Genomic DNA, 115,343 nt, shown 5'->3' on the forward strand with positions numbered 1-115,343 from the left:
TGCCATGAAAAAGCTGCGTCAGAAAATGGGTGAAGAGATGGTCGCCTAAGACCAGACTGAACGCTCCATTTGTGGCTTTTCTGCATTAAAAAAACCGGCCCCTTTAAAAGAAAGGGAGCCGGTTTTTTTTGTGCAGCCAGCACGCGAGCCTAAGCTGGTTGTGCCGTGGCGCGCAGTAAGTGGGCCGACAGCAGCGACCACTGATCTTCCCAGTGTTCGGTGGGCAGGCGCTTAAAGTCGCTACGCACATACTGGGAAATGCGTCCCTCCGCCTGGGCCGCTAACAAATTGGCAGCGGCAGAGGCTGGAATCGTGGGGCGTAGACCTTCACGCAGTTCGGCTTCGCGCAGGATCTGTTTAAGCTGCATTTCCAGGCGTTCAAACAGCTGGTTGACCCGCTGGCGTAGCCGGGCGGTTTCGCCGGTGAGCACGTCGCCGCCCATCACCCGCGCCAGGCCAGGGTTTTTCTCAGCAAAGCCCAGCAGCAGCGCAAGTATGGTGCCGCAGCGGGAGGTAGCGTCGGGAACGTCTTCTAAAATACGCGTGATGCGGGCAAAAATGCTCTCTTCAATAAAGTCGATCAGCCCCTCAAACATTCGCGCTTTGCTGGGGAAGTGGCGGTAGAGCGCCGCTTCTGAAACGCCAACCTGGCGGGCGAGGGCGGCTGTGGTAATGCGCTTGCCGCTATCTTCCTCAAGCATCAGCGCCAGGGCTTGGAGAATCTGCTCGCGGCGGCGAGGTTTTTGATCTTCGCTCATAATGTGACCTCCGTCGCGGTTAGCTCGCGTCCTTGATTTGAGTGCCTACCCCAGCGTTGGTGAAAATTTCCAGTAACACCGCGTGGGGGACACGGCCATCAATAATGTGCGAGCTGTTCACGCCGCCCTTCACTGCATCCAGCGCGCAGCGGATTTTCGGCAGCATGCCGCCATAAATCGTGCCATCGGCGATCAGCTCATCCACCTGAGCGGTGCTTAAACCGGTGAGCACTTCACCTTCGGTGTTCATTAACCCGGCGACATTGGTGAGCAGCATCAGCTTTTCTGCATTGAGCGCTTCGGCAATCTTGCCCGCCACCAGGTCAGCGTTGATATTGTAGCTGTGGCCTGCGGCGTCGACGCCAATCGGTGCAATCACCGGAATAAAATCACGCGCTGCCAGCATCTCGATAAGCTCGGTTGAGATCGACTCCACTTCGCCCACATGGCCAATATCGATGATCTCGGGCGCCGTCATTTCGGGGCTTTGGTGCTCAACCTTGAGCTGGCGGGCACGAATTTGTGAGCCATCTTTACCGGTCAAACCAATCGCTTTACCGCCGCTTTGGTTGATCAGGTTGACGATGCTTTTGTTGACCAAGCCGCCCAGCACCATCTCGACCACGTCCATGGTTTGCGAGTCGGTGACGCGCATGCCGTTGACGAAGCGCGACTCAATGTTGAGCTTTTTGAGCAGGTCTCCGATCTGCGGCCCGCCGCCATGCACCACCACCGGGTTGATGCCGACTTCCTTCATTAACACGATATCGCGGGCAAAGGAGTCGATTAGAGTGCTTTCGGTCATGGCGTTACCGCCATATTTGACCACCACGGTTTTGCCGGAGAACTGCTGTATATACGGGAGGGCTTCGGAAAGCACCTCCACAACGACCTGGGGATCGCGACTGGCTGAACTCATGAGGTTGTCCCTTGCGAACGTTTATTATGTTGCTAACGTTTATGCTGATTAAGTGATGAGGGCCGCGCTTTCTAGGTGGTCGCGATCCCTCCAGCCCCGAGTTATTTGAAAAGCTATTTGAAGAGCTATCTGTCTACTGGGGGAGCTCAATGTCTGGCGCGACGCGCAGAAGCGCGTCATTAAAAATTGCTTTGATGCGTGCTAGCGCGGCCTCGTCTTTACCTTCAAAGCGCATGACCAGAGCAGGCGTGGTGTTCGAGGGGCGGCACAGCCCCCAGCCATCCTGGTAGTCCACGCGAATGCCGTCCAAAGTTGTTTTTATACCTTCGCCGAAGTCGCCCTCGCGAGCAAGCTTATCTACCAGAGAAAATTTGTTATCGTCGGTAACCGCTATATTAATTTCCGGTGTGGCAACATCTTGGGGGAAGTTGGCAAAAAAAGTATCAGCATCGTCGGCTTGATTGGCGAGAATCTCCACCAGCCGAGCGGCGGCATAGAGGCCATCGTCAAAGCCATACCAGCGCTCTTTGAAGAAAATGTGCCCGCTCATCTCTCCCCCAAGCTGAGCGCCGGTTTCCTGCATACGTGCCTTGATCATCGAGTGCCCGGTACGCCACATTTCCGGTTCGCCGCCGGCCTCGCTGATGACTTTGACCAAATTGCCGGTGCACTTAATATCGAAAATAACCTTGGCCCCAGGTTGGCGCGCGAGCATATCGGTGGCAAACACCATGAGCAGGTGGTCGGGATAAATCAGCTTGCCAGAGGGCGTAACCACGCCCAGACGGTCGCCATCTCCATCGAAGGCAAGACCGATATCGGCTCTGGTTTCGTGCACTTTGCGGATCAGATCCTGGACATTTTCCGGCTTGCCCGGATCAGGGTGGTGATTGGGAAAATTGCCGTCAATCTCCGCAAACAGCGGGATAGTCTCGATACCTAATCGTGCCAGCAGCTGTGGGCCGAGTTCCCCGGCAACGCCGTTGCCGCAGTCGACCACGGCCTTGATCGGCCGATTGATCTTAACGTCGCCTAAGATGCGCGCTAAGTAGTGTTCACGAACATCCTGCTGGGTGATGCTGCCTTGCCCGCTCTCCATATCGCCAGTTTGAATGCGCTCGAAAAGGGCGGTAATCGCATCGCCAGAGAGCGTCTCGCCGCTCAGCACAATTTTAAAGCCGTTATAGTCAGGCGGATTGTGGCTACCGGTGACCATTACGCCTGAGTGGGTGCCTTCCAGTATGTGAGTGGCAAAATAAAGTACCGGGGTGGGCACCATGCCAATATCGATCACGTCACGCCCTGCGGCGTTCAGGCCACGCATCAGCGCCGCTTGCAGCCGGGCACCTGAAAGGCGACCGTCGCGGGCAACGACCACGCTGGATTCGCCCCGCGCGGCGGCTTCAGAGCCGACAGCTCGCCCGATCATTTCGACTGTCTCTTCAGTGAGCGTGTCGTCAACGATACCGCGAATATCGTAGGCGCGAAAAATCGAAGCGGGTACAGACTGTGCGTTCATAGGGCTTCCCAGCTAAACAGACGTTTCCTTAAAAGGGTTCCTAAACAGGCGCGACCACTCGTTACTGACTGCCCGTACTGCCAAACCCGCCGCTGCCCCTTGAGGAGTCTTCAAACGCGTCCACCAAGGAGAGTTCGGCCTGTACCACAGGCACAAGCACGTACTGTGCCAGCCGATCGAAGGGGGTTAGCGTAAACGAGCTCTGACCACGGTTCCAGACCGAAATCATCAGTTCGCCTTGGTAATCAGAGTCGATTAAACCCACTAAATTGCCTAGCACGATGCCATGTTTATGCCCCAATCCGGAGCGCGGAAGGATCATGCCTGCCAAACCCGGATCTTCAATATAGATGGCAATGCCGGTGCGTACGAGCTGACAATCACCGGGGGCTAATATTAACGGCTCATCCAGTAGGGCGCGCAGATCCATTCCCGCCGAGCCAGATGTCGCGTAGGCAGGGAGGTAGTCGTGCAAACGCTCATCTAATACTTTGCACTGTAGGCGGGGGCGGGCACTCATGGGGATTCTCCAGATGTTTTCGTAGGGGCTGTTGTGGGTAGTAGGGCGAGCGCTTGACGGATGATGGTGGTGGCCAGCTGGGTCTTCGGCTGTGCAGCTTCTGAGCGGCTCTCGACGCCTTGTGGAGTGCGCCAGAGTAACCATGCGGCGTTCTGGTCGCTGCCAAAGCCCAGGCCAGCCTGGGAGACGTCGTTGGCGACGATCATATCCAGCCCTTTGCGCTGTAATTTATCCCGTGCGTAGCGCTCAACCTCCTGGGTTTCGGCGGCAAAACCGATCACCAGCGGGCGCTGTTTGGCGGGCAGTGCCGCCACGCCGGCGATAATGTCGGGATTTTTAACCAGGGTCAGGGTGAGTGTGTCGCTATCATCCTGCTTTTTAAGCTTATGCTCGGCAGGGGCTGCCGCGCGATAGTCGGCGACAGCTGCGCAGCCGATAAACAGCGCCGCTTGAGGCGCTAGCCGCTGAGCTTCAGCGTGCATCTGCTCGGCTGACTCAACGTCAATCCGCGTGACGCCCTGGGGGGTGGGTAGGTTAACCGGCCCGCTAATCAGCGTTACCTTGGCCCCTTCCTTCACTGCCGCTGCGGCCAGGGAAAACCCCATTTTCCCCGAGCTGTGATTGGAGATGTAGCGCACGGGATCCAGCGGCTCACGGGTAGGGCCAGCGGTAATCACAATATGGGGGGCATGTGAGTGAGGCGCTGTGGTGATAGGGGCTGCAAGCAGCGCCGTAACTGCGCTAAAAATCTCTTCAGGCTCGCTCATGCGCCCCGGCCCCACATCGCCACAGGCTTGGTCACCGGCGGCGGGGCCGATCAGTTGCCAGCCATCATGCTCAAGCTGCGCTACGTTGCGTTGGGTGGCGGGGTGGCGCCACATCGCCTGGTTCATCGCCGGGGCAATCAATTTGGGCGCTTCTGAGGCCAAGCAGAGTGTGGTGAGCAGGTCGTCTGCCATGCCGTGCACCAAACGAGCGATAAGGTCGGCAGTCGCCGGAGCGATCAGCACGACATCCGCCCAGCGGGCCAGCTCAATATGCCCCATCCCCGCCTCAGCTTCGGGGTCGAGTAAAGAGGTGCGCACGGGCTCACCGGAGAGCGCCTGCAGCGTGAGCGGGGTAATAAAGGCTTGAGCCCCGTCGGTCATCACCACGCGCACCTCGCAGCCCACCTGCTTGAGCAGACGCACAAGCAACGCGCTTTTGTAGGCAGCGATACCCGCACTGACGCCGAGCAGTACGCGTTTGCCGGCGAGCGTCGAAGCGCTTGTCGAGTTAACAGCAGAGGCCATGGTCAGTGATCCATATCCGCGTTCGTAAGGAGGCTTACCATACCATTGGCACCAACAATTTGGCATATTGAGCACAAACAAGGTTAAGCTAGGTTTAATGAGGCTTATGGCTGTAAAGCGATGCGTGTTGAGGCTGGCTTCGATGGACAAAGATGGGCAGCACGGGTGAGGTGCGATGGGAATCAATCACTGGCCGGAAGGTGAGCGGCCCCGGGAAAAGCTATTAAACAGTGGCGCCCAGGCGCTCTCAGATGCCGAGCTGCTGGCAATTTTTTTGCGCGTTGGCGTGCAAGGGAGTTCGGCGGTCGATTTAGCGCGGGATTTACTCAGCAGCTTCGGTGGCTTGCGCCAACTGCTAGAGGCCGATCAGGACAGCTTTTGTGCTGCCCGTGGCTTAGGTAGCGCCAAGTACGCTCAGCTCCAGGCGACGCTTGAGCTGTCGCGGCGCCATTTAGCCAGCCAGTTGGCGCGAGGCAATGCGCTGACATCACCTGCCTTGGTGCGCCACTACCTGAGTTCGCAGCTACGCCATTTAGGGCATGAGGAGTTTGCGGTACTTTTTTTGGATACTCAGCACCGAATTATTCGCTATGAATCGCTGTTTCGCGGTACCCTAGACAGCGCATCCGTTTACCCCCGCGAAGTTGCCAAGCGCGCGTTAGAACTTAGCGCTGGCGCTGTTATCCTGGCGCATAATCACCCTTCCGGTGTGGCGGAGCCAAGCGATGCTGATCGACGTATCACGGAACGGCTAAAAGACGCGTTGGCACTTTTTGACGTGCGCGTGTTGGATCATTTCGTGGTGGGGGATGGAGAAGTGATCTCTTTTGCCGAGCGCGGCTGGCTATAGGCAGCGTCAGTATGCAGTGCTCTATGCAATATTGGCTAAGTAAAATGAGCAAAAAAGTGCCTTTTCAGCCTTTTTTGTGGGTTTTGCTTGCTGTAAGTCGGGTGCTCTGGTATAAAGTGCCACCTTTAAACTTGGGTTGAATAACGGATTTGGATAAAGCTTGGCGGTTAACGGCGTCGACACCTTCCCTGCTCCGGTTTGCCCGACAGTTTTGAACACTCAGGTTATTATATCCTGGCCAAGCAGTTGGAGGCTCTAATGTCCAAAGTATGTCAGGTTACCGGCAAGCGTCCGGTAACTGGAAATAACGTTTCACACTCCCAGCGTAAGACACGTCGTCGTTTCTTGCCGAACCTGCACACCCATCGTTTTTGGGTTGAGTCTGAGAACCGCTTCGTCAAGCTGCGCGTTTCCACTAAAGGAATGCGCATCATCGACAAGAAAGGTATCGACACAGTTTTGGTTGCTATTCGTAAGCGTGGCGACGCTATCTAAGCCAGCTTTATTATACAAAGCCCTTTGGGCCAGGTATTTTGGGCCAAGCATTTTGGGAGAGTTAAACCATGCGCGATAAAATCAAGTTGGTGTCCAGTGCCGGTACAGGCCACTTCTACACCACTGATAAGAACAAGCGGAACACTCCGGATAAATTCGAGTTCAAGAAATTCGATCCGGTCATCCGTAAGCACGTGATCTACAAGGAAGCCAAGATCAAGTAATCGCTTTTGCGATGTTGATCAGCTTCCACTGCAGGCGAGCGCCTGTTCAAAAACCCGGCCTCAAGCCGGGTTTTTGCATGCATGTCTTTCGTGTATCGCATGCTTCGCTAAACCACCTTCATTAGGCTGTCACTACAGGCAGGTACGATATCTAAATATGCCCGAACTTCCTGAAGTTGAAACCACCCGGCGCGGGATTGCTCCCTATATTGAAGGTCAGGAAGTCACCGAAGTGCTGGTGCGTCAGCCGCGGCTGCGTGTGCCCGTGCCCGATGATCTGGCCGAGCGGCTGGTCGGTGCGCGCATTGGAGTGTTGATGCGGCGGGCAAAATACCTGCAGATTCCTATCCAGGTGGGTGGCGCGCTTGAAGGAGACGCTAGCGCGACGCTGCTATGGCATTTGGGGATGTCGGGCAGTCTGCGGATTGCCCGGGTGGGGGACTTGCCTAAAAAGCATGACCACGTGGACGTCGTGACTGCCAGCGGCTACGTGCTGCGCTATCATGATCCCCGTCGGTTTGGCTTTGTGGATTGGCAGGCCACAGACGCAGCGCAGGATAAGCGGCTTGCTCACTTGGGCCCGGAGCCCCTGTCTGATGCGTTTAACGGCAAATGGCTCTACACGCTTTCGCGTAACAAGCGCGTGGCGGTAAAGCCGTTTCTGATGGATAACCAAGTGGTGGTTGGTGCTGGCAATATCTATGCGGCTGAAGCGCTCTTTATGGCCGGTATTGATCCGCGCCGTGCGGCGGGAAGAGTTTCCCGTGCTCGCTATGACGCCTTGGCCCTGGCCGTGAAAGAAGTGCTGGCGGCGGCAATTACCCAGGGCGGCACCACGCTGCGGGATTTTGTCAGTGGCCAGGGTGAGCCCGGCTACTTTGCCCAGCGCCTTAATGTTTATGGTCGCCACGGTCAGCCTTGTTTGCGCTGTGGCGCTGAGCTTAGGCGCATTACGCTTGGCCAGCGTGCTAGTGTGTTCTGCCCCGGCTGTCAGCGCTAATGCCTACCTATCAGTGCTACTGTTTTATTGTAACTGTTCAGCTCATGCTGGCAGCCTAAAGGGTCGCGAGCTAAAGCTGCTTCCCACAACACCCTATAGCCAGCACTAAGCCAGAAGCTATTTGTGGGAGGGCGATTTATCGTTGGTTCGACACGTCGACGAAGGGTGCTGAAGGCACCCCTTGGTGTCTTCCGGCTGGAAGCTTGGAGGGTCGCGAGCTAAAGCTGCCTCCCGCGGGGGCAGCTATCTATGCCTGATGAAACAGCAGGTTGGCGAGTACAGCCTGAAACCTACTGAATAGTTACGTTTTATTTAAGTATTGCTTTGCTTACGTTTTTTGGAGATTGCTGTGACCCAACGCCTGCGACTGAATAAAAATGCCGACCGCCGCCTGAAAGCGGGCCATCTTTGGATCTACTCCAATGAGGTGGATATCAAAGAGACGCCGCTGAAAAACTTTGCGGCAGGCGAAACCGCACTGGTAGAAGCCTCCAATGGCAAAGTGATGGCCGTCGCTTATGTGAATCCCCATTCGTTAATTGCTGCCCGGATAATGTCTCGTGACCCCGAGATGCGCTTGGATCGTTCGCTGTTTGTACACCGCTTTAATCAAGCGTTGGCACTGCGTCAGCGCCTGTATGCGCAGCCGTTCTACCGCTTGATTCACGGCGAAGGTGACCTGCTGCCAGGCTTGGTGATCGATCGCTTTGGTGATGTCCTCGTCGTGCAGCTCAATACCGCGGGTATGCAGGCGCTGGCGGATGAGATTGTCGATGCGCTGGAAAAAGTCATCAAACCCGAGGTGATCGTCTTCCGTAACGATACAGGCGGCCGTCGTCAGGAAGGTCTTGAGGCCCATGTTGACGTCATCAAAGGCACGCTGCCTGACGAAGTGGTGCTCGAAGAGAACGGTGCCCGCTTTGTGGTGCCGGTGCTGAACGGTCAAAAGACCGGCTGGTTTTTTGATCACCGGGTTAATCGCGAATGGATCAATCGCAATGTGGAAGGTAAGCGCGTGCTGGACGTATTCAGCTACGTAGGTGGTTGGGGCGTGCAGGCGGCCGTTCATGGTGCGAAAAAGGTGATGTGCCTTGACTCTTCAGGCCCGGCGCTGGAGCAAGTCGCCCGCAACGCCGAGCTGAACGGCGTGCAGGAGAAGGTAGCGGTTAGTGAGGGAGATGCGTTTGAAGCGTTAGCGGCGTTGAAGGCAGAGGGCGAGGAGTTTGACGTGGTCATTCTTGACCCGCCGGCGTTTATCAAAAAGCGCAAGGACATTCCCAACGGTGAGCGCGCCTACGCCCGCTTGAACCGCGAGGCCATGCGCCTGCTGGGTCGCGATGGTCTGCTGTTGTCTGCGTCCTGCTCCATGCACCTGGCGCCCGAGCGTTTAATGGACGTCGTGCGTGGGGCGGTTCGCCATCAGGATCGTCACGGGCAGGTGATTTTCCAAGGTCACCAAGGGCCTGATCACCCGGTGCATCCGGCTATCCCTGAAACGTCTTACCTGAAGGCGCTGGGTGTGCGTGTGTTCCGCGACTAGTTCATGCGGCTAGGAGTCAGCGAAGCCCGAGTACAGGGGAGTCAAGGTACACAGGAGTTAGCCGATGGAGTGGGCGCTGCCCGATCCTTTTGTGATCGATATTCGCGTGGCCGATGAGGCAATCGATGCTTATCAGCACGTCAACAACAGTGAATACCTGCGCTGGGTTGAGCAGATTAGCTGGGCTCACTCGGTCGCGCTCGGCCTCTCTATCGAGCGTTACCGAGAGCTTGACCGGGCCATGGTGGTTCACCGCCACGAGCTGGATTACCTCGCGCCTGCCTTTGCAGGTGATGAGCTACAGCTGGCTACCTGGATTGTCGATTGTGACGAGCGCTTCAGTCTAACGCGCCGTTTTCAGCTGGTGCGTGTCAACGATGCGAAAACACTGCTATACGCCCGTACACGCTTTGCCTGCGTGGCGCTTTCAACGGGGCGGCCCAAACGGCTGCCTGAGGAGTATCGACGTATCTACGGCAACGCAGTTATTGTGGAGTGACTAAGAAAGAAGTGGATTTTTTCGTGTAGAACCGGCAATCGCTAGATTTTTCTCCTAAAAAACGCCTTAACCGGCGTTTTTTTTGTTTTGTGTTCCTGGGGTGGTGATCAACGTTAGCTGTGCTGTAATTTGCTTAACAACATGACTCACCTTTAAAAGCACAGGAAAAATCCAATGAAAATTGCCGTCCCCAAAGAGATCAAAAATCACGAGTATCGCGTGGCCTTAACCCCTACCGGCGCGCGGGAATTAGCCGGGCGCGGCCATCAGGTGAGCGTTCAGGCCGGTGCTGGAGAAGGTGCAGGCTTTAGCGATGCTGATTTTCAAGCCGCCGGCGCACAAATAGAAGCGGATGTGGAGACTTTGTGGCGCAACGCTGAGCTGATCCTCAAGGTGAAAGAGCCGCAGCCGGACGAAGTGGCGCGACTCACCCCACAGCATACGCTGTTCACCTATCTGCATCTGGCCGCTGAAGAGCCCCTTACCCGTGGACTGATGGAGAGCGGTGCCACCTGTATCGCCTATGAAACCATTACCGATACCCGCGGTGGTCTGCCGCTGCTGGCGCCAATGAGCACCGTAGCGGGTCGCATGGCAGTACAGGCGGGAGCCCATAGCCTGGAGAAGGCCCAAGGCGGTGCGGGCGTGCTGCTGCCCGGTGTGCCGGGTGTGGCGCCAGGTAAGGTAACCGTGATCGGGGGTGGCGTGGTAGGCGAAAACGCTGCGCGCATGGCGTTAGGGTTAGGCGCGGAGGTTACCATTCTGGATAAGTCGTTAGCGCGGCTTGAAGTACTCGATGATCGTTATCAGGGCCGCATCAAAACGGTTTACTCCACCGCAGACGCACTGGAAACGGCCACCCGTGAGTCTGACATGATCATTGGTGCGGTGCTGGTGCCCGGCGCCGCTGCACCAAAACTAATCACTCGCAGTATGCTGGCCGATATGAAGCCCGGCAGCGTGCTGGTCGATGTTGCGATCGATCAGGGTGGCTGTTTTGAAACCAGCAAGCCCACCACTCATGCCGAGCCGACCTATATCGTCGATGGGGTGGTGCACTACTGCGTGGCCAATATGCCCGGCGCGGTAGCACGTACCTCCACCCAGGGGCTGACCAACGCCACGCTGCCCTTTGTACTCGCCCTGGCAGATAAGGGCTGGCAGCAGGCGCTGCGTGACGACCCGCACTTCCTGCCGGGCCTTAACGTGCACGCGGGGCAAGTCACCTACCAGGCCGTAGCGGATGCCTTTGGGCTGGAAAGTATTGACCCTGCGAGCGTTGTTGGCCGCTAAGCTGTTGAGCGCTAGCTGCCGGCGGCTAATTAATTAGTCGCATCCGGGGCTGGCGTTAGCTCAGTAGTGGGGCGGAAGTTCATCCTCGGGGCGCTGGTCGCCCTGGGGTTCGCTTGCCTGGAGTGCCTGGTGCTGCTCACGCAGGCGTTCGCGCATTAGCCCGCTGAGCTGCTCCAGTTTCTCCAGACGGCGCTCCTGTTGTACCACCGCTTGATCCAGGGTATCCAGCCAGTGCTCTTGGTGGGCTATGCGACTCTCTAAAGATTCAAGACGTTGAGCCAGGTCAACAGGCGATAATTCGTGGGTCATGATAACATTGCAGCCTTATGTAGTAGTATGCCGGTGCTATTGGGAATGGGCCTGATAGTGCGGGTATTGTCCTTCGTCTGTTACCCATACAACAAGAGAGCTTTTTTTTTCTATGAACCCAAAAGTTGTGTTTCGCTGTTTCTTAATCAGTGTATTACTTGCCGCCCCCACGCCACTTTTGCTGGCGGGGATTGTTCATTTAACCGATAGTGCCCTCGCCGAGCTGTGGATGGCCGAGCTGGCAATCAGTGGAGTTAGCGGTGTCTATATTGCCGTTGCGATAGGTAGTTTTATTGTTCTGTGTATTGGCACATTAGCGTCTGCCGCTTTTGCGCCCTCAATCGTGGTGGCGTCCGATGCTGTGGTTCGTCCCAAGCCAGCACCGCGCCAACCCCAAGCGGCCGCCCCTATGGAGGATGATGAAGAGGAAGACATCATTGATCCTAACGATGGCCGCGAAGAGGGTGAAGTGAAGTGGTTCAATACCAACAAAGGCTACGGTTTTATTACCCGCGATAATGGCGAAGATGTGTTTGTACACTTCCGTGCCATTCGTGGTCGTGGCCCGCGTATGCTGGCAGAAGGCCAAATCGTGCGTTATCACGTGATTAAAAATGAGCGTGGTTTGCAGGCCGACGATGTCAGTATTATTGAGTGAGCCTTACGGCTGGCTAAATTGAAAGTTGGTTAGCAAACGACCCCGCCTTGGCGGGGTCGTTTACGTTTAAAGAGCTCGATTAACGCCCTGAGTCGGGCCACTCTATTGCCCCTTCTTTGCCACCGGGCAGCACTTGCCAGAAACGGTCAGGATCATCGCCGGGGTGCCAGCCGCCCAGTGAACAACGTATTTCGGTTTGCAGCGCTTCTGCGGCCTGCTGGGCACACTCCTGGTCGGTCATCCACGGCGTGTGGTTGCTATCAAACCATAGGCTGGCAAAGCCATCAGCGGCTTTGTCTACCAGCAATACCGGCACGCAGTCGCCCTGGTATTGGCCGCGGGTTTTCCATTGGCCTTTGCCTGCAGGACTCAGCGGTGGCGCTATTAGTGTGTTTTTCAACCACTCATTGAGTGCATCAAGCGACACGCTGGCCAGGTAAATCTCTATATCGGGGTAACGCTCCATCATAGGTTTACCTCGCCGGAGGAGAGCAGCGCTTGCAGCGTCGCTTCGTAAATCCGGCTTAAGTCGTCCAGATCGCTGGCGCGAACGCGCTCATTGACCTTGTGGATGGTGTCGTTGAGCGGGCCTAGCTCGACCACTTGAGCGCCAAGGGTGGCGATAAAGCGGCCATCCGAGGTGCCGCCGCTGGTAGAGAGCGCCGGGCGCTCGCCGGTCACCGCTTCAACGCCTTTAATGGCGGCGTCAACCAGCGCGCCTTCCGCGGTTAAAAACGGCTCGCCGTTGAGCGTCCAGTCTATCTGATATTCCAATCCATGCTGGTCGAGAATGGTTTCCGTGCGCGCTTTGAGCTCATCAGAGGTCACCTCGGTGGAGAAGCGAAAGTTAAACACCACTTCCACATCGCCAGGGATCACGTTGGTGGCCCCGGTGCCTGCGCGCAGATTGGAAATCTGAAAACTGGTGGCGGGGAAAAAGTCGTTGCCCGCGTCCCAATGTTCGTTGACTAGCGCATCCAGCGCTGGCATGGCCTGGTGAATGGGGTTGCGCGCTAAATGCGGATAGGCCACGTGACCCTGCACGCCTTTAATGTGCAGCGTGGCGCCCAGTGAGCCGCGGCGCCCGTTTTTTATCACATCGCCCAGTCGTGTGGTCGAGGATGGTTCGCCGACAATGCAGTAGTCGAGGCGTTCATTACGCTCGCGCAGGTGCTCGACCACCGCGCGAGTGCCGTCGACTGCCGGGCCCTCTTCATCGGAGGTGATCAGAAAAGCAATACGGCCATCGTGATCCGGGTGGTGGGTCACAAAGCGCTCAACGGCGGTCAGCATTGAGGCCAGGCTGCCTTTCATATCAGCCGCGCCGCGCCCGCACAGCATGCCCTCGTCATCAATGCAGGGCTCGAACGGTGGGTACTGCCAGTTGGTGTAGGGGCCGCTGGGCACCACGTCGGTATGGCCCGCGAAAGCCACCACCGGGCCGTGATGGCCGCGCACCGCCCAGAAATTCTTTACGTCGCCAAACGGTAACCGCTCAATATGAAAACCGAGCGCTGCTAAGCGCTCGATCATGAGTTCCTGGCAGCCCTCGTCATCCGGTGTTACCGAGGCTCGGCTGAGCAGCTCAAAGGCGAGCGTGAGCGTCGGCGACAGTCCTTCAGGCTTAGTTGTGGGCATGCAGTGCCTCGTTCAGGGCGATAGCACTTTTATTGGTCAAGCACTCAATGCGGCCATTCTGGGAGTTGCGGCGCCACAGCTGGTCGTCTTGTCCGGCCAGCTCGCGGGCGGCAACGGTGCTCACTTCCTGGCCCTGATCATCCAGTAAGGTCACTTTGGAACCAGCGGTGATGTACAGACCAGCTTCTACCGTGCAGCGGTCACCCAGCGGAATGCCAATGCCCGCATTAGCACCGATCAGGCAGCCTTCCCCGACCTTAATGACGATATTGCCACCACCTGAGAGAGTACCCATGGTGGAGCAGCCGCCGCCCAAGTCGGAGCCTTTGCCGACCATTACGCCGGCTGAGATGCGACCTTCGATCATGCCGGGGCCTTCGGCGCCTGCGTTGAAGTTGACGAAGCCTTCGTGCATGACAGTCGTGCCTTCGCCCAGATAAGCGCCGAGGCGTACGCGGGCGGTGTCTGCAATGCGGATGCCGGTAGGCACCACGTAGTCAGTCATTTTGGGGAATTTATCCACACAGTCGACAGACAGCGCGCGGCCCTCCATACGCGCCTTCAGGCGGCGTGTAGGCAGCTCTTCAATGTCGATGGCGCCTTCGTTGGTCCAGGCAATATTGCGCAGCAGGCCAAACATGCCGGTAAGATCGAGACCATGAGGTTTGACCAATCGGTGGGACAGCAGGTGGAGCTTTAAATACACCTCTGGCGCGGTTTGTGGCGCTTCGTCGCTCTCCAGGAACATCGCGACCAGCGGGCGCTGGCTGGCAGAGAGCGCTTCGGCAAGCTCTGCCTGGGCTGAGTGCCCCGCGGCTTCTAACGCTTTAGCCAAGCGTGTGCAGTCTTCGGGCAAAAAGCTGATGGCGGCGTTGCCTTGGGGGGCGTCCAGAGCCTGTTTAGCGGCTTCCACCAGGCTGGCTGGTGGGTTGAGCAGCGGCGCCGGATAGTAGATTTCCAGCCAGTCGCCCTGGGTGTTTTGAGTGCCGATTCCAAGCGCAAAGCTCAGCATAAGAAGTTGTCCTGTAGTGATAAGTAGTGAAGAGGAGTGGGTAAAGCCAAGGTACCTAGGTGCTAAAGTACTTAGTTGCTCATGTATCTAGCTGCTTAAGCGCTTGGCCACTTGAGTACTTAGCCGAGCTGGTCGTAATCGCCCTCGCTGTAGCCGACCAAGATAGTGGAGTCGTCTACTTCCAGCAGCGGCCGCTTCAGCAGCGTGGGGTATTTCATCATTAGTTGGCGAGCCGAGTTGGCGTCGTAATCTTTTTCCTCATCGGAAAGTTCGCGCCAGGTTTTGCTGCGTTTATTAATGACTTCCACAAGCGGTACACGATGTAAAATGTGTTCTAGTAGCGCCGCAGAGAGACCATCTTTGCGCAGATCGTGGGTTTTATACAGCAGCGCTTTTTCATCCAACGCTTTACGCGCTTTGCAGCAGGTATCGCAGTTATCGATGATATACAGCGTCAGCATACGACCTCCTGAGAATGTTGAACCAGAAAATGTTGTTAACCGCGCTCGACGAGATGGCGAATTCGTTGGGCGGCTTCAAGGGTGGGCGCTAATTCAGCCACCAGCGCTAGGCGCAAACGTCCTGCGCCGGGGTTAACGCCATTTTCACCCGTGCGTCCCATTAGGCTGCCGGGCAGTACGCTAACGTGCTGCTCGGCAAACAGCCTCTGAGTAAAGGCAATATCGTCACCACCGGGCACCGCAGGCCATAGGTAAAAGCTAGCTTGTGGCGCGGGAAAATCCATGATCGGGGCGAGCACCTCCGTGACCGCGCTAAATTTTTCGCGGTAGGCGTCGCGGTTGGCGCGCACGTGCTGCTCATCCTGCCATGCGGCGATGGAGGCGTGCTGAAGCGGTAGCGACATAGCACAGCCGTGGTAAGTGCGGTAACGCTTAAACGGGGTGAGCAGTGCCGCATCCCCCGCCACAAAGCCCGAGCGCAGGCCCGGCAGGTTGGAGCGCTTGGAGAGCGAGTGAAAGACCACGCAGCGCCGGTAATCATCACGACCCAGCTCGGCACAAGCTTGCAGCAGCCCAGGCGGTGGGGCTGTTTCGTCGAGGTAGAGCTCCGAGTAGCACTCGTCCGAGGCGATAATAAAGTCGTGTGCGTCGGCGAGGGCAATCAGCTGCTTAAATTCATCAAGGGGCGTGACCGCACCGGTGGGGTTGCCCGGCGAGCAGATAAAGACGATTTGCACATCGCGCCACGTAGCGGCAGGCACGGCGCTAACGTCGGGCCGAAAATTATTCTCAGCGGTACAGTCTAAATAGAGCGGCTCGCCGCCTGCCAGCAGCGTCGCACCTTCGTAGATTTGATAAAACGGATTGGGCACCGCGACTTTCGCCGGGCGGCTGCGATCCAGCGCCGCCTGTACAAAGGCAAAAATGGCTTCCCGAGTGCCGTTAACGGGCACCACGTGGCGTTCGCTGTCGAGTTCGCGCAGTTGAAAGCGTTGGCTTGCCCAGCTGGCGATGGTTTGTCGGAGCGCTGGCAGGCCATTGGTCGCAGGATAACGGGCCATTTCCAGTTGGTGCGCCACCAGCGCTTCAAGCGCCGCTGGGTAGGGCGCGTGCTGGGGTTCGCCAATGGTCAGCGGGATATGCGCCAGGTTGGCTGGAGGCGTTAGGTCGGCTTTCAGCGCAGCCAGCTTTTCAAACGGGTAGGGATGCAGGGCGTCGAGGTCGGCGTTCATGATGTGTCCGTTGATGGCTGGCGGCGTAAACCGTCGATTATAGGCAAGCCCAGGTGCAGGCTCAAACCTAACCGGGCGATCAGAGTTCTCGAGCAGGCTTGTCGGTGCCGAGGGCAGGTTTCCGCGAGGGCGCTGTGATCCCGTCCGTGGGCGCTACTTTCGACATCTGACCGCCATGGATGGCGGAAATGCCGGAATTGTCGGGAACAATTTCCGGCCATGTCGAAAGACCCTCGCTCCAACCTGCCCTTGGCACCTAGTTACCTGCACTCTTAAACGCAGTTGTTTCTTAAACCCCCAATACCTCAATCAGACGTTCGCGCAGCTGCTGCTGGCGCTCGGGGTCGGTCAGCGGTTCGCCTGCTTTGGTGGTGATGAAAAAGACGTCTTCTACCCGTTCACCGAGGGTGGCGATTTTTGCCGCGGACAGCGAGATGTCCTGCTCCATAAAGATACGTCCCACCCGGGCCAGCAGGCCGGGACGGTCGGGAGCCGTTAGCTCTAGCAGCGTGCGCTCATTGGCCGGATCCTGCTCAATTAGCACCTCCGTGGGCACCTTGAAGTGCTTGAGCTGGCGCGGCGTGTGGCGGGTGACGATGTCCGGATAGTCGTCCGGGTCATCAAGCTCTTCCACCAGGTGTTGGCGCATCTCTTCGATGTGGCTTGGGTCACGAATGGGCTGGCCATGGTTGTCGAGCACGATAAAGGTATTCAGCGTCCAATCGTTGTGGGAGGTCGCAATGCGCGCATCGTGAATCGAGAGCCCCAACTGCTCCATTGCAGCGGCGGTAGCCGCGAAAAGGTCATCCACCGAGCGGGTATGGATAAACACTTTGGTGCCACCTTCGGACATGTCCGCAGTCGGTGCGCTGATCAACACCAGCGGCAGCGGTGACTGGTTGTGATTGAGAATGCCCTGGGTCTGCCAAACGATTTCGCTGGGCGCGTACTGCAGGAAGTAGTCTTCCCCTAGCGATTCCCAAAGATGATCGATTTGCTCACGATTAACGCCGATGGTCTGCAGCAAAGAGCGTGCTTCGGTGCGCGTTTCCCGCACCCAGTCGTCGCGGTCGGGCGGATTGTTCAGGCCGCGGCGCAGGGCGCGCTTGGTTTCAGCGTGTAGTTGGCGCAGCAGCGATGCCCGCCAGCCGTTCCACAGCGTGGGGTTGGTGGCATTAATGTCGGCCACGGTGAGCACGTAAAGGTAGTCCAGCCGCGTTTCGTTACGCACGATCAGGGCAAAATCACGAATCACATCGGGGTCGCTGATGTCGCGCTTTTGCGCGGTCATCGACATCAATAGATGGTGCTCAACCAGCCAACTGACCAGATTAGTGTCGTGGGGCGAGACGTGGTGGCGCTGGCAAAAATGCTCAACGTCCCGGGCGCCGATTTCCGAGTGGTCGCCGCCGCGGCCCTTGCCAATGTCGTGAAACAGCCCAGCAATCCATAACAGGTCGAGTTTGGGCAACTGCTGCATCAAGGCCACTGCCACAGGAAAGTCACCTTTCGCTTCCGGTTTGCGGAAATTGTGCAGAAATTTGAGCAGCAGCAGGGTGTGAGCATCGACCGTGTAGATGTGAAACAGGTCGTGCTGCATCAGCCCTATGGCGCGGCCAAATTCAGGCAGGTATTTGCCCAGAATGCCGTAACGGTTCATGCGCCGCAGCTGGCGGGGCACGTTGCCGGGGGCGCGCATAATGGCCATAAATAGTCGCTGATGGCGCGGATCTTCCCGGTAGTGGTCGTCGATCTGGTGGCGATGATCGCGAATTAGCCGGATAGTGTCTGCCCGCACTCCTTCGATTTCGGGGTGCTTGGCCATCAACAGGAATAGCTCTAGCATCGCCGCAGGGCGCTCGCGGAAAAGCGTCCGCGAGCGCACCTGGATATAGCCGCCTTTGGTCTCAAAACGCTCGTTGAGTTTGACGGTTTCCAGCGCCTCTTTGCCGCGCAGGATGACCTCGTCAAAGTGCTGCAGCAGCATATCGTTAAGTCCTGCCAGCGCGGTGACGTGCCGGTAGTAGCGCTTCATAAACTGCTCAACCGCCAGGCGTTCCGGCGTATCGCGGAAACCAAACATTTCGGCGATGGTGCGCTGGTGGTCAAACAGCAGGCGGTCTTCGGCGCGGTCAGTAATCATATGCAGGGCATAGCGCACCTGCCACAAGAACGCCTGCCCCTGGCTTAAAATGCGCAGTTCGGCATCGTTCATAAAGCCGTTGGCGACGATGTCGGTGTACTGCTCGGTACCGAAGTGGCGCTTGGCCACCCAGCCGATCATCTGGATATCCCGTAGTCCGCCAGGGGAGCTTTTGAGGTTCGGTTCTAAGTGGTACTCGGAGTTGTTGTAGCGGTAGTGGCGCGAAATCTGCTCCTGCCACTTGGCTTCAAAAAAGCGATCCGCGGGCCAAATGTGCTCGGCGCTGAGGCGTTCGCGCATCGCTTCGCGCAGGCTTTCTGGCCCCGCAATCAGGCGAGATTCGAGCAGGTTGGTGATCACCGTGACATCCGCTTCGGCTTCCCGCTCACAGTCGCTAAGCGAGCGAACGCTATGACCAATTTCCAGGCCAATATCCCACAAGAAGGTGATAAAGGCGGTTAGCGGTTCGCGATAGGCGGTGTCGTCGTCCTGCTCCAGCAGTAGCAGCAGATCGATATCCGAATGGGGGTGTAGCTCACCACGGCCATAGCCGCCGACTGCCACCAGCGCAATGCCATCATCGGGCCACTCATGCTGCGCCCAGGCAATCGCCAGTAGCTGATCCAGGTACCAGGCGCGGCCGCGCACAAGGTCGCGGATGTCCGCACCGGCGCGGAACTGGTCGTCCAGGCGCGCCTGTAGCTCGCGCAGCGCGGCCTTGAAGGGCGCTACCGGCGAACGTGAGCCGGCAAGCTCGGTACGGAAAAGATCCAGGTCGAAAAGCGTGGTGTCCGGCTCAAACCGGTGGTGGTGTAATAGCATCAGTTGGTTAGAAAACTGAAGTCTTCATCGCCACGCGCGGTCAGTACTTCTACACCGCCCTCGGTCACTAGCAGCGTATGTTCCCACTGCGCTGAAAGGCTGCGATCTTTGGTGACGGCGGTCCAGCCATCGCGTAGCACCTTGGTTTTATACCCGCCAACGTTAATCATCGGCTCGATGGTAAAGCACATGCCTGCGGCGAGCTTAATGTCGGCATCCGGTGCGTAGCCGTCGTAGTGTAAAAACTGCGGCTCTTCGTGGAATTCGGCGCCGATGCCGTGGCCGCAGAAGTCCCGAACGACGGAGTAGCCGTTGCTTTCGGCATGTTTTTGAATCACGCGGGCAAGCTCTGAGAGGCGCACGCCAGGCTTCACCAGCTCGATACTTTTATACAGGCACTCCTGAGTAATGCGGCACAGCCTTTCGCCCTGGATGGTCTCACCCACAACGAACATTACGCTGGAGTCGCCGTGGTAGCCGTCGGTGGTCTTAACGGTGATATCCAGGTTCATGATGTCGCCATTTTTGAGCTTCTTGGCGTCGTCGGGGATGCCGTGGCACACCACATGGTTGATCGACGTGCAGGTCGCTTTGGGAAAACCATGGTAGTTCAGCGGTGCAGGGGTCGAGCCCAGCTCGTTAACAATATACTCATGACAGAGACGGTCAATTTCCCCCGTGCTAATGCCTGCCTGGATATGGGGGGTGATCATTTCAATCACGCTAGCCGCTTGGCGCCCGGCTTCGCGCATGTGTTCGATTTCAGAAGGCGTCTTGATAGGAACGTTCATGAATGCTCGATATGAATGCAGAATGGAAAATTGAATGGCGCAATTTAAGACCGTCAAACGGGGTGCGACTTCATCTTGGCAATGATCTATGGTATAAAGCCGCGCGCTTTCCTGCAATCGTGATTCCGAGCTTCTTGGCTGGGAAGGACGCAGTAGGGCAGGGCGATGAATCCGCAGCGTGCTCGACATTCGGGCGCGATGCTTACTATCAAGCCTTAAAAACACACATGCACCGGCACATGGTCCCGGGTGCCGCTGGCAGCGTCTAACGTGGTCAACGGTCGGATCCATGGGGTGCGTGGAGGCCTAACCCGAGTTTTAGGAGTTCTATCATGTCTCACGTTAATATGCGTGACCTGCTGAAAGCAGGCGCTCACTTCGGTCACCAGACCAAGTACTGGAACCCGAAGATGAGCAAATTTATCTTCGGCGCGCGCAACAAGATTCACATCATCAACCTTGAGCACACCCTTCCGGCGCTGAACGAAGCGATCGATGTGGTCGAGAAGATGGCGGCATCCAACAACAAAATTTTGTTTGTTGGCACCAAGCGCAGCGCTAGCAAGGTAATTAAAGAAGAAGCCAATCGTGCTGGCCAGCACTTCGTCAACCATCGCTGGTTGGGCGGCATGTTGACTAACTTCAAGACCATCCGTCAGTCCATTAAGCGTCTGCGTGATCTTGAAACCATGCGCGAAGACGGCACCTTTGAGAAGCTGACCAAGAAAGAAGTTTTGGTAGCAACTCGCGAGCAGGAAAAGCTTGAGCGCTCTATCGGCGGTATCAAGAACATGGGCGGCCTACCGGACGCACTGTTCGTGATCGACGTTGACCACGAGCGCATCGCGATCAACGAAGCCAACAAACTGGGCATCCCGGTTATCGGCGTGGTGGATACTAACTCCAACCCCGATGGCGTTGACTACGTAATCCCCGGCAACGATGACTCTATCCGCGCTATCCAGATCTACGTAAAAGCGATTGCGGATGCGTGTGGCCGTGCCAAAGAAGCCAACGCTGAAGAGTTCGTTGAAGTGACCGAAGAGGCCGCTGCAGCTGAAGACAACACTGCCGCCGAGTAATCGCAGCAGTGGATGCGGCGAGCAGGTATGCCGCATCAAGATAAAGGGGGCTTTGCCCCCTTTTTCCCGCTACAGATGAACTGTCTGGGCGGACGAATTTGCCGGCACTCAATACCGGCCTCGCAATACAGAGAGACATAGGGCAGCGTGATACATGATGGTCATTTATCATGCCTATACTCTGTGTTGCGTCTAACTCTCATAGAACCATTTCAGAGGTGAATTCTCATGGCAGCTATCAGCGCCTCTCAGGTCAAGGAACTTCGCGAACGTACCGGTCTCGGCATGATGGAGTGTAAAAAAGCACTCACCGAAACCGACGGTGATATCGAAGTTGCGATTGAAAACCTGCGCAAAAGCTCCGGCCTAAAAGCGGCGAAGAAAGCCGATCGTATCGCCGCAGAAGGTGTAGTGGTTACGCGTGTAGCGGAAGATGGCAGCTACGGCGTAATGGTTGAAATCAACTCCGAGACCGACTTTGTTGCTCGTGATGACAACTTCATCGCGTTTGCCGACAAAATCGCTGCGGCTTTCTTTACTGCCAAAAGTGAAGATGTCGCTGCCGTTATGGCTGGCGAGCTGGAAACTGCTCGCGAGCAACTAGTTCAGAAAATCGGCGAGAACATCGGTGTACGTCGTGCCATCGTTGTAAACGCTGCTGACGGTGGTTTAGTAGGTGAATACGTCCACGGTGGCCGTATTGGCGTTCTGACCGTGCTAACTGGCGGTACTTCGCAAGTCGCGAAAGACGTCGCGATGCACGTTGCGGCGATAAACCCTGCGGTTGCGCACCCTGCCGATATGCCCCAAGAGCAGCTGGATCAGGAAAAAGCGATTATTCTGGCCCAGCCGGATATGGCTGGTAAGCCGGAGCAGATCGCTGAGAAAATGGTTCAGGGCCGCTTGAAAAAGTACCTGGCAGAAAACAGCCTGACCGAGCAGCCGTTTGTAAAAGATCCCAACCAGACGGTTGCTGAGTTCGTCAAAGCTGCTGGCGGCGAAGTGGTTGGCTTTACGCGCTTTGAAGTTGGCGAAGGTATCGAGAAAGAAGAAGTCGACTTCGCTAAAGAAGTTATGGAACAGGCTGGCCGTCGCTAAGGTCAGAGGTTTCAGAAAAAAGATGGCGTGCGCGTGAGCGCACGCCTTCGCGTATCCGGCCCCTGTATAATTAATGCTAGTATAATCGGCCCTAAGATAGCTGGTTTTATACACTGGTTTTATACCAAGGGGCTGACCCGCCTGCCTGTTTACAGGTCTGCCTCAGGAGAGATGCCATGTCGCGTGATGTTCAAGAACCTACCCCCCATGTAGCACCCAGCAAGGCTGAGGGTTCGAAGTCAAAATACAAACGTATTTTGCTCAAGCTTTCTGGCGAAGCGCTGATGGGTGAGCACGATTTTGGTATTGACCCTAAGGTGCTCGACCGCATGGCGCTGGAAATTGGCCAGCTCGTCGGCATCGGGGTGCAGGTGGGCATCGTGATTGGCGGTGGTAACTTGTTCCGTGGCGCGGCGCTCAATGAAGCTGGCATGGATCGTGTCACCGGTGACCACATGGGCATGCTGGCGACCGTAATGAATGCGCTGGCGATGCGTGATGCGTTAGAGCGCTCCAATATCCGCTCGCGCGTGATGTCTGCCATCCCGATGAGCGGCGTAGTAGAGCACTATGACCGGCGTACCGCCATTCGCTACTTAACCTCAGGGGACGTAGTGCTGTTTTCTGCAGGCACAGGCAATCCCTTCTTCACCACCGACTCTGCTGCCTGTTTGCGCGGTATTGAGGTAGACGCTGACGTCGTGATCAAAGCGACCAAAGTCGATGGCGTCTACAATAAAGACCCGGTAAAACATCCGGATGCGGTGAAGTACGACCAGCTCTCTTACGACGACGCCCTGGATCAGAAATTGGGCGTTATGGATTTGACCGCTATCTGCCTGGTACGTGACCATAATATGCCGGTGCGGGTATTTGATATGAATAAGCCTGGTGCCCTACTGAATATGGTCGTAGGGGGCAAGGAAGGCACGCTGATATACAGAGGGTAATGACGTGATCAACGATATTAAGAAAGATGCCGATTCGCGCATGCAAAAAAGCGTTGAGGCGCTGCATAGCAACTTCAATAAAATTCGTACCGGTCGTGCTCACCCGAGCATTTTAGACGCTGTTACCGTGGACTATTACGGCAGCCAGGTACCGCTTAGCCAAGTGGCATCGGTCAACGTTGAGGACGCCCGCACGCTGACGATTGCGCCCTGGGAGCAGGGCATGGTGCAGAAGATCGAAAAGGCCATCATGACCTCTGATCTTGGTTTGAACCCGGCCAGTGCCGGCAACGTGATCCGTGTGCCGATGCCGATGCTCACCGAAGAGACCCGCAAAGGGTATATCAAGCAGGCGCGTAGCGAAGCTGAAAACGCCCGCGTTGCCGTACGCAACGTGCGCCGCGATGCTAACGGTGATTTCAAATCATTGTTAAAAGAAAAAGAGATCACCGAAGACGATCAGCGTGAAGGCGAAGATGCGATTCAAAAGCTGACCGATAAGTATATCGCTGAGATCGATAAAGCGCTGACTGCAAAAGAGCAGGATCTCATGCAGGTATAAATCTGTGCTTTATTCAGCCGCGGGCAGCTTTGGCTGCCCGTTTTGCCACACTCTGGCTGGTTTTTTTATGACTGACCTTTGGTGCGAGAATCCATGACGTCACCGCAGCTTCCTGAAAAACAGCCGGACGACGCCAGCGTGTCTTCTCTGGCAGGGGAGGCCCCGCCGTCTCACGTTGCCATCATTATGGACGGCAATAACCGCTGGGCGCGCGCGCGGGGGCTTTCGGGGGTGCGCGGGCACCGAGCCGGGGTGGAAACCGTCCGTGCGGTGATTCAGCGGGCCGCCGAGCGCGAGGTGCAAACCCTCAGCCTGTTTGCCTTCTCCAGTGAAAACTGGAAACGTCCGGCCGCAGAGGTCAACGCCTTGATGGAGCTGTTTTTGATGGCGCTTAAGCGTGAAGTCAAAAAGCTCAATGAGCGCAATGTGCGCCTCTCGATTATTGGTGAACAGCGGGGCTTTTCCCACGCCATCCAAAAGCATATTCAGCGTGCTGAAGCGTTAACCGCGGACAACACGGGTATGCATTTGGTGATTGCCGCCAACTATGGGGGGCAGTGGGATATCGCACGAGCGGCGCGCACTTTGGCCGAACAGGTGGCGGCAGGGGTGTTGTCACCTGCGGAAATCGATGAAGCGTGCTTCGACGCTGCAATGGGGGTTGATGATGTGCCGCCGGTAGATCTGTGCATACGTACCAGTGGTGAGCAGCGGCTATCCAACTTTATGCTCTGGCAGTTGGCCTATGCCGAGCTGCATTTTTCCCCGTTGCTATGGCCGGATTTCGGTGCGGATGCGTTTGATGCGGCATTAAACGACTTCTGTCAGCGCCGTCGTCGCTTTGGCATGACGGACGAACAAATAGAGGCGCAGGGTGCTTAAACAGCGGATTATTACCGCAGCCTGGCTAGCACCCCTGGTGCTGGTTGGCCTGTTTGGTTTAGACGGCGGCGCTTTCGCGCTATTTACGGCGCTGATGGTGCTGCTTGCTACCTGGGAGTGGTCCAATCTGGCGGGCGTTTCCGTTACGGCGCAGCGTGCCCAGCTAGTGGCCGTGATGGCGGCGCTGATGCTGATCATGTGGCTGACCGGGGCGGCCACATCGATATGGCCGCTGTGGCTCTCCGCCGTTGGCTGGCTGGTGAACCTCTATTGGGTAACCCGCTACCCTGCTGCAGGTGGCCAGTGGCAGGCCACGGGGCGGCGGTTGGCGATGGGCCTATGGGTGCTGTTGCCCTGCTGGGTGGGCTTTAACGTTCTGCGTGATGTTGGTATGGCTTGGCTTTTGTTTGTGCTGCTGTTGGTCTGGTGCGCGGATATCGGCGCCTACTTTGTGGGGCGTAATTGGGGTAAGCGTAAATTAGCTCCCCAGGTAAGTCCTGGCAAATCATGGGAGGGCGTGTTCGGTGGCTTAGCCGCGACCACTATCCTGGCCATGCTCTTTGCACTTTGGTTGCCGCTGGGTCTGGCTGGCGCTATTGCTCTGATACTCATCACCGCCGTCGTCACCTTGGCCTCTGTGCTAGGGGATCTTCTGGAAAGCATGCTCAAGCGCCATCGCAATATCAAAGATTCGAGCCAGTTGCTCCCGGGTCACGGCGGGGTGCTGGATCGCATTGATAGTCTTACTGCGGCGATTCCGCTGTTCGCGCTGTTCTATGTGGAAGTCCTGGTTGAGGTGTTTGCTCGGGTGCCGCCACTATGAGTCAGCTCGCTAATAAGCAACGCGTGACCGTGCTTGGGTCGACAGGCTCTGTGGGCACTAGCACGCTGGATGTGATTAGTCGCCACCCCGACCGCTATTGTGTCCATGCCCTGACCGCGCACACCTCAAAAGAGGCTCTGCTAGCGCAGTGCCTGGCGCACCGCCCCGCGGTCGCCGTATTGGATGATGAAGCCGATGCCGCCTGGCTGCGCCAAGCGCTTCAGCGGGCTGGGCAGTCAACTGAAGTGAACGCAGGTTCGCAGGCGCTGTGTGACGTTGCCCGGGACGCCAGCGTCGACTGCGTCATGGCGGCCATTGTAGGATCGGCAGGTTTGCTGCCGGCGCTAGCCGCCGCGGAGGCAGGCAAGCGTGTGCTACTGGCCAATAAAGAGGCGCTGGTGATGAGCGGCGCGTTGTTTATGGAAGCCGTTTCGCGCTCTGGCGCAACATTACTGCCGATTGATTCCGAACATAATGCCATTTACCAGTGTCTACCTGCGGAGCATCGTGGCGGGCTTGCCAAGCACGGCGTTCGTCAGCTGCTGCTAACCGCCTCGGGAGGGCCGTTTCGTACCTGGAGCCAGGCCGACATCAACAATGTCACCCCCGAACAGGCCTGCGCTCACCCGAACTGGTCGATGGGGCGTAAGATATCAGTGGATAGCGCCACGCTGATGAATAAAGGGTTAGAGCTTATTGAAGCCTGCTGGCTATTTGATGCCACGCCCGAACAAATCCAGGTGGTGGTGCACCCGCAAAGCGTGATTCACTCCATGGCGGCGTATCAAGATGGTTCGGTGATTGCACAGTTGGGTAATCCCGATATGCGCATCCCCATCGCCTACGGGCTAGCGTGGCCGGAGCGAATTGACGCCGGGGTCGAAACATTGGATCTTTTTCAGGTGGCGCGGCTTGATTTTGAAGCCCCCGATGAAACTCGCTTCCCCTGTTTAGGGCTTGCCCGTGAAGCGATGCGGCAAGGTGGCATGGCACCCGTTGTACTCAACGCTGCCAATGAAGTGGCGGTTGAGGCATTCCTCCAGCGTCGGATCGGCTTTACAGCCATTGGGCAACTGGTCGCCGACGTCTTGTCGCGTCCCTACCAAGGCCATGTTGATAGCCTTGATAGCGTATTAGCAACGGATCAATGGGCACGGCAGCAGGCGTTGGAACTGGTAACAAGGTGGTCCGCTTAAGCATTCGCTGGGCTGGTCGTTAGAGCGGGGCATTAAGGAGTTCACTGTGGGCCTGATACAGAATATTTTAGCGGTCATTGTGGTGCTGGGCCTGTTAGTGACCTTCCACGAGTTTGGTCACTTTTGGGTGGCGAGACGCTGTGGAGTCAAAGTGCTGCGTTTTTCGGTAGGCTTTGGTAAACCGCTATGGTCGCGGGTTGACCGCCACGGCACCGAGTTCGCAATAGCCGCCATCCCGCTGGGTGGCTATGTCAAAATGCTCGATGAACGTGAGGCACCGGTTCCGGAAGAGCAGCTTGACCAAGCATTTAACCGCAAGACCGTGTGGCAGCGCATTGCGATTGTGGCGGCAGGGCCTATCGCCAACTTCTTATTAGCGATCGTGGCTTACTGGGCTCTGTTCGTGGCGGGCACAACGGTGGTATCACCGATGGTCGGCAGCGTTGCGCCTGACTCGCCCGCCGCCGAAGCAGGGCTTGCCAATGGCGATGAGATTGTCGCTATCCAGGGCGACGAGATGCGCTCTTGGGAAGATGTTAACCTCAAGCTGGTGTCGATTATTGGCTTCAGCGGTGAGTTGGATATCGACGCCCGCCCTGAAGGCGCGAGTGATCCACAGCGCTTTGGGTTGTCGGTGGCTGATTATTTGGTTCGCCAAGATCCGCCACAGCCGTTGCAAACACTGGGCATTACCCCATGGCAACCGGAATTTCCGGCTGTTTTAGGCCAGGTCGTGAGCGGGGAGGCCGCCGAACAGGCAGGTCTAGAAGCTGGCGATAGGATGGTGGCGGTTAATGGTGAACCAGTAGATGATTGGATGCACTTCGTTAATATGGTGCGAGGTAGTCCAGGTGAAACGCTGCAGCTCACCTATGAACGTAATGGCGAGCAGTCGAGTGTTGATTTAACCCCCGGGCGTAACCGCTTGGACACTGGGGTTGAAATTGGTTATATCGGTGCAGGCGCCGAGCAGGTCGAGTGGCCAGCAGAGTTCCAGCGTGAAATCCGTTACGGCCCTATTGAAGCGGTAGGCCAGGCTGTTTCGCGCACTGGAGCGATGACGCTCTTAACCTTAGATGCCATACGCAAAATGTTTGTAGGGCTGATCTCGCCTTCCAATTTGTCCGGGCCAATCACCATTGCGCAGGTCTCAGGTGATTCAGCTCGTGCGGGGATGGAAGCGTTTATTGGCTTTCTAGCGTATCTTTCTATCAGCCTTGGGGTATTAAACTTACTACCTATCCCGGTGCTCGATGGTGGCCACTTGCTCTATTACTTTATGGAGGTCGTGCGTGGACGGCCAGTATCTGAAAAAACCCAAGCCGTAGGATTGCGCATAGGGCTTGCCATGGTCGGCACCCTGATGTTGATGGCCCTCTATTTTGATCTGATGCGCCTGTGGTAATGACGCGTGTAGCGCGCAGGATGCCTTGTCATCTGCCTGCACAAATGTATATGGTGCCTTTCTGGAATGATAGGCAGACCAACGCGAGCGAATTGACTGCATGAAAATCAAGACCCTTGGAATGGCGGCACTCTTGCTGGCAGGCGCCAGCGGCGCCCAAGCACAATCCTTTGATGTTTCAGACATTCGAGTGGAAGGACTGCAGCGGGTATCCGCCGCCTCGGTCTTCAATGCATTTCCGGTGAGCGCCAATGAGCGTGTCAGCGAGGCGCAGTTGGCCTCCGCGGCCCGTGAATTATTTGCCACAGGGCTCTTTGACGACGTCTCCCTGGCACGCGAAGGTGATGTACTGGTTATTCAGGTCGTCGAGCGCCCGACCATTGCGCGGCTACAGATCAGTGGCAACGATCAGATCTCCGAAGAAGATTTGCGCAATGGTTTGCGTGAATCAGGACTCTCGGAAGGCCAGGTACTGGAGCTTTCCACGCTGGAAGAGATTCAGCGTGAACTGGAAGGTGTTTACCAGTCACAGGGCCGCTACAGCGCCAGCATCGATACCGAAGTTGAAGAGGTGGATGAGGGGCGGGTACAGGTCAATATCAATATCAATGAAGGCGAAGTCGCTAAGATTCGTCAAATCAACATCGTTGGTAATGAAGCTTTTGATGACGAAACGCTGCGCGAGGTGTTTGAGCTCAATGATCGGCCAGGACGCCTTTTCGGCTGGTTCTCAAGCGACGAGTACTCCCGTGAAGCGCTTGCCGGTGATATTGAGCGGCTACGTTCGTTCTACCTCGATCGCGGCTACGTCAACTTCGATGTCACCTCGACCCAGGTGTCGATTGGCCCGGAAAAATCCGAAATCTTTATCACCCTCAACGTCGATGAAGGCGCCCAGTACCGGGTAGGTGATATTCGTTTCGCGGGTGACCTACAGATCAGCGAGAACGAAGCTCGCCAGCTGCTCACCGTTAAAGAGGGTGAGATTTTCTCCCGCGGCGATGTGAATGCCTCCACCGAAGCCTTGCGCCAGCGTTTGGGTGCCGAAGGCTTCGCATTTGCTGATATTCAAGGCGTGCCTGAAATGGCAGAGGACGGGGAAACGGTCGATCTGGTGATTGCCGTCAATCCCGGTGAACGTGCCTACGTTCGCCGTATCGAGTTCTACGGTAATACCACTACCCAGGATGAAGTGCTGCGACGTGAAATGATTCAGTTGGAGGGCGCACCCGCTTCCACCGACGCCATTACGCAATCGCGTCAGCGTCTTGAACGCCTGGGCTTCTTTAGCCAAGTAGAGGTGGATACTCAGCCTGTGCCCGGTGAGCCGGATTTGCTCGACGTTACTTATACTGTCGAAGAGCAGCCTTCAGGCTCGGTCTCGGCAAGCGTTGGTTTCTCCCAGAGTGCCGGGGTTATTTACGGGGTAGGGCTGTCGCAGAATAACTTCCTGGGTACGGGCAATCGCGTCAACGTAGGTGCTCAGCGCAGCGATACTTTCACCAGCGTTAACTTTGGCTTCACAGATCCTTACTGGACCTTGGATGGTATTTCCCGCGGCTATAACCTGTTCTACCGCGAAACCGACTATGCCGATTCGGATATTTCGACGTTCTCGACAGATGCCTACGGTGCAGGGATTAACTTTGGTTATCCCGTCAGTGAGCTGTCGCGGCTTAACTTTGGGGCCAGCGTTGAAGACCTAACGGTGAAAACCTACTTCGACACGGCCTCAGAAATTCGTCGCTACGTGGAAGATCAGGGCGAAGATGCGCAAAGCCTGAAGCTGACCGCCAGCTGGACACGCAATAATCTTAACCGCGGTATTATGCCTACCGATGGCAGCTATCAGCGCCTGTCGCTGGAAACCGGCGTGCCGGGCAGTGATTCGGAGTACTACAAGCTGCGCGCGCGAGCTCAACAGCTCTTCCCGATTAATGATGACGAGTCCTGGGCGTTCAAATTTACCGGCAACGTCGGCTATGCCGATACGCTGGGCGGCAACGATCCTTACCCCTTCTATGAAAACTTCTACGCCGGCGGTCTAGGCTCGGTACGTGGCTTCACCTCGAATACGCTTGGGCAGCGCACCACGCCAGCAACAGAAGGCGGCCGTGACCGAACCCTGGGCGGTAACGTTTCAGTAGAAGGTAGCGCCGAGATCATTTTCCCGCTGCCCTTTATTGAAGATCAGCGTGCGCTGCAAACATCGCTATTCCTGGATGGCGGTAATACTTTCCTGACCTCTTGCTACGATGTGCTTGCAGAAGACGCAGGTCGTCAGCAGTGCAACTCCGGCGTTGATCTAGGCGATTTGCGCTACAGTGCCGGTATCGGCCTTTCTTGGCTAACGCCGGTGGGGCCGCTGACCTTCAGCGTTGCCGAACCATTGAACGATGAGAGCGGTGACGATACCCAATTCTTCCAGTTCTCACTCGGCCAATCGTTCTAATTTTGCTAGACCGCGTGCCATGGCGGCGCGCGGCTGGCGTGACCTAAGGAGATAACATGATGCGTAGACTAACAGCGGTGGTATGCCTGTTGGGCGCGATGATTTTGCCCGCTCACGCGGCAGAAGTAGCGGTATTAGACTGGCGAGCAGCATTGATGAATACCCAGTCGGCACAGGCCTCAATGAGTACTCTGGAAGGGCAGATCGGCAATCAGCAGCGTGAAGCACAGAACCTGGGTAATGAGCTACAGCAATTACAGCAGCGTTTGCAGAACGAAGGCGAAACCATGGCTCAGTCTCAGCGTGAGTCGCTGATTAGCGAACTACAAGAGAAGGGCAGTCGTTTTGAGCAGCTTCGCCGGGAAGTCATGCAGGCCCAGCAGAGCTCTGAGCAGCAGTTTTTAGAAAGCGCTGAACCGAAGTTAGAGCAAGCCGTCGCTCAGGTACTGGAACGCCACGGTATTGATGTACTGGTTGAGCCCCAGGGCGTACTGCACTCAGGTGTGGATCTGCCCAATGTGACCGACGAAGTCACGCAGATTTTTGATACCCTGAACTAAATTTAAACGATGATTGGTGTGGCTTGACCACACCAAAGCTTCCCTGGGCTCCCATGACGCACGCTTCTCACCACCTAACCCTCGCAGACATTGCGCGCCAATTGGACATTGCCGTTAGCGGCAACGCCCAGCAGCCGATACGTGGCTTGGCGACGTTAAAAGAAGCGCAGCCGGATCAAGTCGCTTTTCTGGCCAATCGCGCCTACCTGAAAGATCTGGCGACGACCAAGGCGGCCGCTGTATTACTGCACCCTGAGCACGGTAAACACTGCCCGGTACCTCGCCTGGAAATCGATAACCCTTACCTGGGCTATGCCAAGCTATCGCAGCTGTTTGACCCGCTGCCTGCCCGCGACGTCGTCGGTATTCACCCCACGGCGGTAGTGGCGGAAGACGTTAAACTAGGCGCTGATGTCTGCATTCAAGCTCATGCAGTGATTGAGTCTGGCGTAGTGCTGGGCGACCGCGTAGCGATTGGAGCAGGGAGCGTGGTTGGGGCCGACAGCATTATCGGCGAAGCAACGCGGCTGCATGCCAATGTCACGGTGTGCCATGGTGTGGTGGTAGGTAAGCGAGTCATCCTGCAAAGTGGCTGTGTTATCGGCGGTGACGGATTTGGTTTCGCCCACGACGGTGCTGGCTGGCATAAAATTGCGCAGCTGGGAGGCGTTGTGCTGGGCGATGACGTTGAGGTGGGCAGTTGCTCCAGCATCGATCGGGGCGCACTGGGTGATACGGTGATTGGTGATGACGTCAAAATCGATAGTCAGGTACAAATTGCTCATAACGTCATCATTGGCGATCACAGCGCCTTAGCGGGCTGTGTGGGCATTGCCGGCTCTACCAAGGTCGGTAAACACTGCATGCTGGGTGGCGGCGTTGGTTTGTCCGGCCATCTAACGATTTGCGATGGCGTTCAGGTGACGGGAATGAGCTTGGTGACAAACTCAATCCATGAACCGGGGGTCTACTCCTCAGGTACCGGCGCTATGGCCAATACCCAGTGGCGTAAAAACGCGGTGCGTTTTAAACAGCTCGATGATATCGCTAAGCGCCTAGCAAGATTGGAAAAAAAACAGCGTGATTGATTTATGCTGAATGAAATTTACCTGCCACTGACTTGAGGCTGAATAGCAGCAGGTTATAATCCACTGCTTTTTGGCCAGCAGGGGTGCTGGTATTTGCCTGAGAGTCATTAGGCGTTTTGTTATTTTAGAGGTCGCTACGATGGTTATGGATATCAATGAAATTCGCGAGTACTTGCCCCACCGCTACCCTTTTTTGCTGGTGGATCGAGTAACGGAACTAGCCATCGGTGAATCCATCGTTGCGTACAAGAATGTCAGCATCAACGAGCCGTTTTTCAACGGCCATTTTCCACATCACCCGATTATGCCTGGTGTGCTGGTGATTGAAGCACTGGCCCAAGTTTGCGGTATTCTCGGCTTTAAAACGGTCAATAAACTGCCCGCCGATGGCTATGTATACTATCTGGTAGGCAGTGACAAGGTGCGCTTTAAGCGCCCGGTAATGCCGGGTGACAAGCTCACCTTAGAGGCCGACGTGATTAAAGGTAAACGCGGTATTTGGAAATTTGCATGCCGTGCCTCGGTTGACGGTGAGCTGGCCTGCGAAGCGGAAATTATTTGTGCCGAGAGGAAGGTGGCTTGATACATCCTACTGCACTGGTCGACCCGACGGCGCGCCTTGCCGACGACGTTGAGGTAGGCCCTTTTAGCATTATCGGCCCCGGCGTCACGATCGGCGCGGGCTCGGTAATTGGCCCCCATGTGGTGGTTAAAGGCCCCACCACGCTGGGTGAGCGCACGCGTATCTTTCAGTTCGCCTCGGTAGGCGAAGACTGTCAGGACAAAAAGTACGCAGGTGAGCCCACTCGGTTAGTGATGGGGGACGATAATGTGATTCGCGAAGGCGCCACGATTCACCGAGGCACCGTTCAGGATCGCAGCGAGACCACTGTTGGTTCGCGCAACCTGTTTATGGCCTATGTACATGTGGGCCATGACTGCGTAATTGGTAACGACTGCATTTTAGCCAATCAGGTTACCTTGGCAGGGCACGTCACCGTCGGTGATCATGCCATTCTGGGTGGTTTGGCCGCAGTGCACCAGTTCTGTCATTTTGGCGATCACGCCATGGCCGGTGGTGGCTCGATTATCACCAAGGACACGCCTGCCTATATCATGATTAACGGCAACCCTGCCGAAGCGCGTGGCCTCAACCTGGTGGGGTTAAAGCGACGAGGTTTTAGCCGCGAAGCGATTAATGCCTTAACCGCCGCCTATAAAATGGTCTATCGCCAAGGGCTGACCACTGAGCAAGCGCTTGCCGAAATGCGCAGCCGCTTTGAGCTACCCGAAGTCGAGCATTTTGCCGCCTCCATTGAGCGTTCTACCCGCGGAATCACCCGTTAACCCATGCTAATCATTTTATGAGCCTGCAACGTGTCTATCTCGTGGCTGGGGAGCTCTCCGGCGATATCCTCGGCGCTGGGCTGATGCGCGAACTTAAAGCACGCCACCCTGGCGTCGAGTTTCGTGGTATCGGCGGGCCACGGATGCAGGCGGAAGGCATGGAGAGCCGCTTCCCTTTAGAGACCCTCGCGGTAATGGGGCTGGTTGAGGTGCTTAAGCACCTCCCCGAGCTGATCCGTGTACGGCGCACCCTAAAAGCCGAAGCGCTGGCCTGGCAGCCGGATATTATGCTCGGCATCGATGCGCCTGACTTCAATTTAGGCCTGGAACGCCAGCTCCGTGAAGCGGGCATTACCACCGCCCACTACGTAAGCCCTTCCGTATGGGCGTGGCGCCAGGGGCGGGTAAAAGGCATCGCTAAATCGGTAGACGGCATGCTAACACTGCTCCCTTTTGAAGCCGCCTTCTATCGCGAACACCGTGTCCCCGTCGCCTTTGTGGGTCACCCCTTGGCTGACGAAATGCCGCTGGAAAATGACCGTGCTGCGACCCGCCAAGCGCTGGAGCTGGCGCCTGATAGCCAAGTGTTGGCGCTGTTGCCCGGTTCCCGGGCCAATGAAATTCGCTTTTTGGGTGATACTTTTCTCAACGCGGCCGAACAGCTCTGCCAGCGCCACCCCGCGCTGCAGGTGGTGATTCCGGCGGCCACTGCTGATCGCCGCCGTGAAATCAGCGCACTGCTGGCTAATTACCCGTTACTGGCTGAGCGAATTACGCTGCTGGATAGTCAGGCCCGTGAAGCCATGGTAGCGAGCGATGTGGTGCTGCTGGCCTCAGGCACCGCCGCGCTGGAAGCCATGCTGTGCCACCGCACCATGCTAGTGGCCTACAAAATGGCCCCAGCCACCCACTGGCTGGCTAAACGAATGGTGAAAACCCAGTGGGTATCGCTGCCCAATTTGATTGCCCAGGAAACGCTGGTGCCCGAACTCATTCAAGACGCTGCCTCGCCGGAGGCGATTGCCGACCAGCTCAGCGCCATGCTGGCGGACGAAGATAGCCGCCACGCCCTGGAAGCGCGCTTTGCCCAGATGCACGCCACCCTCCAGCGCAACGCCAGCCGTCGCGCCGCCGAGGCAGTAAGCCTGTTGGTCGCGGGGCAGCCGCTGGAGAGTGTTGATGGCCATTAAAGATAGGGTGACAACGCACTGGTTGATCGAGCACAAGGATTTTCCACTATTAGATATTTCTTACAGCGGCGAGCGGCTGGCGGGGGTCGATGAAGTAGGCCGAGGGCCACTGATCGGTAGCGTGGTGGCCGCGGCGGTTATTCTCGATCCCGCGCAGCCGATTGACGGTCTTACTGACTCTAAAAAGTTGACGGCGCGCAGGCGTGAAGCGCTTGATACACAAATTCGCGAGCGGGCGCTGGCCTTTGCTGTGGCAGAAGCCAGCGCAGCGGAAGTGGATGCGCTGAATATTTACCACGCCACCCACTTGGCCATGCGTCGCGCCATTGATGCGCTGGCACCGTCGGCGGAATATCTACTCGTGGATGGCAACAAATTACCTAGCCATCGGCTGCCCGGCCAGGCCGTGGTGAAGGGCGATTCACGCCACTGTGCCATTGCCGCGGCGTCGATTTTGGCCAAGGTCGCTCGTGACGCGCAGATGGTCGCCTTGGATGAGTGCTATCCTGAGTATGGTTTTGCGCGCCATAAAGGCTACCCGACAAAAGAGCACCTGACGGCGCTTGCAGCTCACGGGCCACTGGCCGAACATCGTCGTAGCTTCGCGCCTGTGCAGCGCCAGTTGGCGCTGCTTTAACTTTTATCTTCATCTAGCGTTTTGCTGAGAGTCCCATGACGGTTCCGTTCGTTCATTTACGTTTGCACAGTGAATACTCCCTGGTCGATGGCTTAGTGAAGCTAAAGTCGCTGGTCAGCACCACGGCTGAACGGGCGATGCCAGCGCTGGCCTTGACCGATGAAACCAACCTGTTCGGCCTGGTGAAGTTCTACAAAGCCGCCCAGGGGGCGGGGTTGAAGCCGATTATTGGCAGCGATTTATGGCTCCATAACCCCCACGACGAGTCCCACCCTTACCGGCTAACGCTGCTGGCGATGAACGATGTGGGCTATCGCAACCTGACCGAGTTGATCTCGAAAGGGTGGACGCATGGTCAACGTCAGGGGCGCGCCATTCTCGATAAACAGTGGGTGCTGGAACAGAGCGAAGGCTTGATTGCGCTCTCCGGCGCCCGGGAGGGTGAGATTGGCCGCCACCTGCTATCTGATCACGAACAGGATGCGCGGGTGCTGCTCGAAGAGTGGCAGGCGGCATTTCCCGAGCGCTTTTATCTAGAGTTGATTCGCACCGGGCGTCCGCTGGAAGAGGCCTGCGTTCACGCCAGCGTCAAGCTGGCCATTGAGACAGGCACGCCAGTGGTGGCGACCAATGACGTGCGCTTTCTTGAGCGCGAAGATTATTGGGCCCACGAGACCCGCGTCGCCATCGGTGAAGGTAAAGCGCTGGACGACCCGCGCCGGGAACGCCGCTACACCGAAGAGCAGTACTTAAAAAGCCCCGACGAGATGGCGGCGCTGTTTGCCGATATCCCCGAAGCGCTGGAAAACAGCGTGATGATCGCCGAGCGCTGCAGCGTGGATGTGCGCCTGGGCGAGATTTTCCTGCCCGAGTTCGGCATTCCCGAAGGGATGACCCAGGATGAATTCTTCCGCAAGGTCTCCCATGACGGTTTAACCGAGCGGTTGGATTTTCTATTTCCCGCTGAACGCTACCCCCGCGACAGCGAAGAGTACCAGGCGATCGACCAGCGCTACCGCGACCGGCTGGAGTTCGAGCTCAACGTTATTATCCAGATGGGGTTCCCCGGCTACTTCCTGATCGTGATGGACTTTATCCAGTGGGCCAAGGACAACCGCGTGCCGGTAGGCCCGGGGCGTGGTTCCGGTGCTGGTTCGCTGGTGGCCTACGCGCAAAAGATCACTGACTTAGACCCGATTGGCTACGACCTGCTGTTCGAGCGCTTTCTTAACCCTGAGCGTGTCTCCATGCCCGACTTTGACGTCGACTTCTGCATGGAAAAACGCGACAAGGTGATCGAGTACGTAGCCGAGCGCTACGGTCGCAATGCGGTATCCCAGATTGTCACCTTTGGCACCATGGCGGCGAAGGCCGTGGTGCGCGACGTCGCCCGTGCCCAAGGCCGTCCGTACTCGCTGGGGGACAAACTCTCCAAGCTGATTCCCTTTGAAGTAGGCATGACCCTGGCCAAGGCGATTGAGCAGGAACCCGCGCTCAAAGAGTTTATCGGCAACGATGAAGAGGCCGAAGAGATCTGGGAGATGGCGCTCAAGCTTGAGGGCACCACCCGGGGCACCGGTAAACACGCCGGTGGCGTGGTCATCGCCCCTACCAAGCTGACGGATTTCTCGCCGCTGCTCTGCGATGAAGATGGCTCAGGCTTGGTGGTTCAGTTCGATAAAAACGATATTGAAGAGGCCGGGCTGGTCAAGTTCGACTTTCTGGGCCTGCGGACGCTGACGATTATCGACTGGGCGCTGGAGATGGTCGATAAGGTGCGCAGCGTTAACGGCCAGGATCCGCTCAACATCGACAGCATCCCGCTGGATGATGCGCCCACCTTCGAGATGCTCAAGCGCGCCGAAACCACGGCGGTCTTCCAGCTTGAGTCCCGCGGCATGAAGGAACTGATCAAGCGCCTGCTGCCCGACTCCCTGGACGACATGATCGCCCTGGTGGCACTGTTCCGCCCCGGCCCACTGCAGTCGGGCATGGTCGACGACTTTATCAACCGTAAGCACGGCCGGGCTGAAGTCTCTTATCCACACCCGGATTACCAGCACGAGCTGTTGAAACCTGTCTTGGCGCCCACCTACGGCATCATTCTCTACCAAGAGCAGGTCATGCAGATCGCGCAGGTCATGGCAGGCTACAGCCTCGGCCAGGCCGATATGCTGCGCCGTGCCATGGGTAAGAAAAAGCCCGAAGAGATGGCCAAGCAGCGCGATGGCTTTATGGAGGGCTGTGCCGCCAACGGTATCGATAAAGACCTGGCCGGTAATATCTTTGACCTGGTAGAGAAATTCGCCGGTTACGGCTTTAACAAGTCGCACTCGGCTGCCTACGCGCTGGTCTCTTACCAAACCGCGTGGCTGAAAGCCCACTATCCGGGGCCCTTTATGGCCGCGGTGATGTCCACGGAAATGGACAACCTGGATAAAGTGGTACCGCTGATCGAGGAGTGTCGCAACCTCCGGCTCACCGTTACCCCCCCGAACGTCAACGTCGGTGGCTACAAGTTCACCGTCGATACCGATGCACGTGTGGTCTACGGGCTAGGCGCCATTCGCGGCGTCGGCGAAGGTCCCATTGGCGCCATTGTAGAAGCCCGCGAGGCAGATGGCCCTTTCAAAGATATCTTTGATTTCTGCCGCCGCATTGATCCCAAACGGATGAATAAACGCACCCTGGAGGCGCTGATTCGCTCCGGTGCGCTGGATACTTTAGGCCCCAATCGTGCGGTACTGTTCGCAGCGATGGAGGACGCACTAAAAGCCGCTGCCCAAAACCACGCCAATCAGAATCTGGGCATGCAGGATATGTTTGGTGATGCGTTCGCCGCGGCCGATGAAAGTGACGGTGACAGCAACGTTTACGCCGAATACATCAACGCCCGTGAGTGGACTGATCGTGAGCGGCTCTCAGGGGAGAAAGATACCCTGGGGCTTTACCTGACGGGGCACCCCATCGATGAGTACGAACGGGAGTTAAAGCGCTTTGTCTCCACGCGGATCAGCGATTTAAAGCCTTCTCGCGACCCCCAGCGCGTTGCTGGGTTAGTGGTCGGCGTGCGCACCATGAAGTCCAAACGTGGTGATACCATGGCGTTTATCACCCTGGATGACCGCACCGGGCGTATTGAAGCTTCACTGTTTGGGGAGCTATTCGAGCAGTTGCGCGGTCAGATTGAGGCTGATCAGGTACTCATCGTTGAGGGCGAGGTCTCCAGCGACGAATACTCTGGTGGCCTGCGCCTACGCGGTAAAGATGTTACACCGATGGTGACGGCGCGCATTCGCTACGGCCAAGCCGTGGAACTGGCACTGGACGCGGGTCAGATCAATGGCCGCTTAATTGAAACCCTGCGCGACAGCCTGACGCCATATCGCGATCAAGAGGGTTTGCCGGTGCGCCTGCAGTACCGTCACCCAGCGGCAGTGGCTTGGCTGGAACTCGCCGATGAGTGGAAAGTCGCACCGAGCGACGACTTACTGCTGGCGCTGCAGGATGTTCAGGGCCAGACAGGCGTACAGCTACGCTATCGATAGCTGACAATGCGCCACTAAACTCTCGGGAGAGGGCAGGTTGAAGCGAGGGTCTTTCGGCCATGGCCGGAAAATGTTCCTGACAATTCCGGCATTTCCGCCATCCATGGCGGTCAGATGGCGAAAGTAGCGCCCTCGGATGGGTTCACAGCGCCCTCGCGGAGACCTGCTCTCGTAAGATTGCACTCAGTGCATAAGTGAGCCCACCTTGCGTGGCAGGGTCAGGGTGCGATAATACTTATTTTGATCAGGCTTGTTTTTGACAGGCAGCTTACAGGCAGAGCCGATGAATCCTAATTATCTCGATTTTGAACAGCCGATTGCCGAACTTCAGGCAAAAATTGAGGAGCTGCGGTTAGTCAGCTCCGATAGCCAAGTCAACCTTTCCGACGAGATTGCTCGGCTGGAAGAGAAGAGCCGCAAGCTGACGGAATCGATCTTCAAGGATTTGACTCCCTGGCAGGTTTCTCAGCTATCACGGCACCCTCAGCGTCCCTACACGTTGGACTACCTCGAGCACATCTTCACCGACTTTGACGAGCTGCACGGTGATCGTAACTTCGCTGATGATGCTGCGCTGGTAGGTGGCATTGCGCGATTAAACGATGCGCCGGTGATGGTGATTGGCCATCAAAAAGGCCGCGATGTAAAAGAGAAAGTACGCCGCAACTTCGGTATGCCGCGCCCAGAAGGCTACCGCAAAGCGTGCCGCCTGATGGAAATGGCTGAGCGCTTTAAAATGCCCATTGTGACGTTTATCGACACGCCGGGCGCTTACCCCGGTATCGACGCGGAAGAGCGCGGTCAGTCAGAGGCCATCGCCTATAACCTCGCCGTCATGTCGCGGCTGAAAACGCCGATTATTTCCACCGTGGTGGGCGAAGGTGGCTCCGGCGGCGCGTTGGCGATTGGGGTATGCGACGAGCTGCAAATGCTGCAGTACTCCACCTACTCGGTTATTTCACCGGAAGGCTGCGCATCGATTTTATGGAAAAGCGCTGAAAAAGCCTCCGATGCCGCTCAGGCCATGGGCATTACCGCCGAGCGACTGAAAGAGCTGGGCTTTGTCGATTCGCTGATCAAAGAGCCGCTTGGTGGTTCCCACCGCCACCCGCTAACCACCGCTGAGCGGGTCAAAGAGGCGCTGACCGCCAGCTTGGAGCGTCTGCAGGCGATGGACACCGACGCACTGCTGGAGCGTCGCTATAAGCGTTTAATGAGCTATGGCGCCCCAGCCGCTTAAAACGCTGCCAAGCTTACTCAACGACGCCCTGGCGGAAACCCCGCCGGGGCGCTCTATTTGGGTGGCACTCTCGGGTGGTTTGGACTCCTGTCTGCTGCTCGCGTTAGCCGCACAGGTCTGTGAACAAGCAGGCAGCTCTTTGCGGGCCATCCATATCAACCACGGCTTGCAGGCAGCAGCGCAGACATTTGAAGCGCACTGCCGAGATATGTGTGTGCGTTTGAACGTGCCGCTATCCGTGGTCAATGTGGCGGTAGATGCACAAGGCGAAGGCATCGAAGGTGCCGCTCGCAATGCCCGCTATGAGGCTTTTTTTGCCACCATTCCCACGGGGGATACGCTCTGGCTGGCCCAGCACCAGGACGATCAGGCGGAAACCTTCCTGCTTGCCGCCCTGCGCGGCAGCGGGTTGCGTGGGCTAGCGAGCATGCCCTATCGACGCGACGCTCAGGGTATTACCCTGGTGCGCCCCTGGCTAACGGTGCGCCGGGCAGCGTTAGAGGAAACCGCGCATTCACTCGCCGTGACCTGGTGTGAAGATCCAACCAATAGCGATATAAGCCTTGACCGCAATCGCCTGCGTCACCGGGTGCTGCCTGCGATGCGCGAGCGCTGGCCTGAGGCAGAACATGCGCTAGCGAACAGCGCTGCCCATGCTGGCGAAGCAGATGCGTTGCTGTGCGAATACGCTCAACAAGAGCTGCAACGTTTACTGGTCGATAGTCATTACATCGATGCTGCCGCGCTAGGCGAGTGTTCCCTCCCCCGTCAGCGGCTGCTGGTGCGCACGTTTTGCCAACAGCTAGGCCTGCCAACACCGCCCCAGAAGCGTTTAGAGAGCCTGCTGAATCAATTGAATGCCAAGGCGGATGCCGAGGTATGCGTTGAGTGGCCGGGCGCCCAGGCGCGCCTATGGCGTCAGCGGCTCTATTTGATGGTGCCGTATGAGCCCCTACCGGCTTGGGAGGTTAGCTGGGATGGTCAAACGCTACTGGAAACGCCTATCGGGCCGCTAGGGTGGCAGGTGGCCTCATTAAAAGAGCCGTCTCAACCGCTGAGAGCGACCTGGCGACAAGGTGGGGAGGTTATTCAACTGCCTAAACGAGGGCGGCGCGATCTCAAGCGGTTGTTACAAGAGGCGGATATGCCGCCCTGGGAGCGAGAGCGGCTGGTGGTTATCATGCAGGGTGAGGCGTGTATCGGGGTGATTTGTCCCCCTGCTCAGCTGCTATGGCGGGCAGAGGGCGTTCGCTTTACCCGTCTGACTTCACCTGCTTAACGATCAGCTTAAAACCGGCGGCTTCCATAAACGCCTGCTCCTGCTCCAGGTCGGTACTCAGCAGGGTGGGTTCATCGCTGGCAGGTAGCGTGATCGTCAAGCTATCGCTGTCAGCGCTTATTTCCGGTAGCGAGGGCGCGCTTTCCGGGCGGGAATGGTTGAGCAAAACGGCTAACCGCAGCAGCCGGGCGAGCTTCTGGGTAGTCTCCTGTTGCGCTTCCGGCAGGGCCTGCCACTCCTTGAGCGGAAATTTACGCCGGTGTGCGCGCACTAAAAACGCCAGCTGGCGCTGTTCAGGGCGTGAAAAACCCGCTAGATCCGAGTGCTCCAGTAGGTAGGCGCCGTGGCGGTGGAACTGGCTGTGGGAGATCGCCAAACCGATTTCGTGCACGTGGCTGGCCCACTGTAAATAGCGGCCTTGATCAAGGTTTAGGGACCAGGCATGGCGTACCTGATTAAACAAACGCTCGGCGGTGTCGGCGACGTTAAGTCCTTGGCGGGTATCAACATCGTAAGTGCGCTTTAGCGACTCCAGGCTCTTCGAGCGCGAGTCTTCTGCGGTATTGCGCCCGGCCATGTCGTAGAGTACGCCTTCGCGCAGCGCGCCATCGGCAAAGCGCATCTGGGTTAAATCAAAGGCTTCAAAAATCGCCCCAAGAATGGCAATACCCGCCGGGAAGACTCTGGCACGGTCAGCTTTGAGGCCATCGAGCACGACTTTATCCAGCTGCTTGCACTTTAGCAGCCGTTCGCGCAGCTTCTTCAAACCGCCACGCGTGATAACGCCCTCGTGGGGCGTATCGCCGTAGGCATGCAACACGCTGGCGGCGGCCTTGATCGTGCCGCTTGAACCGACCGGGTCGTCCCAGCCCAGGCGCTGGTAAGGACGTTGAATATTGGCAAGCTCCGAAAGGGCGGCTAGCTCGGCGCGGCGCATGCGCTTTTCGTTTAATTCACCGTCGGGGAAGAAGCGTCGAGAGAATGTCACGCAGCCCATGCGCAGGCTTTCCAGTGCTTTGGGCTCAAAGGCTTCGCCAATGATAAATTCGGTTGAACCGCCGCCAATATCGATGATTAATCGGCGGCCATTTTCGGCCAGCGCGTGGGCGGCACCTAAATAAATCAGCCGGGCTTCTTCGCGGCCGGCAATAATTTCGATGGCATGACCTAACTGTGCCTCGGCGCGCTCGATAAACGCTTGGCTATTATCGGCATCGCGTAGCGCGTTAGTGCCGACAATGCGCAAATTGGCATCGGTAATGTCGTTTAAAAACGGCGCGAAGCGGCCCAAACAGTCCAACGCGCGCTGCATCGCCTCTTCGCTGAGCAGGCCGTCATCGTCTAAACCCGCGGCGAGCTGCACTTTTTCACCCAAGCGAGCGACCACCTGTAGGCGTTCGTGTTGGTAGTTGGCCACCAGTAGGTGAAAGCTGTTGGAGCCCAGGTCTATAGCGGCGAAGCGCTGCGGTGCACCGCTGTCTGCCTCAGTGGCAGAGGTGGCAATGGGTAGCGAAATATCCGTGGACATGAGCATTCCTTCGTGTTGGCTGTGCCAAGGTTGCGGTGACCTTTATCTATTGTCAATTGCCAAAGGCTTGCGTTTATCGCGGCGCTTGACTAACATCGAGCTACTGGCCTGATCTGACCTGGTTAGTTAGTGTGTCCATAAGTGCGTCGCTGTAGAGATGGAGAGTTAAGACAGAGCAATGGTGTAGATAAATTGCTTAGGTAATAAATTGCTTAGCTAAATAGTCTTGCATGCGTCGTTCAAGTACGGCATCTTGGTCGCCCCAGACGTTATTCACTGTTTATCCCGTTAGCGTCAGCCAGAATTCCAAGTCGTCAGATAGCCCACTGGTTCAACCACTCTCCTGTGGGAACCAGATTAAACAAGTGTTAGCACCCTCGAGTTGAGTCTTAATAACAACAAGCAGCAGCGTTGTTAGTGAGGGTCAACGCCGTTCCTTTCATCTTCGAGCGCGTGCCTTTACCGGGATCTGAACGCATCACACGGCGTCACTTTCACGCCTCCTGTCTTACTCCCGGCGCCTGGCGCCCAGCTTCCATGAGCAACTTTCTAACACACCGATGAATCTCACTGAACTCAAGCAAAAAACCGTTCCCGAGCTCCTCGATATCGCCCGTGAAATGGGTATTGATAACTTGGCCCGTTCGCGCAAGCAGGACATCATTTTCGCCATCCTCAAGAAACACGCCAAAAGTGGCGAGGATATCTATGGCGACGGTGTGCTGGAAATTCTTCAGGATGGCTTCGGCTTCCTGCGTAGCGCAGACAGCTCCTATCTCGCCGGTCCCGACGATATTTACATATCGCCTTCACAGATCCGCCGTTTCAATCTGCGTAAGGGTGACTCCATTTCCGGCAAAATCCGTCCGCCGAAGGAGGGTGAGCGCTATTTCGCCCTGCTGAAGGTCAGTCAAATCAACTTTGACCGTCCGGAAAATGCCAAGCACAAGATCCTGTTTGAGAACTTAACGCCGCTGTTCCCAGACGATCGTATGCGTATGGAGATCGGTAACGGCTCCACGGAAGACCTTACCGCTCGGATCATTGATCTAACCGCGCCAATCGGTAAAGGCCAACGTGGTTTGCTGGTATCGCCGCCTAAAGCGGGTAAAACGCTGATGTTGCAGAACATCGCGACCTCCATCACGCGCAACAACCCAGAGTGCCATCTGATCGTACTGCTGATCGATGAGCGCCCTGAGGAAGTGACCGAAATGTCGCGCACGGTGCGTGGCGAAGTGGTGGCGTCGACCTTCGATGAGCCGCCGGCGCGCCACGTGCAAGTGGCTGAAATGGTTATCGAGAAAGCCAAGCGTTTGGTTGAGCACAAGAAAGATGTGGTCATTCTGCTCGACTCGATTACTCGCTTAGCGCGTGCTTACAACACCGTGGTGCCGAGCTCTGGTAAAGTGCTCACCGGTGGTGTAGATGCTCACGCCCTTGAGAAGCCGAAACGCTTCTTCGGTGCGGCGCGTAACATCGAAGAGGGCGGCAGCCTGACGATTATCGCCACGGCGCTGGTCGACACTGGCTCCAAGATGGACGAAGTCATCTTCGAAGAGTTCAAGGGTACCGGTAACATGGAAGCCCATCTGGATCGCAAGCTGGCTGAGCGTCGCGTATTCCCGGCGATCAATATCCGCCGCAGTGGCACCCGTCGTGAAGACCTGCTGGCCTCTGAAGATGAAATGCAGCGCATGTGGATTCTGCGTAAGCTGCTCAACCCGATGGAAGACACCGCTGCCACTGAATTCCTGATTGACCGTCTGAAAGATACCAAGACCAATCTTGAGTTCTTTGAAGCGATGAAGCGCCGCTAGCTTGTAGTCAAAAAGAGCGCCGCTAACGCGGCGTATTCGCCAGCCAGGGAGCGTGCCTTGAAGTACAAAGACTTGCGTGAGTTCATCGCGGCGCTTGAAGCCCAGGGTGAACTCAAACGTATCCACATCGAAGTCGACCCTTACCTGGAAATCACCGAAATTTGCGACCGCACGCTGCGTGCCGGTGGCCCGGCGTTGCTGTTTGAAAACGTCAAAGGCCACGACATGCCGCTGCTCGGTAACCTGTTTGGCACCCCCAAACGGGTTGCGCTAGGCATGGGCCAGGACTCGGTAGAAGCGCTCAGAGAAGTAGGCAAGCTGTTGGCGTTTCTCAAAGAGCCTGACCCGCCCAAAGGCTTGAAAGACGCCTGGGACAAGCTGCCGATCTTCAAGCAAGTGCTCAGCATGGGGCCAAAAAACGTCAAGCATGCACCGGTGCAAGAGGTGGTGTATGAAGATGACGAGGTCGATCTTGGCCTGCTGCCGATTCAGCACTGCTGGCCCGGAGATGCAGCACCGCTGGTCACCTGGCCACTGGTGATCACCAAGGGGCCGCTCAAGAAGCGCCAGAACCTAGGTATTTACCGTCAGCAGAAGATTGGTAAGAACCGCCTGATCATGCGTTGGCTCTCCCACCGCGGCGGCGCGCTGGATTTTCTGGAGTTTCAAAAGGCCCATCCTGGCGAGCCCTTTCCAGTCGCAGTGGCGCTTGGCGCCGACCCAGCGACGATTTTGGGCGCCGTGACCCCGGTGCCAGATTCCCTCTCAGAATATGCCTTTGCAGGCCTGCTGCGCGGTTCGCGTACCGAGCTGGTGAAGTGCGGACACGCCGACCTTGATGTACCCGCGTCCAGCGAGATTATCCTCGAAGGCTTTATCTATCCGGATGACATGGCGGCGGAAGGCCCCTTTGGTGACCACACCGGTTACTACAATGAGGTCGACCACTTCCCGGTGTTTACCATCACGCGGATGACCATGCGCCGTGATGCGATCTATCACTCGACCTATACGGGACGTCCACCGGATGAGCCGGCGATTCTCGGCGTGGCGCTCAACGAAGTCTTCGTGCCCATCCTGTGTAAGCAGTTTCCCGAAATTGTCGACTTCTACCTACCTCCGGAAGGCTGTTCTTACCGCATGGCGGTGGTCACCATGAAAAAGCAGTACCCCGGCCACGCCAAGCGCGTAATGATGGGGGTATGGAGCTTTCTGCGTCAGTTTATGTACACCAAGTTTGTGATTGTGCTGGATGACGACGTGGACGCACGCAATTGGGAAGATGTTATCTGGGCGATCACCACCCGGATGGATCCCGCACGCGACACCGTGATGGTCGAGAATACGCCGATCGATTACCTCGATTTCGCCTCACCGGTCTCAGGCCTTGGCTCGAAAATGGGACTCGATGCCACCAATAAGTGGCCGGGAGAAACTGACCGCGAATGGGGCACCCCGATTGTGATGGACGATGCCGTTAAAGCGCGCGTGGATGAACGCTGGGAAGCGCTGGGGATTGGCCTTGAATTACCGCCCTCCCGCCGCTGAATGCGATGTATCGCTGACCAAATTTGTATAAAGAGGCTTTCATGAGTGCAAGGACGTTGACTTGCCAAGTCACCGAGGTTGAGAACTTAAGCCCCGATGTGTTTGGTGTGACGCTAGCCGGACGCGCCGAAGCCATGCAGCATGCGCCGGGGCAATATTTAGAGCTTAAGCTGGACGACACCACCTGGGTGCCGTTTTCGATCGCCAGTGCCGATCGCAGCGATGGTGTTATCGAGCTGCATATTCAGCACTGGCCGGAGCGGGATAACTCAGCACGGCTGCGTGAACTGCTGCAGGTAGCCAACCAGCTCACGCTGCGTTTGCCCGGCGGTGAGTGCGTGCTTGACCGCGAGAGCGAAAGGCCGCTGCTGTTGATAGCGGCAGGCACCGGTTTTTCCCAGATGAAAGCCATTGTCGAAGCGGCACTGCATGAACAGCCCGAACGAGAAATTTCGCTGTGGTGGGCCGCCCGGGAACACCGCGACCTCTATTTGGAGCAGTTGGCCAGCCAGTGGGCGCAAACCCACGCCAATGTCTGCTTTCATGCGGTAACCGAATCGCCCTTGGAAGAGCCGTTAGCAGCGGGCGAGCGGATTGCCCATCACCTGGGGCGTATTGATCAGGTGTTGAAAACCGCAGATATCACGCCAGACACCCACGATGTTTATATCTCGGGTTCGCCCAACATGGTCTACGCCTGCCTGGATGTGCTCGACACGAAAGGCATGAAGCTTGAGCGGGTGTTTTCGGATGTGTTTGCCTATGCACCCCGTTCTACTTAATATGACCGCAGCGTTGTAACGCTCACCCTGATATAGCGTTGTCAAAAAAGGAGGCTAACATGGCCCATCACGACGAAAACTTTAAAGACGATTCTGGTTTCCTGTCCATCTTTCTAGGCTTGGTGGTGCTGGTAAGTATGAGCGCTCTGCCCGCGACGATTGGCGTGATTCAAGCTTTTGGCGGTTGAGTATTGCCATTTGCAGCGCTTGCAGGCAGGATTAAACCTCTACGCCATGGCGGCAGCCCTATCATACGATTTACTGGGGCTAGTGATTGCCAGCGAAACTAACAGATTCTAACGGAATATGGGCATGCAGCGACTAACCAACCCTCATACAGTGAACCCGCAGCCAGAATTGGCTGGCGGCTTTGCGTTTTATGGGTATTGGTTTAGCCACGGTGTGCCCCTGGCCGACGCCTAACGTCGCGCCACCAGGCACACCACTCGGTTGCCTGCCGCAAGCACAGAAGCCCCGGTCGGTAACCCCGCCGGGGCTTTTGGCGTTTTGGGCCTTGTATTGTGAAACATGGCTATTGTTGGGTTTAGTGAGTTTTCATTATTATTTCATCAAGGAGCAGCATCATGATCTATCGCGCACTGACTAACGCTTTCGCTACCTATTTTGTTGTTTATGGCTATAGCTGGCGATTTAGCGACGCGCGGTCGGTGCTAGCTGCCACCTCCGACCGTGTTCACTTGGGTGGTCACACAGCCATACGATGTCACACGATCGCGGAGAGTTAATCATGAATGCGCCTGTCAGCCCTGTTATTAATAAAACCGTTGTAAACACTGCCCACGCTACTGCTCGACTAACGCCTTCAGCGCCTGAGCCCACTGCCAAGCGGCTGCCTACTCCCGCCGAACTCAGGCAACGCATCTCGTTAAGCGACCCGCTAACGGAACAAATTGCCCGTCAGCGCCACGCCGTACAGCAAATTTTGAGTGGTCACGATGACCGCCTGCTGGTTGTCGTTGGCCCTTGCTCCGTTCACGACCCAGATGCAGCGCTGGAGTACGCCGACCGCCTGGCTGCGCTAAGCGAAGAGATCAGCGAACGTATTTTACCGGTAATGCGCGTCTACGTTGAAAAACCGCGTACTACCGTGGGCTGGAAAGGGCTGGCCTACGACCCTGGCTTGGATGGCAGCGGTGATATGCCCCGTGGGTTGGCGCTATCTCGTGAACTGATGCATGCCGTCGCTGCTCGCGGTCTGCCGGTGGCTACCGAGCTTTTACAACCGATGCTGGCGCCCTACGTAGACGACTTACTAAGCTGGGTGGCGATTGGCGCACGCACCACCGAATCTCAGCTGCACCGTGAGCTGGCCAGTGATTTGTCAGCGGCGGTGGGGTTCAAAAATGCCACCAGTGGCGATGTACAAGTGGCTATCGATGCCATGAGTGCGGCGGCCCACCCGCACCAGCGTTTCGCGGTAGACCCGCAAGGTTACCCAATCGTCCAGCAAACTGCAGGCAACCCGCACACCCACGTGGTGCTGCGTGGCGGGCACGGCGAGCCGAACTATCAGGCACAACACGTACGTGCTGCAACCACTGCGCTGCGTAATGCCGGGCAAAACCCACGGCTCATGGTTGATTGCAGCCATGCCAATGCGCGTAAAGACCATCGTCGCCAGAGTGAAGTGATGCTGGATGTATTGGCGCAGCGTCAGGCAGGCGAGGCCAACCTGGTCGCGCTGATGCTGGAAAGCCACCTGTTCGAAGGCAAGCAGCCACTTAAGCCTGGCGCCATGCGCTACGGCGTATCGGTCACCGACGCCTGCGTGGGCTGGGAAACGACCGAACACTTACTCAAAACGGCTGCAGAGCGTTTGGCGTAATTGCATTTGTAAACGCTATTACTTGTTTGCCCTGGCCAGCCCCGTATCATAGGGCGTTTGCAGCGATAATGAGGCTGGCCATGGTATTTACCCTAGAACATCACGACCCCGAGACCTACCGCCGCAAAGCCCGCATGATCAGCTTTGCCATGGCGGGGCAACTGATTATTTTCGGCCTCCTGTTCTCAATGCTCCTTACCTCCACCTTTGGCAGCAGCCTATGGCTCAATGCCCTGGGCGTGCTACTGGGGCTATTGGCTACCAGCGCGCTGTTTGCCGTGCTGCGTGAGCGCCCCTGGATGACGGAGGTGCGCTACGTCTGGCAGCTCAAACATCATTTGTCGCAAGTCAGTGGCTATCTTTCGCAACTGCGTAAAGCGGTGGAAGAGAACAATCGCACGGCGCTGGATCTTCTCACTTTCTATCACCAGGGCATGGCGCAGTTGGCAGAGCTTAACGGGCGCACCACCGACGACGACGCAGAACGGCTAGCGGAAAAAATGCAGGTTAAAATCAAACGCGAAGAGCTAGGGTTGCCCCCGCAGGTGCGAAGTATCGATACGCACGATCTGCAGGCGTTCAAACGCGGGTAAGAAGTTCAGCAAGCAATAGAGTTAGTTATACAGGGAGCATGACGTATGAATACGTTAAAAGCATGGGGTGGGGCCATCGCCGCTGCCGGTTTAATAGTGGTGCTTGGGGGGTGTGCAGCGACGCCCTCCACAGAAACGAACGCCGCTAACCAAGCAACGTTGGATAACCGGGCGCCCTTTCTGCCTTCGGCGCTTTTTCCTGGCTCTGCCCAGCGTTTTGATGCGTGGCACTGCGAGCCCGCTCAGCAGCACTTAGTGACTGCCACCAATGCCAACGATTTGCGCCTATGGTCGCTGCATGGCGCATGGCGGCTGCCCCAAGCCGTCGTAGCCAGCGGCGCCCGCTACCAAGATGGTGAGATCAGTTTCTGGAACCGGGGCGACAAGGCGTTAGTGGAAACGTCAAGAGGGCAGCTGCAGTGCTCGCTGGCCGAGCAGCGTGACGCCTTAACCCGAGCTGCGAAGCCCGGCGTGATGTTCTTTGGCCAGGGTAACGAACCGGGCTGGACGGTGGCGTTAGCGAATGACACGCCAACGTTGACGATGGAGACGAACTATGGGGAAGAGCGCCTTCAACTACCTTATATGGTTAGTGTGATGGACAATGAAGCGGGTCGGGTCGTGATTGAAAACGCTGACGTGGAGCCCTTTTTCCGCGTGCGTATCGACGCTGGAGCCTGTTTCGATAACATGAGCGGCAAACCTTTCCCCGCTCGCGTTACGCTGACCTATGGTGGGGAGCAATATAGCGGCTGTGGCCAAGGTATTGCACCCTAATAAAGCGCTAGCTCAGCAGCGATAAACCACACGCTCGGCTCGCCATTCTTGCGCCTCGAAATCGCTGGCGCACAGGGCCGAGGTGTTGCCTGCGGCACGAGCGGCGAGACGCGATAGCGTTTCTATCTGAATGTCACGGGTACTTTCCAACTGTTCGCTTACCGCAAGCGGTACCCAAAGCTCGCCCTCTAACGTGGCCAGGGTAAAACTAAACGGATGAAAGCCCGGGAAGCCGAGTCGAATATCGGTGGCGACCAGCGTCTCTTTTCCATCCAGTAGCCGCGTTTCATAGCGTAAAAAAGAACCCGCAAACCACGTTAAACGCTCTCCATGTTGGCTGGCCAGGGCGAACTCCTCTAGTTCAGTATTACGAACCAGCGGCTCAAGACGCGGCTGACGGTCGCCGTCAAACACACTGATCAGGCTTTCATAATAGCGGTCACCATCAATCACCGTGGCGCGCCATAGCACAATGTTGAACGGCGTTGGCTGTAACAGCAGCGGAGCTTCTTCCAGCCCCTGCTCCGCCAGGGCTGGGGCAAGACGTTGTTCTACCAGCAATTTCGCACCCGCTGCCATCATTAGGTAAACACTCGTGATGGTCAGCCCCCAGGTACAGGCTTTACGTACCCGTTTAGAGAAGAGGGCGATTCCCAGAGTGAGTAACAACGGCAGCGTATAAAGGGGATCGATAATAAAAATAATTGGCCACGCGGCGGGAACGAGGTCAAGTGGCCAAAGTAACTGGGTGCCGTAAGTGGTCAGCGCATCAAGTAGCGGATGGGTAATCAGAATAAGCGCAAAAAAGCACCACCAGTGGGGCAGGCTAATACCTTTTGCAGGAGCAAATCGCGCGCTCAGCAGCGCCAACAGGGTGGCTAACCCGGTGAGTACAAAAAGCGAATGACTAAAACCGCGATGCTCGGTGACATTGGCGACGGCGTCGCCATAATCCAACGCTACATCAAGATCGGGCAGGGTGCCGAGTACGGCGCCGATGAGGATGGCCTTACGGCCTAAGCGTCGGCCCAGTACGGCACCGCCAATGGTTGCGCCAAGCGCGGCTTGAGTGACTGAATCCACAGGTTTCTCCGACGGGTAAAGCCAGCTAAGATAAACGTTATGATTTAATTATACAGCGTTGTAGTGATTTATTTCCGCTGTCAAGTTTTTGTAAAGTATGGCCAAGGCCATTTTTATCAGGAGTCGATATGCAATATCTACATACCATGGTGCGTGTTAGTGACCTAGACGCTTCGCTGCGTTTTTACTGCGATCTGCTGGGTCTTAAAGAAGTTCGCCGAAAAGAGAATGAGAAAGGGCGCTTCACGCTGGTGTTTCTGGCTGCACCCGAAGATGAGTCACGCTCAGAGCGTTTGACGGCTCCGGAGCTTGAGCTGACGTATAACTGGGATCCCGAAGAGTACACCGGCGGGCGTAATTTTGGCCACCTAGCTTACCGGGTGGATGATATCTATGCGCTCTGCCAACATCTTCAGGACAATGGCGTGACGATTAACCGCCCGCCCCGTGATGGCCATATGGCGTTTGTTAAATCACCGGACGGAATCTCTGTGGAGTTGCTGCAGAAGGGCGATGCCCTGGCGCCACAAGAGCCTTGGGCCTCCATGGAAAACACCGGCAGCTGGTAGCTATTACACAAATAGCTATTCCACAAAGACTATTCCACAAAGGCTATGACACAAGGAAAGTTCACCATGACCATCAAAGGTTGGCGTTTACTGCCATTGCTCGCTTCCGTTGCGCTACTGCTAAGTGCGTGTAGCAGTTCGCCAGGGCCAAGCACTGCGCCGCAATCAGGGACGAGTGACTCATCGCTTTCGGGCGCCATTGTTGAACAGCGTTGGAACCTACTGTTGGTGGGCACCGATGAGCGGCTCTCCATGCCGGAAACGCCTTTTTTCCAGATTTCAAACGAGGGCAAAGTTAGCGGCCACGACGGCTGTAACCGCTTTACTGGTGAAGTAACACTCGGTGAAAACCAGCGCATTGAGTTTAGCCAACTGGCCACCACCCGTATGGCGTGCCCGCAAATGGGCGATGCCAAGCGGGTCACGGATATGCTGGAGACCGCCTATCGGTATTTGATTGACCATGACCGGCTGGTCTTCTTTGGCCCGGATAGTCGGGTGCTAGGCGGCTGGCGCGAAGGCAACTAATATAGTCAGTTAGTTCTCAAAAGGCGGATTGAAGCGAGCGATAAAGCGCGCATCAATCCGCTTTTTCCATTGCCATACCCACTTTCCGGATACCCCAAAGCCACCGCGGCTGGCAATCGCGCGGCCGTCGCCAGTGCCAATGAGTGACAACACCCGTTTGGGCGGCTGCCAGGGGCGTAACGGTTCGCCATGGCAGGCGTGGCGGAGATTGTCCGCTAAGTGTGGCCCCATGCGCACTGCGTATACACCCGCGTTGGGCAGTGCTGGGGTAAACGCTGCGCAGTCGCCAGCGGCAAATATATTCGGCTGGCCGGTGACCTCCAGCGTGTTGTCTACGCGGATAAAACCGTGTTGATCCAACGGCAGCTCAGTGCTCACCAGCCATGGGTGGCCGACAGCTCCCGTTGCCCAGAGCACGATGTCTGCATCGATGCGTTTACCGTCCTGGGTGGTTACCCCGCCTTCAACCAGCGTTTCGCCGCGTTGCTGACTGTGAACGGTAATGCCTGCCTGTGACAGCGCACGCCGAGTTAGCCAGCGTGGCAAGCGACCGGCATCGGGCAAAAGTGCGTTAGAGGCGCTGAGCAAATGTCCCTGCCAGTCAATATCGGGCCGCTGTTTGCGCAGTTGGGCCAGCACGCTCATCAGTGTCTCGCAGCCAGCCGCGCCCCCGCCAACGCCCACCACCCGTTGGGCGCCACCGCTGGGTAAGTGGCGAATGTCATTTTGTAGCGCCTGCCAGCGCTGGTGCAGACTACCCAGTGGACGCATGGCCAGCAGCATGGGGAGGTTCTCCCCATGCTGCTGGGGAGATGCCAGAGTCGAACCGATGTTGACGGAAGCCACGTCAAAATTAACGCGCTCGCCATTCGCCAGCGCTACGTTACGTTCCCGGGTGTTGACCGTGTTCGCAGGGGAAAGAATTAGCCGGGCGTTGGCCCTTTGGCACAATGCCGCTATGTCGATCTGGGTCTCGCGCAGCGTACACTCTCCCGCTAGCCATGCGGGTACGCTGCCGGAGTAAGCTGCTAAAGGACTATCGCTCACCACGGTAATGGCGATGCCTGGTTCAGGCTGTTTGGCAAAGGCTTCGAGTACAAAGGCGTGGGCGTGGCCCGCACCCATGAGTAATAATTGCTGCATGGACATCGCCTATAGAAGAAGCAAGGTGCTGTTGGGGATTAACAGACAAAGACTTGGTTTTTACCCGCCATTTTAGCCAGATACATGCCTTGATCCGCCCGCTCAAATAGCTGGCGGGGCCGGTCGCCCGGTTGGAAAAGGGTCAGGCCGATACTAACTGTTAATGGGCCCGCGATGTTGAAGGTGTATTGCTCCACGTTACGGCAGAGCCGGTTAGCCAGCTTTAGACTGGCGTCTTGGTCAAGCCCCTTGGATATGATGACGAACTCTTCGCCTCCCCAACGCCCAAGGTGGTCATCATCTCTCAGCGTTTCCTGAACTAACTTCGCTATATCACGCAAGATATCATCGCCGGTTGCGTGCCCATAGGTATCGTTAATATTTTTAAAATCATCGATATCAAACATCAACATGGCAAAACTGACTGACGAATGGATCAAATCTTCAATCACCAGCTCTGTGTAGTAGCGGTTCCAGCATTTTGTTAAGGGGTCGGTATGGGCCAGTCCCTCGAGGCGTTGATTGGTCTTGGTTAGCTGGCGGTTGAGGTGAACGACCTCCTGGGCAGTTATGGCCACGGCTAAATCGTCGGCCAGCTCAATCATCATGGAGGCTTCCTGCGGCAGCCAATAACTCAAGACGTCTTGAAGCGTCGTATCAGCCACCAGAGCGGGGAGGAGTGGCTGTTGGCGAAACAGCACTAACCAGCCTAACGAGGCATTCGCGACGCTGAGCCGGGCCGCCAAACCGCTTTGGCAACTGCCGTTCAGCTCGGCAATCTCATCCTGAGCGTTGTACTGGTTCAACTGCTGTAACTGATGAAATAGCTGGTGCCTGGAGGGGCATTCGCCAAAGCAGTGAAGGTCGCCCTGATAAGCCAGCGCAATGCCTTCGGCCTGAAAAATATCGCACCAGCTAGCGCCATGATGCTGCAAAATATCATCAATGGAAGCCAGTCGTTTAATATCTCTGGATAGCAATCTGCGACGCGACTTTAAACCTAGCTGGCGAGTGGCCATACGCTCCGCTTTTAACAAGCGTAAGCGTTGGGAAGCAATATCGATGAGTAGTTGGATCCACTTGCCAGGCCCTGCGTAGGCGGCAGGTGGATGCCCAATATACCCCCACACTTCATGTTCGCCCTTTAGCTCATACAGTTGCAGCTCTGAGGCGGCTAGGTCGTCGTAACAATGAATAGCGAGCAGCGCGTGATGAGAGGCGAGTGTGCTTTCCAGCGGGTAGCAGTAGGCCAAACGAAGGTTGCCTGTGCTCAAGCGGCGATAAAGTACCACTGGTTGACCCTGTGTAAGCGCATGCAGCGTTTTAGCCAGCAGTTCAAAAAGCTCAAGAGGGGTTTTCGAGCCGCATAGCAAGGCCAGCTTATGACACAGATTGTCGAGATTTTGCACCGATGGAGATAGTGTGCCACTCATCCTGAATGACTCCTCAAGCGCCGCTTCTCAGCGCTTAGCATAGCAACTCGCCTAAGCGAAAACTCGAAATTGAATTAATGATTCAATCAAAAGGTGAACCGTTATTCAACTGTTATTGAACAATCGCTTCACATTGGCGGCATGAATGAAAAAATCATGTTCGCCGAGCGTCTGAAAGCGGCATTAGAAGCAGCCGGTTACGAAGCGCGACCGTCAGTGCTTGAGCGGGAATTTAACCTGCGTTACTGGGGAAAGCCGATCACTTTTCAGGCTGTTCGGCGTTGGCTGCGCGGTGATTCGATCCCCAGCCAGGATAAGCTCCAGGTTTTGGCGCGCTGGTTGTTAGTCGATCCACACCACTTGCGCTACGGCGCTAGCACCGCTTATACGGTCAGCGAACCTTCCCCAAGTTGGGATGTTTCATCCACCAATGAAGAGCGCCAATTGCTGTCACTCTACCGGGAGCTTCCCGCTGCCCAGCGTAAAGTGGTGCGCGAAATTATTGAAACATTCGCTAAAGTGCACCCGCCTGGCAACGGGCGAAACGATTAGATCCACTCATTTTTTCTAATTATCTTTCAATTCGATGTGCTAGGTGTCAATTTTCTTAGCTGAACTATCACCGCGTCGCCAATTGAAGTAGTGCTTCAATAAAGCCAGCACTCGTTCGGGTTTGTGGGCGTTTTTCCACACCCCCGCAGTGGCCTTGGCCGCTTCGCCTAACGTGGGGTAGGGGTGGATGGTGCCCAGTAGTTTGTTGAGGCCCAGGCCGTGCTTCATGGCGAGGGTAAATTCACCCAGCCATTCACCGGCGTTTTCTGCGACGATGGTCGCACCTAGAATCTTGTCTCTGCCGGGCACAGTGAGCACTTTGATAAATCCCTGGGTCGCGCCTTCGGCAATGGCACGGTCGCTTTCGCCCATGGCGTAGCGAGTAACCTCAAAGGCAATGCCCTGTGCGTTAGCCTCTTTTTCGTTTAAACCCACCCGCGCTACTTCCGGCTGCAGATAGGTGACCGCAGGCATATAGCGGTAATCCACCGTAAAGCTTTTCAGCTCGCCGAACAGTGCATTGACGGCCGCGTGCCACGCCTGGTGGGCGGCGGCATGGGTGAGTTGGTAAGGCCCGGCTAAATCACCGCAGGCCCAGATATTGGGTAGGTGGGTTTGCAGGCGTTCGCTAATTTCAAGGGTGCCCGCTTTTGTGGTCGTGATTCCCAGCGCTTCTAACCCTAAGCCCTCCACGTTGGCTTGGCGACCGGCACTCACCAGCAGGTAGTCAAACGCTAGCAGCTTGCGATCGCCGTCATGCTCCACCACTAGCTGATAGCCTGTCTCTCCGTTGAGAACTTCCAACGCCCTGGCATCGGTCATCACCGACACGCCTTCGCCCGCCAGGGTGCTTTCGACTAGCTCACCGACCTCTGGATCTTCACGGCCCAGCAGTTGGGAAACGCCTTCTACCAGGGTGACCTGGCTACCCAGGCGGGCAAAACTCTGGCTCAGCTCGCAGCCAATGGCGCCGCCGCCCAATACCACTAAGCGTTTGGGCAACTCAGTGAGCGACCAGAGGTTCTCGGACGTTAAAACGGGGGCGCTCTCAATACCCGGTAGCGACGGCACCCGGGGGCGTGCGCCGGTGGCCAGCACGATATGCCGTGCGGTGAGGATTTTATCGCCGACCTGTATTTCCCAGGGCGAGATCAGCTTGGCGTGCTCCTGGTACACCTCGACGCCGAGGCCGTTATAGCGCTCCACGCTGTCGTGGGGCTCGATATCGCTAATCGCCTGATGCACATGGCCCATTACTTTGGCAAAGTCGACCTGCGGCTCGCTGGCAGTCACTCCGAACCGGTGGGCGGTGCGAATCTCGTGGGCGGCGCGGGCGGCACGAATTAACGCTTTAGACGGTACACAGCCGGTATTCAGGCAGTCGCCGCCCATCTTGTGTTTTTCCACCAGTGCCACCTTAGCCTTCACTGCGCTGGCGATATAGCTGGTGACCAACCCGGCGGAGCCGCCGCCGATCACCACAATGTCGTAATCAAATCGCGCTGGCCGGGTAAAACCTTTATAGGCGTTACGTTTCTGTACTAATAGCACGATGCGCCGGGCGATCCAGGGGAAGATGGCCAGCAGTAAAAACGAGGCGATAAGCGTGGGGGAAAGGATACCCCCCATACTTTCCAAATCACCCAGTTGCCCGCCCGCATTCACATAAATAGCGGTGCCGGGGAGCATCGCGATCTGGCTTACCCAGTAAAACGTGACGGTTTTAATGCGCGTTAGGCCCATGACCAGGTTGATCATAAAAAACGGGAATACCGGCACTAAACGCAGGGTAAATAGATAAAGAGCGCCATCCCGCTCTACGCCGCGATTGACCGAGGAAAACTGGCGCGGAAAGCGTTTTTCGATAGGGCCACGGAAAAGAAATCGTGAAAGTAGAAAGGCCAGCGTAGCTCCCATGGTGCTGGCGAAGGAGATAATCAGCAGACCCCAACCTAAACCAAATAGCGTACCGCCAAGTAGGGTCATCAGCGTGGCGCCTGGCAGTGAGAGCGCAGTGATCACCACATAAACGGCAAAAAAGATCCCCGCTACCTGCCAAGGGTTTTGATTAAACGCCGCTTGGAAGTCGCTTTGATAAGCCTTGAGGGTCTCTAGCGTGAACCACTGGTGGGCGCCGCTCAGAAAAAACACCCCAATGGCAAGAATCAGTAACGCTGCAATAATCAAACGTTGTCGGGTCACAATAAACGCTCCAGCGCTATTAAGATAAGTATCAGTGTTTGCTGTGTGAAGGGAGTGCCCACTTCCTTACATTGATGCAGGCAATCCTTTCCAGCGCTGCCAGTCTTCGGGGCGATCCACGTCCCAAATAGTCGCGGGGTAGGCGGCGCGCAGGCCTAACGCCTCAATGCGCTGCTGAGTGGTCGCTAGCACGCGTTGGGTGCCCCAGGGGATCCCTTCAAACAGTGCGGGGTAGTCCTGCTGGGTGCCCACAAAACCGTAGCCGCCATCTTCGGCGGGTAACATCACCACCTCAAAGCTGGCCAGCTGCTGCGCACAGGTGGCAATCAGCGCGCTGGTGATGCTCGGGCAGTCGCTGCCCATTAGCATGGCAGGCCCTGGGGTGCTGTTCAGGGCGTGGCGAACCCTTGCGCCTAAGTCACCTTCTGGCTGGGCGCTTAGCGTCACACCAAACGCCTCGCGAAGTTCGATAAACAGCGGGTGCGCGTGATCAAGCGCTGTCCATAGTGTGACATTTGCGGCAGGCAGCGCTTTGCAGGCATTAGCGACGCAGTGGCGTACCAGCTCCGCGTGGGCGTTGGCAGCACCTTCCAAACCGAGTAGGGGCGACAGGCGCGTTTTAGCTTGCCCCGCCAGCGGTGCTTTGGCTAGCAGGTGCAGGTGGGGCGTTTCAGCGGGCATCGCGATACTCCTTGGCGAGTTGGGTTGCGCTAAAGCCGCGCCAGTAGCGGTAGCGCAGCCGCCACATGAGGCGGATGGTTTTCCACGCGCCAAACTCATCCCAGCGTCTGCCCGAGCTTACCACTTTCGCCTTCAAACAGGCGGGCCGAGACAACCGCTTGAGCCGTTTAGACAGCTCAATATCTTCCATCAGTGGCTGTTCGGGAAAGCCACCGACTGCCTTGAAGGTGCTTGCGCGCATAAACATGCCCTGATCGCCGGTGACGATGCCGGTAAGCCGGGAGCGCTGATTCATCATCCAGCTCACCATGGGTAGCCAGCCGCTGCGCCCTGAAAGCTCAATATCAAAACGCCCCCAGGCGTGGCCGTTAAGCGCTTGGGTTATCTGTTCAATGGCGCCATCGGGCAGAATGGTATCGGCATGCAAAAATAACAGCGCAGGTGCCTTGCCATGCTGTGCGCCCAGGTTCATTTGCAGTGCCCGACCGGCTGGGCTGCTGAGCACTCGATCCGCCAGCGGTGCAGCAATGCAAGCGCTGTCATCATCACTCCCGCCATCCACCACAATGACTTCGATGGGCATGGAAATGCGCAGCGGTTGCAGCGGCGTCAGGGCCGCCTCAATTCCCGCGGCCTCGTTGAGCACCGGGATCACAATGCTCAGCCGAGGTGGTTGTTCAGCCGAGTTCAATAACCGGCCCTCCTGCTGCATTGGCGTCCTCGTGGTCGTGGGTGACCAGTAGCGCAGGCAGGCCAGCCTCGCGCAGCTGGCTAAACACCAGCATGCGCATCTCCTGGCGAAGCGCCGTATCCAGTTTGGAAAACGGCTCATCCAGCAGAACGGCTCGGGGCTTGGAAAGCAATAGTCGCATCAACGCCACGCGTGATTGCTGGCCGCCGGAAAGGGTGGCGGGGTCGCGGGACTCAAAGCCTGCTAGCCCAACCTGTTCAAGTGCCTGAGTAACTTGCTGGCGCTTGTCATTTAGATAGCGAGGCAGTCCGAAGCGCAAGTTGCCGCCCACGCTTAAGTGCGGAAATAGCAGCGGATCCTGAAACAAAAGCCCGATGTTGCGCTGCTCGGCGGGAAGGTTGAGCAAACTGCGCTCGCCCAGCCATACGCCGCCGCTGGCGGTGAATTCGCGATCAAGGAAGCCTGCAATATACGCCAATAAAGTGGATTTTCCCGACCCCGAAGGCCCCATTACCGTGAGTACCTCCCCGGGGCTAATAGTGGCATCCACTGCCAGTAACTCACGGCCGGCCAGGGCGATGCTAATTTGCTCAAGGCGTAGTGTTTGCTCAAGGCTGAGCGGCGCGCAAAAAGAAGCTGTCACATTGTCCCTCTTAGGTAGCTAAATCACGGCGGTGGGTACCCAATAAGCGGGGCAGTCCTAGCGCGAGTATAAAGCCAATCAAAGGCAGGCCCGCCTGCACTAATGCCCAGACGCCGATTAAACGTCGATTACTGCCAGAGGCAAGCGCTACTGCTTCGGTCGTCACGGTGGTCACGCGGCCCGCACCGAGTAACTGGGTGGGTAAGTATTGGCCAATACTCACTGCCAAGCCTACGGCAAACGCCGTTAACAGCGGCGCGAGCAAAAGCGGCAGGCGAACCCGCCAAAAAGCGGCACTTCGTGACACCCCCAGTGAACGCGCTACCTTTAGCCAACGCGGATCCAGGCGGCGATAGGTTTCGGCCAAGGAGAGGTATACATAAGGCAGTACAAACAGCAGGTGACCCGCGATAACCAAACCAAGCTGAGGGCGAATGCCCAGGCTTTCCACCGCCACGATTAGCCCAAATAGAAACGCAATTTGTGGCACTAGCAGGGGCAAATAGAGTAACCATAACGCGCGCTTGGGTTGAATGTGCTGGCGGTGTTCATTTTCCAGCGTTGCCAGCACGAGCGCCGTAGCCAGGGCGGTAGAAACAAGTCCAATCAATGCCGTATTAATGAGCGGTGTAGCCAGCATAGGGCCGCTGCGCTGCCAGTGATCCAGCGTTAGCATCTGTGGTAACACTTCTGGAAAGCGCCAGAAACCAGCCAGTGAAAATAGCCCCAGCCCAACCAAGGCCGCCAGCGCTGTGATACTCGAAAACAGTAATGCCGAGCGGCCAACGAGGCGCAGAATGATTTCGCCGCGTTGGCGGCTGCCATTGATCAGCCAGTACCGCGTCAGGCTGCGGATCAGCTGTTCTAATAGCCACCAGCAAAGCAGCGCAGCGACAGTGACGCCGAGTTGCAGTACCGCCGCCGCCGAGGCCATAAAACGCTGGCTGATATCCGGGTCGTTGAACCAACTCAAGATAGACACGCTCAGCGTAGGGGGCAGATTCGGGCCAAGAATCAGCGCCATATCGACGACCGAAGTGGCATAGGCGATCACTGCATAAACCGGCAGGCGAATCAGTGGGTAGAGCGAGGGGCACACCGTTTTTAACCAGCCAATGGTGGGGGAGTAGCCTAGCGACCTCGCCAGCATCAAGCGCCTCTCCGGCGCTAACTGCGGCAGTGCCGCCAAGCTCATCAGCAGCAAAAACGGTACTTCTTTTAGTACCAACCCCGCCATTAGGGAGAATCCCCAGGGATCGTTGATAATCAGCGTGTCCAGAGGGCGCTCCCAGCCCGTCAGCGACGGCGATATCAGCCGCGCCACCAAACCCGAAGGGGCAATCAAAAAGGCAAACCCAAAGGCGATAGCGGCGTGAGGGATAGCGAGCAACGGTGATACCAACCGTCGTATGCCGCGATCTAACCAAGTGCCTCGACTGGCGGCCAAAAACAGCACCACAATCACCAGCGCTACGGCTGTGCTGACTAACCCGCTGGCAAAGCTAACCATCACTGAACGTCCTAGCCCCGGCTGGTCGAACAGCATTTGCCAGGGGGCTAAACTAGCGCCATGGCCGCCTAGCGTTGGTAAGTAGCCAAACGCAGGCAGCAGCACCATCATCAGACCCGCCCCAACGGGGAGTACTAGCAGGGCAATGATGAGTGCTGGCGCCAGTCGCAGCATTTTTAGTTAACGCCGTAACGCTCAAGCCAGGCGTTTTGCAGGGCGGTCATCCAACTGGGGTGGGGCTCGGGCAGCGTGTTGGACAGCGCGTCCGCCGGTAGCTCGGAAGGATGGCGATCACCCTGTTCGAACAGCGTTTGGGTCTCAGCGTCTAGCTGCTCGATATCCAGTACGCTGCGGTCTCCCCACATCGCCAGCGACTGCTTTTGCGCCTGAGCTTCCGGTGAAAGCAGGAAATTGGCGAGCACCATGGCGCCTGCTTTATGTGGCGAGTTATAGGGAATCGCCACAAAGTGAACGTTACCCAAAGTGCCGCCTTCCAGCACGTAGCTGCGCACGCTTTCGGGCAGCTCATACTCCATGACCGCCACGGCGGCATCGGTGGGGTAAAACGAAAACGCCAAACTTATCTCGCCGTCGCTCATCAACGTACGCAGGTTGGGGCCAGAGTCGGGAAAGGCACGACCACTGCGCCACAGGTGCGGGTGCAACGCATCTAAATAGGCCCATAGAGGTTCTGTGACAGCCTCAAAATCGCTTTCTGAAACCGGCTGGTAAAGTGCCTTCTCCTGATCGGTGAGCTCGATCAGCGCCTGCTTTAAAAAGGTGCTGCCGGTGAAATCGGGGATACGCGGATAGCTGAACTGACCGGGATTATCTTTGGTCCAGGCGAGTAGTGCCTGCATATCCTGGGGTGGTGTCTCGGTTTGAGCGCTGTCGTAATAAAAGGTGATTTGCGCCTTACCCCAGGGCGATTCATAGCCTTCTGTAGGCAGCGTGAAGTCGGTCACCACCTCAGGGTTATCGGTGGCATTGGTGAGCGCAAAATGGGGCAGCGATTCAGCGAATGGGCCAAACAGCAGGTCGCTTTCGCGCATCGCAGCGAAGTTCTCGCCGTTGATCCAAATGAGATCGATGCTGCCATCGTCGTTATTGCCCGCCTGTTTTTCCGCCAGTACCCGCGCTACTGCACTCCCCGTATCGTCCAGTTTTACATGCTCAACCTCAACGTCGTACTGTGCCTGCATCTGCTTCGCCACCCAGTCGATGTAGCGATTGGTGCGCGTATCACCGCCCCAGGCATTCCAGTAAACGGTTTGGTCTTCGGCCTGTGCCACGACGCTTTGCCAATCACTAGGGTCGGGGTTGGCTGATGCCGGAACCGTGAAAGCAAGCATCGTGGTGACAATAGCGAGGCGAAGAGGGTGGCGAGTAGGCATCGAATATCCCTTTTGTTAGAAGCGTAAGCAAAGCTAAGCAAGATTAGATGTTATAGGGAAACCTGCAAACACTGTAGCTCGCTGTGCACGTGATCAATAATGTTCAACGATAAGTAGTGCTCAACGCGGTCGCGCACGTGGTCGATCACGGCGGGGTCAGTGAGCTCCGCGGACCAGTCTTCCCCGCGCTGCTGGGCATCTACGGCGTTTAAGTGCTGGGCGCGCCACTTGGCACACCAGGTTAACGACCAGAGCCAGGTAGCGCGGCGACAGGCAATGAGGGTGTCGATATCTGGCGTTTCACCCATGGTGGTTTGCCAGCGGCGATAAAAGCTAATCACGTCACTTAGCGATAGCACCGCCTGACTGCTGACGTCCCAGGTAGTTGAGGTGTAGAGACTGGTGTGGGCGAGATCGATACCCGGTAGGCCGTAACGGCATTTCTCTAAATCCACCAACACCGCGCGGCCATCGTCACGGATTAAAAAGTTGCCAGGGTGGGTATCAAAGCTAATTAGTCTCGGCGTGGCCTCGCTTAAGCGAGGCGGAAGCAAATCCAGCTCCTGCTTAATGCGCTGGGTGACTTTGCTCGAAAGTTGCGCATCGCCCAACCAGTTAGCCTGCTGGCGCACTTCATCTTTCATCGCTTGCCACGGGTCTTCAGGGGCAAGCAGCGGCGCCCTCAGTGCTTCGCTGGGCAGCGGTTGGCTGTGTAGGCTCGCCAGGGCATCGGCAATGGCGTGCAGATCTTCCGGGAGTTTAGCCAAGCGGCCCCGGATAGCTTCAACCAGTAGCCCGCCCCGGGGCAGTGCCTCGCTCGGCGCCAAGGTGTCGTAAAGTGTTGGCGTGTGTCCGCCTTGGCTTGCGCGCTGGTAGCAGGCGGTCTGATAGGCAAGGTTCTCTTCAGGCGGCAGGTTCATCTGGCTTTGTTTAGGCAGCCGCGCCACCCAGTCATCGCCCTCGCCGCGATGAATCCACACATGATCATGGGCCAGCCCGGTATCCGCCATCGGCGTAAGCTCACGGTAGGTAATTCCGGCCCGCTTTAATTCGGTTGCCAGCGCCTGTAAACGCGCTTCGGTTGGTGTCGGCATAGAGCAGTCCGTGTCGTTGCTGAATCAGCGATGCCACTTAGTGGCGACTCTTGTACCAACCTTACACGTTTTATAAGAAAAAGTGATTTTATAAACTGAAGGCTAGCCTAAAAGTTGCTTACTCAGCATGCCAATGATAAAGCCAAGTACAGCACCCAGTGAGGGTGTCCAATGGCGCCGCATTCGCGCTTGCGGCGCAATATCCTGAAATACCAGATACAGAATACCGCCTGCTGCGAAGCTCATGATCATAGCCGTAATTTGTGGCGCCTCACTTAGCCACCAATACCCCATTATTGCAGATAGCGGGCCGAAAAATGACACGCCCAAGAGTCCCCATAATGCTGTTTTAGTCGTTAATTTCGCGGCTCTTAATTCACGATAGGCGTTAAATCCTTCGGGGAAATTTTGCGCAGCGATAAAAAGAGCCAGTAAGACACCCATTTGCGGGTTAGCAGCAAACACTGCGCCAAGTGAAACCGCTTCCGGCACAAAGTCTAATAACATCGCCATAAACTGTGCGACATTGCCTTCATTGTTTTGTAACCAGGCATCCAAAACACAAAACGTAACGCCACCTGCGGCAAACAATCCCGTCAATTGCCAAGTGTTTAACTCATGCATGCCTTCTGGCACCAGCGCAAAGGCCACTGCAGCCACTAAAATGCCGCCACCAAACGCTGTGATTCCATGCACAAGCTCTTGCTTGGCAATCGTATTTGCGGTTCCCTCAACGTGTGCTAGAAAACCGCCGAAAAGTGCCATAAGACCGGCGCCCCAGGCGATGAAAAGCATTCCATAAACGCTCATTTATCCACCGTTTCTCCCCTCTGATACGAATCAGGTTCGCACTTTGTTGAATCTTGAGCCAGGGCCTTGTCAGGCTGATGAGGTGTAAACCTTAACGCCAGAGTAAGCTCACGTGCCGGTTGCCGAAAACAAAAACGACACCAAATGGGTGTCGTTTCGTTTGAGCTATTGCTTACTAACCAGTCTTACAAGGCTTCAATCTTCGCCTTTTGCTCTTCCAGTAACTGCTTGGTGGCTTGGAATTCAGCCAGCTTGCCGCGCTCTTTATCCACCACGGCGACCGGGGCTTTGGCGATAAAGCCGTCGTTGCCGAGTTTTTTCTCGATGCCGCCGATGAGTTTGTCCTGCTTCTCGATCTCTTTGCTGAGGCGGGCGATTTCGGCGTCTTTATCGATCAGATCCGCCATGGGCACCAGCACTTCCATATCACCCACCAACTGCGTGGCTGAGAGCGGGGCGTCGTCTGGATTTTCAAGCCAGGTAACGCTTTCCAGCTTGGCGAGTTTGGAAAGGAAGCGACGGTTGCTCTCCAGGCGCTCGGCGTCTTCGGGCTTGCCTTTGGTGAGCAGCACGTCAAGCGGCTTGCCGGGGGCGATGTTCATCTCGGCGCGGATGTTACGCACGGCGATGATGACGCCTTTCAGCCACTCGATATCCAGGCTGGCCTGGTCGTCGATTTTGCTCTCGTCGGCTTCTGGCCACGCCTGCAGCATGATCGACGCATTTTCACCCATATATACGCCCGCCAGCGGCGAGACGCGCTGCCAGATCTCTTCGGTGATATAGGGCATCATTGGGTGGGCAAGGCGCAGAATGGCTTCGAGTACGCGTACCAGCGTGCGGCGCGTTCCTCTTTTTGCTTCTGCCGTGGCGTTTTCGTCCCACAGTACCGGCTTGGAAAGCTCCAGGTACCAGTCGCAGTACTCGTTCCAGACGAATTCATACAGCGCCTGAGAGGCGTGGTCAAAGCGGTACTCGTCCATCGCCTTGGTGACCTGGGCTTCGGTTTTCTGTAGCTGCGAGATAATCCAACGGTCGGCCAATGAAAGCTCAACTTCTTCACCGCGGGTGCCGCAATCTTCGCCTTCGGCGTTCATGAGCACGTAGCGCGAAGCGTTCCACAGCTTGTTGCAGAAGTTGCGGTAGCCATCCAGGCGGCTCATATCAAACTTGATATCACGACCGGTGGTGGCTTGGGAGAGGAACGTAAAGCGCAGCGCATCGGTGCCGTGGGCTTCAATGCCGTCTTTAAACTCGTCCTTGGTTGCTTTGGCAATCGCCTTGGCCTGTTTCGGCTGCATCATATTGCCGGTGCGCTTTTCGAGCAGCTCATCCAGCGTAATGCCGTCGATCAGGTCGATGGGGTCGAGTACGTTGCCTTTGGACTTGGACATCTTCTGCCCTTGCCCATCGCGCACCAAGCCGTGCACGTAAACCGTCTTGAACGGCACTTGCTTGGTGAACTTCAGCGTCATCATGATCATCCGGGCAACCCAGAAGAAGATGATATCAAAACCGGTCACCAGAACGCTGGATGGGTGGAAGGTCGCAAGCTCTGGCGTCTCTTCCGGCCAGCCGAGGGTGCCGAACGTCCACAGGCCCGAGCTGAACCAGGTATCGAGTACGTCTTCATCTTGTGTCAAGGTTACGTCGGGGCCGAGCTCATGCTTCTCGCGAGCTTCAATCTCCGTACGGGCAACGTAGACATTGCCTTCCTCGTCGTACCAGGCCGGGATGCGGTGGCCCCACCACAGTTGCCGGGAGATACACCAATCCTGCAGGTCGCGCATCCAGGCGAAGTACATGTTCTCGTAGTTCTTGGGCACGAACTGGATATCACCATTTTCCACCGCTTCGATAGCGGGCTTGGCGAGGGACTCCACGGCCACAAACCACTGGTCGGTGAGCAGCGGTTCAATGACATCACCGGAACGGTCACCGTAGGGCAGGGTGTTGTTAACGGCTTCGACCTGCTCCAGCAGGCCCAGGGCATCCATATCGGCAACGATCTGCTTGCGCGCTTCAAAGCGATCAAGCCCCGCGTACTTGGCGGGCAGGCTGGCATCTTCGTCCGGCTGGGGCTGGCCTTTAAGATCGAAGATCTCGGCTTGCTCAAGAATCGTCGCGTTTTTGGAGAAAACGTTGATCAGCAGGTGGTTCTGGCGCTTGCCGACCTCGTAGTCGTTAAAGTCATGGGCGGGGGTGATCTTGACGCAGCCCGAGCCTTTCTCCATATCGGCGTGCTCGTCAGCAACTACCGGAATACGGCGGCCTACCAACGGCAGTTCGATAAATTTGCCAACCAATGAGGCGTAGCGCTCATCTTCCGGGTTAACTGCCACTCCGGTATCGCCCAGCAGGGTCTCTGGGCGGGTGGTGGCAACCACCAAATAATCCTTGCCGTCATCGGTTTTAACGCCGTCCGCTAACGGGTAGCGGAAGTGCCAGAAGCTGCCTTGCTGCTCTTTGTTTTCCACTTCCAGATCGGAAATGGCGGTGTGCAGCGTGGGATCCCAGTTGACCAAACGCTTGCCACGATAAATCAGCTTCTCTTCGTGCAGGCGAACAAACACTTCTTGCACTGCTTTGTAGAAGCCGTCGTCCATGGTGAAGCGTTCGCGAGACCAGTCGACGCTGGCGCCCATGCGGCGCAGCTGACGGGTAATATGGCCGCCGGATTCGTGTTTCCACTCCCACACCTTGTCGATAAACGCATCGCGGCCCAGGTCGTGGCGGGTCTTGCCCTCTTCAGCCGCAATCTTGCGCTCCACCAGCATCTGCGTGGCGATACCGGCGTGGTCGGTGCCTACCTGCCACAGGGTGTTATTGCCCTGCATCCGTTTCCAGCGCGTCAGGGTATCCATAATGGTGTCCTGGAACGCGTGGCCCATGTGCAGGCTGCCGGTCACATTGGGCGGTGGAATCATGATCGAAAAAGGCGTGCCCTGGCCGGAGGGGGCAAAACGGTTGTCAGCTTCCCAGCGCTCGTACCAGCGGGTTTCGATCTGTTCAGGTTGGTAGGTCTTTTCCATGGAGAGTTGGCTCACGGCTGGCGAGAAATGTGCAAAGTTTGAAAATATATAGTGCAAGAGTATACCGCGATAGCGCCTTGATCGTCAGGGGCTACTCATGCTCGATTATCGACACTGACCGTATGGGCAGAAAACCCGCGCATGGCGATTAGCCCGAGGATGGGGCCCGGCAATAGCCACCAGATCACTGCCAGCGACTGGCTCGACCACAGCGCGGTGACCAGCGCGATGGAAGGAATGGTCAGCCCAAAGCCAATAGCGTTCATCATCGCTAGCGCCGCTCCTAGCCGCTCGGGTGGCGCCGTGGCGCTGGCCAGTGCAGAGAACTGCGCGGAGTCGGCAATCACGCTAACGCCCCATAAGCCGAGAAGCGCTAACAGCAGCCAGGGCGAGGTGCTGCCGAGTAGCGGATAAATCAAGCACAGCGCACCAGAGGTTGTCAGTGCCACGCAGGCCACTCGGGCACTGCCGATGTGACGGCTCCATTTCCCTGCAAGCACGCAGCCCGGTAGGCCCAACGCAATCACCGCAAAGCTTAGCCACGGCTGGGCGCTGTTTGAAGCGCCCAAGCGCTCCAGTTCCCGGGCGACCAGAAACGGCACCAGCGCCCACAGCGCATACAGTTCCCAGCAGTGGCCGAAATAACCCAGCGCAGCGGCACGAAAGCGGGGCTGCCTGAACGCTGCTAACCCCGCCCAAGGCCGTCCGCTTTTGGCGGTGGCAGGCAAGTGCGGCCCAACGCCCAAACGAAAAATCATTAGCGCGGCGACCAATGCCAGCAGTGAAGCCAGCAGCAGCGGCCACTGCCAGGGTAAATGCAGCGTTAAGCCGCGCAGCAGATGCGGGGAGGCAATGCCCAGGGTGAGCATGCCCACCAGCCAACCCAGCGCGGCGCCGGCGTGGCTGGGTGTCCAACTCACTACCAGTTTCATACCCAGTGGGTAGATACCCGCCAGGCAGAGCCCGGTTGCAAAGCGTGCAACAGCGGCGAGCGACACGCTCTCAGCGACGCCGATAAAGGCGGCGTTGATCAGTGCGCCGAGAACGGCAGAAATCGCAAACAGGTGGCTGGCGCGAATGCGGTCAGCCAGGCCGGTGGTGGCGATCATCAGCGTGCCGCTAATAAACCCAGCCTGAACGGCGATGGTGAGCAGGCCCAAATCGCTTTCGCTGAGGCCGACGGCCTCCTGAAGCGCCAAGCCAACGCCATTAACGCTAAACCACAGCGAGGTGCCGAACAGCTGGGCGATGACAATCGTAACAAGCGGGTAGCGCGTGAACACGTTTACGTCTCCATGAGGGCAAAGGGCGCGGCCAGAGCCCGCTAATGGTAATCAACAATTTACCGTTACGACGAATTTTTTAAAAACAGCAGTGTCGGATCACAATACCCGTCAGGATTCGTCGGGCAGGAAGTACAAATTTGTTCGCAATTGGAGTTTTTATGCACGTAGCCAAGCTTTTCCTTCCAGCCGTTGCAGCACTGGCATTCAGTGTTCCCGCCATGGCCCAGCAAATGGGTGGCGGCACCCCCAGCGTCGATGACCAAGTTAATCAACTCGACGAAATGGTGGATCTGAATGATGGGCAGAAGGAAGAACTCAGCAACCTTTTGACCCAGATGCAAGACGACGTTGGTGACAATGAGCAGGAAGCCCAGCAGTTGCAACAGCAGCTCAGCGAGCACGTTCAGCCTGATTACGACGAAGCCGCCATTCGGGCGGATGCAGAGCGTCTTGGTGACCTAACGGCCGAGATGACCGCGGATAGCATTATCATACAGTCTCAGATCGAAGGCGTTTTCACTCAGGAGCAGCGCGATCAACTGGATGAGGCCGTGGCTCAACAGCAGCAGCAAATGCAACAACAGATGCAGGAGCAGATGCAGCAACAGGGTGGCTAAGGCGAAGACGCCTTGGTCGTACTGACAACGATTGTCTAACTCTGTTGAAGGCCCCGCCAAGTGCGGGGTCGCGTGTTTAGGGTGTAGGGTCTCCCCGGCCGTTTACCCCAATTTATGCGGCACGACCTCATGGCCCATCCCTCCCATTTGGTTTTCATAAGCTTGAGGTAGTAACGGTTGATTGTGACTTCCAACTTCGATTCCCATTGCTGGATCAGTGGCGGCACAGCCTTGTGGAGCAGTCGTTTGTGCCACTCATGTATGACTTGAACGCTTTTGTCGGGGCTGCTATTGGGCAAATAGGTACATATTGGCCAGGTTGCATTTCGACCAGCCTCGCCCACAGGTCAGCGAAAGTTCTTTGGCCAACCGGGTCATGGCTTGTTCACCGTCGTTGGCACGCTGTTCTTAGAGGATTTCTGCATGGCTACGTTTGCCGATTTGCCAATACATCAAGGCCAGCTCTGAATTAACCGCGGCCATCGCCCTTTGCCTTGCCGAATCGATTAGTTGGCGAAGCTGAGACAGAAGTGTCGGATTGGAGGCAGCTGGCTTGTTCATCTCAAGTCTGCTTTCCTTGATTTTCTACCCACTGCTTACCGACAACCGTTAAGCGGTATTTCTGCAAGCGGCTATTGGGCTTATCCGGAATCGTCTGCTCAATCAAGCCTGCGTTCAGGGCCGGTCGCAAGTACGCGTTTCGGAAGTGAGGCAGATGTTTGAGACCCAAAATATCCTGTAGCTCTGCCCTTGTCATTTCGCCCTCCAAGGATTCAAGCAGGCGAGCTACTTCCGGGCTGACTTGGTCGGTGACTTGGTCGGTGACTTGGTCGGTGACTGGTGGGGCAGCGCCCAGCCATTCTGCCTCCGGCCTCCAGACGATGACGCTGAATTGATTGCCCGAAGGATCATCCACCAGGTCGATTCGGGGCCATGCCTCAAGCGCTCGTGGAATACCACTGCCCATGCCGCGATAAGGTAAAATATGGGAAGCATGTTCAGTGAGTGTGGGGTTGCGGCGGATGGTCTTTCCCCGGCTAATATCCTCAGGGCTCAGGCTGTCCGGTAGGTGCCCAGGACTGACGATCTCCACGCGGTCGGCAAAAACCATCAAGCGGACGGAGGCGCTGGTGAAATAGTCCCGGTGGATCAGGGCACTGACCAGCAACTCTTCCAGCGCTGTTTCGGGAATTTCCAGCTCGCCCAGGGTGTTGAAGCTCCGACCATGCTGTACATGGTGCAGGTTGCGTTTGATAAACGCGAAAGCGCCCCGAAACTGCTCCAGTAGTGAGCCCTTGATGTCCTCGCTGTCCAGGTAGCGGGTATCGTGCAATACGGTGCCGGGGAAGGCCACCGCCTTCACCTCAAAGGCGGGGCGCCAGCGCTGGGGATTACGGCCAAACAGCACCAGCCCCGCCAGGTTCAGCTCCTGTCCATCGCCCAAGCCCAGGTTCTGCAGCAACTGCTCCCGTGTTAGACCTGAGAACTCGCTGCTCTCGCCATAGCGACGATTGAAGTAGGTAGTAAACGCCTTGTCATCAACATTTTCTAACGAAGTGCCTGCCACCGGCACCACATCGGCGTAGACCAGCCCGGAGCGCTGGAACATGCGCTGCAGTTCTTCGCGGGAGGTCACATGCCGCTTGTCCGATCCCTGCTTGACCCAGATGCGACCTTGATTATCGAGATACGGTTTGGCCAACCCATCGGGCACTTCTATCACGACCACAATGCCCTGATCTGTCGGCACATTCTCGGTCAGCGGATGCACAGGTGGGCGCACATGCTGGGAAGCGGCGTTGCCAAGCAACTGGTTTAATCGCTGAACCGCCGCGCCATCCAGCCCCGCAATCGAGCTGTCATCATTAACGCCCAGAAACAGCCAGCCACCGCCACTGTTGGCAAAGGCGGCCAGTTCAGCGGCAAGGCCATCCGCGTTGGTGGCATCGCGCTTGAACTGATGGCGGCTGTCTTCGCCGCGGGCGACCGTCTCAAGAAGTTCAGTCACAGTCATGGCTTATTTCGCTTCAGCTCGCGAGGAAGGCGTACCTTTAAAGCGTCCGCCCAAGCCTCTTTGCATTGGATGCATTGCACCTACCCCAACTTATGCGGCACAACCTCGTGGCCCATTTCTTTATAGCGCTGCCAGCAGGCGCGTTTGGCGATCAGGACTTGCTGGTGCTGATTGATGATCTCGGCAATTCGCGCGTAGCGCTCTACGCCTTCGGGTATTTCGGGGTGTAAATTAAGCAGTGCGGCCTCTTCCGTGGGCACCGGTAACTGCTGCCAGCCTAGCGTGATGGGGACGCTGGCGGCCATCTCGCTATCTTCCAGGGCATGGGGTAAATAGGCGTCCGGGCGGAAATTCCATAGCGCGTTATCGGCCTGCTCGGCGAGGGCTTTGTCTTCACAGTGGAGATGCAGGCGGTAGCCTTTGCGCCAGATGGTCTCGGCCAGTTTGCAAGCGAACTGCAAGCGCGCCTCCAGGGTGGTATCGGGCAGAATGTAGAAATCAATGCGCGCCATAGCGGTTCCAGGTAAAACGATTGCAGATACGTCGATTGCAAACAGCACCGCCGCAAGAGTGCGGCGGTGCTGAAAGGAGAAGCGCTGGTTTTAAAACCGCTTAAACCAACTGAGTTAGCCAGCCGTACTTATCCTCGCTGCGACCGTACTGCAGGTCGAGCAGCTTGGTACGGATGCGCATGGCGATCTCATTATTACCCTCGGATTGCAGGCGAATGCGCTCGTTTTCGGAAACCAGTTCACCCACCGGGGTAATCACGGCGGCGGTGCCGCAGGCAAATACTTCGGTGATCTCGCCGGACGCCGCGCCTTCGCGCCATTCATCAATGCTAATCGGGCGCTCTTCCGGCGTTAGGCCTTCATCTTTGGCCAGGGTCAGTACTGAGTTGCGGGTCACGCCTTCCAAAATGGTGTCGGTCAGGCGCGGGGTCACCAAGCGGCCGTCTTTGAAGACGAAGAACAGGTTCATACCGCCCAGCTCTTCCACCCATTTGTTTTCAGCAGCATCGAGGAACGCGACCTGACCACACTGGTGGGCTTCGGCTTCTTTCTGCGCAGCCAAAGAAGCGGCGTAGTTGCCGCCACACTTGGCAAAGCCGGTGCCGCCGGGGGCAGCGCGCTTGTAGTTAGACGAGAGCCAGATCGATACCGGGGCAATGCCGCCTTTAAAGTACGCCGCCGCGGGGGAGGCGATTACGTAGTAGTCGACCTCATGGGCGGGGCGAACGCCTAAGAAGGCTTCTGAAGCGATCATGAATGGTCGCAGATAGAGGCTGCACTCATCAGAAGCGCTGGCAGGCGTGGGCACCCAGGCTTGGTCTTGGGCCAGCAGCGCTTTCAGCGAACCAATAAAGTCTTCATCGGAAAGTTCCGGCAGCGCTAATCGGCGAGCACTGCGGCGGAAGCGCTCGGCATTTTTCTCGGGGCGGAATGTCCAGATAGAGCCGTCGGCATGGCGATAGGCTTTAATGCCTTCAAAAATCTCCTGGCCGTAATGCAGCACAGAGGCGGCGGGATCAAGCGTTAGCGGGCCGTAAGGGCGCACTTGGTGGCCGTGCCAGTCTGCGTCAACAGTCCAGCGCACATGGGCCATGTGATCGGTAAAGTGTTTGCCAAAGCCGGGGTTTTTGAGAATGTTGTCACGGATCTCATCGGCTATCGGCTGGTTGGATGGCAAAATCTCAAAGTTAGTGGGCACGGCATGTTCTCTCTACTTGATCCAAGCCCTGAAGGGCAAATATAGGCGTCATAATGGGTGTAGCGTGTGCCTTGAGATAAGGCACACGCTAATGGGTTTAGGTGTAACGGTTGCGTCAAATAAAGGCAACCGTTGATTGCCTGATTGTGGTCTTAGACGTCGCTATTTTCTACTTGGGCGTCTGCTTCACGGTCAAGCAGGTACTGGGTTAACAGCCCAACGGGGCGACCGGTGGCGCCTTTTTGCTTGCCGGAGTGCCAGGCAGTACCGGCGATATCCAGGTGCGCCCAGGGGAAGTGGTCGGCAAAGCGTGACAAGAAGCACGCAGCGGTAATCGTGCCAGCGGGGCGGCCACCAATATTGGCTAGGTCGGCAAAGTTGGACTCAAGCTGCTCTTGATACTCATCCCACAGCGGCAGGTGCCAGGCGCGATCCCAGGCGGCTTCGCCCGCATCGAGCAGATCCAGCGCCAAGTCATCGTCGTTGGAGAGCAGGCCGGTGGCGTGATGGCCCAGGCCTATAATCACCGCGCCGGTGAGGGTGGCGATATCTACGACGCTGGCCGGGGTAAAGCGCTCGGCGTAGGTGAGTGCATCGCACAGCACCAGGCGGCCTTCCGCGTCGGTGTTAAGTACTTCAACGGTGAGGCCTTTCAGCGTTTTAATAATATCGCCGGGCTTGGTGGCGTGGCCGTCGGGCATGTTTTCCGCCGCGGCGACGATAAACACCAGGTTGAGTTTGGGCTTGATCTCCAGCACGGCTTTGACGGTGCCAAACACGCTGGCGGCGCCGCACATGTCGAACTTCATTTCATCCATGCCTTCGCCCGGCTTGAGCGAAATACCGCCGGTATCAAAGGTAATGCCTTTGCCGATCAGCACGTGGGGCGCTTCTTCACTCTCTTCGGCGCCTTGGTACTTCATCACGATCAGGCGTGTGGGTTCTTTGCTGCCGCGGCCTACGGATAGCAGCGAGCCTGCACCCAGGGCTTCCAGCGCTTCTTCATCGAGAATATCGACCTCGAGCGCGCCTTGTGAGTCGCGCCCCAGCTGTTCTGCCTGCTCGGCTAAATAGCTGGGCGTGCACACGTTGCCGGGCAGGTTACCCAGGGTGCGGGTATAGTTGATGCCTCGACCAATAGCGTTGCCCACTAACGCACCCTGCTTAACCTGCGGAACCGCGTCGGCATCGCTGATAATTAACGTTAGCTTGGCAAGGCTGGGAGCTGGCGCAGGGGAAGATTTGAACTGGTCAAAGCGATAAATCGCCCGTTCAGCGGCTTCCATTACTTTGCGCGCTTTCCAGGCCGGGTCGCGGTCAGCCAACGGAACATCGCCAAATACCACGCTGGCTTCGTCGATCGGCAGTTTCACTAGCGCCGTCATGGCTGCATCCAGCGCCTTGATAAAAGCCGCTTCCTGGCATTTTTCACGCTCTCCCAAGCCCACCAGCAAGATGCGTTCGGCGCCCAGGCCCGGCGCAAAGGGTACCATTTGCACGTTACCCAGCGCGGCATCAAAATCACCTCGCTCCAGCAATTGACCGATTAGGCGCTCGCTGGCGTCGTCCAGTTTGGCGACGGTGGGCAGGAGGTCGCCCCCTTTAAAAACCGGCACCAAGAGGCAGGGTGTTTCAGCTTTGGCTGGGTTCGCGGTCTGAACGGAAAATTCCATGACGTCTCCAACAAGACAAGCATCGAGGGATTCGGGATAATGCCCCGTTGCTTTTGATTTTGAAAAGGGACTGTAAATAGTTTGATTAGTGTACCCAAGCCATACGCTTATTGCATGGCATCCTGCACGACTAGCCGGAGAGCGCGTTGATTTTATTTCGATATCTAACTCGCGAAGTGTTACTCACCATGTCGGCGGTCGCTGGCATTCTGCTGCTGGTGATCATGGGCAGCCGCTTTATCCGCTATTTTTCGGACGCGGCAGAGGGCGATATTCCCGTCACCATGCTCGGCAGTCTGATGATGTTTCACCTGCCTGGCTTTATGGAACTCATTCTACCGCTGTCTTTTTTTCTAGGCATTCTGCTCGCCTATGGGCAGCTCTATATGAACAGCGAAATCACCGTTATGGTTGCCTGCGGGATGAGTCCCACGCGGCTGTTGAAAGTGACCCTACTGCCCGCCAGTGTCGTTGCGGTACTAGTGGGCATCTGTAGCCTTTGGCTGACGCCTTTTGGGGCGCTGCAAACCGAGACCGCACTGGAAGAGCAGCGTAGTCGCCTGGATGTTTCCGTATTAGCCCCAGGGCGCTTCCAAGAGTTCGGCGGTGGCCGTACCGCCTATATCGGTAGCTTCTCTAGCGACGGCACAGAAATGCAGGATGTGCTGGTGCACGAGCAGAACCAGCCGGGTGATGAAGGTACCCACGACTACGTTACCCGGGCGGCATCGGGCTACCAGGAAACCCGCCTCGAAACGGGTAGCCGTTTTCTGGTGTTGGATGACGGTGAGCGCTATGGGGTGACGCCGGGCGATAAGAGTGCTGAGCGGCTAACGTTTGAGCGCTATACGTTGCGACTGGGGTTGAATCGCGATCGGCAGGAGCTGGATTCATTGGAATACGCCACCACGCCTGCGCTGTGGAATAATCCAAGCCCCCGTGCCCAAGCACAGTGGCAGTGGCGGGCAGGACTCCCGCTTATGGTGTTTGTGCTGGCCTTGATGGCGCAGCCGCTTTCCCGGGTTAATCCCCGCCAGGGGCGCTTTGGTAAACTGCTGCCCGCGGTATTTTTATACGTCGCCTATCTCAGTCTGCTGCTCGCGGTTGTCGATGCGATTGGCAGTGGCACTTGGCCCACCACGCTGGGTGTGTGGCCCGTACATGGGCTGTTTTTAGGCCTGGGTCTATTATTGCTATGGCGCTCGCAACGCAAGGGGATGCGCTAATGCTGCTTGATCGTCTCGATCGTTATATTGCCCGCAACGTGCTGGCGGCCATTGTTGTCGTTCAGTTCGTGCTGCTGGGGTTGGATATTACCATCGCCTATATCGATGATTTAGGCGATGTGCAGGCGGGCTATACCGCCTTCGATGCACTGCTTTACTTGCTAATGCGCACGCCTTGGCGATTCTATCAATACGCCCCTGTGGCGGTATTGATTGGCGCTCTGATTGGTTTAGGCAGCATGGCCTCCAGCAATGAGCTCACCGTTATGCGCGCCGCTGGGCGTTCCCTGGCGCGCATTGTATGGGGGGTGATGAAGCCAGTGCTGGTGGTGGTCGTTGTAGTGCTGTTAGTCGCCGAGTATGTCAGCCCGCGCACCGAGCAGTATGCCGAGGCGTGGCGGCTGGAAAAACTCCAGGGGGAAGGCGCCATGCTGACCAGTCGCAGCGGCTGGCAGATCGAGGGCGACAGCGTCTACCGTTTTGGGGCGATTCGTGCCGATGATGTAGTGCTCGATTTAACCCGCTATCGCTTTGATGACCGTCAGCTAGTCGAAGCCACTTACGCTCAGCGCGCACGCTGGGAAGACGATGCCTGGCGTTTGGAAAACGTCGCTACCACGCGCATTTTCGCCGACCATACCGAGTCTGACCAGACGGCAAGCATGGGTTGGGACACCTCTTTCACCCCCACCCAGCTAGAGAGGCTGCTGCGCGATATTGAGAGTCAGGCGCCCAGCGAGCTTTGGGCCTATGCCCAGTTCCTTGAAGAGCAGAACCTACAGAATGATCAGGCGTTGCTGTATTTTTGGCAGAAGATGCTGATGCCGCTCACCATGGGCTCGCTGGTGCTGATTGCCGCCTCCTTTGTATTTGGCCCGCTGCGCACCGTGGCTGCTGGCACACGGGTGTTTTACGGCGTTATCACCGGGCTGAGCTTTAAGTACGTTCAGGATCTATTGGCGCCCGCCTCGACGATATTTGGCTTTTCACCCGTCTGGGCCGTACTGGTGCCGACTCTGGCCTGCGCCGGGGTCGGGATCTACTTTCTACGTCGCAATGGTTAATACCGCCATGGTTAGCCAGCTCTGCCTCTTATCGCCCAGAAACAGCCAGAAACCACGAGAGAACTATGCAAACACGACGCTTTACCCAGTTGGACAGCGTATGGCCCGCCGGCCTTGGCCGACGACTGGGTGCCATGCTGTATGACGGCTTTTTGGTCACCGCGATTTGGATTGCGGTGACCGTCGTGCATATGCTGTTTTTCCGCTATGTGCTTGGTCAACAGCCCGAAGAGATTGGCACGACGGCCAGCGATGTTTTGAGTTTGCAGCTCTTGCTGGTGTTTTTTGTCACGCTGTTTTTTGTTTTCTCCTGGTCGCGCGGGGGGATGACCTTGGGGATGCAGGCGTGGCGTTTACGGGTGCAAACGGTAGACGGGTATTCACTGAGCTTGAAGCAGTGCCTTATCCGCTGCGCGGTGGCGTGGCTCTCGCTACTGGCATTTGGTTTGGGCTACTTATGGGTGCTGTTTGATCAACAGCGACGTAGCTGGCCGGATATTGCTTCCAACACGCAAACGGTGGTTTTGCCGAAAAAATAATTTCAGCTGGCATGGGGTAAAAAGTGCTTTTACGCCAGTACGTTATTTTGCTGCTCTTGCTTATTAAGACGAATGGATAGCAAAAAGCAGTCATTTCTACTTGATAAGATGTATGCGAATCATTTACATTCATCTCATGACTTTTATGAGGTGTCGCCATGTACGTTTGCGTGTGCAAGGGAGTAACCGATCATCAGATTCGCCAGCACGTTAGCGACGGAGCGCGCAGTTGGCGAGAAGTACGCGAGGCAACCGGCTGCGCAACGCAGTGCGGTAAGTGCGCGTGCTTCGCTAAATCAATTACCCGCGATGCCGTTCAGGAAGCACGCCAAGAAGCCGATATGGGGCTTGCCTACGCCGTGTGACGCGAATCACTATTGTTAGGGTTATCTTTAGCAAATATATGATTTGCTTGAACTTTTAAACACCTTATCTATACTCTCAGGAAAGCTGGGAGTATAGCTATGCACGTCTATACTTCTCTCCAAACGTAACTGCTTGATCGTATTGTCTAAACTAGATTAAACATCAGCATTACAGTAGAAAAGGTGACGTTATGAAAGGTGATACGAAAGTTATTGAGCATCTCAATAAGGCGCTCGGCAACGAACTCGTTGCGATCAATCAGTACTTTTTGCACGCCAAGATGTACAAAGACTGGGGCCTAAAAGCACTCGCCAAGTGGGAATATGATGAGTCCATCGAAGAGATGCAGCACGCTGACAAGATCATCGAGCGCATTCTATTCCTGGAAGGCATTCCCAACCTGCAAGACCTGGGCAAGCTGCATATCGGTGAAAACGTCAAAGAGATGCTCGAAAGCGATCTAAAAATCGAGCACGATGGCCGCAACGACTACATTGAAGCGATCACCTATTGCGAGAGCGTTAAAGATTACGTGACTCGCGATATGCTGCGTGACCTGCTTGCTGATGAAGAAGACCATATCGACCACATCGAAACGGAACTTGGTTTGATCGACAAGGTGGGTATCCAGAATTATATGCAGCGTCAAATGCAGATGGCAGGCGACGAGTAAAACGCTATCGCGCGTATGTATAGAAACAAGCTAGCAACCAAAACTAGCTAAAAGCAGCCAGTCAGGGCTAACTGACTGGCTGCTTTCGTTCTAAAGTCTCCTTTAACCTATCGATTTTCCCGCTTCCCTTTTCCCCTATATTTTCCTTCACTACTTATCCATCTAACATTTTCGCGGCAACCCGCGTTTAGCGCTGAGGTGTGCCGATAGCCAGCGGTGCTAACTTAGCCAGTGAGTGTCATAAGCCTGACATCGTCATGGTGTTGGATAGTTAATCGGACAAAGCAAGTTTCATAACCTAATCAGTCAGTCGTTTCTGAAGCTTAAGCAAGGGATTAACTCAATCATGATACTCAAACGCAGACCAATACTGTTGGCGCTGGCTGCTATGCTGGTCGCCACGCAAGCGGCAGGTGCGGCAGATAAATATTTCAACCGCATCGCCAGCTTCGCGGTTCCCGATAATATGGCCGAGGGCGAAGATCGTACACGCGAGACCGCGCCTGAAATCATTGCTGCCTCCGGTGATGGCATGACGTTGGTGTATACCGATAGCCCGCTGGGCGTGATCGGGCGCATCGATATCAGCGACCCGGCTCATCCGCAACCGCTGGGTAATATCGTTATGGACGGCGAGCCTACGGCCGTATCGGTGCTCGGCAATATTGCCTATGTCGGAGTGAATACATCGGCTTCCTACAGCGAACCTTCCGGTGAGTTGCGCACGGTCGATTTAACCAGTGGCGAGATACTCTCCTCCTGCCCGCTGAACGGGCAGCCCGATAGTGTGGCTTCCGCTGTGGCACCCGATGGGCGCTTTGTCGCTGTCGCCATTGAGAACGAACGCGACGAAGAGGCCGGCGATGGACGTGTACCGCAGATGCCCGGCGGTTCCGTGGCACTGGTGAGGATCAATGCAGAAGGGCTGATTAACTGCGACAGCCTGCTCTACGCCGACGTAACCGGGCTCGCCGAGATCGCCCCCGAGGATCCCGAGCCGGAGTTTGTCGATATCAACACCCTGGGTGAGACCGTCGTCACCGTCCAGGAGAACAACCACCTTGTGGTGCTCGACTACGCAGGAAAGGTGGTGGCGGATTTCAGTGCCGGGACTGTTGACCTGGACGGCATTGACGCCAGCGATGACGGTGCGCTGATTTTCGACGAGCAGCAAGCCGAGCGCCTGCGTGAGCCGGACGCTTTGCAGTGGATCGACGACGACCACTTCGCTATTGCCAACGAAGGCGATATGGATGGCGGCGCGCGCGGCTGGACAATCTTCAACAAGCGCGGCGAGGTGGTATACGAGTCAGGTACTTCATTCGAGCGCGCGGTGATTGAAGCGGGTCACTACCCCGATAAGCGTTCGGATGCCAAAGGCAGCGAGCCGGAGGGGATGGAGTTTGCGGTGTTCGAAGATACGCCCTATGTCTTCCTGCTTTCCGAGCGCGGCTCGCTCGTGGGCGTTTATGACGTTAGCAACCTGGCCGAACCGCAGCTCACCCAGCTACTGCCCTCGGGCCTGTCTCCCGAAGGCGCCGTGGCGATTCCCAGCCGTGGCCTGTTAGCCACCGCCAATGAAGGGGATCTGGGCGAAGACGGCGGCCCCCGCGCCCATGTCATGATTTATCAATATCAGGATGCGCCAGCGGTCTATCCCACCCTGACCTCGGCGGGCGCCGATGAACTGATAGGCTGGGGCGCACTTTCCGGTTTGGTCGCCGCTGACGACGTACTTTATGCGGTCAACGACAGCTTCTACAGCGCCCAGCCGCGCATCTTTACCATCGACCCCTCAGCCTCCCCGGCGCGGATTACGGCAGCGCTGGACGTGACCCGCAACGGTGAGCCTGCGCTAGGGCTGGATATGGAAGGCATTACCACCGATGGTGAAGGTGGCTTCTGGGTCGCTTCCGAAGGTAACGACAAAGGCCTTGCCAACACCCTTTATCATGTGGGTTCCGACGGCGAGATTATCCAAGGAATTGAACTGCCCGAGGTGCTCGCTCAACAGGCATTGAAGTGGGGATTAGAAGGCGTTACGCGGATTGATAATCAGCTCTGGCTGGCGGTGCAGCGCCCGTGGAAGGATGACCCCGAAGGCATGGTCAAGCTACTGCGTTTTGATATCGACAGTGGCGAGTGGGGCGCTGTTCATTACCCGCTGGATAACGTGGAACAGGGTTGGATTGGCCTCTCCGAAATCACCGCCCATGGCGATTGGCTGTATCTGATCGAGCGCGACAACCAAATCGGCGCCGAGGCGAAGGTCAAGCAAGTGACCCGCATTGCACTGGATGGCTTGGAACCCGCCCCGCTGGGCGGTGAGCTGCCGGTGGTTGAGAAACAGCTAGTACGCGACCTGATTCCCGACCTAGCCAGCTACAACGGCTTTGTGGTGGACAAGATTGAGGGAATGGCGATTAACGATACTGGCAACGCCTGGCTGGTCAGCGACAACGACGGTGTGGACGATAGCTCCGGCGAGACCTACTTCTGGACAATACCGCTAGAGTAGTTCCTGCCAGTATTCGTCTATACCGCAGTAGTATGGAAGCGATAAACATAAGGAGTAGGGGAGAAGAGATAGGATAAAAGAGATAGGAGAAAAAGCGAGGGCACGCATCAAACAAGGTTATGTGGATGATGTGTGCCCTTTTTTTGTGGCGTGGCTCTTGTGTGGAGAGTGCCTTGTGAAGAGCGTTCTGTGAAAAGAGTGTGGCGGTAACGTTCTGGAGCCGCCTAACTATTTAGCTGAAATCGCCTCACCGTTATCCACAGACTGGCTCAGTACCGGCTCATCAACGGCAAAAGTTGCCCGGCTTAGGCGACGGACACGCTTCATAAACAGCGCAATGCAAAGAAGCGTACCTAGTGCGGCCACCACATAGCTTAGCTGCAGCGGTAGACCAAAACCGATCGGCGCGTAGGCTAAGTAGGTAAACGTGGCCATGGTCATAAAGGTGGCGGGGATCGAGGTAATCCAGTGAGGCTTACGTGACAGCACCAGGTACATGGTGCCTACCCACAGGGCGATCACAGCGGTGGTTTGGTTGGCCCAGGAGAAGTAGCGCCACAGCAGTGTGAAGTCCATGTGCGTTAACGCGTAAGACACCACAAATAGCGGTAGAGCGACCATGACGCGCTTCATAATCGGTTTTTGATCGATCTTGATGTAGTCGGCGATGATCATCCGCGCGCTGCGGAAAGCGGTATCGCCCGAGGTGATCGGCAGCACAATAACGCCGAGTACCGCCAGGGTGCCGCCTATAGCGCCGAGCATGGTGGTAGAAACTTCGCTTACCACCGCGGCAGGGCCACCGGCCGCCAGCACATCGGAAAGCGACTGGTCGCCATAAAACAGGCTCATGGCAGCGGCTGCCCAGATCATCGCGATAATGCCTTCGGTGATCATCATGCCGTAGAAGATTTTGCGACCATTGGTTTCGTTTTGGGTGGTGCGCGAAATAATCGGCGTTTGGGTAGCATGAAAACCGGAAAGCGCGCCGCAGGAGATGGTTAAAAACAGCAGCGGGAAAATCGGTGCGGCGTCAGGGTGCATGTTCTGGAACGAAAGCTCGGGAATCGGAGCGCCAGTAACGATTAAGCCGATACCGATACCCGCTGCGCTGAACAGTAGCAGGGCACCAAAGTAAGGGTAGATGCGACCGATGACTTTATCGATCGGCAGCAGGGTGGCAATCAAATAATAAATAAAGATAGCGACGATGATCAGCGTTAACGACAGCGAGGTCATATTGGCCAGCAGCGCCGCGGGCGAGGTGACGAATACCGTACCGACTAAAAGCAGTAGCAGAATCGCGAAGCCATTGACCACATGCTTCATCGCTTTACCCAGGAACTTGCCGGCCAGTTGCGGCAAGTGAGCGCCGTGGTTACGGATCGAGATCATGCCGGTCAGGTAATCGTGAACAGCACCGGCAAAGATACAGCCAATTACAATCCACACAAATGCCACCGGTCCATACAGCGCGCCGAGAATCGGGCCAAAAATAGGGCCGACACCGGCAATGTTTAATAACTGAATAAGCGAATTGCGCGTAGTGTTCATCGGCACATAGTCGATGTTGTCGCGCATGCTGAAAGCAGGCGTCTGACGCTTGCGGTCAGTGACAAACACACGCTCAACGAATTTCCCATAGGTAAAGTAGCCCGCTATCAGCAGCAGGATCGATACGATAAAGGTGATCATCTAAGGTACCTAGAGCAGTGAGGGGGGATGGGCGAGCATGCTGGAGAGCATACAAGCAGGCACTTCTTTAGCAGGGCTGAATGTACAGATAACCACTATAAAATCACAGTTAGACTTTAGTGGGCCGTAAGCAAAAAAAAATGGACAGCCGCGTGGCTGCCCATTTTGACGATTAACAACAACGGTAAAGCTTAAGACTCAACGACGCCGCAGGCCATCCGGGTGCCGCCGCCGCCCAAGTGGGGTTCATCTTTGTAGGTGTCGCCACCTTCATGAATCATGATACTGCGACCCGGCATATCTTCCATGCTTAGGCGAGGGGCTAGAACTGGCAGGTTAGCTTCGCCCTCTTCATTAACGGTTAGCACCGGCAGGTCGCCTAAATGACCTTCTCCATAGGGGCCTTGGTGCGTGCCGGTTTCTTCGGGGTCATAGTGACCACCTGCGGACAGTGCAGCGGTCATTTCGCCTTCATCATTCTCGGCAGGGTCACAGCTGGCGTTCTGGTGGACGTGAAAACCGTAAACACCGGGCTCAAGATCTGTTAGCGAGGGTGTCAACAGTAAGCCGTGATCCGTATGCTCAAGGGATACGGTACCGATTGACTCTTCATTACCCTCGGTGCTGACTTTATGCATCTCGACATCAAGCGTTTCATTGGCTTGTGCCGCTGAGGTAACGAGCAGCAGCGAGGCAGCCATAGCGGTAAGTGAATAGCGGGCAGTTGTATAACGCATATTGATCTCTCCTTCCTAATCCATGGAAACGCGTATGTAGCGTTGCTTATTTAAGGTAGCTGTCGAGCTGCTACTTTGCCACCCAGCTAGTGATAGGCAGCCGCGATGTAGTGTCAAAGCATCCTTTTAAATTCAATCTTTTAAACCCAGTCTTTTAAGCCCAGTCTTTTAAACTTAGTAAAGTAGCAGTGAGCGCTTGAGTGCGAGGTAGTTTTGGGCAGCTGCCGATCACACACCTTTGCCATAACGTTGAGGGAGCCATGATCCGCGCATGCACGCGTCATTTGGCCCACTCCATCTGATCAATGCGGTAGCTGCGCTCTAGCGGATCCATGCTAAAGCCCACCACTTCATTGCTGACGACGGCGGTCTGCGGGTACCACGCCACCGGGATAAGTGGCATTTCTTGATGTAAACGCTCGGCTATCAGTGAAGCCAAATTGTTGAGTTCCTGCTCATCAGTAGATTGACGCAATGTATCTAGCCATTCGGCAACCTCGTCATCACGCCAATTCATGGTGCCCCAGGCCCCGCCCATCTCCTCGGGCTTACCACCAATATCATCGAGAAGAGAGACAAGGGGGTTGGGCACCAAGCCGTAATTACGCCCAATTAACCCCACCTCTAAACTGCCATCATGGTGGCCTGAAGGGATCGCGCTGGCATTGCTTACGACAACTTCAAGATCAACCCCCAGCCTTTGCCACTGGCGCTGAAGGGCGGTCGCCACCAGCGGCAGCTCGGGCCGATCAGCTAAGGTGCGCAGGGTCAGTTTAAACGGCTGACCGTCGCGCGTAAGAAAGCCATCCTCTCCTATCTGCCAACCTAGTTCGAGCAGTAGCGCTCGCGCCTTTTCAATATTCTGGGCACTGGAAGGGGCAACGCCTATATGCCAGATACCCAGGCTCTCAGGGAATAGTTCTGCCGCCGCTGCCTCTGGCATACGCAGCAATTCGCTGGCAATGTCTGCCCGGTCAATAGCCAAGCTAAGAGCTTGGCGGGCGCGTTTATCCTCAAGAAACGGGTGGCCAGCATTGAGTTTGAGCAAAATGGTGCGCGGCAGCGGCTCACTGAGTATGGAAAGGTTGGCGTTGCGGCTTAGGCGTGCCTGGCTGGCGAGGTCAAGAGTGAAAACGATATCCGCATCGCCGCTTTCCGCCATTAGGGCTCGAGTTTCACCGCGGCTCACCGCTAAATAGCTAGCCGCTTTAATGGAGGGGGCGTCACCCCAATAATCGTCGAAGCGAGTCACGGTCATAAACTGGGGCAGACTAATTTCGTCAACCTGATAGGGCCCGCTGCCGATCACCTGGGTAACGTCTCCATTCTTGGCAAATGATGCCTCGGCAAGAATCAGCGTTGAAGAGTGTGCCAGCAGTGCTGGAAGGGGAGCAAAAGCGCTCTCCAACTCAATCACGACACTATTTCCATCGGCTTCCAGGTGGGTGATGGGGGCTGTATTCAGCATGCCGGGTTTGGCCATGGAAGCCTCTAAACTGTTGATGACCGCCTCCACAGTGACCTCTGTGCCGTTATGAAAGAGGGTGTTCTCGCGGAGGGTAAAACGCCAGTTAAGACCATCAGCAGAAACCTCCCAACTGATCGCCAGCCCCGGCGCCAATTGCCCCTGGTTGTCGGTGTCCACGAGCGTTTCGGCTACCCGCATGCGGCTGAACACATACCCAGATACTGCCGGATCCATCTTTTCGATGCCCCAGGGAGCCACAATATCCAGGCTGCGTTCCGATGCCCAGGTATTCAAAGACGTTAGGATGGCGAGACACGCAGCATAAAAGCGTTTCATCAGAGACTCCTTATTAACTATTGACGTTATCTCATCACATCTCGTTGGTTGATGAGAAACATTACCGTATAAGGCGGATGACATCGCACTGCTTAGCCGCGACAATGGCGCCTTGTTGCCATTCGTTGTTAAAGCAGTCGTTAAAAACAGCTTTTAAGACAGATTGTAAGATAGCTCTAGTCACTGTGTTATCGGGGAGTCATATGACGCCACTCAACATCCTCTATCAGGATGAGTATCTCGTTGCGGTGCATAAGCCGTCAGGGCTTCTGGTGCATCGCTCGGCGTTGGCGCGTGGTGAAACCGAATTTCTGCTTCAGCGCTTACGCGACCAGCTTGGCAAACGGGTATACCCAGTTCATCGGCTGGATCGACCTACTTCTGGAGTGATCGTTTTTGCGCTCTCTTCAACGGTTGCCGGATTGCTCAGCGAAGCGTTTAGCGAGCGTCAGGTAGAGAAGCGCTACCTGGCGGTGGTGCGCGGTAAAGCGCCGGAGAGTGAACGCTTGGATTACCCGCTACGGGAAGAGGACGGTACGCGACCCAAGGCCGAAATGCCCGCCATGCCTGCAATGACCGATATTCGCCGCCTGGATAGCGTTGAGCTGCCGGTTCAAGTTGATCGCTACCAAGTCGCTCGCTACTCACTGGTGGAGGCACGGCCGCTGACCGGGCGCCGCCATCAGATTCGTCGCCACCTTTCCCGGCGTGGTTATCCAATTATTGGCGATGCCAAGCATGGTAAAAGTGTCCACAACCGCTTTTTTGCCGAGCAGCTGGGCGCACCACGCTTACTGCTCGCGGCGACCTACTTGGCCTTTGATCATCCGTTGTTAGACAAGCGTGTACAATTGAGCTGCGCTCTGGATGACACCATGATAGCGCTCTTTAATCATTTTGGCTGGGCAGGGCACTTGCCGCTGGATAGCTTACGCACGCCGCCACATGCCACACCTTCCGCCCTTCAAGCGCTATGAGTGAGTCTGCGATGTCCTCAGCTATCCCAACAGCCAGCCCAGCCGCCTCTGCTGATTCAGCCTCGGGGGATTATGATTTTCGCTTTGGTGGGATTCGTCGCCTCTACGGTCAGCGTGCTGCGAAGGCGTTTCGTCATGCCCACGTGGTGGTGGTCGGTGTCGGAGGGGTGGGAAGCTGGACAGTAGAAGCACTAGCACGCTCGGGCATTGGCAAACTGACGTTGATCGATCTGGACGACGTCTGTGTGTCTAACGTCAATCGCCAGCTCCACGCGCTGGATGGCACCATTGGTCAGCCTAAGGTTAATGTGCTGGCCGACCGCTGCCGTTTGATTGCCCCGGAAATCGAGATTATGGCGGACACTGCCTTCGTGACACCCACCAACCTGGCTGAGCGGATTCCCGATGACGCCGATCACGTGGTGGATGCCATCGACAGCGTGATTGCTAAGGCCGCGCTGATCGCCTGGTGCAAGCGACGCAAAATTCCCATCACGGTGACCGGTGCGGCCGGTGGGCAAACCGATCCCACGCGTATTCAAGTCGCGGATCTCACCCGTACCGAGCACGACCCGCTGCTCTCCAAAGTGCGCTCGCGGCTGCGTCGGGATTACGGCTTCTCCCGCAATCCCAAACGGCGCTTCTCAGTGGAGTGCGTCTACTCCGACGAGCAGTTGATCTATCCCGGCGCCGACGGTGAAGTCTGCCTGCAAAAGCCCGGCAGCGGTGACGCCACGCGCTTGGATTGCGCTTCAGGCTTCGGGGCTGCCACTTTCCTGACTGGCACCTTTGGCTTTGTCGCCGCTTCAAAGGTGCTCGAGCGACTCGCCAAAAAAGCCAACCAGCCAGCCGCCACAAACGCACCTCAAGAGGAGAGCCAATGACCGCCCCCGTTCCCGGTATTTACCGCCACTACAAAGGCAGCCTCTACGAGGTGCTTGGCACCGCCCAACACAGCGAAAGTGAAGAGCTGCTGGTGGTTTATCGCGCTCTCTACGGTGAGTACGGCCTCTGGGTGCGCCCGCTCGACATGTTCGTTGAGACGGTCACTAAAGAGGGGCTCACTCAGCCGCGCTTTGCGTTGGAGAAGGCATTTTAAACTGAGTTTCGTTAACACGGAGAGCCTATGTCCCCCACATCACCCCAGCAAACGCTGAAAGACGTATTTGGTTTTGACGACTTTCGCGGCGGCCAGCAGGCGGTGGTGTCAAGGGTGTTGGATGGCCACTCCACGGCGGCGATTTTCGCCACCGGTGCGGGAAAGTCGCTTTGTTACCAGCTCCCGGCGCTGCATCTGCCACATCTAACCCTGGTGGTGTCGCCGCTGCTGGCGCTGATGCAGGATCAGCTCTCTTTTCTAACCCGCCATGGTGTTGCCGCTGCCAGCATTGATTCCACTCAAGACCGCGAAACGACGCGCGATGTCATGGATCGCGCCAAAAGCGGTGAGCTGAAAATCCTGATGATCTCGGTGGAGCGGCTTAAGAACGAGCGCTTTCGCCACTTTCTGCGCCAAGTGAAGATCTCGCTGCTGGTGGTCGATGAAGCCCACTGTCTTTCCGAGTGGGGGCATAACTTTCGCCCTGATTATTTGAAGCTGCCGGATTACCAGCGCGATTTTGCCATTCCCCAGGTGCTGCTGCTTACCGCCACTGCGACACCCACGGTGATTGCCGATATGAGCGAGAAGTTTGCTATCGCGCCAGAGAACGTCATCACCACCGGCTTTTACCGCCCCAATCTCGAACTGCTGGTGGCACCCGCTATGGAGGATCGTCAGCAGCAGTTGATTGAGTGGCTAAAACCGCAGATGCAGCCGGGCAGCGAAGCGCCGACGATTATATACGTCACCCTGCAACAAACCGCCGAGCGAGTTGCTAAAGCGCTGGCGGCCCAGGGGATAGCTGCCCAGGCCTACCACGCGGGGTTGGATTCAATCCGACGGGATGAGATTCAGCGCCAGTTTATGGGCGGTGAGTCTCACTGCATCGTGGCCACTATTGCCTTTGGCATGGGCATCGATAAGGGCGATATTCGTAACGTGGTGCACTTTGACCTGCCCAAATCCATTGAGAACTACAGTCAGGAAATTGGCCGGGCAGGGCGCGACGGCCAGCCTTCCACCTGTCTAACCATGGCCGGGCGGGATGGCCTGCGGGTGCTGGAAAACTTCGTTTATGGCGACACCCCCGAGTACGCGGGCATCCACCGCCTGTTGGAAGAGATCGCTGCGGCGGGCCAAGCGCGGGATCGCCAGTGGGAGGTGCTGCTCAATACGCTTTCCCGGGATACCAATATCCGCCCGCTGCCGCTGAAAACACTGCTGGTGCGGCTGGAAATGCACGGTATTATTGCCCCGCGCTTCGCATTTCTAGCCGAGTACCGGCTGCGCTACCATCTTGAGCCAGACCAATTAGTTAGCCGCTTTGAAGGCGAGCGGGCGGCCTTTTTGCGGCTTTTAGTCGATAATATTCCTATTGCACGCACCTGGGGCACGGTGGATTTTGACCGTTTACATCAGGCGGGGCAGGTGCAGCAGATCGACGCCTCCCGCGCTCGCGTCATTACCGCCCTTGAGTACTTTCAAGATAAGGGCTGGCTGACCCTGGAAGGCAAGCGAATGACCGATGTCTACGAGATCTGTCAGCCGAAGTTTTCCATAGAGATGCTGGCGAACCAGCTGTATGAAGACTGCCTCAATCGCGAACGTATCGAAATTGAGCGGCTGCAGGCCATGCTGGCGCTGTTTGAGTCGGAGAGCTGTCTGACACGACGGCTGGCCGTGCATTTTGGTGATAGCACTTTTGATGCGCTACCTGATAGTGAACAGGGGCGATGCGGACACTGCTCGGTTTGTTATGGTCGCCCCGTGCGGCTGCCTGATGCGCCGCCTCAGCCCGCATTAAGCGATTCGGACTTTCAGCGTTACGCCACGCCGCTAATTGAGCGACACACCGAACAGTTCGGCCAGCCGCCCAATGCCCAGCGGCTGGCGCACTTTCTGTGTGGCTTGACCATGCCGGTGTTTACCCCGCTCAAAGCTCGCAGCCTGAACGGCTTCGCGATCTTTGAACAGCGTGCCTACCGGGAAGTGCGCGCGTGGGCAGAAGCGATGCTGGGTCAATAAATAAAGGTCGATTAAAGCCCGAACGGTAACCCCAGCCAGTACCAAATAAAGAATAGGCTGCTCCAGCCTGCCAACACGGCAAGGGAGTACGGCATGGCGATGGTAAGCATATGGCCAAGGGTAAATGACTTGTTATAAAGGTGAATGACCGCGAGCACTAACGGTAGATACGGGTTGATGGGTGAAATTACGTTCGTCGATGAATCGGCTATCCGGTAAGCCGCTTGGATGGCTTCTGGCTCAAGGCCCAACAGCATCAGCATGGGTAGAAAAATCGGCGCCATCAGCGCCCACTGCGCTGAGCCGCTGTAAAGAAATAGGTTCACGACGGCGGCCAGTAGAATAAAGCACACTAAAGCCAGCGCCGTAGGCATATTGATTTGCAGCAGTAGGTCAGCGCCATTCACTGCGCTGACAATCGCCAAGTTTGACCAGTTAAAGATGGCAATAAACTGCGCCACCATAAAGACGATAACAATAAACCCACACATATCGCGCATCGCTTCTTCCATTAAGCGTGGAACATCGCTGGATTGTTTGATCCTACCAACGGAAACGCCATACACAATGCCGCACAGGCTAAAAAACAGCACGATGATGGGCACCAAACCACTCATAAAAGGCGAAGGTAACAGACCCCCTTCAGCGCTGCGTAGCCCGGAACCCGCTGGCAAGATCAGCAGTAGGATGGCCGCGATATAGGCCAGTGCCGCTATGCCGGTGTAGCGCAGCGCACGCCGTTCCGTGTCGGTTAACTGTACGCCGTGGCTTTTGTCTTCATCATCACTCTGATCCTGAAAACGCGCCAGCATGGGCTCGACATACTTGTCGTTCATGACGGTGATAATCAGGGTAATTAACGGCACTGAGGCACACATAAAGAACCAGTTGGCCACCACGCTGACTTCGTGGCCAGGGCGAACGCTCTGAACGACTTCCGTCGAGATACCGGATAGCAGAAGATCGGTGCCTGCAATAAAGAAATTGGCGCTAAAACCGGCAAAAACGGCGATAAAGGCCACCATAATGCCGGCAATCGGGTTTCGGCCAACGGTTTTAAACATGATGGCGGCCAAAGGGGGAATCAGGAAAACTGCCGCATCAGAAACCAGGTTGCCGATGATCGAGGTAATGACCACCGCCGGGGTAATAAAGCGCGGCGCCACATTACTCAACATGCGTCGGATGGTGGCATCGGCGAGGCCGGTTTTCTGAATCAGCCCCAGCGCTAATACCATCACCAGTACCAGCCCTAGCGGGCGGAAACTGGTGAAGTTAGTGACTGCCCCGGTCACCATAAATCTTAGCCCATCCCAGCTAAGCAGCGAACGAACCTGAACGAGCTCGTCGGTGGCAGGGTGGCGCACAGGCTCGACCCACACGCTCATCAATGTCGACAGACCTAGTGTGACGACAAAAAGTATAAAAAACATAATAAAAGGGTGGGGCAGTGCATCGGCGATTCGCGCAATCCGATGCATTAATCCGGTGTTGCCACCGGACGTTGAGAGTTTGTTCGCTTCCATGTTGTTCTCCGCTTTATATCTGGAAGTGCTGTTTCTTGAAGTATGCTTTCTTGAACTGCGCTTTCTTGAAATACTTAGTGAGAGGGGAGTTCACGCTTTATTAGCTGAACAAAATAAGAAGCGCCCACCGGGATAATGTTGTCGTTAAAGTCATAGCTGGGGTTATGAACACTCACGCCACCGGTTTCGCCTTCAACACCATTACCCAGAAACACATAGCAACCCGGAACGGCCTGCAGCATGAAGGAGAAGTCTTCGCTACCAGAAATCGGTAAGCAGTCAGGGTTGACCTTTGCATCGCCGACGACTGCGCGGGCAACATCAGTGGCGAGTTGGGTGGCTTGCGGGTCGTTGACCGTGGCCGGGTAGCTACCGGGGTGAATGGTGAGCGTTGCGGTGGCGTCGTAGGCTTGCGCAGTACTGGCAACCAGTTGTTCCAGTCGTTGAATTGCACGCTCCCGTACTGCGTCGTTAAAAGAGCGAATGCAGCCCCGCATGGTGGCGGTATCGGGAATGACGTTGAAGGTGCCCGAGCCGGCATGCAGATCGGTAAAGGACAGCACGGCGGAATCGAGCGGTGCCGTATTGCGGCTAACGATAGATTGCGCGCCGCTGATAATCGAGCTCACGATCAGCATGGGGTCAACGGCATGCTGCGGCATTGCCGCATGGCCTCCTTTACCGTGAACGTCAATGGTGAAGCGGTCTGAACTGGCTAGCAGGGGGCCTTCGCGAAGGAAGAATTCCCCTTGAGGAATGCCTGGCATATTGTGGATGCCGTAAACGCGGTCACAGGGGAAGCGTTCAAACAAACCATCATCGATCATCGCCTTAGCGCCGGCTAAGCCCTCTTCAGCGGGCTGAAAAATAAAGTGGACGGTGCCGGCAAAGTCGCGATGTTTGGCCAGATACCATGCGGCGGCTAGCAGCATGGTGGTGTGACCGTCGTGGCCGCAGCCGTGCATTTTGCCTTGGTTAAGAGACGCATGAGCGAACTGATTGTTTTCCGTCATGGCGAGGGCATCCATATCGGCGCGCAGCCCGATGGTACGAGCGGCGGGCGTTTTGCCGCGCAGTACGCCGACGACCCCGGTTTTAGCGATGCCGGTATGAACCTCGTCAAACCCCCACTCTGTGAGCTTATCCGCTACTAACTTGGCGGTACGCTGCTCTTCAAAGCCCAGTTCCGGGTGCTGGTGAATATCCTGTCGCCAAGCAGTGAACTGTGCGTTATTGCCCGCAATTTCATCGATCATAGATAGCCCTTTAGATTGAAGCGGCAGTATTTAAGCTATAGCTAAATATTATGCTTGGAGTGTTGGGAAGAATTCTCCTAGCTATCTTTCACTGTATACTGGCTTTTTTAGTCAGATATATTGATTTTTGCTTATCGAAGGATGACCAAATGTTATGGCTTATAGGGGATTTACCGACAGCCAGATAGAAGCCTTCATGTGGATTATGAAAACCAGCAGTGCTACGGAAGCCGCCAGTAAGATGCTGATTTCACAACCAGCGATTAGCCGTTTGATAAAACAGCTGGAGGCGAGGCTCGGGTTTGATCTGTTCGAACGTCACAATAATCGGCTGTTGCCGACCCGGCGCGGCACGCTGTTTTATGACGAGGTGGAGAGGGTTTATATTGGCTTACAGCATTTGCGTCAGTTTGCCGAACGACTAAAAGAGAGAGCGGCAGGCCAATTGAGAGTGGTCAGCATGCCGTCTTTTGCCATGAGCCTGGTGCCAGATGCCGCTACGCTGCTTGCGGAGCAGTTTCCCGACCTTGAGATTAGTCTCTACTCCTACCGATCCAGCCAGATAGTAGAAGAAATGGCGGCCCAACGCTTCGATTTTGCCATTACCGCCGATCCCAAACTCGATCCGCGTTATCGGAGTTTTCAGTACTCTCTGCCCGGCATGTGCCTTATTCCGCCAGGACATCCGCTGGCAGCTAAAGCACTTATCGACATTGAGGATTTCGCCAATGAAACATTAATTTGTGGAGAGCCCAATGAGCAAAGCCGTAACCGGATCACACAAAGCCTGACGAGACATGCCGTTTCGCCCAAAAAAATATGGACAGTCTCGCTGGGGGAAATGGCGATTCGACTAGTGGCGAACGGTGCCGGGCTTGCGGTGTTAAACGCCGTATCGGCCTGTGATGCAAAGCGGGGGGGCGTGGTGGTTCGCCCGCTCGCATTTGATATTCGTTATGACTTTCAAATTATTTTGCCGCTGGAAAAAGATCTTGAACCCGCCATTAACAACATCAATGCTGAGCTGATCGCGTTAGTCGAGCAAAAAATATTCGAAAGCCTCAAAATAGTTGGCTAGCAACTGACCTTTACCCAGCTCGAGACGCGCCTGCCAGACAGACATGGCGCCCCCGGGGGGCGCCCTGTGTACCCTAGTGGTGTAGTGGCTCAAGGGAGTGCCGCTGAGCTTAACTTTAAGTGCAACAACTCCGCAGCACTTTTGCCCGCCACTGCACCTAGCACCACAGCGCTCAGCAGGCCATTGCCAGAAAGATAGCCGCTATCGTTGGAGCCTGAAACACCGCGGGCGGCACCGCCTGCGGCAAACAGGTTAGGCAGCGCCTGCCCCTGAGTATTGAGTACCCGCGCGGCGCTATTAACCTCTAAACCGCCCTGGGTATGAAACAGCGCGCCGGTGACACGAATGGCGTAGTAGGGTGGTTTGAGTAGATTAGCGGGGTCAAAACGTCGACCAAAGGTATCTACCGTTTGCTGTTTGGCATGCTGCTGCATCTCCGCAAAGGTGGCCTGCAGCGCTGTTGGCGGCAGGTTCAAACCAGCGGCCATCTCTTCAAGGCTGGCAAAGCTGCGCACCGCGCCGCTCTCCTGGGCATTACGGTAATCCTCAAAGGTCTGGGCGGATTCATGAAGGCGGGCGTCATAAAGGTTCCAGGCGACCTGCTCAGGCTGGGCAAGCACTTTGGCCGCCTGTTCGGAGTAGCCGCCGTGCTCGTTGGAGAAGCGCTCGCCGTTTAGATTGACCTGAATGCCGCCCTGCATCATCAGTGCCCAGCTAATCAGAATCTGGTGAGGTGTCGCCAGCGACCCGTGGCCCTGGCAGGCGCCCAGATCTTTGGTGCTAGCGCCCATGGCCTGCCCCCACAGCAGCGCATCGCCCTGGTTGCCTTCATGGCCATAGTAGAGCGCGTGTTTGAGCGTGGGTAGATAGCGATCAACCAGCTCAGCGTTACCGCCATAGCCGTTGCAGGCCAGAATCAGCGCGTCACAGCCAATGCTTTCGCGGCTGCCGTTCGGGCGCTCAAGGGTTATACCCCGCACTCGCTGAGTATCATCAACGTGTAAATCCACTACTCGCGCATGGGTTAATATATCAACCCCTGCGGCTTCGGCAGCGTTGAGCAGCGCGCCCATCAGCTCTTCACCGGTGCGCCGTGGCGTGGCATGCATGCGCAGGTGGCAGTGGCCGGGGTAGAGAAAGCCTTCCACTAACTCAAAGGGGACGCCGTGCTGATCGGCTAGCCACTCAATGGTGAGGCCGGACTGGCTGGCAAGTAACTCGACAATCGCCGGATCTGCCTCATAGCCGTTTTTCTTTTGAATATCTTCCGCCATGGCCTCGGCAGAGTCAGTGACGCCCAGCTCATGTTGAAAGCGTGTATTAGCGGCGGGAATAAAGCCCGACGACATCGCCGTGCTGCCACGGGGCAGGGCGTCGCGCTCTAAAACAGCAAGCTCAACGCCCGCTTCCTGGGCGGCTAACGCCGCTACCAGGCCGCAGGCCCCTGCGCCGATAATCAGCAGCGGAAGGTGGGCATCAAAGCCGTCGTGTGTGTAGGGAAGTATCGCCATTACGCCTGCTCCGCAGCATGGTGGAAAGCATCCAAAATCTCACCCGCCGGGGCCTGCCACACTTCCGGATGTCCGTTGATATGGGCCAGCACTTCTTCTAAGCAGGCAATGCGATGGGGCTGGCCCACCAGCCAAGGGTGGAGGTTTAAGGCGAATAAACGACCGCCCTGCTCGCGAGACTCTTCCAACAGAAAATCGAAAGCGTCTTTCACCTGGGTCACCCAGGAATCTTCCGAGTGCAGGTTCTGGCTCATCACAAACTGGTCTTCGATCTCAGTGGCCAGCGGCATCATGGTCAAACTGCCTGTCTTGGTTTCACAAGAGTAAGGCATATCGTCGTTCACCCAGTCGGCGCAGTATTCAATGCCGTTGTCTGCCAGCAGGTCAGGGGTGTTGAAGCTTTGGTGCTTGGCGGGGCTGAGCCAGCCACGTATGGGTTGGCCGGTGACGCGGCGCAGAGTGTCCACAGAGCGTTTGACCAGTTCGGCCTCCTCTTCAATGGGCTGGCCGCCGTAGTGCAGGTGATCCATGTTCCAGCCGTGGGCGATAAATTCACCGCCGTGTTCTTTCAAGCGCTGCACCAGATAGGGCGTCTGCTCCGCCAACTGCGCGTTGATGGCAAAAGTGGGGGTGATGTTGTTCGCCGCCAGTGCTTTGAGTACCCGATAGATGCCAACCCGGTTACCGTAATCCCGCAGCGAGAAATGGCGTAGATCGGGGTAGGGCATGGTCATGCCGTTAGGTACTTTAAATGGCTTGCCGCGCTGGTTTAGCGGGTAGAACTGCAGCGAAATATTGACCCACACCGCCAGGGTTTTGCCTTCGGGCCAGGTGACCGGCGCGCGTTCGCTCAGCATCGACCATGCATAGCGCTTATGGTCGTAGCCGTGGCGGCGGTAAGGGTAGTCGAGATAGTCGTCGTTAAGCGCCATAGCGTTACCCCTGTTTGCCTGCAGTGGTGGCTTGGGCCGCCATACTGTCGAGGGCGGCATCGTAATAGTTGGCCAAGTAGTAATCAGCAATCTCGCGCCCGGTGGCGACCCATACATCCGGGTGGCCGGTGATGTACTCCAGCGCCTCTTCAAATGCCTTGATACGGTGCGGGCAGCTCACCTGATAGTTGTGGGTGGGAATGCACATCACCGTGCCAGACTCCGCGCCCTCGGCATATAGGCGGTCAAAGTGGCGCTTGAGCATGGTGGCGTATTGGCGTGGCTCTACTTTGTTCACCGCGTAGACGATGGTGTCGTTCATCTCCAGCGAGTAGGGCATGGAGATAAATCGCTTACCGGAGCGAACGCTGATCGGCGTCGGCTGGTCATCGTGGAATAGGTCGCAGGTATACAGCCCGCCTTTCTCGCCGAATAGCTCTTCGCCCACTTCGGCAAATAGATCCAGGGTGCGCTCAGAGTGGGAAAGCGCAGGGGCCAGGTAACCCGCACAGGCCTGGTCGGTATGGCGGTGAATGGTTTCCATGCTGTCGCGGATCATCGCCCGCTCCTGGGCTTCGCTCAGGCCGTAGGTGTAGCGTGTGTTGTAGATGCCGTGGCTAAAGAACTCCCAGTCACGCTCGCGGCACATCTGGATAATCTCAGGGTGGTGCTCGCACAGCGCCACCGACAGTGACACCGAGCCGCGAATGCCGTATTTATCCAGCAGGGACATCTGGCGCTGGTGGCCAACCCGGTTACCGTAGTCTCGAATGCTGTAGCCGGGTACCGAAGGGTGCGGATGCGGCCAAGGGTTACGTTGCGGGTTCAGCGGTGGGTCGAGTTCGTAATACTCGATATTGGGGGCTACCCAGAAGGCCACCTTAGCGCCTCCTGGCCACTCGATTTTAGGGCGTTGGTCGTAGGCCCAGTAGTCGTAAACGCCTAGTGACTCTTTCATAACCGGCTCCTTTGAAACTTGGTAGGCCTTAGGCGTTGCCACTCAGCCATTCGAGTACATTGGCAACCGGCAAAACGTCGGCATACTTGAGATGCAGGTCGGTCAGGTTGGCGTAGTGGTAGCTTTCGTGTTTATCCGCGACGCACTCGATGGGCACGATGGTGCGGTAGCCCCGGGAAAGGCTCTCCACGGCGGTGGCGCGAATGCAGCCAGAGGTAGAGCCGCCGGTAATAATGACCGTATCGACCTGATGCCATACCAGCAGTGACTGCAGCGGCGTTTCAAAAAATGCCGAGGGCATGCGCTTGGTGTAGATCACGTCGCGGCTGCGGTCGATCTCGCAGCGCTCGTCGAACTCGGCCCGCTCAGAGCCATACTTAATGTTTTGCAGCGAATCAGGCGTATCGGTACGCGTACCCCAAACACCTGCGTCTTCGGCGGAGTCTAGAAAAGCGACGTGAGTCCAGACCACCGGCCAACCTTTCTCCCGAAAACCGCGTGCCAGCTGGTTGGTGTACTCCAACTGCTTGGGGTCGGTTTCGTAGGCGGTTTTGAAGAGATCGGTGCGGGTGTAGGCCTTTTGCGGATCGACGTTAACCAGCACCGCTTTGTTGCCAAAACCAAACGGCACCCGCTGAGGGTTAGCCATGACATCGTTAAAAATCTCTTTCGCCGTTTTGTCAGTGGTCTGCATCGTCGTCTCCTGAATAGTTATTTATTCGCACTTATAAATAATGGGCATGGTTTGGTGAGCGAGGGCTAGCGATTGTCGTACTGCTCGCCAAGCTCCAGCATCGCCTGGGTGCCTAAATAGTCGTTAAGCTGTTTGAAATCGAGCATCTGGTCGCGGAAGGCGTCGGTAGTGCCGTCCCGTTTTAGCGTGGCAAAGAAACGGCTGGCCATATGGGTAATCGCCCGCACCAGTGCGCCGGGAAAAATCACCAGCGAGAAGCCTAACTCTTCCAGGGCCTGGGCGTTCTGAAGCGGTGTGTCGCCGCCTTCGACCATATTGGCCATGATCGGCACCTTGCCTTTGAACTGGGTCATGATCTTGCGGATGTCTTCGTCACTACGGATACCTTCGATAAACAGCATATCCACGCCAGCTTCATAATAGGCTTGGGCGCGCTCAATGGCGCTGTCGGTGCCTTCCACGCCCAGCGCATCGGTGCGGCCAATAATAAGCGTGCTGTCATTTTCTCGGGCGTCCAGTGCGGCGTGCAATTTACCGACCATTTCGCTTTTGGAGACCAGGGTTTTGCCGCGCAGGTGGCCGCAGCGCTTGGGGTAAGTTTGGTCTTCAAGCTGAATAGCGTTGGCGCCAGCGCGCTCCAGCAGGCGCACGCTGCGCATCACGTTCATGGCGTTGCCAAAGCCGGTATCGCAATCCACGACCACGGATAAGTTGGTGCGCTCACGAATATGCGACATGGCAGTGCAAATTTCGGTAATGCTAAGCAGGCCAATATCCGGCCGCCCCAATTGGGTATAGGCCAGGCTGGCGCCGGAAAGGTAGACCGTATCGAAGCCCGCTTGCTCGGCAAGGGACGCGCCAAGGGCGTCAAACACGCCAGGGGCGACCACAATGGAGCTGTCTTGCAACTGCTGTTTAAGTTGGGCGGGCTGGCCTGTAGCGTGCTGTTGGCGTGTCATAGCTATCTCGTCATTGTAAGGTAAGCGAAAAGTAGGGTAGGCGTTAGCTGCTTGTTCTCGCGGCTAGCGCCAAGTCATTCCAAACGTCCTGGCGGGTAATCAAGCCATCGGTTAATTCAAAGCGGTCGATAAAGCGCACGCCGGTGGATGTGCTCCCATCCAGCCACTCCACTGCCAGCTCGCCATGGCAGACCACCACGCTGTGGGTAGTGGAAGTGCCTTGTTTTGGATGACTGCAGAGATCGACGGCGTAAAAGGTTTTGCTCACCCGGCGGTAGCGGGTTTTGGCCCACTCAACGACTTCGCTTAATCGCTGCATAGGTGCAGCGCCAGGGAACTGCATCACCACGTTAACCGCCAGGTTGCGCTCTGCGCAGGCCAGGTCGCGGGCCTCCATGGCGCTTAGAAAAGCGCGCACCTGCTTTACACTGCGGCTGTCTGGGTCAGTCATCTCTGCGTTAGGCATTTCGACTCTCTTGCAACTAGCTGCTCACGTGAGGCCACATCGTTAGCGATACGAAACAGCGCTGGTTCTGTGATAATGGCTTTCAAGCAGCAGTAATTGTGTTATTGATTAGCTGTCGATATGTATTATATGTAATACATTTTTATGTCTATTATTATCCCTACGTCAAGCCCGACATAAATTTTTTGAACAACATCCTGAGGAGAGGCGTGGATGAGTGAGGCACAATCCTCTGCGGTGGGCGGCACCAAATCCCACCGTATTTACCTGTTACTGAAAGATGCAATCTTGAGCGGGCGGCTGCCTGCGGGCAGTAAATTGCCCGGCGAAAATAAACTGGCGGAGCAGCATGGGGTGTCGCGAGTCACCGTTCGGCGTGCCATGGAAGCGCTGCAAGCGACGGGCATGGTAGCGCGTAAAGCTGGCGTGGGTACGGTGGTGCTGGAGCAGCCGTTGGATGCCACGGTGATGACCGCCAGCGTCTCAAACCTCATGCCCAATATGGTCAAGATGAGCCAAGCCTCCCAGGTGCGGCTGCTGGAGTTTGCCTATGTGCTGCCACCGGAAATGATTCGCGAGCGGTTAGGCATGGGGCCGAGTGGGAAGGTGCAGCGCTCGGTGCGGGTGCGTATGGTCGACGACAAGCCGTTTTCCCATTTGGTAACCCATGTGCCTGAATCGATTGCCCTGCACTACAACGAGATGGATTTAGCCAATACACCGCTATTTGTGCTGCTGGAGCGCAGCGGCGTGAAAGTTGATCACGCCTCCCAATCGATTTCCGCCACTCTGGCCAGCCACGAAGTGGCGGAAGCGCTGGATGTGGCCGTGGGTTCCCCGCTGATTTCACTGACCCGCGTGGTGTTTGATGAGCAGGGTCGAGGTGTCGAACATTTGGATGCGCTCTACCGTCCTGACCGCTATCGTTTCCAGATTGATCTAGAGCGAAACGGCGATGATGACTCCCGCTACTGGGAGCCGAAGGTAGGCGGAATGCCTGCCGGGGGGAAGGCTGAGTAGGGTCATTGGGGTGTTTTTTAATGTATTAAATTTAATACAGATTTAAAATTACAAAAAATACATTTGACCTGTGTTGTGAAATTGCGCTAGTTGTATTGGGTGAGAACGATAAGTCTAACGAAGGCCGAGGCAACGAGCGACGACCATGAGTACCCCAACAACGCTGTTTGACAAAGTTTGGCGCGCCCACGAGGTTCACCGTAGTGAAAGCGGTCAGAGCCTGCTGTGGATTGACCGCCACTTTGTCCATGAAGGCTCCTTCCACGCGTTCAATAAGCTGGCTGAACGCCAGTTGCCCGTTGCCCGGCCCGATTTAACCTTCGGTATTGCTGACCACTACGTACCAACGCTGACCCGCGACCTGGCAGGTGTTGCCGATCCCAAAGTGCGCTCAATGATCGAGCAGCTCTCCCGCAATACCCAGCAGCATGGGGTGGCGCTGTTTGGTCTTGATGACCCCCGCCAGGGTATTGTGCATGTGCTGGGGCCCGAACAGGGACTCACTCAGCCCGGCATGGTGATGGTCTGCGGCGATAGCCACACCGCCACCCACGGCGCCTTTGGCAGCATTGCCTTTGGCATTGGTGCCTCGGAAGTGGCCCATGTGCTGGCTACGCAAACCCTGTGGCAGAGCAAGCCCAAGGTGATGCGGATTACGGTGGAAGGCCAATTGGCCGAGGGCATCACCGCCAAGGATATTGCGCTGACCTGGATTGCGCGCCTGGGCGCCGACGGTGCTCGCGGCTATGCCATTGAGTACGCTGGCGAGGCGATCCGCTCGCTCTCCATGGAAGCGCGGCTTACGCTGTGTAATCTCTCCATTGAGGGCGGCGGTCGCTGCGGCATGATTGCCCCAGACCAAACCACCTTCGACTATCTGCGTGACTGTCCCTGGATTCCGCAAGGGGAAGCTTTCAAACAAGCCTGCGCCTACTGGGCCACGCTCTACAGCGACCCAGGCGCCCGTTTTGATCTTGAAGTGACGCTGCCTGCGGACGAAATCGCTCCCACGGTGACCTGGGGCGTCTCGCCCGAAGAGGCGCTGCCGATTGACCGCGCTGTGCCCGACCCAGAGCAACTGAGCGATCCCGCGAAAGCGCGCCAGGCTCGGGAGAGCTTGGCCTATATGGGCTTAACGGCGGGCCAAAAGCTCACCGATATCAACATTGATCGGGTCTTTATCGGCTCTTGTACCAACGCGCGTATTGAAGATTTACGCGCCGCTGCCGCCGTGCTGGTTGGGCAAAAAAGTCGTGTGCCCGGCATGGTCTCGCCCGGCTCAACGCTGGTAAAAACCCAGGCCGAAGCTGAAGGATTAGACCGTATCTTTATCGATGCAGGGCTTGAGTGGCGACACTCCGGCTGCTCCATGTGTGTAGGTATGAACGGTGATTTAGTGGCCAGCGGCGAGCGCTGCGCTTCGACCACCAACCGCAACTTCAAGGGCCGCCAAGGGCCGGGCGCACGCACTCACCTGATGTCACCCGCTATGGTAGCCGCCGCGGCGGTGAGTGGGCGGCTAACCGATGTGCGTACGTTAACAGCGGGCGTTGATTCATCCGTTCAGGCTTCAGGAGCTCGCTAATGCAACCTATTACCGTACTAGACACCCTTGGCGTTGCCCTTGCCGCGGCTAACGTGGATACCGATCAGTTGATTCCCGCGCGCTTTATGAAAGAGCCGCGCAGCGTCGGCTACGGTCAGTTTTTACTTTATGACGTTCGCCACGACGAGCAGGGCACACCGGACGCCGAATTTATTCTTCATCGCCCTAATGCTGCCGACGCTGAAGTGATGGTCAGTCGCCGCAACTTTGGCGCGGGGTCATCGCGGGAAGCTGCAGTCTATGCACTGGTCGATTACGGCTTTCGCTGCGTGGTGGCGCCAAGCTTTGGCGATATTTTTGCGTCTAACGCCGTCAATAACGGCTTATTGCCCGCAGTGGTGGAAGAGGATGACGCCGAGCGTTTGCTAGCAGCCCTTGGTGATACACCGGCGGCCATTTACGTTGATTTGGAGAAGCAATTAATTCGTGTCGCTGAAGTAGAGGTCAGTTTTTCAATTAGCACCGTTTGGCGCACCAAGCTGCTGAACGGTTGGGATGATATTGATATGACCCGCCAGCACGCCAACACCATTACCGATTTCGCAGCGAACTACGCCCGGCAGTTCCCTTGGGCAGCGCCCAGGCTTCCTGAGCCCGAGATTATTAGTAAAGGGTAATGCCAAGGCTAAAACAATATTTCCAAACATTCTCATTATAACAATGTGCACGCTTGCATCAGATGTTTTAAGAAGGGTTCACAAAAAATATCAACACAACAACCGCTATAAAAAACCACCTTGTGCAGGAGACTAACTCATGAAAAAAGTAACCCTTACCCTGGGCATGCTAACAGCCCTGGCGTCCACTCAGACCCTAGCATTGGATCAAATTAACGCGGTGCATGCGTTTCCTCCCTCGCTGATCTATACCCAGAGCTTTTTAGAGTTCGTCGATAAGGTTAACGAGCGCGGTGAAGGTGTGGTGCAAATTAACGTGCGCGGCGGCCCTGAAGTGATTGGTCTTTCCGAGCAGCCCGACGCAGTGCGCAACGGCGTGGTGGATATGGCCTACACCGCCGCGAGCTTCTACGCAGGTACCGTGCCAGAGCGCGATGCCATGGTGGCTTCTAACACCAACGCTATTTTCGCCCGTGAAAATGGCGGCATCGATCTGCTGAATGAAATTCATCAGGAGAAGATGGGCACTTACTACCTGGGCTGGTTCGACAGCGGGGTCAGCTACAACTTCTACACCATTGATGAGCCCACTATTGATGACGAAGGTAATCTAAACGTTTCGGGCCTACGTCTACGCAGTAACCCGGTGTATGACGCCTTCTTCCAGGACTACCTGGGCGCGCAGCCAATCAGCCTGCCGACCACCGATGTTTACGCGGCCCTGGAGCGAGGCGTAGTGAACGCGACCGGCTGGACTCAAATTGGCCTGAAAGACCTCAATTGGGATCGTTTCCTTAACTACCGGGTTGACCCTGCCTTCTTCTCTACCGATATGGGGGTGATCGTTAACCTGGATAAGTGGAACCAGCTCAGCGAAGAGTCGCAGCAAATTCTTCAGGAAGTCGCCATTGAGCATGAGCGCGACAGCGCCGAACAACTGGCTGAATTAGCCAAAGAGCAGCAAGCCGAGCTTGAGGCTGATGGCATGCAGGTCATTACCCTGGAAGGCGAAGCAGCACAGCGCTTCTCAGACGCTGCCCGGGATGCCACCTGGGAGCGTATGCGCGGCCAGATGGAGCGCCACCCCATGGGGCTTGAGCATTACGATACGCTGATCGAAAAATTCAACGATCTATAGAAACGTAGGGGCGCCGAGCGATCGAGCGCCCTATTTGTGTGGCTTATTTTCTAGGGTTTTTTATGCGCTACGCACAACGCGGCTATCTGCTGCTGCTTAACGGCATGGCACTGCTGGCCGCCATCATGCTGGTCTGGTTGATGGTGGCCGTGGTGCTTTCGGTGGTGATTCGTAACTTAGGGCTTCAGCCTTCTGCGTGGTTTTTCCTCTCCACTGAATACGCCATGTTCTACCTCACTCTGCTCGGAGCTCCCTGGCTGGTGCGCCAAAAAGGGCATGTGCATATCGAGCTGCTGACCTCGGTGTTGCCACCAGCAGCGCTGAATATCCTCAGCCGTGGGGTGTCGCTGCTCTGTGTCGTGGTGTGCGGCGTGCTGGCGTGGAAGGGGCTTGATCTGGTGCTGCTCAATATCGAGCGCACTGACTATGACGTGCGGGCTTTCTTTGTGCCGAAATGGATACTAACCATCGTCTTCCCCATCAGTTTTTCCCTGATGGCGATCGAATTTGGCCGCTTTGTGGTGGGCCATGAAATTCTTCACAGCGGCGAAGCGGGGATTAAAGAATAATGGAATGGTACTTTGCGCTCGCTTTCCTACTCTCGCTGATTCTCCTGTTCATGGCCATTGGCACCCCCATTGCTTTGGCGTTTTTGGCCGCCAACGTGATTGGCGCCTGGCACTTTATGGGTGGCCAAACCGGCATCTTACAGATGCTCAACAACGGTTTCGGCGCACTCTCCAGCTTTAACTTGGTGCCCATTCCGCTGTTCTTGTTGATGGGCGAACTGTTTTTTCGCACCGGGCTGGGCATGAAAATGTTCAACGCTGTGGATCAGCTAATGGGCAAGGTGCCAGGGCGTTTATCTTACGTCACAGTGGTGGGGGGTACGGCGTTCTCAACTCTGAGTGGCTCCTCCATGGGATCTACGGCATTAATGGGTTCGCTATTGGTGCCGGAAATGGAGCGGCGGGGCTATAAAAAGAAAATGGCGATTGGCCCGATTCTGGGCACTGGGGGCCTGGCAATTATTATTCCGCCCTCCGCGCTGGCAGTGCTGTTAGCAACCTTAGCGAAAGTGGATATTGGCGCACTGCTTATCGCTGGTATTCTGCCGGGGCTAACGCTGGCGGGGTTCTATATCGCGACCATCTTTATTCAGACTAAGCTGGATCCTTTGGCCGCCCCGAATTATGAGCTTGAGCCGGTGCCGCTGAGCGCGAAGCTCAAACTGATCGTGACCGATATTCTACCCATGCTCAGCGTGATGGTGATTATCGTCACGCTGATGCTGATTGGGTTTGCCACGCCCTCAGAAGCCGCAGCCTTTGGTGCGCTAGGCGTGATTATTCTGGCGTTTATTTTCCGCTGCATGACCTGGGAGGCGTTTAAGCTTTCGGTCACCGGGGCACTTAAAGTCACGCTGATGGCCTACCTGATCGTGTTTGGCTCGGCTACCTTCAGTCAGCTGCTCGGCTTCTCTGGCGCTTCGGGTGGCTTGATCGGCTGGGCGACCAGTTTTGATCTGTCGCCGATTCTTATGCTCCTGGCAATGTTCGCGGTGCTACTGGTGCTGGGAACCTTTATGGAGCAGATCTCTATCATGATGCTAACCGTGCCGATCTTTTTCCCACTCGCCCAGGCGCTGGGGTTTGATCTAGTGTGGTTCGGGATCGTTGTTTTGCTAGCGCTTGAAATCAGTTTCTCAACGCCACCATTAGGGCTGCTGCTTTTTGTGATGAAAGGTGTCGCGCCTGCGGGTACTACCATGAGTGAAATTTACTCGGCGGCGATTCCCTACATCCTCTGTTCGATGCTGCTGGTCGCGGTGCTGATCGTGTTTCCGGGCCTCGCTACTTGGTTGCCCAGTATGCTGCAATAGAGCTTTTAGCAAGAAAAAATGCAGGCAATAAAAAAGGGAGAGGCTGCGGCCTCTCTCTTTGCATTTAAGCGTTATTAGCTCTTACTTATTCCCAGGACGGGAATGGATCAGGCAGTTTCTTCCACGCGGTCATGCCTTCCAGTAGTTCCGCTTCGCTTAGCAGGCAGCCATCCAGCGCTTCACGCATTTTAGCTTGATCCAGGTTCTGACCGATAAACACCAGTTCCTGGCGCATATCCCCGAACGGCTCCTGCCACTTCTCCATAATAAACTGGCGCGTTTCAGGATCCGTCGGCCAGCGTTCTTCGGGAATCGCCTTCCAGAATACCCCGGCTGGGCCGTGGTGGGCGATGCCGCCTGCCTGGCTCCACTGACCAGCGGCCTGGGGGCGAGTGGCGAGCCAGAAAAAGCCTTTCGAGCGCAACAGGCCCTTACCAAACCACTCCTGGTTCAGCAGATCGTGGAATTTCTGCGGATGGAATGGGCGACGGGCATGATAAGCAAAGCTGCCAATCCCGTACTCTTCGGTTTCTGGTACATGTTCGCCGCGCATCTCTTTTAGCCAGCCCGGTGCCAACTGGGCACGCTCGAAATTGAACTTGCCGGTATCCAGTACTTTATCGAGCGGCACGCCGCCTTGAGTGATTGGTACCAGCTCCGCGTCGGGGTTCAGCGAATGCAGGATAGCCTTCAGCGCTGCTAACTCATTCTCACTGATCAGGTCAGTCTTGCTGATCAACAGCACGTCGCAAAACTCGATTTGATCGACCAGCAGGTCGGCGACATTGCGCTCGTCGTCTTCGCCTAAGCTTTCGCCCGCTTCGGCTAGGCTTTGCGCTTCGCGGTACTGTTCAAGAAAGTTGGCGCCATCCACTACGGTCACTAGCGTATCCAGCCGGGCGACGTGGGAGAGACTCTGGCCGCTTTCATCTTCAAAGGTGAAGGTTTCAGCCACGGGCAGCGGCTCGGAAATCCCGGTGGATTCAATGACCAGGTAATCGAACTTGCCCTCTCGAGCCAACTGGCTGACTTCCACTAGCAAGTCTTCGCGCAGGGTGCAGCAGATGCAGCCATTGCTCATCTCTACCAAGCGCTCTTCAGAGCGGTTCAGAGCAACATCGCCATCCAGCGTCGACTCACCAGGGCCACCCCGCACCAGTGCACCGTCGATATTCACCTCGCTCATATCGTTAACGATGACCGCCACCCGGCGGCCTTCACGGTTGGCGAGGATATGATTGAGGACGGTGGTCTTACCAGCACCTAGAAAGCCCGACAGCACGGTGACGGGCAGGGGGGAAAACGCAGTCATTGCTAGTACACCTCTAAACGGGTTTGTGTTATGTGATAATATAACAATAAGGGCGTTTAGAGAAAGACCTGCTTTGAGGGTATTTAAGTGGGTGCGTATTCGCTTGATGTAGCAAGAATGGGATTCACTAATTCTTTGTAGAGACACCACCTTTAATCTCACCGAACTAGGCTACAATCGGCGATGTCAGCGCAGCCAATGAATACCTTCTTAAAAATTAGTGCGACCAGCCTGTGCAAGCTCAGTCAATAAAGGTATGTTTTATTGATGGTTTATAAAAATCTCAATCCAGGAAAAGCTCTAATCTGGCGGATTACTCATCGTCAGAACCTGCCCTGGATTCTAACCAATGGCCTGCATGCGGGTCATGGTAGCAGGCGTGCGCCGGAATGGGTGGTGATTGGCAATGAAGAGTTAATTAGCCGCCGTGCGCATCGCCATGTACCGCTGGCACCCGGTGGCGTACTGAATGATTATGTGCCCTTTTACTTCACCCCTTTTTCGCCAATGTTGTACAACATCCATACTGGCCGTGGCGGCGTGAAGACGGTGGCTAACGAAGATATCGTGATTCTGGTGTCCAGCCTGTATAAAGCTGCGGAACTGAGTTTGCCGTTTGTCTTCACCGATCGCCATGCTTACCCAGTCACTGCCAATTATTTCAATGGCCTAGACAACCTGAGCGCCATTGACTGGCCGCTTCTGCAGCAACGCAACTTTCAGCGTGATCCGGATGATCCTGAGAAAGTTGAGCGTTATCAAGCAGAAGCGCTAATTCACAAATATGTACCTATACAGGCATTGCTGGGAGCAATATGTTACACCCCGCAGTTGCAGCTAGAATTACAGCAGCAGTCCGCTGAGCTGGGTAGCGCGTTGGATATTCACTGTCGGCCCAGCTGGTATTTTTAAGGAGTCAGTCATGATCACTTATACAACAGGCAACTTGCTGGATGCCGAGGTTGAGGCCCTGGTCAATACCGTTAATACGGTGGGTGTGATGGGCAAGGGAATCGCGCTGATGTTCAAAGAACGCTTCCCTGCCAATATGGCGGCCTATGCGCAAGCCTGCAAAGCTGGAAAAGTGCAAACGGGTCACATGTTCGTGACTGAAACCGATGAGTTGATGGGGCCCCGCTGGATCGTCAATTTTCCAACCAAACAGCACTGGCGAGCGAAGTCCCAACTACAGTGGATTATTGACGGTTTAGCTGATCTGCGCGGTTTTATTGAGCGCAATCAAGTGCGCTCAATTGCTATTCCACCGTTGGGGGCTGGTAATGGTGGGCTGGATTGGGCTGAGATTAAGCCTCATATCGAGCAAGCACTGGGTGATTTGCAAGGTGTCGAGATTATCGTCTTTGAGCCGACGGCCAAATATCAAAATGTTGCAAAACGCCAGGGCGTTGAACAGTTAACGCCTGCGCGTGCCTTGATCGCTGAATTGGTACGCCGTTACTGGGTGCTAGGCATGGAATGTAGTTTGTTGGAAATTCAAAAGTTGGCTTGGTTTCTTGAGAGAGCAATTGAAGCAGAAGGCATAGATAATCCGCTGGATCTTCGGTTCGAGGCCAACAGCTACGGCCCCTATGCCGATCGGTTGCGCCATTTGCTCAATGGACTGGATGGTAGCTATCTCAAAAGCGAGAAACGCATCAACGATTGCGATCCGCTGGATACTATCTGGTTTAATGATGATAAACGGGAAAAAGTGGCGCTGTATCTCAAAACCGAGGCAAAAGCTTATCTGCCCGCGCTGGAGAAAACGGCCGAGTTGATTGACGGATTTGAGTCACCTTTTGGGATGGAGCTACTAGCCACGGTGGATTGGTTGTTGTCCCAATCCCAGGCAGCGCCAGACCCTGCATCGTTAATGGAAGGTGTAAGCCGCTGGCCGGGAGGTAAGCACTCAGCACAGCGTAAACTCAAATTGTTTGATCGCCCCAATGTCGAATTAGCGCTTAGCCAGCTTAACTCTATCCAATTAAAGTCTGCCAGCTAGTGATGCTGAAAGAAGGCGCCCATTCATAATTATGGGTTCCGGTTGAGCTGCCATCTAACGCTTATATTGCGTCGGGCAATATCCACGTAGAACATCCGGCGAACGCAGAGCTTGGTGTTTGGTGGCGCGGCCGGTGACACGCTTGCGCCAGAGGCGAAACGAGGCGGGTTTAAGCTGGTGGCGCATCACCTCAATCACATCCGGCTCGCTCATGCCAAACAGCGTTTCGATCGCTTCAAACGGTGTGCGGTCTTCCCAGGCCATTTCTATAACGCGTGACTGTTCGTCATCGGGTAAGCGGCGAAAGCGCTTAACGGGTGCTTTTGGCATCGTTCACCTCAAGGTATGTTATTGGTGGGCATTAAGTCTGCGGGCAGTGTAGCGCTTTTTAATAGACCAGCGCAGCGCATCGATCACGACGAAACACGCCAGGCTTACACCCAGTATGGGTAGCGCTACGCCAAGCGCGACAGCGACGAACAGCACGCTGAATTGGGCTGTAAGCGGGAGCATTAGCCAGGGCTCGGTTACCGTTGGAAAGCGCTGACCACTCGCCGTGCGCAGTCGCCGCCACGCCATTACGTAACCCCACACCATAAGTGTCACAAGCCCAGCGGCGATCAACGCCAGTACTATTTGATTAGCGATACCAAACAGTACGCCCATATGCAGATCCACCCCCCAGCGAGTGAGCTTGGCGGCCAGTGGAAAGGTGGTAAAGTCGGTTTGATCGGTCACTGTCATGCTACGCGGATGCAGCGCCACCTGGTCTACCTGCGTAGGCCACTGGCGATCAATTTCCGCTACCCGCCACGCCTGTTGGGGGCTGCTCGGGGGCGTTAGTTGGAGTCGCGCTGCGCTGAGTCCCGCATCACGAGCAGCGCTCAGCGCTCGGTCAAAATCTTCTGGCGTGATAGACGTGGCCACCATGGCCATATGGCCGTGATGCTCAGCATGTTCATCGGCTACCTGGCTATCGGTATCGATCAGTGCTGTTGAGGCGCTTGGCGTGCCCCAGCCCCAGGCATGACGAAGTTCGGCAATATTGCTTCCCGCCCACTGTGACCAAGTGAGCCCCGTTGCCGAAAAGAACAGCAGCCCGAGGGAAAGCGCTACGCCGAGTGTTGCGTGGCGTCGGCGTGTGGCGTAGGTGCCTGAAAGGGCTTTCAGCGCGCGGCGTTGGCGAATCCACAGCGTTACGCCACCCAGCGCGGCAAGCCAAAGCCATGAGGCAGCCAGCTCACTATAGAGACGTCCCACCTCGCCCAATAACAGCTGGCGGTGAAAATGATCGATCGCTGTGCGCAGCGGTAAAATACCGCTGGTACCGTAAACCGTCGTATCACCGGTCACTTGCAGAGAAATAGGATCGACAAACAGCGCCCGATGTTCAGAAGGGCCCAGTTCTGATTCGCTAAACATAAGTCGGGTGGTGTCGCCTAACGCCGGTGCAGGGCGCACCGCGCTGGGCAGAATTGGGGCGTCCAGGTAGTGCTGGGCCGTAGTAATCTGCTCGGCAAGGGAATGAGGTTCGCCCTGAGTAACGCCATATAGGGTGTCATGATAGAACCACTCTTCAAGCGGTGGGCTGAGTAAGTAAGCGATGCCGGAGAGGGCCGCAATCAGTATAAAAGGGCCGACGAAGAGACCAATATACAGGTGTAAGCGGCTAAGCATGGCAAAAAGCAGTTTGCCGGTGCGGTTAGAGGAGTGGGCTGTCATTGGCTTGAATCCGAGTGGTATCGGTAAAATAGTTAGACAGCTTAGATAGTTTAATTAGCAACCGCTAGCCTGTGTGTAGCGGTAAAAAGTCACACGCTTAGCGGCTAAGGAGCGATCTTGACGGCTAGTAGTGCACGGAATAGACCATTCATGAGCACCGGTTCGTCGTGGCGAATCTGAAACCCAGCTTCGCTGAGCAGTGGCTGTGCTTGGCGGGTAATGTCGGTGGCAAGTGCTGAGGTGACTCCATTCAGAAGACGTCGCCCCGCCCCCGCAGGTTGGCCGTCTGGCTGAAACTTATCCATTACGCACAGCTGCCCACCGGGTTTCAGCACGCGGTACGCTTCGGCAAGTCCACGCTGTGGGTCAGGCATTACCGCAATAATCAGATGCATGATGACGGCTTCAAAGTGCTCATCAGGATAGCTGAGCGCCTCGGCATCCATCACACGACACTCCACATCGTGGCGCAGCGCCTCGGCTCTTGTTGCCGTGCGCTTCACCATGGCCGGAGCGATATCGGTGGCGTGCAATTCGATGTCATGAGGTAGAAAAGGCAGGTCTAACCCTGTGCCAGCACCTACCACCAGCACCCGCATGCCGGGCTCCCAATCCACCTGGCCAAGCGCAATACGCCTTGGTCTACGAAACGCACGGGCGGCGACCGCATCGTAAAAAGGTGCGTAAACGGTGTAGCGCAGGCGATTCCACGCGGTAGTGTTGAACATAACGCCTCTTTGCAGCTCAGCGCTGCGATTGCTGAACGGCGGGTGTCGACTATTTACATCAGACTACCTATAGCATGAAAGCAATCATTCAACCAATAAAGTGTGCTCCTGGCGTGCCGCTGATTTTATATAGCTACTATTGTTGACCTATCAGGTTTTCTGTATGGGGGTTATAAAAGAGTAAACGTTATAGTGCCCTCCCTGGTTAAATTGTTGTAGTGATTTTGATCGTTCTTAAAGTTATAAAGATGAGGTTTTGTCATCATGTATTTTACTCTTTTTGTAGGCGTGTAGTTAAGTTTTCAACAATGTCGATGACTAGCTGGCGATCATTTTGATTTAAAGGCTCTAAAAGCTGCTTCATTCTGCTTGACTGATCATCGATATGAGAGCTGGCTTGCCCAAATAACTCAGCTGCTTCGCAGTTGAAAATTTCAGCAAGCTCTATTAGGCGCACAATATTGGGGATCACCCGCCCGCGCTCGATGCGCGAAACGGCTTCGTTCCCAACACCTAGGCGCTCAGCCACTTCCTCTTGGGTCAATTGGCTGCGAACCCGCTGCTTGGCAATCGCCCGGCCGATACTGCCCGCGAGCCGTTTCTGTTCTGTTTTATTCACAATGCCCTCCATTAGACCTAGATGGTTGGGGAACGACCTATTGACATGAAGGACTGTTTAGGTTGAATATCATCTTCTAAGGTTGATTTGGATGCTTTTAGTTACTTTTTGTTTCGCTTGGTTACGCCTTGAAATGTGTAATTAAAGGGCAATAGTTTGATTGAGTATCCAAACAAATATAAAAAGCATAGGTGCGTAGGTGGAAATGCCCGAAGCTAAAAAACATATAACTGAGGGCGGTTTGAGTAAAATAATTTGTTAATATGTTTGTGGTGTTAATGTTGAATTTGTTTTGATTTATTTTTGGAGTTTTTTAAAATCTTATAAAATAAGATTGTGGGGTGTTAAATGTTGGATGGTTGTTTTTTATAAGCTTTAGACGTTGATTGGTGTCCGAATAGCATTTATGCGGCGGACGGTGCGTTTTTTAATACTGTTCAACAAGAGCGGGAGAGAAGCTTGATGTGTAAATCCGAAGGCGCTTCATAACATGCTCCCTACTTCTGCACCAGAGATTTTTCGACAGTTGGCGGATAAGTTGTCCTGCGTCAGTGAAGAGGGCTTTTTTCAACACCTTGTGCGATCCCTCGCGGGTATCCTTGGCGTTGATCATGCTGCTATTGAATATGTTGATAGCCACCAGGGCACTGTGAGCACATTGGCAGCGTGGTCTCAGGGGGAATTCATTGAGACAGCTCCCTATTCGCTACAAAGCACGCCATGCCAACAGGTCGCGGAACACTCCCGGCTGTTTGTGTTTGCTTCTGCTCGTCAGCAGTTCCCGGATGATCAGCGACTGGACGCCCTGAGCGTTGAGGGGTATTTGGGGATCTCCATCGCAGCGCCTGGCGGCGGCTTTTTGGGGGCTATTGCGCTAATGCACTCCTCTGCCTTAGAGCTTCCTCCTTATGCTGATGAAGTGTTGCGTATCTCCGCGGCCTTGGCTGGCGCAGAGTTGGCGCGTCAGTTGGCGGAAAGCCAAACGCGCGAACGTCTGTTATATAAACAGCAGGCGTTGAAACGCATTGGGCAACACAACACCGCCTTGATCAACACCATTCATGAGCAGCAACGCTTTCAACATGCTGTTGTTAGCGTGGCGACCGCCGTTTCGGCTGAGAATGGCGAAGCGTTTCTGCACCAGCTAACCGCCCATATGGCCGAAGCGTTATCCGCTGAAGTGGGGTTTATAGCGCTACTGGACGAGCAGGATGCCGATATCGCCCATACCTTAACGCTGTATGTACATGGTCAGTGCCAGGATAATTTTGCTTATTATCTCCCCGGTGTTCCTTGCCATAAGGTGATGGTGGAGCAAGAGTGTATCGTTCACGAGGGCGCCGCCATTATGCTGCCTACTGAAACCAACGGGGCACTTTCGTGGGTAAACGGCTATGTTGGGCGCCGGCTGGATGATAGCCATGGTCAGCCGATGGGGCTTATTGGCGTCATGTTTAAGAAGCCGCTGGACGATGTGGATGTGGTGCGCAATGTACTGCAGATATTCGCTGCGCGGGCCGCTTCAGAGCTTGAACGCCAACAAGACGAAGTGCGCATTCGGCAATTGGCTTTTTGTGATTCGGGAACTCAATTGCCCAACCGTGCTGCCTTTATGCGCCACTTAGAGCGAGTGGTCGCGGATAAGCACACTACTGAGTTGGCACTATTGCTACTGGATCTCAATCATTTTAAAGAGATCAATGATACCGCTGGGCACGATCTGGGCGATTTAGTTCTTAAGGCAGTAGCCAAGCGCTTTGCAGCTTCGTTGACGGAGGGACAGTATTTAGCACGCTTAGGTGGCGATGAGTTTGTGGTGGTATGCCCTGGTGTTGAGGCAAACCGCGCCTTAGCCACGGCTCAGCAGCTGTGCGACAGCATCGCGCAGCCGTTTATTGTTGAGCAACACTCTTTCGAGCTTTCCGTGGGCATCGGCCTCGCGCTTTATCCCCAGCATGCGGCAACGCCCTTAGAGCTTTTGAAGCACGCCGACATTGCCATGTATCAAGCCAAGCGGCAGAAGCTTCCCGCATGTGTATTTGAGCCCTGGATGGGGCGCGTTGTGGCCGAACAGCTGCATATCGCCAAACGCCTGGCGTCCGCCATTGCAGCAAAACAGCTGAGTCTACACTTTCAGCCCCAGGTAGATTTGCACAGCGGCCAGTTGATTGGCGCTGAGGCGCTGTGTCGGTGGCACGACGAGGAGCTGGGTGACGTTTCACCGGGTAAATTTATTCCTATTGCCGAGGAGCGCGGCATGATCGTTGCGCTCGGCAGTTGGGTGATAGAGGAAGCCTGCAGGCAGCTTGCCGCATGGCGAGAGCAGGGGCGCTCTATGCCTGGCCAGTTAGCGATTAATATTGCCGCCCAGCAGTTTGAAGAGGATGACTTGGTGACTGGGCTGCTCGGTTGCTGTGCCCACTTCGGCGTTGAGGCGAAACAACTTAGCCTGGAAATTACCGAAAGCGGTATCATGGAGAATCCTGAAAAAGCGATTGCTATGACCGAAGTGTTAAAGAGCAAAGGGTTAGGGCTTTCCATCGATGACTTTGGCACCGGGTACTCGTCGCTGGCCTACCTAAAGCGCTTCGCCGCCGATAAAATTAAAATCGATATCTCTTTTGTCCGCGATATGCTTACCAGCGATAACGATCGTGTCATTGTGGCAACCATCATTGCCATGGCGAACACGCTGGGCCTTGAAACCATTGCGGAAGGGATTGAGAACCAAAATCAGATTAACGCATTGCTCGCAATGGGCTGTGCCCAGGGCCAAGGCTACTACTTTGACCGGCCATTGGCAGCTGCAAAGTTTGCCCAGCGTTGGCTCAGTTAGCCTGGGCAGCTAGGCCATAAACGATCATGCATGCCAATATGGCTACTGCCACTTACAGTCGTTTTCAGAGAAAAGGCTTAAGTCTGTAGACGACCCGCTTACTATAGCGCCTAATCACACTTGCTCAACATGTTGAGCAAGGTCTAATTTTTTCTCAGTCCTTTCGAAAAGCCCGGTTAGTCAGGGTGCCAAGTAGTCTAGACTCATGCTATACCTAAACGGAACCGCATCTTCATAAATGCTCAAGGTGCGCGCTTTAGCGATGGTGAGAAAATCAAAAGGACGCATTTAGCTGATCGAATGGACTCTATCGTATGTCGATTCGACAAATAAGCGAATTTGAATTTAGTCAAAGGATTGCACAGGAGCATGACGCTAAATGAGTGGATCGACCCAGTTAAGTAAGATTTCAAGCTGCAAAGGTTTTTGTTCAGCCGCCGTTCTGGGTGGCCTGCTGGTTGGAAGCATTCCTCTTGAGGCTTTTGCATTTGGCTTCGATGATGTCGCTAGAAAGGCAGAGGAGCTAGCACAGCAGGGCTACCGAGCCCCGGAAACATCTCTGCCTGATGAGCTGCGTGAACTCAGTTATACGGAGTATTCGCAAATACAGTTCAAGCGAGATCGCGATGTGTGGAGCGGTAAAGGCGCACCGTTCACACTGAGCTTTATCCATGAGGGAATGCATTATGACAGTGCAATCCAATTAAACAGCATTGATCAGGAGGGCGGGGTACATGGCTTTGCCTATAATCCCGACGACTTTACCTACGGTGATTTAGGCATCTCCGAGGAAGTGAAGAATAGCGATGGCCTTGGCATTGCCGGTGTTAGGATCAACCATGCATTCAATGAAGGTGAGCGCAATGATGAGGTGATGGTCTT

General features: G+C 56.2%; 109 protein-coding genes (2 of these 109 only partly in view). 60 read left to right on the plus strand and 49 right to left on the minus strand.

Annotation, left to right across the window (positions count from 1 at the left end; translation table 11 throughout):
* Positions 1-49, plus strand: the 3' portion of a protein-coding gene (rpoH, locus tag SR894_RS01945; protein WP_133730978.1) for an RNA polymerase sigma factor RpoH. It extends 818 nt beyond the left edge of the window; only the last 49 of its 867 coding nucleotides appear in the window; the start codon falls outside the window, past its left edge; it ends in the stop codon at positions 47-49.
* Between the two features lie 100 nt (positions 50-149).
* Here the strand turns inward: rpoH and slmA are convergent, their stop codons facing one another.
* The 5 genes from slmA to coaBC all read right to left on the minus strand — a co-directional run bounded on the left by slmA (position 150) and on the right by coaBC (position 5,008).
* Positions 150-758, minus strand: a complete 609-nt coding sequence (slmA, locus tag SR894_RS01950; protein ID WP_022520209.1) for a nucleoid occlusion factor SlmA — start codon at positions 756-758, stop codon at positions 150-152.
* 19 nt (positions 759-777) lie between these two features.
* Positions 778-1,677 carry an acetylglutamate kinase gene (gene argB, locus SR894_RS01955; protein ID WP_133730977.1) on the minus strand — a complete coding sequence of 300 codons (900 nt, stop codon included), beginning with the start codon at positions 1,675-1,677 and terminating at the stop codon, positions 778-780.
* Positions 1,678-1,810: 133 nt separating this feature from the next.
* A complete protein-coding gene (locus SR894_RS01960; RefSeq protein WP_133730976.1) occupies positions 1,811-3,196 on the minus strand; it encodes a phosphomannomutase/phosphoglucomutase in 1,386 nt (461 codons plus the stop codon).
* A 61-nt stretch (positions 3,197-3,257) separates the two neighbouring features.
* On the minus strand, positions 3,258-3,716 hold the full coding sequence (gene dut, locus SR894_RS01965) for a dUTP diphosphatase (protein WP_133730975.1): 459 nt from the start codon (positions 3,714-3,716) through the stop codon (positions 3,258-3,260).
* Positions 3,713-5,008 (minus strand): bifunctional phosphopantothenoylcysteine decarboxylase/phosphopantothenate--cysteine ligase CoaBC, encoded by a 1,296-nt coding sequence (gene coaBC / locus SR894_RS01970; RefSeq protein ID WP_133730974.1) that lies wholly within the window; start codon positions 5,006-5,008, stop codon positions 3,713-3,715. Before coaBC ends, dut begins: the two co-directional genes overlap by 4 nt.
* A 175-nt stretch (positions 5,009-5,183) precedes the next feature.
* Between coaBC and radC the strand changes: the two genes are divergently transcribed.
* From radC to ald, 7 genes are all read left to right on the plus strand, one after another.
* Positions 5,184-5,858 carry a RadC family protein gene (radC, locus tag SR894_RS01975; RefSeq protein ID WP_133730973.1) on the plus strand — a complete coding sequence of 225 codons (675 nt, stop codon included), beginning with the start codon at positions 5,184-5,186 and terminating at the stop codon, positions 5,856-5,858.
* Positions 5,859-6,116: 258 nt separating this feature from the next.
* Entirely contained in the window at positions 6,117-6,353 is a 237-nt protein-coding gene (gene rpmB / locus SR894_RS01980; protein ID WP_022520205.1) for a 50S ribosomal protein L28, read from the plus strand.
* 68 nt (positions 6,354-6,421) lie between these two features.
* Positions 6,422-6,577, plus strand: a complete 156-nt coding sequence (gene rpmG, locus SR894_RS01985) for a 50S ribosomal protein L33 (protein WP_022520204.1) — start codon at positions 6,422-6,424, stop codon at positions 6,575-6,577.
* Between the two features lie 157 nt (positions 6,578-6,734).
* Entirely contained in the window at positions 6,735-7,577 is an 843-nt protein-coding gene (mutM, locus tag SR894_RS01990; protein ID WP_133730972.1) for a bifunctional DNA-formamidopyrimidine glycosylase/DNA-(apurinic or apyrimidinic site) lyase, read from the plus strand.
* A gap of 349 nt (positions 7,578-7,926) precedes the next feature.
* Positions 7,927-9,117: a class I SAM-dependent rRNA methyltransferase gene (locus tag SR894_RS01995; protein WP_133730971.1), complete on the plus strand. Its 1,191-nt coding sequence runs from the start codon at positions 7,927-7,929 to the stop codon at positions 9,115-9,117.
* Between the two features lie 64 nt (positions 9,118-9,181).
* Positions 9,182-9,616 (plus strand): acyl-CoA thioesterase, encoded by a 435-nt coding sequence (locus tag SR894_RS02000; protein ID WP_133730970.1) that lies wholly within the window; start codon positions 9,182-9,184, stop codon positions 9,614-9,616.
* 174 nt (positions 9,617-9,790) lie between these two features.
* Positions 9,791-10,909: an alanine dehydrogenase gene (gene ald, locus SR894_RS02005; protein ID WP_133730969.1), complete on the plus strand. Its 1,119-nt coding sequence runs from the start codon at positions 9,791-9,793 to the stop codon at positions 10,907-10,909.
* Between the two features lie 60 nt (positions 10,910-10,969).
* Here the strand turns inward: ald and SR894_RS02010 are convergent, their stop codons facing one another.
* Positions 10,970-11,218, minus strand: coding sequence for a SlyX family protein (locus tag SR894_RS02010; protein WP_133730968.1), 249 nt, complete (start codon positions 11,216-11,218; stop codon positions 10,970-10,972).
* Positions 11,219-11,330: 112 nt separating this feature from the next.
* On the opposite strand from SR894_RS02010, the gene SR894_RS02015 reads away from it, so the two are divergent.
* Positions 11,331-11,876 (plus strand): cold-shock protein, encoded by a 546-nt coding sequence (locus SR894_RS02015; RefSeq protein ID WP_133730967.1) that lies wholly within the window; start codon positions 11,331-11,333, stop codon positions 11,874-11,876.
* Between the two features lie 79 nt (positions 11,877-11,955).
* Here the strand turns inward: SR894_RS02015 and SR894_RS02020 are convergent, their stop codons facing one another.
* The 7 genes from SR894_RS02020 to map form a co-directional block, all read right to left on the minus strand.
* Positions 11,956-12,345 carry a hypothetical protein gene (locus SR894_RS02020; protein ID WP_133730966.1) on the minus strand — a complete coding sequence of 130 codons (390 nt, stop codon included), beginning with the start codon at positions 12,343-12,345 and terminating at the stop codon, positions 11,956-11,958.
* A complete protein-coding gene (dapE, locus tag SR894_RS02025; RefSeq protein ID WP_133730965.1) occupies positions 12,342-13,514 on the minus strand; it encodes a succinyl-diaminopimelate desuccinylase in 1,173 nt (390 codons plus the stop codon). Before dapE ends, SR894_RS02020 begins: the two co-directional genes overlap by 4 nt.
* Complete coding sequence (dapD, locus tag SR894_RS02030) at positions 13,501-14,526, minus strand: 2,3,4,5-tetrahydropyridine-2,6-dicarboxylate N-succinyltransferase (protein WP_133730964.1); 1,026 nt, start codon at positions 14,524-14,526, stop codon at positions 13,501-13,503. Before dapD ends, dapE begins: the two co-directional genes overlap by 14 nt.
* Before the next feature lie 119 nt (positions 14,527-14,645).
* Entirely contained in the window at positions 14,646-14,987 is a 342-nt protein-coding gene (locus SR894_RS02035) for a Spx/MgsR family RNA polymerase-binding regulatory protein (RefSeq protein WP_133730963.1), read from the minus strand.
* Between the two features lie 35 nt (positions 14,988-15,022).
* A complete protein-coding gene (dapC, locus tag SR894_RS02040; protein WP_133730962.1) occupies positions 15,023-16,219 on the minus strand; it encodes a succinyldiaminopimelate transaminase in 1,197 nt (398 codons plus the stop codon).
* A 289-nt stretch (positions 16,220-16,508) separates the two neighbouring features.
* Positions 16,509-19,184, minus strand: a complete 2,676-nt coding sequence (locus SR894_RS02045; protein WP_133730961.1) for a [protein-PII] uridylyltransferase — start codon at positions 19,182-19,184, stop codon at positions 16,509-16,511.
* Positions 19,184-19,975 (minus strand): type I methionyl aminopeptidase, encoded by a 792-nt coding sequence (gene map, locus SR894_RS02050; RefSeq protein ID WP_133730960.1) that lies wholly within the window; start codon positions 19,973-19,975, stop codon positions 19,184-19,186. The genes SR894_RS02045 and map overlap by 1 nt, the downstream gene beginning before the upstream one ends.
* Positions 19,976-19,977: 2 nt before the next feature.
* Here map and SR894_RS02055 point away from each other — a divergent pair, with 2 nt between their 5' ends.
* The 19 genes from SR894_RS02055 (at position 19,978) to tilS (ending at position 41,314) form a co-directional block, all read left to right on the plus strand.
* The gene (locus tag SR894_RS02055) at positions 19,978-20,244 is read left to right on the plus strand and encodes a hypothetical protein (protein ID WP_133730959.1); all 267 of its coding nucleotides are present in this window, start codon (positions 19,978-19,980) and stop codon (positions 20,242-20,244) included.
* A gap of 63 nt (positions 20,245-20,307) precedes the next feature.
* Positions 20,308-21,057, plus strand: a complete 750-nt coding sequence (rpsB, locus tag SR894_RS02060) for a 30S ribosomal protein S2 (protein ID WP_133730958.1) — start codon at positions 20,308-20,310, stop codon at positions 21,055-21,057.
* A gap of 228 nt (positions 21,058-21,285) precedes the next feature.
* Positions 21,286-22,155, plus strand: a complete 870-nt coding sequence (gene tsf / locus SR894_RS02065; protein ID WP_133730957.1) for a translation elongation factor Ts — start codon at positions 21,286-21,288, stop codon at positions 22,153-22,155.
* A 176-nt stretch (positions 22,156-22,331) separates the two neighbouring features.
* Positions 22,332-23,105, plus strand: a complete 774-nt coding sequence (pyrH, locus tag SR894_RS02070) for a UMP kinase (RefSeq protein WP_007111718.1) — start codon at positions 22,332-22,334, stop codon at positions 23,103-23,105.
* 4 nt (positions 23,106-23,109) lie between these two features.
* The gene (gene frr, locus SR894_RS02075; RefSeq protein WP_133730956.1) at positions 23,110-23,667 is read left to right on the plus strand and encodes a ribosome recycling factor; all 558 of its coding nucleotides are present in this window, start codon (positions 23,110-23,112) and stop codon (positions 23,665-23,667) included.
* Between the two features lie 93 nt (positions 23,668-23,760).
* On the plus strand, positions 23,761-24,549 hold the full coding sequence (gene uppS, locus SR894_RS02080) for a polyprenyl diphosphate synthase (RefSeq protein WP_133730955.1): 789 nt from the start codon (positions 23,761-23,763) through the stop codon (positions 24,547-24,549).
* The gene (locus SR894_RS02085; protein WP_133730954.1) at positions 24,542-25,372 is read left to right on the plus strand and encodes a phosphatidate cytidylyltransferase; all 831 of its coding nucleotides are present in this window, start codon (positions 24,542-24,544) and stop codon (positions 25,370-25,372) included. Before uppS ends, SR894_RS02085 begins: the two co-directional genes overlap by 8 nt.
* On the plus strand, positions 25,369-26,568 hold the full coding sequence (gene ispC, locus SR894_RS02090; RefSeq protein WP_133730953.1) for a 1-deoxy-D-xylulose-5-phosphate reductoisomerase: 1,200 nt from the start codon (positions 25,369-25,371) through the stop codon (positions 26,566-26,568). Before SR894_RS02085 ends, ispC begins: the two co-directional genes overlap by 4 nt.
* A 46-nt stretch (positions 26,569-26,614) precedes the next feature.
* On the plus strand, positions 26,615-27,973 hold the full coding sequence (rseP, locus tag SR894_RS02095; RefSeq protein WP_133730952.1) for an RIP metalloprotease RseP: 1,359 nt from the start codon (positions 26,615-26,617) through the stop codon (positions 27,971-27,973).
* Positions 27,974-28,073: 100 nt separating this feature from the next.
* The gene (gene bamA, locus SR894_RS02100; RefSeq protein WP_422822649.1) at positions 28,074-30,425 is read left to right on the plus strand and encodes an outer membrane protein assembly factor BamA; all 2,352 of its coding nucleotides are present in this window, start codon (positions 28,074-28,076) and stop codon (positions 30,423-30,425) included.
* A gap of 59 nt (positions 30,426-30,484) precedes the next feature.
* On the plus strand, positions 30,485-30,985 hold the full coding sequence (locus SR894_RS02105) for an OmpH/Skp family outer membrane protein (protein ID WP_133731095.1): 501 nt from the start codon (positions 30,485-30,487) through the stop codon (positions 30,983-30,985).
* 53 nt (positions 30,986-31,038) lie between these two features.
* A complete protein-coding gene (lpxD, locus tag SR894_RS02110; RefSeq protein ID WP_133730951.1) occupies positions 31,039-32,073 on the plus strand; it encodes a UDP-3-O-(3-hydroxymyristoyl)glucosamine N-acyltransferase in 1,035 nt (344 codons plus the stop codon).
* A gap of 139 nt (positions 32,074-32,212) precedes the next feature.
* Complete coding sequence (gene fabZ / locus SR894_RS02115) at positions 32,213-32,656, plus strand: 3-hydroxyacyl-ACP dehydratase FabZ (RefSeq protein WP_133730950.1); 444 nt, start codon at positions 32,213-32,215, stop codon at positions 32,654-32,656.
* Positions 32,653-33,420 carry an acyl-ACP--UDP-N-acetylglucosamine O-acyltransferase gene (gene lpxA / locus SR894_RS02120; RefSeq protein WP_133730949.1) on the plus strand — a complete coding sequence of 256 codons (768 nt, stop codon included), beginning with the start codon at positions 32,653-32,655 and terminating at the stop codon, positions 33,418-33,420. The genes fabZ and lpxA overlap by 4 nt, the downstream gene beginning before the upstream one ends.
* Positions 33,421-33,437: 17 nt before the next feature.
* A complete protein-coding gene (gene lpxB / locus SR894_RS02125; protein WP_133730948.1) occupies positions 33,438-34,610 on the plus strand; it encodes a lipid-A-disaccharide synthase in 1,173 nt (390 codons plus the stop codon).
* Entirely contained in the window at positions 34,600-35,247 is a 648-nt protein-coding gene (gene rnhB, locus SR894_RS02130; protein WP_208862652.1) for a ribonuclease HII, read from the plus strand. The genes lpxB and rnhB overlap by 11 nt, the downstream gene beginning before the upstream one ends.
* Positions 35,248-35,282: 35 nt before the next feature.
* Positions 35,283-38,795, plus strand: a complete 3,513-nt coding sequence (dnaE, locus tag SR894_RS02135) for a DNA polymerase III subunit alpha (protein WP_133730947.1) — start codon at positions 35,283-35,285, stop codon at positions 38,793-38,795.
* Between the two features lie 283 nt (positions 38,796-39,078).
* Complete coding sequence (gene accA / locus SR894_RS02140) at positions 39,079-40,035, plus strand: acetyl-CoA carboxylase carboxyl transferase subunit alpha (RefSeq protein ID WP_133730946.1); 957 nt, start codon at positions 39,079-39,081, stop codon at positions 40,033-40,035.
* Complete coding sequence (gene tilS / locus SR894_RS02145) at positions 40,016-41,314, plus strand: tRNA lysidine(34) synthetase TilS (protein ID WP_133730945.1); 1,299 nt, start codon at positions 40,016-40,018, stop codon at positions 41,312-41,314. The genes accA and tilS overlap by 20 nt, the downstream gene beginning before the upstream one ends.
* Here tilS and ppx read toward each other — a convergent pair.
* A complete protein-coding gene (gene ppx, locus SR894_RS02150) occupies positions 41,289-42,842 on the minus strand; it encodes an exopolyphosphatase (RefSeq protein ID WP_133730944.1) in 1,554 nt (517 codons plus the stop codon). The genes tilS and ppx overlap by 26 nt on opposite strands.
* 560 nt (positions 42,843-43,402) lie before the next feature.
* Between ppx and rho the strand changes: the two genes are divergently transcribed.
* The 7 genes from rho to SR894_RS02185 all read left to right on the plus strand — a co-directional run bounded on the left by rho (position 43,403) and on the right by SR894_RS02185 (position 50,208).
* Positions 43,403-44,662 carry a transcription termination factor Rho gene (gene rho / locus SR894_RS02155; protein ID WP_007111700.1) on the plus strand — a complete coding sequence of 420 codons (1,260 nt, stop codon included), beginning with the start codon at positions 43,403-43,405 and terminating at the stop codon, positions 44,660-44,662.
* Positions 44,663-44,719: 57 nt separating this feature from the next.
* Positions 44,720-46,210: a 4-hydroxy-3-polyprenylbenzoate decarboxylase gene (gene ubiD, locus SR894_RS02160; protein ID WP_133730943.1), complete on the plus strand. Its 1,491-nt coding sequence runs from the start codon at positions 44,720-44,722 to the stop codon at positions 46,208-46,210.
* Positions 46,211-46,251: 41 nt separating this feature from the next.
* Positions 46,252-46,992: an FAD-binding oxidoreductase gene (locus tag SR894_RS02165; protein ID WP_133730942.1), complete on the plus strand. Its 741-nt coding sequence runs from the start codon at positions 46,252-46,254 to the stop codon at positions 46,990-46,992.
* 59 nt (positions 46,993-47,051) lie between these two features.
* Complete coding sequence (locus SR894_RS02170) at positions 47,052-47,180, plus strand: hypothetical protein (protein ID WP_273192502.1); 129 nt, start codon at positions 47,052-47,054, stop codon at positions 47,178-47,180.
* 560 nt (positions 47,181-47,740) lie between these two features.
* Positions 47,741-48,838, plus strand: coding sequence for a 3-deoxy-7-phosphoheptulonate synthase (locus SR894_RS02175; protein ID WP_133730941.1), 1,098 nt, complete (start codon positions 47,741-47,743; stop codon positions 48,836-48,838).
* Between the two features lie 80 nt (positions 48,839-48,918).
* Entirely contained in the window at positions 48,919-49,431 is a 513-nt protein-coding gene (locus SR894_RS02180; protein WP_133730940.1) for a DUF3087 family protein, read from the plus strand.
* A gap of 45 nt (positions 49,432-49,476) precedes the next feature.
* Positions 49,477-50,208 carry an MliC family protein gene (locus tag SR894_RS02185; protein WP_133730939.1) on the plus strand — a complete coding sequence of 244 codons (732 nt, stop codon included), beginning with the start codon at positions 49,477-49,479 and terminating at the stop codon, positions 50,206-50,208.
* 12 nt (positions 50,209-50,220) lie between these two features.
* Here the strand turns inward: SR894_RS02185 and SR894_RS02190 are convergent, their stop codons facing one another.
* Positions 50,221-51,291, minus strand: a complete 1,071-nt coding sequence (locus tag SR894_RS02190) for a metal-dependent hydrolase (RefSeq protein WP_133730938.1) — start codon at positions 51,289-51,291, stop codon at positions 50,221-50,223.
* 128 nt (positions 51,292-51,419) lie between these two features.
* On the opposite strand from SR894_RS02190, the gene gloA reads away from it, so the two are divergent.
* Both gloA and SR894_RS02200 read left to right on the plus strand, forming a co-directional pair.
* Entirely contained in the window at positions 51,420-51,860 is a 441-nt protein-coding gene (gloA, locus tag SR894_RS02195; protein WP_133730937.1) for a lactoylglutathione lyase, read from the plus strand.
* A gap of 66 nt (positions 51,861-51,926) precedes the next feature.
* Positions 51,927-52,388, plus strand: coding sequence for an META domain-containing protein (locus tag SR894_RS02200; protein WP_133730936.1), 462 nt, complete (start codon positions 51,927-51,929; stop codon positions 52,386-52,388).
* 9 nt (positions 52,389-52,397) lie between these two features.
* Here SR894_RS02200 and SR894_RS02205 read toward each other — a convergent pair whose 3' ends face one another.
* Entirely contained in the window at positions 52,398-53,537 is a 1,140-nt protein-coding gene (locus SR894_RS02205; protein WP_133730935.1) for an FAD-dependent oxidoreductase, read from the minus strand.
* A gap of 32 nt (positions 53,538-53,569) precedes the next feature.
* Positions 53,570-54,964, minus strand: coding sequence for a GGDEF domain-containing protein (locus SR894_RS02210; protein ID WP_133730934.1), 1,395 nt, complete (start codon positions 54,962-54,964; stop codon positions 53,570-53,572).
* 156 nt (positions 54,965-55,120) lie between these two features.
* Here SR894_RS02210 and SR894_RS02215 point away from each other — a divergent pair, with 156 nt between their 5' ends.
* A complete protein-coding gene (locus SR894_RS02215; RefSeq protein WP_275951291.1) occupies positions 55,121-55,516 on the plus strand; it encodes a transcriptional regulator in 396 nt (131 codons plus the stop codon).
* A 39-nt stretch (positions 55,517-55,555) separates the two neighbouring features.
* Here the strand turns inward: SR894_RS02215 and SR894_RS02220 are convergent, their stop codons facing one another.
* From SR894_RS02220 to SR894_RS02265, 10 genes are all read right to left on the minus strand, one after another.
* Positions 55,556-57,718 (minus strand): FAD-dependent oxidoreductase, encoded by a 2,163-nt coding sequence (locus SR894_RS02220; RefSeq protein WP_133730932.1) that lies wholly within the window; start codon positions 57,716-57,718, stop codon positions 55,556-55,558.
* Between the two features lie 66 nt (positions 57,719-57,784).
* The gene (locus tag SR894_RS02225) at positions 57,785-58,399 is read right to left on the minus strand and encodes a TIGR04282 family arsenosugar biosynthesis glycosyltransferase (RefSeq protein WP_133730931.1); all 615 of its coding nucleotides are present in this window, start codon (positions 58,397-58,399) and stop codon (positions 57,785-57,787) included.
* Positions 58,389-59,111 (minus strand): TIGR04283 family arsenosugar biosynthesis glycosyltransferase, encoded by a 723-nt coding sequence (locus tag SR894_RS02230; RefSeq protein ID WP_133730930.1) that lies wholly within the window; start codon positions 59,109-59,111, stop codon positions 58,389-58,391. The genes SR894_RS02225 and SR894_RS02230 overlap by 11 nt, the downstream gene beginning before the upstream one ends.
* Positions 59,077-59,733 (minus strand): ATP-binding cassette domain-containing protein, encoded by a 657-nt coding sequence (locus tag SR894_RS02235; RefSeq protein WP_133730929.1) that lies wholly within the window; start codon positions 59,731-59,733, stop codon positions 59,077-59,079. The genes SR894_RS02230 and SR894_RS02235 overlap by 35 nt, the downstream gene beginning before the upstream one ends.
* Positions 59,734-59,743: 10 nt before the next feature.
* A complete protein-coding gene (locus SR894_RS02240) occupies positions 59,744-61,417 on the minus strand; it encodes an ABC transporter permease (RefSeq protein WP_133730928.1) in 1,674 nt (557 codons plus the stop codon).
* A 2-nt stretch (positions 61,418-61,419) separates the two neighbouring features.
* Positions 61,420-62,637 (minus strand): ABC transporter substrate-binding protein, encoded by a 1,218-nt coding sequence (locus SR894_RS02245; protein ID WP_133730927.1) that lies wholly within the window; start codon positions 62,635-62,637, stop codon positions 61,420-61,422.
* 50 nt (positions 62,638-62,687) lie between these two features.
* Entirely contained in the window at positions 62,688-63,731 is a 1,044-nt protein-coding gene (locus tag SR894_RS02250) for an aminoglycoside phosphotransferase family protein (RefSeq protein WP_133730926.1), read from the minus strand.
* A gap of 102 nt (positions 63,732-63,833) precedes the next feature.
* Positions 63,834-64,541 carry a ZIP family metal transporter gene (locus tag SR894_RS02255; RefSeq protein ID WP_133730925.1) on the minus strand — a complete coding sequence of 236 codons (708 nt, stop codon included), beginning with the start codon at positions 64,539-64,541 and terminating at the stop codon, positions 63,834-63,836.
* Between the two features lie 185 nt (positions 64,542-64,726).
* On the minus strand, positions 64,727-67,573 hold the full coding sequence (locus tag SR894_RS02260; RefSeq protein WP_133730924.1) for a valine--tRNA ligase: 2,847 nt from the start codon (positions 67,571-67,573) through the stop codon (positions 64,727-64,729).
* 95 nt (positions 67,574-67,668) lie between these two features.
* The gene (locus SR894_RS02265; RefSeq protein WP_133730923.1) at positions 67,669-68,856 is read right to left on the minus strand and encodes an MFS transporter; all 1,188 of its coding nucleotides are present in this window, start codon (positions 68,854-68,856) and stop codon (positions 67,669-67,671) included.
* Between the two features lie 161 nt (positions 68,857-69,017).
* Here SR894_RS02265 and SR894_RS02270 point away from each other — a divergent pair, with 161 nt between their 5' ends.
* The gene (locus SR894_RS02270) at positions 69,018-69,476 is read left to right on the plus strand and encodes a Spy/CpxP family protein refolding chaperone (RefSeq protein ID WP_133730922.1); all 459 of its coding nucleotides are present in this window, start codon (positions 69,018-69,020) and stop codon (positions 69,474-69,476) included.
* A 35-nt stretch (positions 69,477-69,511) separates the two neighbouring features.
* On the opposite strand, the gene SR894_RS02275 is transcribed toward SR894_RS02270, so the two are convergent.
* The 6 genes from SR894_RS02275 to SR894_RS02300 all read right to left on the minus strand — a co-directional run bounded on the left by SR894_RS02275 (position 69,512) and on the right by SR894_RS02300 (position 74,873).
* Complete coding sequence (locus SR894_RS02275; RefSeq protein WP_133730921.1) at positions 69,512-69,820, minus strand: YgjP-like metallopeptidase domain-containing protein; 309 nt, start codon at positions 69,818-69,820, stop codon at positions 69,512-69,514.
* Between the two features lie 64 nt (positions 69,821-69,884).
* The gene (locus SR894_RS02280; RefSeq protein ID WP_133730920.1) at positions 69,885-70,037 is read right to left on the minus strand and encodes a DUF1016 N-terminal domain-containing protein; all 153 of its coding nucleotides are present in this window, start codon (positions 70,035-70,037) and stop codon (positions 69,885-69,887) included.
* 1 nt (position 70,038) lies between these two features.
* Positions 70,039-71,490, minus strand: a complete 1,452-nt coding sequence (locus tag SR894_RS02285) for a Fic family protein (RefSeq protein ID WP_223287972.1) — start codon at positions 71,488-71,490, stop codon at positions 70,039-70,041.
* Between the two features lie 80 nt (positions 71,491-71,570).
* A complete protein-coding gene (locus SR894_RS02290; protein WP_133730918.1) occupies positions 71,571-72,002 on the minus strand; it encodes a DNA polymerase III subunit chi in 432 nt (143 codons plus the stop codon).
* A gap of 100 nt (positions 72,003-72,102) precedes the next feature.
* Positions 72,103-73,200 (minus strand): branched-chain amino acid aminotransferase, encoded by a 1,098-nt coding sequence (locus tag SR894_RS02295; RefSeq protein ID WP_133730917.1) that lies wholly within the window; start codon positions 73,198-73,200, stop codon positions 72,103-72,105.
* Positions 73,201-73,352: 152 nt separating this feature from the next.
* Positions 73,353-74,873, minus strand: coding sequence for a leucyl aminopeptidase (locus SR894_RS02300; RefSeq protein WP_133730916.1), 1,521 nt, complete (start codon positions 74,871-74,873; stop codon positions 73,353-73,355).
* Positions 74,874-75,019: 146 nt separating this feature from the next.
* On the opposite strand from SR894_RS02300, the gene lptF reads away from it, so the two are divergent.
* The 6 genes from lptF to SR894_RS02330 all read left to right on the plus strand — a co-directional run bounded on the left by lptF (position 75,020) and on the right by SR894_RS02330 (position 81,259).
* On the plus strand, positions 75,020-76,099 hold the full coding sequence (gene lptF / locus SR894_RS02305; protein ID WP_133730915.1) for an LPS export ABC transporter permease LptF: 1,080 nt from the start codon (positions 75,020-75,022) through the stop codon (positions 76,097-76,099).
* Positions 76,099-77,163, plus strand: a complete 1,065-nt coding sequence (gene lptG / locus SR894_RS02310; protein WP_133730914.1) for an LPS export ABC transporter permease LptG — start codon at positions 76,099-76,101, stop codon at positions 77,161-77,163. The genes lptF and lptG overlap by 1 nt, the downstream gene beginning before the upstream one ends.
* 65 nt (positions 77,164-77,228) lie before the next feature.
* Positions 77,229-77,702 (plus strand): RDD family protein, encoded by a 474-nt coding sequence (locus tag SR894_RS02315; protein WP_133730913.1) that lies wholly within the window; start codon positions 77,229-77,231, stop codon positions 77,700-77,702.
* A 158-nt stretch (positions 77,703-77,860) separates the two neighbouring features.
* On the plus strand, positions 77,861-78,067 hold the full coding sequence (locus tag SR894_RS02320; RefSeq protein ID WP_133730912.1) for a (2Fe-2S)-binding protein: 207 nt from the start codon (positions 77,861-77,863) through the stop codon (positions 78,065-78,067).
* 191 nt (positions 78,068-78,258) lie between these two features.
* On the plus strand, positions 78,259-78,741 hold the full coding sequence (gene bfr, locus SR894_RS02325) for a bacterioferritin (RefSeq protein ID WP_009288515.1): 483 nt from the start codon (positions 78,259-78,261) through the stop codon (positions 78,739-78,741).
* A 346-nt stretch (positions 78,742-79,087) separates the two neighbouring features.
* A complete protein-coding gene (locus SR894_RS02330; RefSeq protein WP_133730911.1) occupies positions 79,088-81,259 on the plus strand; it encodes an esterase-like activity of phytase family protein in 2,172 nt (723 codons plus the stop codon).
* A gap of 228 nt (positions 81,260-81,487) precedes the next feature.
* Here SR894_RS02330 and SR894_RS02335 read toward each other — a convergent pair whose 3' ends face one another.
* From SR894_RS02335 to SR894_RS02345, 3 genes are all read right to left on the minus strand, one after another.
* Positions 81,488-82,954, minus strand: a complete 1,467-nt coding sequence (locus SR894_RS02335; RefSeq protein ID WP_133730910.1) for a carbon starvation CstA family protein — start codon at positions 82,952-82,954, stop codon at positions 81,488-81,490.
* A 191-nt stretch (positions 82,955-83,145) separates the two neighbouring features.
* Complete coding sequence (sodC, locus tag SR894_RS02340) at positions 83,146-83,691, minus strand: superoxide dismutase family protein (protein ID WP_133730909.1); 546 nt, start codon at positions 83,689-83,691, stop codon at positions 83,146-83,148.
* A gap of 280 nt (positions 83,692-83,971) precedes the next feature.
* Positions 83,972-85,495 (minus strand): ABC transporter substrate-binding protein, encoded by a 1,524-nt coding sequence (locus SR894_RS02345; RefSeq protein WP_133730908.1) that lies wholly within the window; start codon positions 85,493-85,495, stop codon positions 83,972-83,974.
* 203 nt (positions 85,496-85,698) lie between these two features.
* Between SR894_RS02345 and SR894_RS02350 the strand changes: the two genes are divergently transcribed.
* Genes SR894_RS02350 through SR894_RS02365 form a run of 4 tightly spaced genes read left to right on the plus strand, consistent with a single transcriptional unit; the run spans position 85,699 to position 89,599 of the window.
* On the plus strand, positions 85,699-86,472 hold the full coding sequence (locus tag SR894_RS02350) for a pseudouridine synthase (RefSeq protein WP_133730907.1): 774 nt from the start codon (positions 85,699-85,701) through the stop codon (positions 86,470-86,472).
* 11 nt (positions 86,473-86,483) lie between these two features.
* On the plus strand, positions 86,484-87,356 hold the full coding sequence (gene tcdA, locus SR894_RS02355; RefSeq protein ID WP_133730906.1) for a tRNA cyclic N6-threonylcarbamoyladenosine(37) synthase TcdA: 873 nt from the start codon (positions 86,484-86,486) through the stop codon (positions 87,354-87,356).
* Entirely contained in the window at positions 87,353-87,571 is a 219-nt protein-coding gene (locus tag SR894_RS02360) for a DUF1653 domain-containing protein (protein WP_133730905.1), read from the plus strand. The genes tcdA and SR894_RS02360 overlap by 4 nt, the downstream gene beginning before the upstream one ends.
* 27 nt (positions 87,572-87,598) lie before the next feature.
* Entirely contained in the window at positions 87,599-89,599 is a 2,001-nt protein-coding gene (locus SR894_RS02365) for a RecQ family ATP-dependent DNA helicase (protein ID WP_133730904.1), read from the plus strand.
* 11 nt (positions 89,600-89,610) lie between these two features.
* Here SR894_RS02365 and SR894_RS02370 read toward each other — a convergent pair whose 3' ends face one another.
* Both SR894_RS02370 and SR894_RS02375 read right to left on the minus strand, forming a co-directional pair.
* A complete protein-coding gene (locus tag SR894_RS02370; protein WP_133730903.1) occupies positions 89,611-91,125 on the minus strand; it encodes an AbgT family transporter in 1,515 nt (504 codons plus the stop codon).
* 74 nt (positions 91,126-91,199) lie between these two features.
* On the minus strand, positions 91,200-92,381 hold the full coding sequence (locus SR894_RS02375) for a M20 aminoacylase family protein (RefSeq protein ID WP_133730902.1): 1,182 nt from the start codon (positions 92,379-92,381) through the stop codon (positions 91,200-91,202).
* 154 nt (positions 92,382-92,535) lie between these two features.
* Here SR894_RS02375 and SR894_RS02380 point away from each other — a divergent pair, with 154 nt between their 5' ends.
* A complete protein-coding gene (locus SR894_RS02380) occupies positions 92,536-93,459 on the plus strand; it encodes a LysR substrate-binding domain-containing protein (protein WP_133730901.1) in 924 nt (307 codons plus the stop codon).
* 89 nt (positions 93,460-93,548) lie between these two features.
* Here SR894_RS02380 and SR894_RS02385 read toward each other — a convergent pair whose 3' ends face one another.
* From SR894_RS02385 to SR894_RS02410, 6 genes are all read right to left on the minus strand, one after another.
* Entirely contained in the window at positions 93,549-94,970 is a 1,422-nt protein-coding gene (locus SR894_RS02385; RefSeq protein ID WP_133730900.1) for an FAD-dependent oxidoreductase, read from the minus strand.
* Positions 94,970-95,902 carry a polysaccharide deacetylase family protein gene (locus SR894_RS02390; RefSeq protein WP_133730899.1) on the minus strand — a complete coding sequence of 311 codons (933 nt, stop codon included), beginning with the start codon at positions 95,900-95,902 and terminating at the stop codon, positions 94,970-94,972. The genes SR894_RS02385 and SR894_RS02390 overlap by 1 nt, the downstream gene beginning before the upstream one ends.
* A gap of 4 nt (positions 95,903-95,906) precedes the next feature.
* The gene (locus tag SR894_RS02395) at positions 95,907-96,860 is read right to left on the minus strand and encodes a polysaccharide deacetylase family protein (protein WP_133730898.1); all 954 of its coding nucleotides are present in this window, start codon (positions 96,858-96,860) and stop codon (positions 95,907-95,909) included.
* Positions 96,861-96,888: 28 nt separating this feature from the next.
* Positions 96,889-97,554, minus strand: coding sequence for an isochorismatase family protein (locus SR894_RS02400; RefSeq protein ID WP_223287971.1), 666 nt, complete (start codon positions 97,552-97,554; stop codon positions 96,889-96,891).
* A 65-nt stretch (positions 97,555-97,619) separates the two neighbouring features.
* Positions 97,620-98,513, minus strand: coding sequence for an isocitrate lyase/PEP mutase family protein (locus tag SR894_RS02405; protein ID WP_133730896.1), 894 nt, complete (start codon positions 98,511-98,513; stop codon positions 97,620-97,622).
* A 43-nt stretch (positions 98,514-98,556) separates the two neighbouring features.
* The gene (locus SR894_RS02410; protein ID WP_244286506.1) at positions 98,557-98,979 is read right to left on the minus strand and encodes a nuclear transport factor 2 family protein; all 423 of its coding nucleotides are present in this window, start codon (positions 98,977-98,979) and stop codon (positions 98,557-98,559) included.
* Positions 98,980-99,192: 213 nt separating this feature from the next.
* Here SR894_RS02410 and SR894_RS02415 point away from each other — a divergent pair, with 213 nt between their 5' ends.
* The 6 genes from SR894_RS02415 to SR894_RS02440 all read left to right on the plus strand — a co-directional run bounded on the left by SR894_RS02415 (position 99,193) and on the right by SR894_RS02440 (position 105,242).
* Positions 99,193-99,999, plus strand: coding sequence for a GntR family transcriptional regulator (locus SR894_RS02415; protein WP_133730895.1), 807 nt, complete (start codon positions 99,193-99,195; stop codon positions 99,997-99,999).
* Positions 100,000-100,144: 145 nt separating this feature from the next.
* Positions 100,145-101,584 (plus strand): 3-isopropylmalate dehydratase large subunit, encoded by a 1,440-nt coding sequence (leuC, locus tag SR894_RS02420; protein WP_133730894.1) that lies wholly within the window; start codon positions 100,145-100,147, stop codon positions 101,582-101,584.
* Entirely contained in the window at positions 101,584-102,222 is a 639-nt protein-coding gene (leuD, locus tag SR894_RS02425) for a 3-isopropylmalate dehydratase small subunit (RefSeq protein WP_133730893.1), read from the plus strand. Before leuC ends, leuD begins: the two co-directional genes overlap by 1 nt.
* Before the next feature lie 139 nt (positions 102,223-102,361).
* Positions 102,362-103,360 (plus strand): TRAP transporter substrate-binding protein DctP, encoded by a 999-nt coding sequence (gene dctP, locus SR894_RS02430; RefSeq protein ID WP_088698369.1) that lies wholly within the window; start codon positions 102,362-102,364, stop codon positions 103,358-103,360.
* A gap of 62 nt (positions 103,361-103,422) precedes the next feature.
* A complete protein-coding gene (locus SR894_RS02435; protein WP_035576621.1) occupies positions 103,423-103,929 on the plus strand; it encodes a TRAP transporter small permease in 507 nt (168 codons plus the stop codon).
* Positions 103,929-105,242, plus strand: a complete 1,314-nt coding sequence (locus tag SR894_RS02440) for a TRAP transporter large permease (protein WP_088698368.1) — start codon at positions 103,929-103,931, stop codon at positions 105,240-105,242. Before SR894_RS02435 ends, SR894_RS02440 begins: the two co-directional genes overlap by 1 nt.
* An 85-nt stretch (positions 105,243-105,327) precedes the next feature.
* Here SR894_RS02440 and zigA read toward each other — a convergent pair whose 3' ends face one another.
* The gene (gene zigA / locus SR894_RS02445; protein ID WP_133730891.1) at positions 105,328-106,554 is read right to left on the minus strand and encodes a zinc metallochaperone GTPase ZigA; all 1,227 of its coding nucleotides are present in this window, start codon (positions 106,552-106,554) and stop codon (positions 105,328-105,330) included.
* Between the two features lie 267 nt (positions 106,555-106,821).
* Between zigA and darT the strand changes: the two genes are divergently transcribed.
* Positions 106,822-107,466 carry a type II toxin-antitoxin system toxin DNA ADP-ribosyl transferase DarT gene (gene darT / locus SR894_RS02450; protein WP_133730890.1) on the plus strand — a complete coding sequence of 215 codons (645 nt, stop codon included), beginning with the start codon at positions 106,822-106,824 and terminating at the stop codon, positions 107,464-107,466.
* A 10-nt stretch (positions 107,467-107,476) separates the two neighbouring features.
* Positions 107,477-108,556, plus strand: a complete 1,080-nt coding sequence (gene darG / locus SR894_RS02455; RefSeq protein WP_133730889.1) for a type II toxin-antitoxin system antitoxin DNA ADP-ribosyl glycohydrolase DarG — start codon at positions 107,477-107,479, stop codon at positions 108,554-108,556.
* A 54-nt stretch (positions 108,557-108,610) separates the two neighbouring features.
* Here darG and SR894_RS02460 read toward each other — a convergent pair whose 3' ends face one another.
* From SR894_RS02460 to SR894_RS02475, 4 genes are all read right to left on the minus strand, one after another.
* The gene (locus tag SR894_RS02460; protein ID WP_133730888.1) at positions 108,611-108,886 is read right to left on the minus strand and encodes a TIGR03643 family protein; all 276 of its coding nucleotides are present in this window, start codon (positions 108,884-108,886) and stop codon (positions 108,611-108,613) included.
* A gap of 18 nt (positions 108,887-108,904) precedes the next feature.
* Positions 108,905-110,278: a PepSY-associated TM helix domain-containing protein gene (locus tag SR894_RS02465; protein WP_133730887.1), complete on the minus strand. Its 1,374-nt coding sequence runs from the start codon at positions 110,276-110,278 to the stop codon at positions 108,905-108,907.
* Between the two features lie 104 nt (positions 110,279-110,382).
* Positions 110,383-111,006 (minus strand): class I SAM-dependent methyltransferase, encoded by a 624-nt coding sequence (locus SR894_RS02470; protein WP_223287969.1) that lies wholly within the window; start codon positions 111,004-111,006, stop codon positions 110,383-110,385.
* A gap of 271 nt (positions 111,007-111,277) precedes the next feature.
* Positions 111,278-111,625: a helix-turn-helix domain-containing protein gene (locus SR894_RS02475; RefSeq protein WP_166650344.1), complete on the minus strand. Its 348-nt coding sequence runs from the start codon at positions 111,623-111,625 to the stop codon at positions 111,278-111,280.
* A gap of 490 nt (positions 111,626-112,115) precedes the next feature.
* Between SR894_RS02475 and SR894_RS02480 the strand changes: the two genes are divergently transcribed.
* The gene (locus tag SR894_RS02480) at positions 112,116-114,461 is read left to right on the plus strand and encodes a putative bifunctional diguanylate cyclase/phosphodiesterase (RefSeq protein WP_223287968.1); all 2,346 of its coding nucleotides are present in this window, start codon (positions 112,116-112,118) and stop codon (positions 114,459-114,461) included.
* Between the two features lie 379 nt (positions 114,462-114,840).
* Positions 114,841-115,343: the 5' end (the start) of a glucan biosynthesis protein G gene (locus tag SR894_RS02485; RefSeq protein WP_223287967.1), read on the plus strand. It continues 1,084 nt past the right edge of the window; 503 of the gene's 1,587 nt are visible here — the first part of the coding sequence; it begins with the start codon at positions 114,841-114,843; its stop codon lies beyond the right edge, outside the window.

The sequence above is a fragment of the Vreelandella neptunia genome (assembly GCF_034479615.1).
Classification (GTDB): domain Bacteria; phylum Pseudomonadota; class Gammaproteobacteria; order Pseudomonadales; family Halomonadaceae; genus Vreelandella; species Vreelandella neptunia.

Bases quoted from the DNA above. Each gene is read 5' to 3' on its own strand.
- SR894_RS02015 (WP_133730967.1), top strand. From the start codon at position 11,331: ATGAACCCAAAAGTTGTGTTTCGCTGTTTCTTAATCAGTGTATTACTT.
- SR894_RS02255 (WP_133730925.1), bottom strand. From the start codon at position 64,541: ATGAGCGTTTATGGAATGCTTTTCATCGCCTGGGGCGCCGGTCTTATG.
- SR894_RS02465 (WP_133730887.1), bottom strand. From the start codon at position 110,278: ATGACAGCCCACTCCTCTAACCGCACCGGCAAACTGCTTTTTGCCATG.
- SR894_RS02285 (WP_223287972.1), bottom strand. From the start codon at position 71,490: ATGACTGTGACTGAACTTCTTGAGACGGTCGCCCGCGGCGAAGACAGC.
- SR894_RS02460 (WP_133730888.1), bottom strand. From the start codon at position 108,886: ATGCCAAAAGCACCCGTTAAGCGCTTTCGCCGCTTACCCGATGACGAA.
- SR894_RS02385 (WP_133730900.1), bottom strand. From the start codon at position 94,970: ATGGCGATACTTCCCTACACACACGACGGCTTTGATGCCCACCTTCCG.
- SR894_RS02000 (WP_133730970.1), top strand. From the start codon at position 9,182: ATGGAGTGGGCGCTGCCCGATCCTTTTGTGATCGATATTCGCGTGGCC.
- dapD (WP_133730964.1), bottom strand. From the start codon at position 14,526: ATGCTGAGCTTTGCGCTTGGAATCGGCACTCAAAACACCCAGGGCGAC.
- dut (WP_133730975.1), bottom strand. From the start codon at position 3,716: ATGAGTGCCCGCCCCCGCCTACAGTGCAAAGTATTAGATGAGCGTTTG.
- lpxB (WP_133730948.1), top strand. From the start codon at position 33,438: ATGAGCCTGCAACGTGTCTATCTCGTGGCTGGGGAGCTCTCCGGCGAT.
- lptG (WP_133730914.1), top strand. From the start codon at position 76,099: ATGCTGCTTGATCGTCTCGATCGTTATATTGCCCGCAACGTGCTGGCG.
- leuC (WP_133730894.1), top strand. From the start codon at position 100,145: ATGAGTACCCCAACAACGCTGTTTGACAAAGTTTGGCGCGCCCACGAG.
- SR894_RS02480 (WP_223287968.1), top strand. From the start codon at position 112,116: ATGCTCCCTACTTCTGCACCAGAGATTTTTCGACAGTTGGCGGATAAG.
- SR894_RS02230 (WP_133730930.1), bottom strand. From the start codon at position 59,111: ATGCAGCAGGAGGGCCGGTTATTGAACTCGGCTGAACAACCACCTCGG.
- accA (WP_133730946.1), top strand. From the start codon at position 39,079: ATGAATCCTAATTATCTCGATTTTGAACAGCCGATTGCCGAACTTCAG.
- sodC (WP_133730909.1), bottom strand. From the start codon at position 83,691: ATGCGTTATACAACTGCCCGCTATTCACTTACCGCTATGGCTGCCTCG.
- SR894_RS02105 (WP_133731095.1), top strand. From the start codon at position 30,485: ATGCGTAGACTAACAGCGGTGGTATGCCTGTTGGGCGCGATGATTTTG.
- SR894_RS02330 (WP_133730911.1), top strand. From the start codon at position 79,088: ATGATACTCAAACGCAGACCAATACTGTTGGCGCTGGCTGCTATGCTG.
- rpmB (WP_022520205.1), top strand. From the start codon at position 6,117: ATGTCCAAAGTATGTCAGGTTACCGGCAAGCGTCCGGTAACTGGAAAT.
- SR894_RS02260 (WP_133730924.1), bottom strand. From the start codon at position 67,573: ATGGAAAAGACCTACCAACCTGAACAGATCGAAACCCGCTGGTACGAG.
- SR894_RS02290 (WP_133730918.1), bottom strand. From the start codon at position 72,002: ATGGCGCGCATTGATTTCTACATTCTGCCCGATACCACCCTGGAGGCG.
- SR894_RS02225 (WP_133730931.1), bottom strand. From the start codon at position 58,399: ATGCCCGCTGAAACGCCCCACCTGCACCTGCTAGCCAAAGCACCGCTG.
- darT (WP_133730890.1), top strand. From the start codon at position 106,822: ATGGTTTATAAAAATCTCAATCCAGGAAAAGCTCTAATCTGGCGGATT.
- SR894_RS02315 (WP_133730913.1), top strand. From the start codon at position 77,229: ATGCAAACACGACGCTTTACCCAGTTGGACAGCGTATGGCCCGCCGGC.
- SR894_RS02010 (WP_133730968.1), bottom strand. From the start codon at position 11,218: ATGACCCACGAATTATCGCCTGTTGACCTGGCTCAACGTCTTGAATCT.
- SR894_RS02375 (WP_133730902.1), bottom strand. From the start codon at position 92,381: ATGATCGATGAAATTGCGGGCAATAACGCACAGTTCACTGCTTGGCGA.
- SR894_RS02405 (WP_133730896.1), bottom strand. From the start codon at position 98,513: ATGACACGCCAACAGCACGCTACAGGCCAGCCCGCCCAACTTAAACAG.
- ispC (WP_133730953.1), top strand. From the start codon at position 25,369: ATGAGTCAGCTCGCTAATAAGCAACGCGTGACCGTGCTTGGGTCGACA.
- SR894_RS02470 (WP_223287969.1), bottom strand. From the start codon at position 111,006: ATGTTCAACACTACCGCGTGGAATCGCCTGCGCTACACCGTTTACGCA.
- ppx (WP_133730944.1), bottom strand. From the start codon at position 42,842: ATGTCCACGGATATTTCGCTACCCATTGCCACCTCTGCCACTGAGGCA.
- SR894_RS02390 (WP_133730899.1), bottom strand. From the start codon at position 95,902: ATGGCGCTTAACGACGACTATCTCGACTACCCTTACCGCCGCCACGGC.
- SR894_RS02370 (WP_133730903.1), bottom strand. From the start codon at position 91,125: ATGGAAGCGAACAAACTCTCAACGTCCGGTGGCAACACCGGATTAATG.
- SR894_RS02245 (WP_133730927.1), bottom strand. From the start codon at position 62,637: ATGCCTACTCGCCACCCTCTTCGCCTCGCTATTGTCACCACGATGCTT.
- SR894_RS02440 (WP_088698368.1), top strand. From the start codon at position 103,929: ATGGAATGGTACTTTGCGCTCGCTTTCCTACTCTCGCTGATTCTCCTG.
- dapE (WP_133730965.1), bottom strand. From the start codon at position 13,514: ATGCCCACAACTAAGCCTGAAGGACTGTCGCCGACGCTCACGCTCGCC.
- SR894_RS02350 (WP_133730907.1), top strand. From the start codon at position 85,699: ATGACGCCACTCAACATCCTCTATCAGGATGAGTATCTCGTTGCGGTG.
- rho (WP_007111700.1), top strand. From the start codon at position 43,403: ATGAATCTCACTGAACTCAAGCAAAAAACCGTTCCCGAGCTCCTCGAT.
- SR894_RS02180 (WP_133730940.1), top strand. From the start codon at position 48,919: ATGGTATTTACCCTAGAACATCACGACCCCGAGACCTACCGCCGCAAA.
- tsf (WP_133730957.1), top strand. From the start codon at position 21,286: ATGGCAGCTATCAGCGCCTCTCAGGTCAAGGAACTTCGCGAACGTACC.
- SR894_RS02360 (WP_133730905.1), top strand. From the start codon at position 87,353: ATGACCGCCCCCGTTCCCGGTATTTACCGCCACTACAAAGGCAGCCTC.
- rpmG (WP_022520204.1), top strand. From the start codon at position 6,422: ATGCGCGATAAAATCAAGTTGGTGTCCAGTGCCGGTACAGGCCACTTC.
- SR894_RS02435 (WP_035576621.1), top strand. From the start codon at position 103,423: ATGCGCTACGCACAACGCGGCTATCTGCTGCTGCTTAACGGCATGGCA.
- SR894_RS02035 (WP_133730963.1), bottom strand. From the start codon at position 14,987: ATGCTGACGCTGTATATCATCGATAACTGCGATACCTGCTGCAAAGCG.
- fabZ (WP_133730950.1), top strand. From the start codon at position 32,213: ATGGTTATGGATATCAATGAAATTCGCGAGTACTTGCCCCACCGCTAC.
- ald (WP_133730969.1), top strand. From the start codon at position 9,791: ATGAAAATTGCCGTCCCCAAAGAGATCAAAAATCACGAGTATCGCGTG.
- SR894_RS02410 (WP_244286506.1), bottom strand. From the start codon at position 98,979: ATGCCTAACGCAGAGATGACTGACCCAGACAGCCGCAGTGTAAAGCAG.
- SR894_RS01960 (WP_133730976.1), bottom strand. From the start codon at position 3,196: ATGAACGCACAGTCTGTACCCGCTTCGATTTTTCGCGCCTACGATATT.
- map (WP_133730960.1), bottom strand. From the start codon at position 19,975: ATGAACGTTCCTATCAAGACGCCTTCTGAAATCGAACACATGCGCGAA.
- SR894_RS02250 (WP_133730926.1), bottom strand. From the start codon at position 63,731: ATGCCGACACCAACCGAAGCGCGTTTACAGGCGCTGGCAACCGAATTA.
- SR894_RS02045 (WP_133730961.1), bottom strand. From the start codon at position 19,184: ATGCTATTACACCACCACCGGTTTGAGCCGGACACCACGCTTTTCGAC.
- SR894_RS02240 (WP_133730928.1), bottom strand. From the start codon at position 61,417: ATGCTGCGACTGGCGCCAGCACTCATCATTGCCCTGCTAGTACTCCCC.
- SR894_RS02215 (WP_275951291.1), top strand. From the start codon at position 55,121: ATGTTCGCCGAGCGTCTGAAAGCGGCATTAGAAGCAGCCGGTTACGAA.
- gloA (WP_133730937.1), top strand. From the start codon at position 51,420: ATGCAATATCTACATACCATGGTGCGTGTTAGTGACCTAGACGCTTCG.
- dctP (WP_088698369.1), top strand. From the start codon at position 102,362: ATGAAAAAAGTAACCCTTACCCTGGGCATGCTAACAGCCCTGGCGTCC.
- SR894_RS02300 (WP_133730916.1), bottom strand. From the start codon at position 74,873: ATGGAATTTTCCGTTCAGACCGCGAACCCAGCCAAAGCTGAAACACCC.
- SR894_RS02320 (WP_133730912.1), top strand. From the start codon at position 77,861: ATGTACGTTTGCGTGTGCAAGGGAGTAACCGATCATCAGATTCGCCAG.
- SR894_RS02165 (WP_133730942.1), top strand. From the start codon at position 46,252: ATGAGTGCAAGGACGTTGACTTGCCAAGTCACCGAGGTTGAGAACTTA.
- SR894_RS02205 (WP_133730935.1), bottom strand. From the start codon at position 53,537: ATGTCCATGCAGCAATTATTACTCATGGGTGCGGGCCACGCCCACGCC.
- SR894_RS02175 (WP_133730941.1), top strand. From the start codon at position 47,741: ATGAATGCGCCTGTCAGCCCTGTTATTAATAAAACCGTTGTAAACACT.
- mutM (WP_133730972.1), top strand. From the start codon at position 6,735: ATGCCCGAACTTCCTGAAGTTGAAACCACCCGGCGCGGGATTGCTCCC.
- SR894_RS02400 (WP_223287971.1), bottom strand. From the start codon at position 97,554: ATGCAGACCACTGACAAAACGGCGAAAGAGATTTTTAACGATGTCATG.
- SR894_RS02270 (WP_133730922.1), top strand. From the start codon at position 69,018: ATGCACGTAGCCAAGCTTTTCCTTCCAGCCGTTGCAGCACTGGCATTC.
- tilS (WP_133730945.1), top strand. From the start codon at position 40,016: ATGGCGCCCCAGCCGCTTAAAACGCTGCCAAGCTTACTCAACGACGCC.
- SR894_RS02415 (WP_133730895.1), top strand. From the start codon at position 99,193: ATGAGTGAGGCACAATCCTCTGCGGTGGGCGGCACCAAATCCCACCGT.
- SR894_RS02380 (WP_133730901.1), top strand. From the start codon at position 92,536: ATGGCTTATAGGGGATTTACCGACAGCCAGATAGAAGCCTTCATGTGG.
- zigA (WP_133730891.1), bottom strand. From the start codon at position 106,554: ATGACTGCGTTTTCCCCCCTGCCCGTCACCGTGCTGTCGGGCTTTCTA.
- SR894_RS02210 (WP_133730934.1), bottom strand. From the start codon at position 54,964: ATGAGTGGCACACTATCTCCATCGGTGCAAAATCTCGACAATCTGTGT.
- SR894_RS02335 (WP_133730910.1), bottom strand. From the start codon at position 82,954: ATGATCACCTTTATCGTATCGATCCTGCTGCTGATAGCGGGCTACTTT.
- rnhB (WP_208862652.1), top strand. From the start codon at position 34,600: ATGGCCATTAAAGATAGGGTGACAACGCACTGGTTGATCGAGCACAAG.
- SR894_RS02170 (WP_273192502.1), top strand. From the start codon at position 47,052: ATGGCCCATCACGACGAAAACTTTAAAGACGATTCTGGTTTCCTGTCC.
- lpxD (WP_133730951.1), top strand. From the start codon at position 31,039: ATGACGCACGCTTCTCACCACCTAACCCTCGCAGACATTGCGCGCCAA.
- SR894_RS02020 (WP_133730966.1), bottom strand. From the start codon at position 12,345: ATGATGGAGCGTTACCCCGATATAGAGATTTACCTGGCCAGCGTGTCG.
- uppS (WP_133730955.1), top strand. From the start codon at position 23,761: ATGACGTCACCGCAGCTTCCTGAAAAACAGCCGGACGACGCCAGCGTG.
- darG (WP_133730889.1), top strand. From the start codon at position 107,477: ATGATCACTTATACAACAGGCAACTTGCTGGATGCCGAGGTTGAGGCC.
- argB (WP_133730977.1), bottom strand. From the start codon at position 1,677: ATGAGTTCAGCCAGTCGCGATCCCCAGGTCGTTGTGGAGGTGCTTTCC.
- slmA (WP_022520209.1), bottom strand. From the start codon at position 758: ATGAGCGAAGATCAAAAACCTCGCCGCCGCGAGCAGATTCTCCAAGCC.
- leuD (WP_133730893.1), top strand. From the start codon at position 101,584: ATGCAACCTATTACCGTACTAGACACCCTTGGCGTTGCCCTTGCCGCG.
- SR894_RS02395 (WP_133730898.1), bottom strand. From the start codon at position 96,860: ATGAAAGAGTCACTAGGCGTTTACGACTACTGGGCCTACGACCAACGC.
- SR894_RS02280 (WP_133730920.1), bottom strand. From the start codon at position 70,037: ATGAACAAGCCAGCTGCCTCCAATCCGACACTTCTGTCTCAGCTTCGC.
- pyrH (WP_007111718.1), top strand. From the start codon at position 22,332: ATGTCGCGTGATGTTCAAGAACCTACCCCCCATGTAGCACCCAGCAAG.
- SR894_RS02200 (WP_133730936.1), top strand. From the start codon at position 51,927: ATGACCATCAAAGGTTGGCGTTTACTGCCATTGCTCGCTTCCGTTGCG.
- SR894_RS02055 (WP_133730959.1), top strand. From the start codon at position 19,978: ATGCTCGATATGAATGCAGAATGGAAAATTGAATGGCGCAATTTAAGA.
- SR894_RS02185 (WP_133730939.1), top strand. From the start codon at position 49,477: ATGAATACGTTAAAAGCATGGGGTGGGGCCATCGCCGCTGCCGGTTTA.
- dnaE (WP_133730947.1), top strand. From the start codon at position 35,283: ATGACGGTTCCGTTCGTTCATTTACGTTTGCACAGTGAATACTCCCTG.
- tcdA (WP_133730906.1), top strand. From the start codon at position 86,484: ATGTCCTCAGCTATCCCAACAGCCAGCCCAGCCGCCTCTGCTGATTCA.
- coaBC (WP_133730974.1), bottom strand. From the start codon at position 5,008: ATGGCCTCTGCTGTTAACTCGACAAGCGCTTCGACGCTCGCCGGCAAA.
- rpsB (WP_133730958.1), top strand. From the start codon at position 20,308: ATGTCTCACGTTAATATGCGTGACCTGCTGAAAGCAGGCGCTCACTTC.
- SR894_RS02365 (WP_133730904.1), top strand. From the start codon at position 87,599: ATGTCCCCCACATCACCCCAGCAAACGCTGAAAGACGTATTTGGTTTT.
- radC (WP_133730973.1), top strand. From the start codon at position 5,184: ATGGGAATCAATCACTGGCCGGAAGGTGAGCGGCCCCGGGAAAAGCTA.
- bamA (WP_422822649.1), top strand. From the start codon at position 28,074: ATGAAAATCAAGACCCTTGGAATGGCGGCACTCTTGCTGGCAGGCGCC.
- dapC (WP_133730962.1), bottom strand. From the start codon at position 16,219: ATGAACGCCGACCTCGACGCCCTGCATCCCTACCCGTTTGAAAAGCTG.
- bfr (WP_009288515.1), top strand. From the start codon at position 78,259: ATGAAAGGTGATACGAAAGTTATTGAGCATCTCAATAAGGCGCTCGGC.
- SR894_RS02345 (WP_133730908.1), bottom strand. From the start codon at position 85,495: ATGAAACGCTTTTATGCTGCGTGTCTCGCCATCCTAACGTCTTTGAAT.